This is a genomic window from Nostoc sp. 'Lobaria pulmonaria (5183) cyanobiont', assembly GCF_002949795.1.
Lineage (GTDB): Bacteria > Cyanobacteriota > Cyanobacteriia > Cyanobacteriales > Nostocaceae > Nostoc.
The window spans coordinates 3094860-3210202 of the sequence record NZ_CP026692.1 but is presented as its reverse complement, the minus strand read 5'-3'; the positions used below and the strand labels follow the sequence as shown (position 1 = coordinate 3210202).

Here is a 115343-nt window from a genome sequence, read left to right as displayed (position 1 = left end):
CACGTTATGTCAAAACGTCCGTTTTATAAGGTGGGCAATGTAGAAGCAATGAATCTTCTCCTTGATAAAGCCCAAGGGACATTCAGACCTGTACCGATTTGGGTTCCATCAACATTAGAGTTACTCCGCTATCGGCCTCAAGCCGCTTTAATTAAAGCCTTAGTTGGTTCAGTGACAGAAGCAAATACAATACGCCAATATTTGTTAGAGAGTGTTTGAAAAGTTTTAGAAAGTCAAAATCTAAGCTATAGCAATCCTAAATCATTTATGAGAAAACAGCAAATTCCTGGAGCTTAGGGAAGTCAAAACTTTGACAATGTACTGACAACTCAAATAAAGCCTTGACAACAGAGAATTGGAGTTTAAATTAAGGAGTATTATTTACTTTACTATGATTACTTCGACATTAAAATTACTTTTTAACTACTGCAAAGCATCTTTATTGTTTTTTGTACTAAAAAATCATTAACCAATCCATTTTTTAAAGCATTCTTTGCACTCAATATTCTTATTCCACAACACTCAACACTTTTTATTACAAAGCACTTAAATAATGGTGCTTCAGCTTTTCCATCTAAAAACTAGCTATTTACAGTGTTCTTGAAGAAGAGATACAGCTAATTCAAAACTATTAGGTTGAGTTTGCACCGCATAGGCTTCTTTTTCTAAATCTTGTCGTTTGACATCGGTATAGTGGCTAAAAAACGGTCGAGCATAATTGATTGGTTGAATGTGTAAACCTAAAGTTTTTATTTTTCCTTTTCCGGCACATACCTGTGCTGCATGAACAGTTTCATGGATTAGTGTTTGAGTCCCAATATGTAACTCAAACACTACGGGATTAATCCAGATTTTTTTATCAGCTTCTCTTAGTAACCCATAAGCTCCTCGCTTTGGCGGTAGTGCAATGATTACCTGAAACCCTTTCTTTTCTAGTTTATTTTTTAAATCTAAAAATTTTGCTTCTGGATTGGGTATTTGAGAAAGCAACAGTAAGGAATTTAATATAAAAATTTTGCTCATTGCCTTTTTGATTACTTGAAAACATTTGTATTCAATTCCAATCGCAAAAATATCAACTGTGGCTTTGACTAAGGCAGCTACTTCTGGATGGACATCAACGTAGCTATCGTAAGCGATCGCAAAGGCAATTCCCAGTCTATGACTGGGAATGTGCGATTCGTTGCCTAGTGAATCTCGGTACTCAGTCCGAACATAACTAAGCCAGCCCGACAACAGATTACTGTCACCAAAGGCTGAACTCTCGGTCAGATGCAAGTGCAAATCTTGCCATTCAGACTCAGAATTGACTCCTTATCTGCCCACACTGAACAAGCTCGGTTCTTGTAGAGTGAAGCTGGGAACAGGGCGCAATCAGACGACCGTTGCGGGTTGACACTGGCGCTAACAGGGAGTTCCTACGATGAAACAGAGCCTAAAAAAGTGACTTAGTCATCGGCAGGGCGCAACACAAAATCCCTGACCGCACTGGAGCTTCATTCCCGCCGAACAGTTTCCCGAAAACGGCAAAGAGTCCAGGGAATCCAGCAGTCAAATTGGCTACATCTAACGGAACAATCAATCTCTCCGAGGGAACGAATAAAAACGAATTGTGGGTCTAGGGGCAGTCGAACCCCAAGTAGTCCAGACGAGCGGAGGAATTCCCACAATTCGGGTAGGACAGACCGTAATTGGTCTGAGGTGTTCAGAATACACAAACTCCAGAAGAGAAAATGATTAGACACAGTAGACATACTAGTGAATCTTGGAAAGCCCTACCGTGGAAGAAATTCCGCCGTAACCTTTTCCGCCTTCAAAAGCGCGTGTACAAAGCGGTTCTTGTTGGAGACAAGCGGAAAGCTCGGTCACTCCAAAAGCTTATTCTCAAATCCACCTCGGCTCGATTTCTTGCAATAAGACAAGTATCTCAGCTAAATGCTGGTAAAAAGACGGCTGGTATTGATGGTAAAAAATCCCTCTTATCTGAAGAACGCTTCAAACTTGAAGAACTACTGAGAACGAACAGTGGAAATTGGAAGCATCAAGCACTACGAGAAATCCCCATCCCTAAGAAGGACGGGACTACCAGAATGCTTAAAATACCTACCATCGCGGATAGAGCTTGGCAATGCCTCGCAAAATATGCAATCGAACCAGCACACGAAGCCACTTTCCACGCCAGAAGTTACGGGTTTAGAACTGGGCGCTCTGCCCATGATGCACAAATGTACATCTTTGCAAACCTTAACTCCAATGCCAACGGAATAGAAAAACGAGTAATCGAACTCGACATTGAAAAGTGCTTCGACAGGATTAACCACTCAACGATAATGGACGAACTCATTGCCCCAAAAGGCTTAAAACTCGGTATCTTCCGATGCCTCAAGGCGGGAGTCAACCCAGAATTCCCCGAACAGGGTACACCTCAAGGGGGAGTAGTTAGCCCACTATTAGCTAATATCGCACTCAACGGGATTGAGAGTATACACAGATACGAAGATAAAAAGAGACGCTGGAAAGAACCATCAATCCGATACGCGGATGACATGGTTATTATACTCCGACCCGAAGATGATGCGACAGAGATACTTGAAAGAATCAGCGAGTTCCTCCGCAAACGCGGAATGAATGTAAGCCAAAAGAAAACCAAAGTTACCGCCGCGACAGATGGGTTTGATTTCCTCGGCTGGCACTTCAAAGTGCAGAGCAATGGAAAGTTCAGAAGCACTCCCTCAGTGGACAACTTCAAAGCATTCCGTAAGAAAGTAAAACACATCGTCAACAACTCGAATTATGGTGCTACCACAAAGGCTGAGAAATTAGCCCCGGTAGTTAGAGGGTGGAGAAATTACCATAAGTTCTGCAAGATGGATGGGTCAAGGTTCTCCTTATGGCACATCAATCATAGAGCTTTCAAGGTATTCAACAAGGAAACCAAGCAAAATCGTCACAAATGCCAGGAGCTAATAAAAAAGGCATTCCCAGCAGTTTCCTACTCCGAAAATAAACACGTCATGGTCAAAGGAACAAAATCCCCCTATGACGGAGATACAGCCTACTGGAGTGAACGTAATAGTAAGCTCTATGATGGCGAAACCTCTAAAGCTCTTAAGAAGCAAAACCATAGATGTGCTTCCTGCGGTTTAAAATTCATCGATAAAGAACGGATTCATCTGCATCACATTGATGGAAATCACGCCAACTGGAAGAAAAATAATCTTGAAGCAATTCATGAGAGTTGCCACGATTACAAACACATGAGCAAAGGCGCAAGCTGAGAACATCGGAAGCTGGGTGCGGTGAAAGCCGCACGCCCAGATTTAACTGAGAGGTGCGGAGAATAATATCCCCCATCGACTCAACCAAGGGAGAGTGGAAACGAGGTAACTGACTGTGCTTTTAATCTTTTGCAGAATTAATTGGTTTTTGAGCAAAGGGGATATTCTTTCTACCTTCAGGAGAAGCACCTCCAAGGCTACGGAAATACAGTCCTCCAATGGTGAGTAAAAATGCCACATATCCTACTGCTTGCACAAGATAGAGATTATCTCTATAGCCAAATAAAGATTTGAGAATAATCCCAGGAAACTGTTCGTCAGGCAAGATTGTGGAAGTATTGGAAACCATTGGCCCCAAAATACAGGAGTGGACTTTTGTAAAACGTTCGTAATAGAAACAAAGGTTTTCTGTAGCACGACTGCTAAGAGCAAGGTTAGCTACTGCTTCGTCAAAATGTTTTAAGGCTGAAACTACTAACCCAGCGACAATCAACACTAATAAAACGCCCATTACCTGGAAAAACTGGCGGATGTTAATTTTGACACCCCATTTAAATAGCAGCACCCCAATGGCAGTTGCCCCTGCCAAACCAGCAATAGCACCCAATGCTGGCATTAATCCCTGTTGAAAATTAGCTGCAACGAAGAGAACAGTTTCAAAGCCTTCGCGGACAACGGCAATTAAAATTAAAGTAAAAACACCCCAGCCAGCATTTGAGTTTTGTGTCAGCGCTTCTGTTACTGCTCCCTCAACTGTAGCTTTCATAAATCTGGCTTGTTTAGTCATCCAGATTAGCATCCAACTGAGCATTGCGATCGCTAACACACTAAACACACCTTCTAGCCCTGGCTCAACTACAGTGGTGTATTGAGGATTCGCAGCTCCCAGTACTTGAATTATCCAACTGAATAGCACACCGATTAAGGCACTGACGACAATGCCAACGCCGACACCAGCATATACCCATGAATTGAGTCGGGATTGTTTAGCTTTTTTCAGCAAAGCTAGCACAATACCAACAACAAGGGCAGCTTCTACTCCTTCTCGGAGTGTTATTACAAAAGTAGGTAGAGCAGTACTAAAATCCATCTTTTATCCTTTGTCTTTTGTCCTTAGTCAGTTGTCTTTTGTCATTTGAATTTGTTTTTGACTAATGACTAATGACTAAGGACTAATAACTATTAACCAAAATCGCGTAACATCTTTTTCAATTCGAGATTATGCATCTCTTCTTGTCCAATCATACCGCGAGCGAATTCTTCAAGGTAAATGCTGGCATTGGTGACAGTTTCAAGCAAATCTTTATACAGATCCAATGCCTTTTTTTCATGGGATAAGCTTTCTGCCAAGATATCCTTGACTTTATGCTGGTAGGTTTCTTCCATTGGGGCGATTTTCAGGGAGGGATGCCCATCTAAACCGGTGAGAATTTCTCCCACTTGTTCGGCATGAAGTAAAGATTCACTTGCCTGTGCTTTGAAAAAAGCCACAATCGGAATACGGTTAGGGCCAGTTACCATCAAAGAATAATGTGTGTAGCGCACTACCCCTGCTAGTTCAAATTCCATGATGGCGTTCAGCAGGTCAATAGTCTTTTTCTGGTCAAGTTCTTGCATCAGTTGTTAGTTAAAGTAAGGAATGGAGTGTAATTAGTTAGGAGTTAGGAGTTCGTAATTCGTAATTCGTAACTCCTAATGATTTCCTCATTTTAAACTCCTTAACCTATACTTCCCATTAAATTAAAGTGTTATAGCTGTGCTTGGGTATTGGATTTGTCAACCACTTTTTGAGAGTTTTCCTCAATGGTTTTCACTAGCTTGGTAACATCATTAGGAATTTTTACTGCTTTTGCTGGTGGGATGGCGGCGGGCCAAACTTTTATTAGTTCAGCAAAACTAGTGTCGATAGCTTTGTGTGCTTCCGGATCTGCTTGAGCTACTTGACTAGAAATTCCTTTGTATAAATCATTGGCGTAAACCACAAAACCACGAGAGTCTTGATACTCAATTGGCGCGGTTATTTTACCATTTGCGAGCGCCGCACCATATTCGGAGTTAGCTGAATCTAGCAATTCGTTAATTACCTGTAGCACAAATCCCGGTTTTGAGCGTTGAGCTTCTGGCAAAGCTGCGATCGCGGAATCAACTGCTTGCATTGAAGAAGTAAAATTAGTTTTAACTTTGCTATTCTTCGGACTAGATTTCACTAAATCTTGCAAACTCACCAAAGTTGTCTTAAATTCTTTGACTTTGCGCTCATTCAATTGTTCTTCTACGTCAACGTAAATCTCCTCAACTGGATGTCCTATATGAGGTTCTGCCTGTTTCGGCTGATTCTGATCCAGCAGTTCTTGTGCTACCAAAAGATGTCCTTTCATTAAGCCTAATTTAGACATATAGTCAACATCTTTTGCCTCACCTGTGAGTACCACTTCTTGAACACCAACCTGGTCTTTAATTTGGTCGAACTGTTCTTGAGTAATTACTTTCTTAGTAACTAAATCTTCTGGTCTGCCGTAGGGACGACTTGCCTGAATTTTGTTGGATAAAGCCGGGACACCTAGCTTGGCTTCAAACTTATCCAATTCTGACAATATTGCACTGTTAATGTTAATTTTTTCTTTGCCACCGTGACCACTATGACTGTTCTCACTTACTGCCTCTGTAGCTGGAGTGCTAGCAACTGGTGCTGAGGAATTTTCTGCGGTTGGTGTACTGCTACAGGAACTTAAGGTAACTATTGCCGCAGCTGCCACTGTTAAACAGATATAGCGAAATTTTTTCATTTCTGATCCTGGCACAATTTAAAAGGTATTGGTTCAAATGCTTCAAACTATTACTCAAAGATAGTTTGTTTGACAAATTGTCATAGATTTTACTTTCGCATATAATGATATTTTTTATCAACTATTTGATTTAAAATTTTATTAATTACCAATTAAGTCCCTTGTACTTAGCCAGAATAGAAATTACTATTTCTTTTGTCATGAATTGTTAACAGTCTTTTGATTGCTCTGGGCAAGTACTTCAAATTGACCCATGCAACCGTTTTCGGCGATCGCATCCTGATGGGGATGGAACATATACTTACCTGGGTAGCGAAAAGCAAATTCCAAAATGTGCCTTTCTGCCATACCCATCGTAATCACATCAGCTTTCTCGCTAGGAGTCATACTCATGCCATAGCGATAAACATCAAAGAAGTTGGCGTGGAGATGAAACGTCACTACCGGATCGTATTCAATGATGTTGAGAACATATAGCCGAATCAACTGATCTTTGTAAATGCGAATCGGATTATGCATGTAATAGTGGGGCACACCGTTGAAGGCGTAATAATCATTATGGCTATCATCATTCACGTCATACCCAGCCATCACTAGTACGATTTCATCAGCCGGGGGACGGGGAGTCGGTGGATCGATGATAAACATCCCGTACAGCCCCTTAGCGATGTGACGGGTAACTGGTTCAATATGGCAGTGGTACAAGTGAACGCCATAGGGTTCAGCATCAAATTCATAAATTGTGGCTTTGCCGTTGCTGATTGGGCGAACACCATCCATTTCCGCCGGATGAACGCCATGAAAATGCAAAGAGTGAGAATGGCCGGCGTTGTTGAGAAATAGTACCCGGATGCGATCGCCCTGTTTTGCCCGTAGTGTTGGCCCTGGTATGCGACCGTTTAAATCCCAGATGTTGTAAGAGACAGCACTATTGAGATTTATGATGGAAGTACCCGCAATTAACTGAAATTCCCGGATAGTCCGACCATTTTCTTGCTTCACCGTCCCATAATCAAAATCCCTTAACATCTTCATCGGGTTGGTAGCGTCGTCTGGTGCTTCCATATCTAGTGGTGGCACTTTGACGATTGACTTACTTTGTAGATTTAGCATTTGCCAAAGTCCAGCTACACCAGTCACTCCAGCACCTGCTAGCCCCAGCTTCAATAATTGACGGCGGCTCCAAGGTTTTCCGTCACTTAGAGCGAAGTTGTTGGGCATGACTTTTAGTTACGGTTAGTGCTAAATGATTGTAAAATATTTGCAATTACTCTTAATATTTTAGATGAATTAGTAATTATTGTCAATAATTTTGATGTCCTGAAAATAGGGAGTAGGGTATTCCTTTTTCGTTCTTGGTTGTGGGATTTTACCGTGATTAGTTGTCTTGCAAAACTCTAGGCAATTTTTCTCCCTTAAATAGTATTTTTACTGAAACAAAAAGTATAAATAAGTTAAAAATAAAATATTTTTTTGTATCTATTCTTGATCTGACTAATCCTTTAATAGTAATTGGATTACAAACAATCCGTCTCATATTACTTAGGAACTAAATGCCAGCAATAAACTATTGGTAAGGTGTAAGATATTTAATTAGCTTAGAGATAAAATACATCGCATTTAAAGAAAATTTCGATACTTAGTAATATGACTATTTTTAATTTTTAATTAATTTTGTTCATAAAGAATTAAGTAAAAGTCTATAGCAATTTTGTGTTGTCTTTGTCTGATGCCCTCTGGCAATTGGTTTTGAAGTGCTTTATTTAAATCCAACTCTAAAGAATTCAAGTCCTCATATTTTTCTAAATGGTAATGAACGCCATTACTCATGAAAGCAACAAATACTTACATAAGTGTTTAGGGAACTGAGTAAAATGTCTATTGACACGGCGGCAGAGGTGGAATCCGTGCGATCGCTCCGGCTCTGAGCAGTTCCGGGCGCTTGGCGTATGGGAGCAAACCATCCGGCTTGGCGTGATACTGACTAGCACAGTCAAGTACGGCAGTTGCTGTATTATCTACACATTCAGGATCAGCAGGCAGATCGCCGAATAAGTAGGTGTGTTTGTTAAAACAGACGAAAGCAATTGCACAAGCCTGGTCACAAACACCCATGCATTCAACGGGTTGAATCGAGAACTCGTCTTGCAACATCCAATCATGATATAGGGTTTGTAATTTCTCTAGCAGCCGTTCACCGTCGCTTTTAGCAACATACTGTTTTGTTTGATGACTACTTCCACACCTCGTGCAGACGAATATAATGTGTTGATGATTCATAGATAAATTGTAGGGTTCAATGTTCTCATGCTGTATCTATAAAAATCCATGTCGAACACTCAATAGTATCCGACATGGATTTTAGGCAATCAGCCTGTTTGGTCATTGGGCAAAGAAACTAAGGGCAAATGTTTTTACAACCGAATGGCATAGCAATAACGCCCTTTGATACTGACTTAGGAAACACTACGCCTCCAAGTCAACCCAGTACGGGGAGTCTGCCTGTGTCGCAGCCACAGTCCCAGTAGCAAACCAATTACCACAATTCCGGTGAAGTAAGTCAGCGAAATCAACCGTACAGACATCGGCGGAGCGACACCTTCGACTGGAATATTCTCTGCAACTTGGAATGGCTGAAATTGCCGGGTTGCGTTTGCAAGCGGTGCAACCTCGACAACAATGCTATGCGGGGCACCGTCAAAGAACTCCTGCTCCCACGCCAATTTTCCGTTGCTGTCTGGAGTCCCCTGATAAGCAAACGCCAGCCAATTATTTTCGAGTTGGGTGGTTGTTACCTTGAACACTACATCTGTCACGGGTTGGCTGGTTTTGGGATCACTGACGCTAACCTGCAATCTGGCAGGTTGACCCACCGTTGCGCCCTCGTCACCCGATAGTTGCATATCAAGTCCTTGAGACTGCAATTTAGCGGGCTTACTAGAGGGCGCAACTTCTTCTCCCATGCCTGGCATCGACATCGTATGGTGCGATTCGGCAAGTTCAGCATTGATGTTGACCCAGAGGAGTGCAGCGATCGCTACCACAACCAATCCACTTAACAATAATCGCACCTGTTGCGGGGCAATTTCTCCCGGTTGAATAGGTTGTCTACCCCCAATCACCCAACCTCCTAGTAGCCCAACTGCCAGCAAAATCACAACCAGGATGCCAAAGTAGCGGAACTTTAAGGGATTTTCAGGCAGCGTCAGCGTCAGCGTTTGCTGAATCGGCTGAAACGCATTGGCAACGAGCGGAGTAACTGCTACCTGGAGTTGATACGTTCCCCGGATCGGCAGGGTTTGTTGAACCTGCAACTGACCTGTTGGTGCATTGCCCTCAATATCCAACAACTTTGTTCCCTCGACGATCGGAAAATCTGTTGTGAACCAGGGGTTTTTAGAAGGGGTGAACAATTGCAAGTGGATTTTGGCATCCTTTAAAGATTGCCCTTGAGCATCTACGGCTTGCAACATCAGCTGCACTGGCGGATTGTAGTGTCCCGAACCTAACACTGTAGTGGCTTCAGCCTCAAGGGGTTGAACCTGATTAATCGGTGGATTGGTTGTTAGCCGCACCGATGGTTGAGGAGATTGGGAAAGTCCGATCCAACCATACAGAACAATTCCGAGCGTGCAAATCAGACCGATCAGCCTAGACCACTTAAATAAAGTCATTTGATTTGTAAACTCCTGCTAATCATTGACTCAATCAACTAATGGCAACTCACCATCAGTGTGTGGTGACGCAGAGTATGAGTTGTGTCATGGATAGCGGGGTATGTACTGAAATAAATTGTCCACAGAGTCAAAGAACACAGTGCAATATAAAGCGCTGATTGTACAGGTAGTGATAATACTTGACGGGTGACTTGTTGTTGAACCGAACTAGAAGATTGAACTGTCATTTTGTACCTCGTAGATAAAACGATATTTAATGATTGATTCGGTAGGCATTCTGACTTCTACAGTTAGCAGTGAACAGTAAATCACCGAAAACAGATGAATAAGACTCTGTATGAGCCGTACTAGTATACTGAGCCAGCTATTTCGTTTTCATTCATGAAGATTACCTATATTAACACCGACGTAAGGTTTAGTAAAACCTATCTAGATGACAGAGACATTGCAATCTTATGTCCTAAGTGTGACTAGTCGTGTCGCTTCCTACTCACGGATGGTGAGAGAGCTACCCTTACCTTTTTGGTTAATTTATTAGTTTTACTTATCTTGAATTTCTCAACAAATTTCTAAAAAATGTATCTTATAATATGGTTTTTTGTACAATAATTGTGTATAAAACTATCCATCACAAAGCAATACCTTCTCTGCGAGACGCTACGCGTAGCTTCCCCGTAGGGGTACGGTGAGCTTTGCTAACGCAGAACTAAATTTTCGGTATACTGAAATTAATTATACAAGGTTAAAAATAAGTACTTCGTCTCATATTTCACGATTGCAGAAAACTACAATTATTACTACAGGTGAAGGATACCGTAACAAGATAATCGATCGCAGATGTAGCGTTGCAGATAAAAGCGATCGCACCACCAATTTAGATCTGATTGATTGGTTTATTTTACTTCACAGCCTTTATCGGTATTGGTATGGCGATTGAATTGCTAATACAACATCGACGAAAACCACAAGCAAGGGCAAATTAGTAATATCACAGTTGTACTAAAGATTCCTGCTAATCCAAAGATGTAGATTAATCAATCAAAATAGTTGTGGTCAAACCACACTATTTTTTTGTTAATAGATTGTATAAACTATAAAAAGGTAGTGTGATAAGACAAGGGAAGCGATTGCAATAGCTTTAAAGGTAAAACTTCTATTCGAGCTTAGGATTTTCTAGAAATTGGTATATTTATTAAGTATAATTTTATTATTTCCAAGCTCATAAAATTAAGATTTACCGAGAAATTAAGAAAGTAATGCTGACAAAAATTGCGTTTGAAACAATTCTGGAACGTGCTTTGATGGGATACGACTTATCCCCCGAAGAGGGAGTGGTATTGTTACAACAAACTGAGCCAGAGGCGATCGCAGCAATACGTACTACATCCGATACACTCCGCCACACTCAAGCAGGCGATACTGTCACCTACATAATTAACCGTAATATCAACTTTACTAACATTTGTGAGCAGCACTGTAGTTTTTGTGCTTTCCGTCGAGATAATGGCGATGCCGATGCATACTGGTTAGATTCGGCGCAAATTTTGGAAAAAGCCACAGATGCCGTGCAACGGGGTGCGACAGAAATCTGTATGCAGGGGGGGTTAAATCCACAAGCGCAGATAAATGGTAAATCTTTGCCCTATTATCTCAAAGTTATAGAAACCATCAAACAGAAATTTCCTCAGATACATTTACACGCTTTCTCTCCCCAAGAAGTGCAATTTATCGCCAGACTTGACGGACTGGAATATGCTGATGTGATTACTGCTTTGCGCGATGCTGGTGTTGGCTCAATGCCGGGAACAGCAGCTGAAGTATTAGACGATGAAGTAAGACGGATATTGTGTCCAGAGAAGATTGACACAGCCACTTGGCTAGAAATTGTTAGCACCGCTCACAAATTAGGCTTGCATACCACTAGCACCATGTTATCTGGGCATATTGAAACCCACGAACAGCAAATCGGGCATTTAGAAAAATTGCGATCGCTCCAAAAAACCGCCATCAATCAGGGATATCCAGCCAGGATCACGGAGTTTATTTTATTACCCTTTGTTGGCCAAGAAGCACCCAAATCCTTACGTCGTCGTGTTGGACGCGATCAACCAGTTTTAACCGATGCACTGCTATTAGGGGCTGTAGCGCGGATTTACTTAGGTAATTGGATTCCCAACCATCAGCAGAGTTGGGTAAAACTGGGGCTTGCAGGTGCGACAGAAGCCTTAGTTTGGGGTTGCAACGATATCGGCGGCACTTTGATGGAGGAGCATATTACTACAATGGCAGGTGCTTTGGGTGGTACGTGTATGGAAGTGGAAACCTTGCAAACTGCGATCGCTTCTTTAGGAAAACCTTACCAACAACGAGATACTCTCTATCATAAAATTAGGAGTTAGGAACGTGGATTAAATAAAATGCAAAACTTCATCCTCTATCTTGCTTCCCTCTCCTTTATAAGGAGAGGGATTGAGGGTGAGGTAAGTCAGGGACATTAAATTGTATGTTATTTAATTCTTATTCCTTAGGAAAAAAATTACCCTTCAATCTCCTTACTCTGTGTTCTCTGCGCCTCTGTGGTTAAATAAATTGCTTTTCAACCGCAGAGGCACAGAGTGATGAATAATATTAAAGTATGCTCCGACAAATTTCTAATTTCTGGTTGCATCATATACATCCTCGTTTAGCTCCCTTAATTGCGACAATTGGTATTGTTGGACTTGCTATTTGTCTGTTAATACTTTTTGTTTTAGCACAACTGGCTGAAGAGGTTTTAGAGGGAGATGCTTTTAAATTTGATACTACTTTTCTATTATGGCTACATCAGTTTGCCAATCCAAATTTAGATAATTTAATGCTGTTTATTACAAATATTGGAAATCCTAGTACAGTGGTTGTAGTTGCAGGCATTACTATCTTGTTACTTTGGTGGCGACGTGATCAAGAAGAAGCGAAAGCTTTTGTATTTGCTTGCTTAGGAGGGTTAATTTTAAATACAGGACTAAAGTTGTTTTTTTCTAAACCTCGTCCGGAATTGTGGCATCGCTTGATTTCTGAAAAATCTTTTAGTTTTCCTAGTGGTCATGCGCTAGGTTCTATGGTGCTTTATGGTTTTATTGCTTACGAATTAGCAATTCACTATCCTAATTTTGCCAAAGTTATTTACAGTTTGACAGTTATTTTAATTGCAGCTATTGGTATCAGCCGCTTATATTTAGGAGTTCATTGGCCCACAGACATAATTGCAGGTTATGGAGTCGGTTTTTTGTGGCTGATGATATGTATTACGATGCTGAAATTGCAAAGATTGAGGTAGGGAAAGTTAGTTGATTAAATCCTATCAACCTCTAATTCCATAACTTCGCAAAGAAAATATAGCGACGATAATTGTCCAATCAGATTTTTTAATCACCTGATTTTTGCCCAAGATGCTTGTAGATGAGTGCTTTTGAGGAAGTGAAGCAGCACTGCTAATTCCCTAGTACAGACGCGATTAATCACGTCTCTCCTTACTCCCCACTCCCCACTCCCCATTCAATTGATCCCCAAGTTACCAATTCAAGATAGGATGGACGTTGATTTAGTATTGTTTTACTTAATGCATATGAAGGGCTATTGGTCGCGTTTGCTTGCGCTGGTTTTGGTTGTAGCTATCGGCTTAATGGGTTGTTCTGGCAGTCCAGATAGTTTGACTGGGGATTATCGTCAAGACACCTTAGCTGTGGTCAATATTATGAGACAAGCTTTGGATCTTTCACAAGATTCACCAGACAAAGCAGCAATTCAAGCACAAGCGCGTCAAAAAATTAATGACTTTTCAGCTCGCTACCAGCGAGTTAACTCTGTTTCTGGTCTTGGCTCGTTTACAACTATACGAACAGCCCTCAATTCCCTTGCTGGACACTACAGCTCTTATCCAAATCGTCCCGTACCTGAAAAACTCAAAAATCGTCTAGAGAAAGAGTTGCAGCAGGTAGAGACGGCGTTGAAACGTGGCGGTTAGCTATTAACTATTGCTTACTCCATCATCAATAGTCAGGTGTCACAAGTTTTGACTCCTGACTATTTTGTTTGTCAAGGCAGAAGGCAGTGTTTGGACTACGCTCAACAACCAGGCAGGTGGTCACTGAGCGTAGTCGTTGGCGCAGCCTAAGAAGAGAAGTGAGACAGGAGGCAGGAAGTAGAAACTTTTTATGTCTAATGCCTAAGTTCTGCATTTTGTAGCTCATCTACTTGAAAACTGCTGTAACAATGCGACCAATGCATTAAGAATGCAAGCCGATGCATTAACAATGCAAGCCGATGCATTAAGAATGCAAGCCGATGCATTAAGAATGCAAGCCGATGCATTAAGAATGCAAGCCGATGCATTAACAATGCGAGCCGATGCATTAACAATGCGAGCCGATGCATTAACAATGTGAGCCGCTGCATTAAGAATGCAAGCCGATGCATTCGCATTGCGGGTGAAGTTTTGCTATCTACTTCATGCACTGGGAACCGCTATAAAAGAATACGGCAACAGAAATAGACCTTTGGGAGTCTTGAAAAAATAGGTTTTAAAACCCTTAGTATTTAACTATATAATTCGATACACGTTGCCCACAATTATTTGAGTTGGGATCGATTATTATCGCAGATTAAAGGCTTTAAGATCGAACGTCAACACGTAGCTCAGAGTTAGAGCCACTTCGCCTTTGCTCAGTTACCCTGTGGTAAGCAAGTTACAGTCGGAGTTTAAATCCCTGTCTGAAACTTTTTTGAATTTTGAATTTGTTCATCTACTGGTAGGTATGTCTAACTGTTCCTTGAACGTTGCAAGATCAACATTATTTTGGCGGCGCTTATGCGCTGTTGTTTTTACTAGTAGTTTGTTGCTCCCAAACTTGGGAAGCAAACCAGCAAGGGCGCAAGTAACTGAGTATTGTCAGTTATCATCAGCTACGGCGCAACAAAAAGAAAACTTACGTTTGTCAGCCCTCAAAGGCAAACAAGATGCTCAAACGCGCTACCAAAGCATAATACAAGAACAAGCACAGAAATTAAAGGAATGTCGCTCTCGGACTTGGCCGCAAACCCAAGCCATTTGGTTACGCTTATATCCCTGCGACATTCAGCCAGGAATAATCGATCAGATTATGGATCGGATTGTTAATCGTGGCTATAACCAAGTTTATATAGAAGTATTTTACGATGGGCAGGTACTTTTACCAGCAAGAGCTAACCCGACGGTTTGGCCTGCTGTGATTCGCACTCCAGGGGCAGAAAATACCGATATACTCGCTACAGCAATTAAAAAAGGTCGGCAACGTGGTTTGAAGGTCTATGCCTGGATGTTTACCACAAATTTCGGCTATACTTACGCCCAGCGCCCAGATAGAGAAAGTGCGATCGCTCGTAATGGCAAAGGTCAAACAAGTTTATATGTGGTAGATAATGGCTCTCAACTATTTATCGACCCCTACAACCTGCAAGCAAAACGCGACTACTACCAATTAGTACAACAAGTTTTGCGCCGTCGCCCAGATGGCTTGTTATTGGATTACGTGCGTTATCCGCGACAAGCAGGAAGTGATTCTATCGCCACCAAAGTTTCAGATTTATGGCTATTTAGTCCCGCAACCCAAGAAGCTTTATTTAAACGCGCACAGAATTACAAAGGGCTGGACTTGATTCGCCGCTTTTTGAGTAGGGGATTCGTCAGCGTCGGAGATGTAGCGGAAGTTGATAAACTTTATCCCCAGGAAGGGGAACCCCTTTGGCAAGGACGCATCCCACTAGCACAAAAGTCAATCCTGTCTGCAACCGATAGACAACCAGTTTTACAATGGGAGTTGTGGCAGCTAGCAGTTGCCCACGCCATGCAAGGAATTCTAGATTTTGTTACCATCGCTAGTTACCCAGCAAAGCAGCAAGGTATTTCTACGGGAGTGGTGTTTTTTCCTAATGGCAACCAAACTGTCGGACAAGGGTATGATTCCCGTTTGCAACCTTGGGATCGGTTCCCCAGTACATTAGAGTGGCATCCTATGGCTTATGGAAATTGCGGTAATGTTAGTTGTATCGTGTCGCAAGTGCAACGGGTTTTGAGTATGGCAAAACCGGGTACGCAGATAATCCCGGCTTTAGCTGGTCAGTGGGGAAAATCTGTCAGTAATCGTCCATCCTTAGAAGTGCAAATGCAGGCACTTCGACAATTTGCGCCCCAACTTAAGGGAGTTAGCCACTTTGCCTATTCTTGGCAATATCCTCAGAGTGATAGCGATCGCAAATTCTGTCGAGTTAAGTAAACTTTTTGGAGAATTAATGAAAAGGGCTTGAATTTCCCTTTCAACTTTCAACTTATAGAATCACCCACTTTACAAATTCATACCAAATATAGTGAACACATTCATAACTACAGCTTAAGTATAGTGTGCAGCGAGTCGTTGGAATGCCGACGGTGTTGGACTATCTGCGAGGTGCTGGCGTATCATCTCGGCACACGCACCTGGGCTTAACAAAGAGGTATCAACTTCAAGGTCATAGATGCCAGGGATATGAACTTCACGTTGCCAGAACTGAACCGGATGTGGCATCGGGGAGTCGCCTGTACTTCCCACGTTCCACCCCGTGTTTTGTCGTCGTTCCATAACAATCTCAATGGGGCAGTGAACGCCTACAAACAAGACTGGTAATCCTTTCAAACGTCGGGCACTATCAGCCACAATGCCCCGCTTTATTGCGTAGGCATCATGGTGTCCGACATCAACCACTACATTTACACCCAAGCGGCTGTGGGCAGCGATAGACTCATACATGGCGCTGTAAAGAATGGGAACAAGGGGTTCGATGTCCTGGCGTTCTCCCCCTGGCCGCAGACCGATCCCAGGCAGGTATCGTGCGGGAGTCATTTGGATAAATCTATCAACACCCAAATTCATCCATAGACCATCAAATGTCTCCTGAATCACTGCGACAATGCTCGATTTCCCCGATCGCGGAACACCATTCAGGATGATAATCTGTCCTAGCTCCTGTGTCTGCCCCATGATTGCTCCTCACATTTTTATATCTGTACTTTAGACTAAGAAGCACAAAATGACTTAGGGAAGCTAAGTTGAGAAGAACCAATGCAAAAAATGTAAAAGATGAGAAATCAAGCAGATTTCTGCGCTGATTTATGTGAAGTGAAAGTATGCTTTTTAACAAAAGGATAGCAAATTCTACACATTTAAACAAAAAACGCTCTCCGTAAAAGGAGAGCGTTTTTTGATTTAGCTAAACTTCCGAATTAACCGTTGATAGCAGGAGCACTAAGAGCTACAGGAGCAAAATCACCAGCCGCCAAATCTAGAGGGAAGTTGTGAGCGTTACGCTCGTGCATTACTTCCATACCCAGGTTAGCGCGGTTGATTACATCTGCCCAAGTCGCAATCACACGACCTTCAGAATCAATGATTGATTGGTTGAAGTTGAAACCGTTCAAGTTGAACGCCATTGTGCTGACACCCAAGGCGGTAAACCAGATGCCGATTACAGGCCATGCTGCGAGGAAGAAGTGCAGTGAACGGCTGTTGTTGAAAGAAGCGTATTGGAAGATTAGACGACCGAAGTAGCCGTGGGCTGCAACGATGTTGTAGGTTTCTTCTTCTTGACCGAATTTGTAACCGTAGTTAAGGGATTCAGTTTCGGTGGTTTCACGAACCAAAGAAGAAGTTACAAGAGAACCGTGCATTGCACTGAACAAGCTTCCGCCGAATACACCAGCTACACCTAATTGGTGGAAGGGGTGCATCAAGATGTTGTGTTCTGCTTGGAACACGATCATGAAGTTGAATGTTCCGCTTATACCCAAAGGCATACCATCAGAGAATGAACCTTGTCCGATGGGGTATACCAAGAATACTGCACTTGCTGCTGCTACTGGTGCTGAGTAGGCTATAGCAATCCAAGGACGCATACCTAAGCGGTAGGATAGTTCCCATTCACGACCCATGTAGCAGAATATGCCAATCAGGAAGTGGAAGATTACCAGTTGGTAAGGACCGCCGTTATACAACCACTCATCAAGAGAAGCTGCTTCCCAAATTGGGTAGAAGTGCAAACCGATGGCGTTTGAGGAAGGTACTACTGCACCAGAGATGATGTTGTTTCCGTAAATCAAGGAACCTGCAACAGGTTCGCGGATACCATCGATATCTACTGGAGGAGCAGCGATGAAAGCGATTACGAAGCAAGCGGTGGCCGCTAGCAAGGTGGGGATCATGACTACACCGAACCAACCGATGTAAATCCGGTTGTTGGTGCTGGTGATCCATTCGCAGAATCTATCCCATACGTTGGCGCTTTCGCGCTGTTGTAAGGTTGTTGTCATTGTTTTATAAGTGCGTTTGGTTGTTTATGAATCAGGCGGTTTTGTTTTTGCCTGTAAATGTACTCTACAATGCTTTACATTTTTTAATCAAGTTTTATTACTTCAGTAAAGCTGATATAAGTTATTAGTTTTACTTATTTAAAGGCAAGCAACGAGGTCAGGATACGCCGAAGCTCTTTTTTGTATGACATCACAACATAATAGACCTCTTGCACGAATGTAAAACTTGCCCACCCTGCGGGATCTTGCTACATCCCCCAATCCCTTCTCCCAAAGTTGGGAGAAGGGGAGCCAATTTCAAAGTCCCTCTCCCTAGTCTGGGAGAGGGCTTTTGATTCATGCAAGAAGTCTAATAGATAGTTGTAGAAATTCTTATATTTTGGTTTTATTGCCTACTGACCTGGGAATAATAGCTTTGTAGATTACCGCTATTCAAAAAAAAATTAACCCTCGGCTTACCACTGGGGGCTTTTTTAGTTTGGCAAAATGGCATATCTCTAAATTAGACGGTTGCTATGGTATTTGAGTAGGATACATTCCATGCGAAAAGTACTGACTTGCATTACCCCTGGCTAACTACCAGGGGTTTTTATTAGAACTTCACTTTAGTAATTGTGGAACTCTAAAAAAATTTTTCGCTTCCTGAAATCTTGCAAGGTGTAGATAAGCCACACTGTACGGTTTTAAGAAAGTACAACTCATCTTCCTCGCAATATCTTCCACAAACGCAGCAAAACTTGTGTCTTGTGCGTTTGTATTGCTTTGATCCTCCATTGGTCAAAATCTGCGAGACCCTACACGTAGCTTGCTTCCCCGTAGGGGTACGGTAAGCTTCTTTACGAGACGCTCCGCGAACGCTAACGCAGAAATACAAGATTTATAGCTCTTCCTCCATATACCCGCGAGGTGAGGAAGGCATTAGCGGTAAAACTATTCCAAAAATATAAACTATAAACAATTTAATTTTACTAAATCCAAATTACTGCCAATAAGTATGAAGCTAAAATAAATCCAATCCCAATAATTCCGCTACTCAAGAGTAAAACTAATTGAGTCGAAATATACATTTGATAACTCCTAAGATTAATCCTATCGTTTATCAAGTTCATTAGTAGCATTTTCAAAATAATGGTTCTCACCAATAAATGACCCATATCATTACTTCCCAAAACTTAGACTACTATATCTAAGATATTAATTAGAGCTAGTTAGCATGAGGCTGAATGAGGACTATTAGTAATTGCTAAAATGCCAAGCACAGCAACAAAATCATCAAGAAGTAGGGGTTTAAGGAAGCATAGGTTAAATCCAGCTAAGAGAGCATGTTGATACACATCTTCAGTGACAGCTGTTGTTAGAGCAATGGCTGGTACTACTTTCCCTTGCTCTCCCGTAAGTGTTCTCACTTGGTGAATCAGAGCATAGCCATCCTCCTTTGGCGAGGAAATATCACTCAACAGGACATCAGGTTGCCATTGCACAAATATTTCCAGAGCTTGCTGGACTAAAAATGCCGCTTGCACCTTCACACCATAGGATTGCAACATCAGTATGAACGAATTGCAGAAATTGACATCATTATCTACAAGGAGTATTCGTAGCCCTTTAAGAAATGAAGGATTAGTAGGAAATCTATTATTTAGATACATCACATTTCCAAATTTGAGATTTTATTGAGCTTTAGAATGTTCTTAAGCACTGCATCTATTGTGCTTGCTTGAAGTTCAGCAAACGTCTCATCAGTAGATACAAAAACAGTGAATGGGCTATTACCTTTGAAAGTATCTACTCCCTTAGCAGCTTTTATTGCAGCAATTAATATACTAAAGTAACTAGCTTTCATGGCAGCAGTGCCAATATCAACAAGTTATTTTAACTGCTAAACATAAACTTTTTTTTTAACAATCTTTACTCTAACATCTATTGTTAAAAAGTATGTTTGATTAAATATTTTCATGTGAACGTATAATCTGTATAAAATGTATAATTTATAGGAAGATATTTTAGGAAATAAGAACTCTAAAATGTATAAGTTCTAGGAATAAATTTTAGGAGACAAAAACATTTAAATTATTACGATGATCAGTAACTACTGCTATCAACATTGAGTAGACCGAAAAGTTCTGTGACTGCCAAAAAATAGTAGTTTATGATACCCTTTGTCAGGAAACGTATAAAAGCTGGTTGCTAAAGGTGAATGATAAACTGAGCTTATAAAACTAGAGCCAATCAACTAAAATCAGTCAGATGGCAGGAAACTACAAGCTGGCGGGAGATTACTACTAATCCCCAGGCAAAATTTCTTGACCGAGAAGAATTTACCCAGCTTTCTGTCATGGATATTGATAGATTAGTGCAACAAGTGCAATCAATCGCAACGCTTCGACAAAATTCAAGACCAGTGCGGGATTTTGCAGTTATTGGACGATGAAGCATTTTATCCAAAAAGAACTGCGACTTGGACTAGAGCAGTCAGGGTATCGAGTAGCCTCAGCAAAAAATGGCACAGAGGCAATAAATGTAATTTGAACGGTGCTAATTGCTTGATTAGCCTAAAGGCTGATATATCATACTCAGTCAAAAATGTCGAATTATGGGAATAATGTGTTATATTAATTTACATAAACTAACAAGTAGGCGATATAGCCCTGTACACCACTGATGACAGAGGTGCGCTCAATGCCTACGCAACTAGAAAAACCGACTCACCTATCTGATTGTTCTAGGTCTGAAGAAAGAGCGCCGTTGTTATTCTTTCCAAGAAGCGTTGCTATGCCGCTGATGATACTGACTTCGTTAACTGCCTTTACCGTTAGCTAGGTGTTAAATATAGCGAGGCGTTCAGCTTCAGACCCAGATTTTAAGATAGTGCCCTGCAAGATTAATTTGACAGTTTTATACCCTAAGTGGATTAAAAGAGGCAGTAATGAATCAGCCAATCAAATTATCTTTAGAACAAGAATTTAGCATTCGTTCCTTTAGCGATCAAGTGCAGCAGATGTCCCGTGAACAAGCTCAAGAGTTCTTGATCTTGCACTATAAGCAGATGATGATTCGGGAAACGATGTTTCAAGAACTCCTCAAACACAAGTGGAAACTAGATATGGATTTTGCCTGATTGTAAAACCGGGAAGCAATCCTTACTTTGCACAACACCAGTAAGTTGTTACAGTCACAAAACTTGGATTATTAACTATGTCAGCTAACACAAACATTAACCCCCCGATGCTCGATAATCGCAATGCCTGGCGTTGGGGATTTACACCCCAGGCTGAACTTTGGAACGGTCGTTTGGCGATGATTGGCTTTTTGTGCGCCGCCCTAATTGAACTATTTTCTGGTCAAGGCTTCCTTCACTTTTGGGGCCTTCTGTAGGTCAGCAGTTGCTCTAGTGCTGGTTAGCTTTTGTAAATGTATCTATATTACTGGTGGTGGTCACGGTATCACCACTTGATACATTTTGAGTGATATCCGTTCCTCATCTCCCTCTGAAAAATTACCAGTCAACGTCGGCGATCGCTGCCCTCAACATATCTACCTTGCCTTTATCTCTAGGTTTATATCATAAAACTACCTATTTGACAAGATATTTGTTATACTTATTTACATGAACAATAATTTAGACTTCAAGTCTCCTGAGCTATTTGGTTCTGTTGTTTTCAGACCTGATTTTAATAGCTTTAAGACTATCAATGCTTCCCAAGCTTGGTCTTTATTCTTTACAGGTGGTAGAGAAGACAAAAAACTAGATTTTAACCCTCGAATAGGTCTTTTGTTTACTAGTATTTTGCTAGGTCTTAGTGTTTCTGGGTTCGCCAGCGCACTGATTACCCGGAGAATATTTCCTACTTAAGTGCCTGACTAATAGCTAATACGAAGTATAACCCTGAACCACCAACTTCTTGGTGGTTCAAGTTTTTAGTGTGTCTTCACTAATATCTGAGTAACGCCATAGTTTCGGCTAACCTACAAATCTTTTAAAGTCTGACTAGCCTTGAGGATATCAGGACAAATATTCATCTAAAATTTGGCAATTTCATCTAGGAGAATTAATGTTAGACTTCAACACCTTGACGGTATTCTCAAGCACTTACTGCATTGGTATTTGTGCCTTTCTAATCCCAGTCAACCTAATTGCTACCTCGTTAACAATAGGTTTGACATTATTGTGTCGTCCAGCTATTGAGATTTGGCGAAGTGCTGCAATTGCCAGTACCTTTGCTTTATTAATCATACTGCACGTATTTGCTTGGTTCATGATTGGAGTTGTCATGGCTCCCACATACATTTTATTGGGACTAGGAAGCATCTGTCTAGGAGCAAATTTAGGAGCAATTCTCCTATACAAACGCTTTGCGAACGCATATGTAGCAATTCAACTTGAATTTTCATAAGTACACTCAGAAGTAACCCTTTATAGAGCAAACGCTTGTATTTTTCTTGGCAAGCTTACCCCAGATGAGTATCTACCTTGGTATAAACCTGTTACCAACTTTCAAGAGTGCGATCGCAATTAGAGTGATAATTAAATTGATTGCTGGCAAGTTCTATTTAGTTGAGGGTAGAGTATGCCGTTTTGCTGGTATCGCTCAAAATAAGTATTTTGGTACGATACACAATTTTATTGATGAGTTTGATTACTGCTGGTGAATTGTCTCCTCAGCAGTGCCCTATATTAAATTCTGGGTAGAATAACCTGTTACCAAGTTTATGAAGTGCGATGGCGTACTCGCCCGCTTTATAGTAGCGATCGCAAAGGGTGATCGCCAAAAATCTGATTAAAGATAGCGCTTTTGAGTAGCACATCAAACCCTTATAACTTCTTAAAACTTTAATTGCCACAGTGGCAATTTTGTCTGCGCCTGGGGATTCTACTGAGATATTGCACCATTCTTAATAACTGTAAGGTTGACAACTTGGGATGAGTAGTGATTCTAGAATTCCCTGCTTTTCCGAATTAATAAGGGATAGCGATTTTAATTCAACTAAGGAAGTGTCAATATAGGCTTATATCGAAGTAAAAAAATCAAGTGCAACGAATTAACGATGACAGAAGCTAAAAACGTAATCGGTGCAAACCTAGAGGCCTGCTGCACTTCTCCCATGACTGGGTTTTACCGCGACGGTTTTTGTCGCACAGGTGGTCAGGATTTTGGGGCGCATGTCGTATGTGCCGAACTGACATCAGAATTCCTGGAGTTCACTAAATCGCGGGGGAACGACCTGAGCACACCTGTTCCTGATTCTAATTTTCCTGGACTGAAGCCTGGCGATCGCTGGTGTTTGTGTGCTTCTCGTTGGCAAGAAGCTCTAGAAGCTGGCGTTGCTCCACCCGTAATACTTTCAGCAACTCATGCTAGAGCTTTGGAAGTGGTTTCTCTAGACGAACTCAAAAAACATGCTCTAACTTCCTCTTGATTGAAAATTGGGGATTGGGGATTAGGGATTGGGCATTGCAAGAATTAATATTTCTTCTTCCCCTGCTTTCCCCACTACCCACTCTCCATTCCAAATCAACTCACTGGAACTTGCAGAGGCAGTTCTAATACATTGGCAACCGCAGCAATCAATTTATTCGGGTCAATTGGCTTAGATAAATGCTGCTGAAACCCTTCTGAAAGCGCTTTCAAGCGGTCTTCCTCTCGCGTGTATGCTGTTAAAGCGATCGCGGGGATGCGTCCGCCTTTTTCTGGTTCTAAAGAGCGCAGTTTCCTAATCAGTGTATAACCATCTTGCTCTGACATACCGATGTCGCTAATCAGGATATCTGGTTTTGCTTGTTCAAGTACTACTAGCGCTTCATCAACTGATGCTACCGCACTGGCAAAAGCCCCATACTCCTCAAACATAAAACTGAGAAAGTTACGGGTATCTGCTTCATCATCTACAACTAAAACTCTTAATCCAGCAAGGGGCGTCGCTGCCACAGGAGAAGAAATTTCTCCTGTAGCTTCTCTACTCACCCTACTACCCTTATTGTCTTGTAGAAGTGGTAATCGTACAGTAAAGGTTGCTCCTTGTCCAGTACCTAAACTTTCGGCAAAGATTGCACCTTTGTGCAGTTCCACTAGATGACGGACGATCGCTAAACCTAGTCCTAATCCATTGTGCGATCGCGTTGTGGTACTGTCTGCTTGCCGGAACCGCTCAAATACTTTGGGTAAAAACTCGGAACTGATACCAATACCTGTATCAATAACTTGAATTTGGGCGTACTGGGATTTTGAATTTTGGATTTTGGATTTTAGATTATTGCTTTCATCAGTATTTGCAGAGTCTAAATTTTCACTATCAGATTCAAATCTCAAATCGTTCGACTGGCTTGTACTGATGGTTGTGGAAGTAGCGCCCACACCAAAGTCTGAAATCGAAAATCCAAAATGCTTTGACAGTCTGACTTCTACCCTACCACCTTTAGGGGTAAATTTTATTGCATTAGTTAGTAGGTTCCAGACAATTTGCTGTAAACGGGCCAGATCGCCATAGACTGACCCTATGGAAGTATCCAGTACAGTATTTAATTGAATATCTTTTGGCTCTGCTAGGGGACGCACTGCTTCTAAAGCTGCCTCCATCACCGAGATTAGATTCACTGCCGATACGTTTAACCGCAACTGACCACGGATAATCCGGGATACGTCTAAGATATCCTCAATTAGTTGCATCTGAGATATAGCGTTGCGTTCGATCGCCTCCAAGGCGCGGGAGGTGGCTTTTTCGTCAAGTTTTTTGGTGCGGAGGATTTTTGACCAGCCGAGCATCGAGGTTAGAGGTGTGCGGAGTTCGTGGGAGAGAACAGCTAGAAACTCATCTTTCATTCGATTCGCGGCTTCTGCTTCCTGTCTTGCCGTTTGTTCGCGAATCACTTGAGCACGGACTTCTTCGGCTTGCTTGCGTTCGGTAATATCTTCAAGAGTGCCTACATAACCCAGCAATTCTCCTTGACTGGAAAGCATCGGTGATGAACGAACTTGAACCCAACGAATGTTACCGTGAGCAGCTTGAAAGCGAAATTCTTCTGAGTATTCCCGACCTTCACAAATGTAAGCAGACCAACTAGCGATCGCTCGTTCTTTGTCTTCTGGATGAACAGATTCCAGCCATCTCTTTTCTAAACTCTCTGCCGCTTTCAAGCCACAAATTGCCTGATAGCGGGGATTAGTATATTTACAGTCGCCTTCGGTATCAGTTTCAAAAATGCCAACGGGTGAGCAGGTACTTAGCGATCGGAATCTTTCTTCACTTTGCCTGAGTTCGGTATTCACAGCTACCAGTTGCGCTGTTTGTTGCTTGACGGCTTCTGTTTTCTTAAATAGTTCTACAAATACTGTGACTTTAGAAGTCAAGATATTGGGGTCTAGTGGTTTGAGCAAATAATCAACAGCACCCAAGGCATAACCTTTAAACAGCATTTGGTCGCTGGTGCTAAAAGCAGTCAGAAAGATAATCGGAGTGTGACGCGATCGCCCCCGATTGCGAATTAAGGTAGCAGTTTCAAAACCGTCCATCCCTGGCATTTGCACATCCAGCAAAATCACCGCAAAATCTTGATGCAGCAGACACCTCAAAGCTTCTTCCCCAGAAGTAGCTCTCACAAGATTTTCCCCTAGTTTTTCTAGGATTGCCTCTAGTGCCAGCAAATTTTCTAGTTTATCATCTACTAGGAGGATGTTGACTTTGGGTTCCATCTGCATCGGTTTATTTCTGTGATAATTGACAAAGCTTGACCATTTGGGAAGCAATGTTTGAGAGTGTCAAAATCCAGTCTACTTCAACAGCAGAAATTGCTGCCTCTGGCATAACGTCGCTTTCAGCTGTGGCAGGTTCCTGTACAATGGTAATTCCTCCCCGCGCTTTTATTTTTTTAAGACCTTGCACACCATCTTGGTTTGCTCCTGTCAATATTACACCAATAACTTCCTCTGTATAAACATCGGCTGCCGACTCAAACAGCACATCGATAGACGGTCGGGCATAAGAAACAGGTTCATCAGTCGAAAGAGCAAAGTGACCTGGTTCAACCAGTAAATGATAATCTGCTGGGGCTATGTAGATATGTCCCGGTAGTATTTCCTCCTTATCTTCCACTTCGCGAATTTTCAACAAACTGGATTCTTGCAATAAATCCTGGAGTGTGTTGCTAGACTCTTTGTGACGGTGTTGCACGATCGCGATCGGCACAGGGAAGTCTGCTGGTAAATTTCCCAGGACGATTTTCAATGCTGATAATCCGCCTAAAGAAGTACCAATTACCACAATTTTAAACGACACTTGTTTCGCCCTCACACCTGCAAAATGGGGGTTACGTAAATAGCAAAGGCTATTTCATCCTGAATTAGTCAGTGTTTTCTTGCTTCTTTGCTCTTACCAGTAACCCATGTTTAGGTGCAAAAATCATTGCTATGACAAACAACAAGGTTTGCAACACAACTATGCAACCCCCTGTTGCACCATCGATATGATAGCTGATGTAAGTCCCCATAACACTAGAAAATACTCCTGATGCCATCGCAATTAGTATCATGTGGTCGAAACGGTCTGTTAACAAATAAGCCGTTGCTCCCGGAGTAACTAACATCGCTACAACCAGAATAATTCCCACTGTCTGGAGTCCGGCGACAGCAGTTAACGAGAGTAATGATAGTAAAATATAATGCAGCGCTCCTGTGTTCAAGCCAATGGAACGTGCATGAGTGGGGTCAAAACAAAATAATAGGAGGTCTTTGCGTAAAATAGCTATTGTTACTAAAGTAATTACGCTAATAATCACCGTTTGGATAATGTCTTCATTAGAAATGCCCAAGACATTTCCAAACAAAATATGCGTCAAGTCTACGCTGCTTGGAGTTTTGGAAACTAGTACCAAACCAAGAGCGAAAAATCCTGTAAATACAAGTCCGATGACAGTATCTTCTTTAATTCTCGTCTTCGCTTTGATATAACCGATCGCAATAACTGAACCCACTCCAAAAACAAAAGCGCCCACAGCAAAAGGGATATTTAAAACATAAGCAATTACTACCCCAGGCATTACCGCATGGGAAACAGCATCTCCCATCAATGCCCAACCTTTTAGGGTCATAAAACAAGATAAAACAGAACAGACTACCCCAACTAAGGCACTGACACAAATTGCCTTCACCATAAATTCATGCTGTAGGGGCGTGGTTAACCAATCTAGGAATGCGAGAGTATTCATACTTTTAATAATATTAATTAGTAATTAATCAGATTCACTTTTCTTTCCACGGATAATCTGACTTTTGCTGAAAGATAAATCTCCAAGAGAACCACCAAAAGTCCGAGAGAGATTCTCTTCTGTGAAGACTTCAGATGTATTTCCATAAGCTAAAATAGTACGGTTAATGAGTACTACTTGGTCGCAGAAAGTAGTGATAGAAGCTAAATCATGGGTAGAAATCAAAATTGTATGACCTTCTTCTCGCAATTCCAACAATAAGTCAATCATTGCTTTTTCTGTTTTGATATCTACCCCAGTGAAAGGTTCATCTAATAGCAAAACTGTTCCCTGTTGTGCTAAAGCACGGGCGAGAAAGGCACGTTTTTTCTGTCCACCAGAGAGTTCTCCTATTTGGCGATCGCGCATTGACCACATTTGCACTCTTTCCAAACTTTCTCTCACCACTCTGTGATCTTTCGCCGCCGGAATTCGCAGTATATTCATGTAACCATAGCGTCCCATCATCACCACATCCTCGACACTTACTGGAAAATTCCAGTCCACTTCTTCTGACTGTGGTACATAAGCGACCAAGCTTTTTTTCTGTACAGTTTTTATCGGTAAGCCATTAATCAAAACCTGTCCTGTAACTGGCTTTAAAAAACCCATAATCGCCTTAAATAGGGTTGATTTACCACTACCATTCATCCCCACTAAACCACTAATTGAACCTGCTTTAATTTGCAAAGAAGCACCATGTAAAGCAACTTTGCCGTGGTAAGCAACTGTCAGATTTTCGACATCAATACTAATAGATTTCACTAAAAATCACCTCTAAGATTAATCATTAGTTTGTAGTGAGTGACTCCAGCATTTTTGCGAACACGTAATGTTTTCCAGAGAACAAAATAGGACTAAAGTCCTTACTACAAACTAATTTTAAATAATTAAATTTATTCTTACATACTTGCTCACTTTTCCTCTAATCCCTGAGTTAGAGTAGTAATATTAAGTTCTAGCAACTTGAGATAAGTTGGTGCTGGGCCGTTTGCTGGAGATAGGGAATCAACGTAAAACACTCCACCAAACCTTGCTCCTGATTCTCTAGCTACCTGACGTTGCGCTCCATCGTTTACTGTACTTTCACAGAAAACTACAGGTATTTTATTTTTTTTAACTATATCAATGACTTTTTCTAGCTGTTTGGGAGTAGCTTGCTGTTCAGAGTTGACTGCCCAGAGATAAGCTTCTTTCAAGCCATAATCGCGGGTGACGTATGAGAAAGCGCCTTCACAGCTTACCATGTAGCGCTTGTCTGCTGGAACTACCGACACGCTTTTTCGCAGTTTCTCATCAACTTCTTTAATCTTTTGGCTGTATGCTTTGGCATTGGTATTATAAGTCTCTGCATTCGCTGAGTCTAAATTAACTAATGCCTTGCGAATATTCTCTACGTAAATCAAGGCATTTTGTGGTGACATCCAAGCATGAGGATTAGGTTTCCCCTTATAGGCATCCTCCGTAATTTCTACAGGTTTAATTCCCTCACTTAGAGTAACGTGAGGTACATTAGGGACGCTATTATACAATTTCTGTGCCCAACGCTCTAAATTCAGACCATTATTCAAAATTAGGTCTGCTTTTTGCGCCCTCACCAAATCGCTAGGAGTTGGTTCGTAACCATGAATTTCCGCCCCTGGTTTGGTGAGGGATTCAACAATAGCCTTGTCTCCCGCCACGTTTTGCGCCATATCTGCAATGACTGTAAAGGTGGTAAGAACTACTTTTTTACCTTTTTTATCTAGATTGGTGGTGGTAGTTGTGGCTGAGTTTGGACTTAACTGTGGTTGAGAATTAGAGCCTGACGGGCTACACCCAGCCAAACATAGCCCCAATAGCAGCCCAGACGCTACAGCCAATTTTTGTCCGTACTGCGGTAATTGCATCTGAAAGTTATTGATATTAAATCTGATTATAGCAATTTCATAATCTTCTCACTTTAGCAGAAATAAGAGAAAAATGAAAGAATTCTGAAAATAATATCAAAGGAAAAAAGCGAACTGTTGCAATAAACTGTATTTCTGGGTTCTGACTTAACTGAATTCGACACTTTTGTACTTTGATTACTTCCTTTTCTTATTTTCAGGGGCTTTTTGAGTAGTTCAAACATTTTTGTTATCTACATTACAAACAAATATTTTACTATTGTGAAATTCCTGACAGACAAATCTTATATTTGGAGTTTTTTGTATTTGAAATAATGCAGATTTGAATACATTATGAAAATATTTTTTTGTTAGATAACGAACTTTTAAAAGTTTAATATTTATTGTTTTGACAATTCATAAAAATTTACTTAAGCTAAAGATAGGTTAAGCAAATCAACAAACGACAGCGATTTGATTTAGCTACATCAAGAATTGCTGTTGCAGATTATGGGTATAAGGAAATGAATCAAAACCAAAATTATTCCATGTAGGCAATTTAACCAGATTTTGCTCCAAAAAGCTAAGACATGATTAAGCGTATTGCACCGCGCAGATATTGAACAGATTTCGGTCAATTATGGATGGATACTTGTGGTGATGTTAGTGAGTGTCCATCAATTATTAAAGCTTGACTAGCGATTTTAGATTTTTGATTAGGTCTTCTAGTTTATATCTCGTTTGGGACGGAATAAATCTAAAAGATGCTCGCTAAGACTGCGCGATCGCCAATCCAAAATCCAAAATTTATTGACAAAAGTGCGGTAGATATGTCCAGGAGAAGACGATGATTGAGTATTTTACATCCTTGAACGACCACAATTTGCCCTATCCAGATACGGTTCATCCCATCGTTGTCCACTTCGTAATTGCGATGGTGTTGTTTTCTTTCTTCTGCGATGTAATTGGCTATTTTACTGGGAAATCCGGTCTTTTTGAGGTGAGTTGGTGGAATATGTTAGTTGCCACGATCGCCATCTTCGTCGCAATTATTTTTGGTCAGTTTGAAGCAGGATTAGCACAGCCTTACAGCCTAGCTAAATCGGTGCTGAATTTGCATACGCTAATTGGTTGGTCGCTTTCAGGAATTATCACAGCGATTACAGCTTGGCGCTATGTAATTCGTGCCCGTAATCCGCAAAAAGTACCGATTTATTATTTGGGAGCCGGACTAGTTTTAACCCTGATAGTTGGCTTGCAGGTATATCTCGGAGATGAGCTTGTTTGGGTATATGGATTGCATACCGTGCCAGTTGTGGAAGCAGTAAAGGATGGTTTGTTGCGATGAACTCAGAATTGATTGACCAATTGAGCGGCTCTCTAGGCGCAAACGGATTACCTTACACAATTCCCATTCATCCCAACTTAGTCCATCTGACAATAGCTTTGTTCATCATTGGCATGACCTTTGATATCGTTGGTGTTCTGTTCCCGTTTGAAAAATGGGTTTTCAAATTTTTGGCAATTACTGTGGAACGTAACAACTTATTTGATGTTGGCTGGTACAACATTTTAGCTTGCAGCATTATTACATTTTTCACTGTAGGAGCAGGATTTTACGAAATGCTATTGGCAACACCACCAGCTGATATGAAGAGTGCCTGGGGATTGCAGGCAATGGAAACTATGCTCTGGCATGGTATGGGTGGTGTGTTCTTATTAACGTTGATTGTTGGCATGACCATCTGGAGAGGATGGCAGCGCTTCGTTTGGGACAAACAACCATATAAACAGACAGATAGAGAAGTGCAATGGATCTACCTGTTTGCAGGCATAGCAATCATGTTCATTATGTACATTCACGGCACACTAGGAGCGCAACTAGCCACCGAATTTGGCGTACACAATACAGCAGATAGTTTGCTGCGATTAGGTCAAGACCTCAACACCACGCTTAAATAAGTCATTTGCCCAATGCCCCATGCCCAATGCCCAATAACGAATGACCATGAAAATCCAGAAGATTTTAAATATTTTGACGCTGCTAACAGGCGCGATCGCAGTGACTTTTACCAGTATCTGGATCGGCAAGCAGGCTTACTCCTGGCTTCCTCCCCAAGCAGCAGCTGAATCCCTACTCATTGATGATTTGATTAGCTTCTTAGTAACCCTCGGTGCCTTTATCTTCTTGGGAGTAACAAGTACTCTGATCTATTCTGTAATCTTCCATCGGGCAGTCAAAGATGACTTTACTGACGGCCCCCCGATTGAAGGTAACGTCACCTTAGAAGTTGTCTGGACAGCAATCCCAATTCTCTTGGTATTTTGGATTGCAAGCTACAGCTACCAAGTTTACGAACAAATGGGAATTCAAGGCCCATCAGAACTAGTTCATCTGCATAATCCCCTGGCGATGGAATCAGCTTATGCAGCACCAGCTAACGCCTTAGCAGAACCTGTTGAGAAAATTGACGTACTAGCTAAACAGTGGGCGTGGGTTTTTCACTACCCAGAAAGAGATATTACTAGTACCGAATTGCATTTACCAAGCGATCGCCGGGTACGTTTAGCACTGAAATCACAGGATGTTCTCCACGGCTTCTATATTCCTGCGTTCCGCCTCAAGCAGGATATTATTCCTAACCATGCGATCGACTTTGAATTTACTCCCATCCTTGCCGGACAATACCGATTGACCGATTCCCAATATAGCGGTACATACTTTGCGACGATGCAAGCGAATGTAATCGTTGAATCTCCTGAAGATTATCAGCAGTGGCTAGCCCAAGCTGCAACCCAAAAGCCATCTCCAGCAAAGAATCAAGCGGCTTCTGAGTATGCTCAAACATCCAATCAATCAGTCCAAACTGGTTGGGTTACAGTTCCACCTGCTGCACCTCCTCTAGTCAATTCTCCTGGTTAAAAGGAAAGTAACCGATGACTAATATTCCTATTGAAGGCATCCTTCTCCCTAATGAGAAGCCCAAGCACGAATCTTCAAGTAACTGGAAAGAATACTTCAGCTTTAGTACCGATCATAAAGTTATTGGTATCCAGTATCTCGTTACCTCATTCTTCTTCTTTCTCGTCGGCGGTATCTTTGCGATGGTGATGCGGGGAGAACTGATGACACCCGAATCAGATTTAGTCGATCGCACCGTCTACAACGGTATGTTCACCATGCACGGCACCGTGATGCTGTTTTTGTGGACATTTCCCTCACTAGTTGGTTTTGCCAACTATCTAGTACCCCTGATGATTGGGGCGCGAGATATGGCATTTCCCCGCCTGAATGCCGTCGCCTTTTGGATGGTGCCAGTAGTTGGGATTTTGATGATGGGTAGCTTCTTTGTTCCTGGTGGCCCAGCCCAAGCCGGCTGGTGGTCTTACCCGCCAGTCAGTCTCCAGAATCCCACAGGTAACTTAATTAATGGTCAAGTTATCTGGCTCTTGGCGGTAGCAATATCTGGCGTATCCTCAATTATGGGGGCAGTGAACTTTGTCACCACAATCGTCAAGATGCGGGCCCCAGGAATGGGCTTCTTCCGGATGCCTCTGTTTGTCTGGGGAGTATTTAGCGCCCAGATTATCCAACTATTCGGACTACCTGCACTGACAGCAGGCGCGGTGATGCTGCTACTCGACCTCACAGTTGGTACGAGCTTTTTTGACCCCGCCAAGGGTGGGAATCCAGTTATGTTCCAACATTACTTCTGGTTCTACTCCCACCCCGCCGTTTACGTGATTATTTTGCCCGTCTTTGCGATTTTCTCAGAAATCTTCCCAGTTTATTCGCGTAAACCCCTATTTGGTTACAAAGTAGTTGCCGTTTCATCGATCTTGATTGCCGTAGTCAGCGGTATCGTTTGGGTACACCACATGTACGTCAGCGGTACACCAGGTTGGATGCGGTTGATTTTCATGCTGACAACAATGTGTGTATCTGTCCCCACAGGAATTAAAGTATTCGCTTGGGTGGCAACTATTTGGGGCGGTAAACTGCGACTACATACACCGATGCTGTTCGCCCTGGGTGCATTGATCATGTTTGTCTTCGCAGGTATCACAGGCATCATGCTTTCCTCTGTGCCTGTGGATGTCCACGTGAATAACACTTACTTTGTGGTGGGACACTTCCACTACGTTCTCTACGGCACTGTGACGATGGGCTTGTATGCTGCCATCTATCACTGGTTCCCCAAAATGACCGGGCGAATGTACTCGGAAAGCTGGGGTAAAATCCACTTTTGGCTAGCATTCATCGGCACCAACCTCAACTTTTTGCCTATGCACCCATTAGGATTGCAAGGAATGTTACGCCGAGTTGCTTCCTATGCCCCAGAGTATCAATTCTGGAATGTCATCGCTAGCTTGGGCGGATTTCTATTAGGAATGTCCACCTTGCCCTTCATTTTCAACATGGTGATTTCTTGGATGCAAGGCGAGAAAGCACCTGCTAATCCTTGGCGGGCAATTGGACTAGAGTGGTTAGTTTCTTCACCACCCCCAGTAGAAAACTTTGAAGAAATTCCCATTATCATTTCCGAACCCTACGGCTACGGCAAATCAGAACCCTTGACAGCCAACCTCCCAGAATAAACGCAAACTATCGGGAAGATGCAAAAACCCTCCGCGTACCTCTGCGCTTCCCTTTGCGTTACTTTGCGTTTAAAATTCCCCCTCAAAAAGCAAAATGGACAGCTATATCAATTCCGAAGAATTGCACCAGACAAGCGCAGAACACAGCCACGACGAAGAAGGCAATAAAATGTTTGGCTTCATTGTCTTCCTGCTGTCAGAAAGCGTCATTTTCTTGAGTTTTTTCGCTGGATATGCCATCTACAAAACAACAACACCTAATTGGCTACCAGCAGGTGTTTCTGGACTAGAAGTAAAAGAACCAGCAATCAATACAGTAATTCTTGTTGCTAGTAGCTTTGTAATTTACTTAGCAGAACGCGCCCTTCAACGCCATGACTTAGTGAAATTTCGCCTGTTTCTATTGGCAACAATGGCGATGGGAACTTACTTTTTAGTTGGACAGGCGATTGAATGGAACGGTCTCACCTTTGGTTTCACCTCCGGCATATTTGGTAGTACATTCTATCTGCTTACAGGTTTCCACGGTTTGCACGTTTTCACAGGTATTTTGTTGCAGTTGATAATTTTGGTCCGTTCTTTCCTACCTGGCAATTACGATACAGGTCACTACGGCGTAAATGCAACCTCATTGTTTTGGCACTTCGTCGATGTTATCTGGATTATTTTGTTTGTCCTGATCTATGTTTGGCAGTAAAAATTGATGGCAAGGAAAACCCAGATAATTTCTCTGGGTTGGTGTATGTGGCATTATTAATTACTTTTATGCCCCATACACCATTCACTGTAATAACTATATTTGGGTCTTAGTTCAACCTTTAAAATTCAACCTTTCCTCAAACTTTGACCCATCTTGATGACATAAAAATTTTTCATTACTGTGATAACTTCTTCGCCATTTTTCGAGCTTATCTATAGATATTGATTTAGATGTGACATTCACACCATTTCCTCGCCAAGCAACTTCTGCATCTGTTGTGAAAACCCCGCACTCTAATTGATCTAGCCTCATATTCCAATATTCGCTAAATCGACCTTTTAAAGTAATAACTTGCTCAAATACCTTGTTTCTATGCTTATTTCTTCTTTTTCGTTCTGTCGCTCCAGTTGCTTCTGTGTCAATAAACTTAGTTTCAATTAAAAACAGACTACCTTTAAAAGTCAGGAAGACAAAATCACACTTCCCTAAATCTGTGTAATCTGAAATTGGAGACTTTTCAAATAACAGCAATTCAGCACACGAGGGAAACAATTCTTTAATATTCAGAAATAAATAAGCTTGCAATAGAAGTTCCTTATCATAAGGAAATAATATCACTCCTTCAAAAAATTTTTGAATGTCCTCGTGAGTTTGGGGTTGAATTTTTTTACAGTATGAAACAAATCTATGTAGCTCGTTGACGATCATCAAGTTCTAACTCCTTCCCCCGGTCGCAGCCTTAAGGGTATTAGCATAAAAAGATACCACTACATCAAGGAAATTTTCATCCGCGTAAGTAACTAAAAAAACGATTAAAATCCTGAATACCTAAGGCAATTTACTGTTGACAGTTCAATAAAACTAATTCTTAAGCTGCTTTTCAGTATTGGTGGATTTTTCACTGCTGGCGTCAGCTACCAGTCAGAGATTTTATATGAGCAGGAAAACTGGCGTTTTGCAAAGCTTGAACAGTTATTCGAGAATCTTGTACACAAAATTGCCAACCTAAGCGAACAAGCTTACGAGAAGTTTCAGTTTGGATAATTCCAATCACTGGCATTTTTGCCTTTTCTTTGTCTACTGAATGGTCTTGTAAAATTGTTTTCAAGCGATGTAAATCTTCCATATTACCTGCTTGCTGGGGATTTAATTCCACCATTACCATTTGTACTGTTTCCACTGGTTCTGCATCTTCAAGAATAAATTGAGTTTGCTCGTCACGTCGATCTACTTTTCCCCAAATAATTAATCTTGTATCAACTTGGAGTATAGAACTAATACGTTCATAAGTTTTCGGAAAAACTACAGCTTCTGATTGTGTAGTTAGGTCTTCTATTTGCAAGATTGCCATCTGATCGCCTTTTTTTGTCACCACTTTTTTGACGTTATTTAACATCACAACTGCACAAAGCCTCGTTTCTTCTCTTTGTTCTCCCAGCTGCGAAAGGTTAATTGGTGTCAAAAATGGTGCTATTTGTCGTAAGGATTTCAGGGGATGATCTGATACATAAAAGCCTAGTAATTCTTTCTCCTTTTGCAACTTTTCCTGGGGGGTAAAATCTATTATAGGTTTAGATTTGGGAGCAGTTTCAAAGGCATTACTTGCTCTTTTATTCTGAGTTGAAGAAAATCCATCGCCCAATAAATCAAATATATTCCCTTGACCACTAGCTCTATCTTTCGCACGAGATTGTGCCCAATCATACACTAATTCTGAGTCGTTAATTAACTGTTGGCGATTGGATTCAATTTTGTCAAAGGCTCCACAGTAAATTAGCGACTCTAGGGTTCGGCGGTTAACAGCACGTAAATCTACGCGATCGCAAAAATCAGCGAGTGATTTAAACTCTCCTGTCTCATTTCTTGCCTCCAAAATACAAGCGATCGCATTTTGTCCCACGTTACGCACCGCCGAAAATCCAAACAGAATCTTGCCTGCCGTTGGCGTAAAATCAACACCAGAACGATTAATATCTGGCGGATCTATGGAAATACCCATATTTGTACAGTTAGTAATGTATCTCTGTACCTTATCGGTATCACCACTGTTAGCTGTTAACAGTGCCGCCATATATTCCAATGGGTAATTAGCTTTTAAATATGCTGTTTGATAAGTTACATAACCATAGGCTGTCGAATGGGATTTATTGAAACAATTAGCAGCTATTAAGCCATTTTTGATTGCAAAATTATGGTCACGCTCAACCCCAATGTCATAAACATTTTGTTTGCCTAAATATTTACGCCTGGCTATTTTTATCATCCTACCTTACCTCGAAAAATTTTGTGGAATTGATACAATTATGAAGTTTGTAGTATTAATAAGGTGGTAATACAAAATTATATCATTAGAAAACACTGCTATACTCTTACACAAAAGTAGCCAATATATATGAAAACTTTGGCAAACTATTCAATAGACGGTTGATAGCCATGTGTTTGCTGTTTTTTAAAACGTATTAAACACATTTCAATACATATTAATCCGCTTTGTCAGATGAATGGGGAATGGCAAGCAGAGGAGAATAAGCCATGCTCAAAGCCCAATAACCAATACCCAATTTTGGCCAATATGTACTAGAATCAATGACTTGAGTCACAAAGAGAGCAATCATGGCATCCATCCGCGAGTTGCACCAACAGCTGGTTAAAAAAGAACGTTCTGCCGTTGAAATTACCCAAGAAGCTTTAGAGCGCATTCAAGCGTTAGAGCCGAAATTGCACAGCTTTTTATGTGTGACGGCAGATCGGGCATTAGAGCAGGCGGGTGCTGTGGATACCAAAATTGCTGCGGGAGAAGAAATTGGGCTGCTAGCGGGCATTCCTGTGGGTATCAAGGACAATATGTGTACCAAGGGAGTTCCTACCACCTGCGCCTCCCGGATTTTGGAAAATTTCGTGCCGCCTTATGAATCAACAGCGACGCAAAAACTGGCAGATGCTGGGGCGGTAATGGTAGGCAAAACCAACTTGGATGAGTTTGCAATGGGCAGTTCTACGGAAAACTCTGCCTATCAAGTCACGGCTAATCCTTGGGATTTGTCACGAGTTCCAGGTGGTTCTTCGGGGGGTTCGGCGGCGGCGGTGGCGGCCCAAGAATGTGTAGTTGCTCTTGGTTCTGATACTGGCGGTTCGATTCGCCAACCTGCATCTTTCTGCGGTGTGGTGGGGATGAAACCCACTTATGGTTTGGTTTCTCGTTATGGTTTGGTGGCTTACGCTTCATCTTTGGATCAAATTGGGCCATTTGGAAATACGGTAGAAGATGCCGCAATATTATTAAGTGCGATCGCAGGTTACGATTCCAAAGACTCTACCAGCCTGAAGGTTGCCATTCCCAACTATGCTGCTAGCTTAAAACCAAACTTCAAACCCAGAGGTCAGCTAAGAATTGGTATCATTAAAGAAACTTTTGGTGAAGGTTTAGACTCTGTAGTAGAACAAGCTGTTACCAAAGCAGTAGATCAACTACAAAGTTTGGGAGCAGAAATTCATATAATTTCCTGTCCCCGCTTTCGCTATGGCTTACCCACCTACTACATCATCGCCCCATCAGAAGCATCAGCAAACCTGGCTCGTTACGATGGCGTTAAATATGGGTATCGCGCTCCTGATGCAGATAATCTGCTATCAATGTACACTCGTACCCGTGCCGCTGGTTTTGGTACAGAAGTCAAACGCCGGATTATGATTGGCACTTACGCGCTTTCGGCTGGCTATTATGACGCTTACTACCTGAAAGCGCAAAAAGTCCGCACCTTGATTAAGCAAGACTTTGAAAAGGCTTTTGGCGCGGTTGATGTGTTAGTTTGTCCCACATCTCCCACTACAGCATTCAAAGCAGGGGAAAAAACTACTGACCCTTTGAGTATGTATTTAAATGACTTGATGACTATTCCTGTGAATCTTGCTGGTTTACCTAGTTTAAGTTTGCCATGTGGTTTTGACGATCTAGGGCTACCGATAGGATTACAGCTAATTGGCAATGTGTTGCGAGAAGAGCAACTGTTTCAGGTAGCTTATGCTTATGAACAATCTACTACTTGGCATCTGCGTAAACCGCAAATATCTTAAAAATTGTCATTTGTGATGGGTCATTTGTCATTGGTTATTAATTCTTTTCTTTTACTCGGTACAGACGCGATTAATCGCGTCTTTCCACTTCCTCTGCCTTTTTGGTCATTTGTTAGTCTGATTGCTGACTATTGACTGTTGATTATTGTCTTCTGGAGTCAGGGATTCAGCTGTAAGCTGTGGATTAAGTATATGAAGAAGACCAGCAGATGCACCGACCAATAATAAAATATAGGTCAGAACAAGAGGTATGTATGTATTTTGTTTGTTGTCTGAATTGTGATGAGCATTTTTAGAATCTTGACAGACAACATTGGTTACAAGGCTGTACGATAAAGCATTTCCATCCAGCCCTAAAGCATCTCCATAACGACGGATGAATCCTTGAAGAAAAATTGGCTCAGGCAATTCTTCAAATCTATCTTCTTCTAAAGCTTGCAAAATACCTACTCGAAGCATTGTCTGAGAGGCTATTTCTTCTATGCGGATAGATTTTTCTTGTCTTACTTGTCGCAAGCGTGTGGTTATTTCCTTTAGTTGCTCTACTTGAGCTTCATTTAAGAGCGTCACAGTCTTCTCCTGTATGGGCTAATTCTACTATTCATTCAGAAGACTTCAATCCGCATACGTAAATTTACTGGATATTTGATTTTAGGATAAATTTTTTTGATAATGGCTTAATCCTGGATTTTAAAATGCTAGTCCAACTCTATATAGTATATTGTTTGTTATAATTAATACTTTAATTACCAAAGAATAGGCGTAAAAATTAACAAGTTGCAACTTATAATATAAGTATTTTCCCAGCGCTATTCTGGGATGGGATAATTGCAGCGATCGCTAATGTTCTGTTCAATAACGATTAGTCATCATTCTTAATTGTGCCAACTCCTTGGTTATTATTAAATATGGCATTTGCTGCACCATATATATTGACAAAAAATGTTTCATTGAGTTCAACTTTATTATCACCTCGGACGCCAATACTAATAACTTTGCTGGTTTCGCCAGGGTCGAAAATAATTGTCCCCAGCCCAAAATTGTAATCCGAGTCAGATTCTTTAGCAGTACCATCACTCGTACTGTAATTTACAATCACCCTTTGATAAAATTCATTAGAGAGAGTGACGACAAAATTAGCATTAGTTATCATCCCTGCTGTGCCTTCTTTGACTGATACATCTGCAATACTAATGGCTGGAGGTTGGTCATCATTTGTGATAGTAGCTACTCCCAAACTATCAGTAATTGTGGTGTTTGTAGCACTGAAGAGATTGACAGAAAATGTCTCGTTGTTTTCAGCTTTGTTATCACCTATAACAGCAATACCAAGAGTTTTGCTGGTTTCGCCAGGATTGAAAACGATCGTCCCGGAAGCAGGGTTGTAATCAGAGTCAGAAACTTTAGCAGTGCCATCACTAGTGTTGTAATTTACAGTAACCTGCTGTAAACTCGGTGCAGAGAGAGTGACGATAAAGTTAGCATTAGTTGTTGTGCCTGTGTTACCTTCAGCAATTGAGACATCCGAGATACTGACAGTTGTTGGGTTGTCATCATCAATGATGGTAGCAACTCCTAAACTATCAGTAATTGCGGCATTTGTCGCGCCTAAAAGATTGACAGAAAATGTCTCGTTGGCTTCAGTTTGGTTATCGCCGATGACGCCAATACTAAGAGTTTTGCTAGTTTCACCAGGATTGAAAGTAATTGTCCCCTGAGTAGAATTGTAATCAGAGTCAGCAACTTGAGCAGTGCCATCACTGGTGTTGTAATTTACAGTAACTTGCTGATAACTGGCATTGGAGAGAGTGATAATAAAGTTAGCATTATTTGTTGTGCCTGTATTGCCTTCGGTAACTGAAACATCCGAGATGCTGATAGTTGGTTGGTTGTCATCGTTGATGATGGTAGCAATTCCTAAACCATCAGCAATTGTGCCATTTATCGCAGCCGAAAGATTGACAGAAAATGTCTCGTCGGTTTCAAATTTGTTATCGCCAACAACACCAATGCTAAGAGTTTTGCTAGTTTCACCAGGATTGAAAGTAATCGTTCCCTGAGTAAAATTGTAATCAGAGTCAGCAACTTGAGCAGTACCATCGCTGGTGTTGTAATTTACAGTAACCTGCTGATAGCTAGGATTGGAGAGACTGATAGTAAAGTTAGCGTTAGTTGTTGTGGCTGTATTGCCTTCAGTAACTGAGACATCCGAGATGCTGATAGTTGGTTGGTTGTCATCATTGATGATGGTAGCAAGTCCTAAACTGTCAGCAATTGTGCCATTTGTTGCAGCTGAAAGATTGACAGAAAATGTCTCGTCAGTTTCAGTTTGATTATCGCCGATGACACCAATGCTAAGAGTTTTGCTAGTTTCGCCAGGATTGAAAGTAATCGTCCCTAAAGCCGAATTGTAATCAGAGTCAGCAACTTGAGCAGTAGCATCACTCGTGTTGTAATTTACAGTAACTTGCTGATAGCTGGGATTGGAGAGACTAATAGTAAAGTTAGCATTTGTTGTTGTGCCTGTGTTGTTTTCAGTAACCGAGACATCCGAGATGCTGATAGTTGGTTGGCTGTCATCATCAATGATGGTACCAACTCCTAAACTATCAAGAATTGTGGAATTTGTCGCACCCAAAAGATTGACAGAAAATGTCTCGTTGGTTTCAGCTTTGTTATCACCGATGACGCCAATGCTAAGAGTTTTGCTAGTTTCGCCAGGATTGAAAGTAATCGCCCCTAAAGCCGAATTGTAATCAGAGTCAGCAACTTGAGCAGTACCATCACTCGTGTTGTAATTTACAGTAACTTGCTGATAACTGGGATTGGAGAGACTAATAGTAAAGTTAGCATTTGTTGTTGTGCCTGTATTGCCTTCAACAACTGAGACATCCGAGATGCTGATAGTTGGTTGGTTGTCATCGTTGATGATGGTAGCAACTCCTAAGCTATCTGCGATCGCAGCATTTGTCGCACCCAAAAGATTGACAGAAAATATCTCGTCGGTTTCAAATTTGTTATCACCTACAACACCAATGCTAAGGGTTTTACTGGTTTCACCAGGATTGAAAGTAATCGTCCCGGAAGCAGAGTTGTAATCAGAGTCAGCAACTTGAGCAGTGCCATTACTCGTGTTGTAATTTACAGTAACCTGCTGATAACTAGGATTAGAAAGACTGATAGTAAAGTTAGCGTTAGTTGTTGTACCTGTGTTGTTTTCAGTAACCGAGACATCTGAGATGCTGATAGTTGGTTGGCTATCATCGTTGATGATGTTTACTGTAGCTAAACTGTTAGTAATTGTGGAATTTGCTGGCGCAGTTGTGAGGTTGGGGTTACTCAGGATAACAGTAATATCTTCATTGAGTTCAAATGTGTTATCACCCAAAACATCGGCTGTAATTGTTTTTGTGGTTTCCCCAACAGCGAAGCTTAAAGTCCCAGACGCAGCAGTTTCTCCACCTGTCACTTGAATATTGTTATAGTCACTGCCAAAAATTGCTGCACCGTTAAAAGCATAATTTACGGTACTAGCCACGCCAATACCACCAGTGCGAGTAACCGTGAAGCTAACAGCTTGAGTACCGCTATTACCTTCAATTAAAGTTGAAGTGGGAGTGGAAATTGCATATTGAATTGAATCATTAGCAGCAATATTGAGAGTAGTTTCAGTTATTGTCCCCAAATTAGCCCCTGTTAGCGTGCCGAAGTTGAGTACAACTGTTTCTGCATTCTCAGGTAAATCGTCTGGGTTAATAGTAAAAGTAATTAACTTTGTTAAATTTAAGCCTGTTGCGCCAGCAGTAAAGGAGATGGTAGTGGGGGAAAAAGTGTAATCGTTGCCACTAGTAGCCGTGCTATTGCTTTTGACGACAATAGGAACTGTGACAGCAGTTTCGGGAGAGGCATCTAAGGTAACAGAAATAGTTACTGTAGTGGCGGTACTATCTTCTGTTGTATTGTACGTAGCAGCACCAAAGTTGACTTTTGGAAGCACATATTCAAATGCTCCAATGTCAATTCTCCCGCTTTCTATACGGTTAAAATCCGTGCCGCGCTGATCGGTAGTTAAGCCACCACTATAAGCTGGATCGCCAGCATTCCTGGCAGGACTGTTAAAGTATAGAGCGTGAGTTTGTGTAGAACCACCGTAATCTCCTAGCGGTTTGAGTCCGGGGTTGGGGTTAATAATATCTGTGCCCGTACCCAGAGTCCCAGATGATTTACCAGTAATTTTGCCAATCAGGTTGTAACCATTGCTATTGAAGTTATTACCATAGACATCGGCTCCTTGATTACCTGGATCAATATTGCCAGCAATGATGCTATTACTGATGCTCGCTGTGCCGCCAGATTTATAAATGCCGCCACCATCACCTTGTCCATTATTATCACTATCAGAGGTGTTGCCAAATATAGTGCTATTGCTGACTGTGGCATTGCTGCTGCTGTAGATGCCGCCACCATGAGTTTTTGCTGTATTGCTAGAAATAGTGCTATTGCTTATGGTGACACTACTGTTACTACCGTTTGTGAAGATGCCGCCGCCATTGCTGTTTGCGGTGTTGCCAGAAAGAGTACTATTGCTAACTGTGGCATTGGTGCTATAAATGCCTCCCCCAAGATTTGCTATGTTGCCGGAAATATTGCTATCGCTGACTGTAGCACTACTGCTGTAGATGCCGCCGCCATTGCTGTTTGCGGTGTTGCCAGAAATACTGCTATCGGTGACTATGACACTACTGGTACTGTAAATGCCGCCGCCGCTAGTGCTGGCAGTATTGCCAGAAAAAGTACTATTGCTGACTGTAACACTACTGGTGCTATTGATCCCACCACCATTTGCTGCATTTCCCCCAGTTATCTTCAACCCATCAATTGAGAGGGAGGCACTGGCATAAAAAACACGGGAAGCATTGTTACCACTGATGGTAAGTTTATTAGCCCCAGTTCCTTGAATGATCACTCCTTCAGTAACATTCAATTCCCCAGAAGTGAGGATAATGGTGTCGGGCGTCGTATCACCGAATATTCCAGTCGTATCAAAGAGGATTGTCTCAATTCCGGGATCGTTATTGGCATTGATAATAGCTTGCCTTAAGGAGCCAGTACCGCTGTCATTGGTGTTAGTTACTATATAGGTGGTGCCATCTACTTTGACAGATACATCATCAATCGCTAAACCATGATCGTTGCCTCCATCATCTATGTCTTCCCAACGCAATATAATCTCTTCACCGTTAGCTATTGGGGTAGCTAGATTAAATATTACAGGTGTTATCACAGTTCGATTGGCACTTTGATTACCATTCAGAGAACTTGCGATTGCAGTTGCAATTGGTCCGGTGAAATCTAGCGATGTCACAGATGTCCATGTTCCTGTTGTCAAACTTGTGAGAGTTGACCCAGTTTGATAACTAAATTTCAACTGTTGTGGCGATGTATTACCACCATTACGCCATTGCTCACCGGTGTAACTTACTTGCAACTTAGTAATTGCTGAACCTGTATTGTTTTGGAGGCGCAACCCATAATAAATAGTGCCTGTAGTACCGGAAGCTACAGAACCAAGTGCCCGGTCTGTGGTTGTACCAAAACTGTACATTGCACCTGCATTATTAGTGCCAGAACCAGCGTTATAATTTGTTCTTGTGGAATACCAGCCTGAAATAGTTGAATCATTAATCCAAGCAATAGATGTTGCCGAAGCAGCTAATGAGTTGAAGTTTTGAGAGTATGTGCCAGTAAAACTAGCTGGCAAAATAGATTGGTAAGCCTGTATTACTTCCGGTTTAAATGCTAGGGAAGCCTCAATTTTCCCTGTCTTCACTTCTAAATCCCAGTCGCCACCTAAAGCTGCACTTCCGGTTTTGTCAGTGGAAGCGGCAACATCTGCTCCAGTAATTCGGCTAATCTGCTGCACAAATTTTGTGCCTTCACCACTGGCTACATCACAGCCATAAAGTAGGATGTCAGCCTTATCAGTTAAAGCACTTGCCCACTTTTGTAACTGATTTTTGTAGCTATCCAGGTTGCTAAGGTTGAAGTTGATTGACCCTAGTTGCAAACTTCCCACACTTCCGTGGGAAACAATGTGAATTGATTGAACTGAATTGGATTCATGTTTTGCGAGAAACTCGGTTATTTGTGCTAAACCGTCTCTATTGGCATCAAGAATAACAACTTCACTGCCGAGTGCGATACCAGACACCAAACTTTGGTAATCTATAACTTTTGGATCTATAAAAACAATATTTTTGGTTGCTTCTAGTAATTTTATAGTAAACTTATTTCTGGTTTTATGGTGATGATTTTCTGGTAGGTTTATCATAATTATTGTCCTTAAATATAATTTTTTAGCTTTAGTTATCTTGGTAATATTGAGCGTGCATAACAAAATAGAAAGTGAATGACTATGCATTCGCTTTCATTCCCAAATTCAATCGGTAATTAAACCTTTGATCTAATGAGACAAAATTGCAATATTTTTAGTTGTTATATAAGCAAGCACGCCTTAAATAAAGTTAGCTGTTTTTTAGTCACAGCTTTGGTTTATAGCAATTTATACTAAGATTAGTGACAAGACAACTGCATTTACACTTAAACTGCGTCCACGTTGAAAACCGTAGTTCTGTATGAATAGAAAAACCCTCATCCCCCAGCCCCTTCTCCCAATATTGGGAGAAGGGGAGCCGGAAAGAAGTCCCTCTCCCAAGTAGGGAGAGGGATTTAGGGTGAGGGCAAAAACTACGGTTCTCAACATAGATGAGGTTTAAATAGCAATAGATTGACTGAAATTTGAGTATATCTAGCTTTATTAACAGTTCTGGTACTACCAATCCTTTTTCGATATCTAAAACTGTAGCTTGGGTGCGATCGCGTACTTCTAATTTGTACAAGATAGTATGGGCAGGAACCTTGATGAAAAACTATATTTAGCAAGTAGACCGATAAATTTTGCTTGATTACCTTCATCAACCGGGGTAACTTAGATACTCATCTAATACAAGATTTCGTCTATGCGCCTGACTTCACTGGATGTTTTTCGTGGCATTACCATTGCTGGAATGATTCTCGTCAATATGGCGGGTGTTACAGATGATGTATATCCTCCCTTAGCCCACGCCGATTGGCACGGCTGCACGCCAACGGACTTGGTATTTCCCTTCTTTCTCTTCATTATCGGTGTAGCAATGACTTTCTCGCTGTCAAAATACACCGAGGGCAATAAACCTACCTCAGCTGTTTACTGGCGGATATTGCGCCGCGCCACTATTCTCTTTGCTCTGGGATTGCTACTAAATGGCTTTTGGAATCAAGGTATTTGGACTTTTGATTTGAATAGTATCCGGATTATGGGAGTGTTGCAGCGTATCAGCCTTACTTATCTGCTGGCTTCCCTAGCTGTTCTCAACCTTCCGCGCAAAGGTCAATGGATACTAGCAGCAGTGCTACTCATTGGCTACTGGCTAACGATGATGTATGTAGCAGTGCCAGAATATGGTGCGGGCGTTTTGACGCGAGAAGGTAATTTCGGTGCTTATGTTGACCGCCTGATTATTCCCAATGCACATTTATATAAAGGTGATGGTTTCAACTTTATGGGAGATCCAGAAGGACTTTTCAGTACTATTCCCGCGATAGTAAGCGTCCTCGCTGGCTACTTCACTGGTCAATGGATACGCAGTCAACCTGTACAGTCACGTACAAGTATCGGTTTAGGATTATTTGGAGTCGGTTGCTTAATTATCGGGTGGGCGTGGGGGTGGACATTCCCTATTAACAAAAAGCTGTGGACAAGTTCTTATGTAGTATTTACAACAGGTTGGGCGTTACTATTGCTAGCAGCTTGTTATGAACTCATGGAAGTACGGCTGATGCGTCGCTGGAGTAAACCTTTTGAAATTATGGGCTTAAATGCAATTGCTCTTTTCGTTGCATCAGTTTTGTTAATTAAAATTTTAGTCAAAACTACTATTGGCACTGGCAAAGACGCTCCCACTACCTACAATTGGATTTACCAGAATTTTTTCGCATCTTGGGCGGGAGCGCTAAATGGTTCCCTGTTATTTGCCTTAGTCACCGTGTTGTTGTGGTGGGCTGTTGGTTTTCTGATGTATCGGCAACGCTGGTTTCTGAAAGTATAAAAAAGATTTTTGTTGTTATTTACGTTTTCGTGTTTTCAATGTTACAACAAGTGTTAATTGATAGATTTGTAAAACTTTAGGAACAAAGGCAATTGCAACTTTATCAATATTATTGGCGCGTTAATCTGCGCTTTCTTTAGCAAACTTACTTAAGTCCTGATATCGTTTCTAACGGCAGAAGCGTCTACAGACTTATCTGTGCGTTGAAAATTCTTATTTCTTCTAATTCACTAAATTAATCCATAGAAAAATTGTGAGGTAATCGATGCGTCGCATGAATTTTTGGGTATTTTTGCCAATTACCTTGATATTGGGCTGCTCAAATCAACTACTTCAATCTAACCCGTCTGTAGCCAACCCTAACCCAGCAGTACAAACTAGTCCAACTTTATTAGCAAAGGCGAGTTACCTTTCACCGTTGGAACAACAGATAATTGTTGAAACAAATAAGGTAAGAACAAATCCTAAAGCATACCTTCCAATTCTGGAAAACTATAGAAAGCGCTTTGAGGGGAACCGAGTCAAAATTTCTAATAATAATTATCTACGAACTCAAGAAGGAGTTAAGGCAATTGATGAAGCGATCACATTTCTTAAATCAGCACGTCCGATAGGAGCCTTGAGTGCATCTAAAGGTATGTCTTTAGGAGCAAAAGACCACGTAAAAGACCAAGGCCCAAAAGGTGCTATAGGTCATGATGGTAGCGATGGTAGCAACCCTTTTACTCGCATCAACCGCTATGGTAAATGGGAAACAACCGCAGGTGAAAATATCAGTTATGGGCCAAACAGCGCTCAAGATATCGTCATGCAGTTAATTATTGATGATGGTGTGCGCGATCGCGGCCATCGAAAAAACATTTTTAACAGCGCTTTTAAAGTCTCTGGTGTTGCTTATGGAACTCACAAATCATATAAAACAATCTGCGTGATTGACTACGCTGGGGGGTATAGTGAAAAATAATTTGAGGAAATAGGGAGGAATAGCTGGCGATTAGAAATCGCGTCTACACAAACCAAGTCCACCTGTCAAAGAATTTAAAACCCGCCTAAGCGGGTTTTATCTGTGTAGACGCAGTTTCTAACTACCCATTGAGCTATTCCCCGGCAAACCAAGCACCATGAAACCCATAAGGCACTCGTTGCGGAATTATCACCCGCGCTACAGGTTTAGCCGTCACATCTTGGGCATTCACTACTACTAATTCTGAAGTGTTTGAATTCTCATCGTGGACGAAAGTCATCAGCCAACCATCATCCTCAGTAGTTGCACCAGGACGCGGCGCAAATACAGTTTCACCGCTATAGCGCCCCTGTCCAAATTCATGTATTTGAGATTTTCCATTGCTGAAGTCGTATTTGATGATACCTTCAAATAAAGGTACGGGACTGTTTGCCGCTTTGTTAGTGTAGCCATATCGGTTTTGTCGCCCCAATCGGTTTTCATTGACGCGGGGAAATTCCGAAGCTATATCATCCAACATCTCTTCACGCACTGACCCCGTGCTAAGGTTAAATCGCCAGCGATGCAAACGGGGAATATTTGCGTTTGGATCGGGTTGCGAATCATCAGAACTCAAAACACTTGTAGAACTCATACGACAGGCAATCAGCACTACTTCATCTCCCTCTTCGTAAGCGTTGAGGGTATGGAAGACGTAGCAAGCAGGACTTTCAAACCAGCGGATATTACTGTTGTCACCATGACGTGGTATAATGCCGAAGCGACTGGGGCGATCGCGCTCAAACATCATTACAGGTTCTCCCCGTTGCGATCGCTCTGGGTTAAAAGTCAGCGGCAAATCCATGAAAATCGTGTAGTTTTCAGTGATGGCGAAATCGTGCATCATCACTCCTATTGGCAGTTCAATTGGCACTGTCCGCAACAGTTCACCTTGTGCTGAGACCACACTATATTGCAGGTACGGTGGCGCAAATAGAGAATAGCCAAAGAAGATCATTTCCCCTGTAATGGGGTCTACTTTGGGATGGGCTGTGAAGGCAGAAATCAGCTTGCCATTGTAGCTATACTCGCCAATTGTTTCTAATTCAGGCAGCTTGATAGCGTGAGGTTTACCCCCCTCATTCAGCGCCAACATCTGACCAGCGTGCCACACTAACGCAGTATTGGCAGTATTTTTGTAAGCACCGTAAGGATTATCCATCTGTGGTGGTTCTAACAATCCACTCCAAATAGCTTTACCTGCTTCTCGTTCTTTTTTCCATCCGACTGTCTGGACGTAGCGGTTACGATAAGTGGCTATGCCGTTGCTAATTTGCACACCATGCAACATCCCATCCCCATCAAACCAATGATATTGACCAATAGGCGTCCATTGAGGGTTAGGGCCATTCCGCACAAACATCCCTGATAAGTCAAGGGGTAATTCACCCATGACTGGCAATTTGTCGGTGGTGATTTCTTCATGGACTGGAGCAAAATTCCTATCGAGATAGGGATTGACTGCTATTGTTACCATAGTCTTGATTTAAACGTACAATTGTACTATAGTTCAGGTTTATCTTCATGCCCACATGGGAATTTTGAGGGCGTTGTGGAATTTTTGCAATCGGTCTACAAATTCAATTTTTTCTCTAGCTGTTTAATTTGTTTGATTTGTAGGAAGTTCATTCATCTTCATAATGGAGTGTGCTACAGCAGATATCTAAATATTTATTTAGCGATCGCTTCTGTAGTTGGAAGTTACACTAATTTGGGTGCGACTAATTTCTGGGAATCTAGCGATCGGTAGTGTGGGAATACTGATTAATCCTATTAAAAGTATGATGATCGCACATACCGACGCAAAAATTGGCCGCTTAATAAAGAAGTCAACAAACATAGTTTAAAAATTGGGCATTGGGCATTGGTTATTCTCCTTGTCTCCCTGTCCCCCCTGCCCCCGCGCCCTTATCTTCTCTTCAGCTAAGGCTTCTGGCTACCAACTTCTTGTGTTTCAGGAGTAATGGGAGCGCCATTGGTTAAGTTAAGAATGCCGGAAACAACAATTTTCTCCCCCGCTTTTAGTCCTTGGATAACTTGATAATTATTACCCTCAATAACTCCTAATTTCACAGGCTTTTGTTGAGCTACCAAAGATGGCGCTCCAGGTTTAGACTTTTCTGCTGGCGCTTGCGCCACAAATACAAAAGTCTCTCCACCCAAGCGAGATACTGCTGTAACTGGAATTAAAATTCCTGGCCGTTCGTTCCAGATCACTTTAGTTTGCACTGACTGAAGATTCAGCAGTCGATTTCTCGAATTACCAAAGTTGGCTTTTACCAAAACTGTCTGCGAATCTAAACTAGCGTTTGGGGAGATAAAACTCACCTTACCCCTTGCTATGGGATTGCTTTGGGCGTTTAGCATTTGCACTGGTAATCCCAAGCGCAGCTTTTTGGCATCTTCTAGCGGAACGGAAATATTCAGTTGTAAAGAGTCATTTCTAGTTAGTGTAGTGAGTTGATCGGCTTTTTCCACATAATCTCCCACCTTTGCTGGAATATCACCAACAATGCCAGTGAAAGGTGCTAAAACTTTTGTGTATTGCAATTGGACTTGGGCAGCTTGAACTTGGGCAACTGCTTGAGTTACTTGCGATTGCGCTTGGGCAATTTCTTCTGGACGAGAACCATTTTCTAGTTGTCTTAAGTTTTGTTTCTGTTGTTCCAAGGCACCAGCTAACTCATTGATACTAGATTTTCTGCTTTGGCGGAGTTGGTCTAGGCGTTTCTGGGCTACAACCAGGGCAGCTTCAGCACTTTGCTGTTCTTTAACATATCCTTCTAAGGTATCTTGAGAAACTGCGCCCTCTTTTCTCAATTGTGCGTATCGCTTGGCGCGTGACTGTGCTAGTTCCACATCGGATTTAGCTGACTGAATTTGAGCCTCAGCCTGAGCAATTTCTTCTGGTTGCGATCCCGATTGGGCATCCCTAAAGCGAGCTTGGGCTTGGGCTAACTGCGCTCTAGCTTGGGCAACTTCTTCTTGTCGCGTACCTGCTTTGAGTTCAGCAAGCTTTGCTTGGGCTTCTTGCAGTGAGCCTCTAGCTTGTAACAATTGAGCTTGGACATTATCACTTTGCAGACTAATAATGACTTGTCCTTGTTGAACGCGGTTGCCCTCTTGGATGAAAATCTCGGTAATTCGTCCTTCAACCTGTGGCTTGATGAGTACTGAACGCGGAGCCTCTAAGGAGCCAATAAACTCCGAACTTTGCTGCACGGTTTGAGTTTGCAGAGTCGTTAGCTTGACCGGAACTGCTCTAGGTTGACCAGCATCTGCCCCAGCCTCTGGTGCTTTGCTAGCATTACTAGTTTGCCACCAGTGCCAACCAAAACCTACACCTGCAATTAATAAGACGATTCCTAATATCAGGGGCCAACGCCGTTTTTGAGGTGGCTTAGGCGATCGCTCTGGCAATTGTTGCGATTCTTGACTAGAATCAGTAACAGCAGGCTGTTCTGTTTCAATGGAAAGGGGAGAGTCAGGGAACTCAGAATGGGGCATCTTCGTTTTCTCGTCTTGTGGATTTAGACTTGGGCAATCTACTTTTCGCTAAAAAAGCATTAATTATTTGAATAGTTTTTTAGCCTTTTTCTCTATGTTGGTAAAAAATATGTTTGGGTATTTGGGCGATCGCTCACGATGTCTAGCACCTAAAATGAACCAATTCTGTTTAGCACATTATGGTTTATTTGTACATTACTTAACTCCGTTCAATTTCTTAAAGTGTAGTTTATAGTTTTTTGTTAGTAAGTATAAACACAGTGCTTTAGCTCAGAAAGAAAGCACGGTTCATGTTGTTGCAGCTAAAGCTTCTGCCTGTAAAGCGATCGCTTCGGTAATCAGAGCAAGTTAGTAGTAGCTCTTTAGTTCTGGAAATGACGAAATCAATTTACCTCATTAACCGCAGCAACACAAGTAATTTCTCGCGTTGTCGCTGTGGTTAAACCTGTCGTTGCAAATACCTTAGTTGCTGACTAGATCAAGGGTGCATAAGTTTGTGCCGTACTTGATGCTAATGTTTTCTATGAGTGTTTGCAAGCGCTTGCTTGCATTATAACCACATAGCAGACAATATTGGTATTATTTACAGATGAGTTTATCGCTCTTGAGTAGTACTGAATACTGATCTTAAGGAAGAAAAGAGTCTGGAGCGATGCCTTCTCTACGAAACACTTCTCTACGAGAGGCTCCGCCAACGCGTGGCTTGCTTCCACCTATGGGTACGGCAGGCTACGCCTACACTGATTAATTCAGATATATTAATCATCAAGTTATCCTCACTAACAACGACGTGCAATCAATCAGTATTCTCTAGATTCCTATTTTTGACCAGTCTCAACTTCCTACAGTTAGTTCACCCGATTGGTTGATCTTTAACTCACCCGAATGGGTGATTTAATTTATCCCAATCGGGGTTTTATTTGTGTAGCTAACGAGTGAGAAATCTTCAATCCTGTTTAACCATCCACAACTGATTTCTTAGAATCGAATTTTGGTAAGATACCCACAGTTGATTTTCGGTTAGTAACAATATGAGAAAAAAGCCACTCATACCGATCGAGCGCTTGCTCTAAGGAATAGTTTTCTTCGGCAAATTGTCTTCCTGTGTTACCTAGCTTCGTTCCTAGAGCAGGATTAGCATATAAATCATACACCGCGGCAGCCATTGCTTGGGGTGATTCTGGTTCAACAACTATCCCACCACCACTGAGTTCGATCGCTTTAGCAGCAGTACCAGTGGCAGGAACTGAACCCACAATTGGGCGACCACTCGCCAATAAGAGTGGTATTTTTGAAGGCATATTGAACGAAATCACATTGTGCTTTTGCACAATTAGCCCGACATCAGAAGCTGCTAGCATTTCAGGTAGTTTTTCTCGCGGCTGTAACGGTAGTAGCAAAACATTATCTGCTCCATTTGATAGACAATATTCCTGCAACCTTTGCAATGCTCTTGATTCGCCAACAATGACAAAAACAATATCTCTGATATGACGTAAACAAACGGCTGCTTCTATTACTGTCTCTAAACCTTGCGTTAGAGCAATGTTGCCTGAATAAAGTACTACAAATTTCCCATTTAGTTGATGGTTAGATATCCAAGAGTTGCTCTGTTTCGGTAACGGGCGAATGAAATTTACATTTACCCAATTGGGAATACAAACGATTTTATTAACAGGTACTCCTTTATTTACTAAATTCTCACGAAACCCATCAGCGATTACACTAATAGTGTGTGCAGTCCGATATGCAAATTTCTCTAAAGCTGCAAGAGTTCGAATCATCCACTTGTTTTTTAATAACCCGATACGCACAGCAGCTTCTGGTAAAATATCTTGCACATTTAGAACTACTGGGCAGTTGTATACCCAGCCCAATGTTGTTGCTGGTAACGTACCTAGTAGGGGCGGGACTGTTAAGATAATCACATCTGGTCGCCCACCTTTAAAGGCTTGGGGTAAGCTTGTGAAAACAAAGCTCAACTCCAGTAATAGCCGATCCACGAGGTTAGGTTTAGACTTAATTCGGACGTAACTTCGCGCAATTGTGACGCCATTTTTTTGTTCTGTAAGATACCATCTATTTTGATACCCATCGTAAATTTCGCGCTGAGGATAGTTGGGCATTCCCGTAATCACTCGCACTTTATGACCTCGCTTTACTAGTCCTTCTGCCAATTCAGTCATTAACGGAGCAATTCCAATTGGCTCTGGATGATAGTTGTAGGAATAAATTAGAATATGCATGAACTATATTATGAATTTCGTGAAGACAGATGAGATGATCGGATTACTTACTTAAATAGACAGGAGGGCTGCTATTTCTATTACTTACAGCGTTTTTTTGCATGAAGTACAAAGCTACTGGTTTGGAGGCAAAAAGCAAAGGTATAAACTATTTGTATCTGATTTGTATCCCTGCACTTTGTACCTCGTTTATTTGCAAATACTGTATTTTGACTTGTAAAATTGTTTGATTAAAATTGTGTTAAACATTAGATTAGAAATTTTCCTAGTGGTTTTTAAAAGATAATTTTTGTACTCCTTAGAACACTTAAAAATAAAAAGGTGACTTTGTATAAACGAGTTAGGCTATTGATAAATATAGGCTTTATTTTCTGGTGATTATGACAATAGTTGGTCTGTTTATTTCCGAACTAATGCCTAAATTTACACTTGGGGAATTGTAGCATTATATTCAGTATTATGCATACAACCCTCATTCCGCCTTTTAAACTGGCACATGAAGTATTTTTAACTGAATCATCAGTATTGTATTAATTAGAGAGAATCCGACTTTTTAAGTAGTTTAAAGCCACTGACCAAAACACTGTTGAGTGCTGAGGTAAAAGTAAAATTAATTGCACTCAGCACTGAGCTTTGTAAAAGTGTTAATGACGAACTATTAGAGATTTGGTGAAATTAAATATGCGTTATCCAGAATCCTTGTAGAGATTTAACAATGCTGCGTCTATACATTATTTTTCACTCAATATTTATAATGAGGTTAAAGATAACCCCACTAGTTTACTGAACTAAATAGGTAAAACGGCGTAAATATTTTTAGTTGGAATGAGGCAGGAGGCAGTAGGGAAGAGGGTTTTAGCCTCGTTCATTTTTATTAACATAGTTTAGTTTTATTCTACCGACCTACTTAAGCTTACGATGGAAATATATATCCGTAAATACCGCATAAAACCACGTATGTAATGTAATGAATTTATAAAGATAAGCACTTTTTTTATAAAGTTTTGCATAAAATGCCAGATATATAGCGATGTCTTACGACAAGCCGCTCCTTTGTATACAATCCAATCTGACCTAACTTCCATGCCTGATTTATCTTAGGACTTACGCAAAAAACCTCTCTAACTCTTATTCCTCTGTGTTCTCTGCGCTCTCTGTGGTTTGATTTGGCGTGACCTGTGCGTAAGTCCTATATCTATAGGGGTTTTTTCCTTGTCCACTTCGATCACCGATTCAGCTAAAAATCACGAGCGATCGCTTGAGAATAACTGATAAAGTTGAGCTACGCAAAGTTGAAAACAGTGTCCTATGCCTGGGTTTCTATTAGAAGTTGGTACAGAAGAACTACCTGCAAGTTTTCTCAGTGATGCTTTAGTGCAATGGCAGGAACGCATTCCCCAAAGCCTGGAAGCAAACAGCCTCAAGGGCGATGTCCAGGTGTACGGTACTCCCCGGCGGCTGGCGGTAGTGATTAAAGGTCTACCATCTCAGCAACCAGACCGAGAAGAAGAAATAAAAGGGCCCCCCGCCCAAGCCGCCTTTAAAAATGGTCAGCCGACAGCAGCAGCAGCAGGCTTTGCCAAAAAGCAAGGTGTGGAACTGGATGCGCTATCTGTTCGCCCCACTGACAAAGGGGAATTTGTATTTGTGCAAAAAAGAATTTCCGGTCGTCCTGTGGCGGAAATATTGACAGAACTGATTCCCCTATGGATTTGGGGTTTGGAAGGTAAGCGGTTAATGCGTTGGGGGAATGGGGATGCGAGGTTTTCCCGACCAATTCGTTGGCTAGTAGCTTTGTTAGATGAGACGGTACTACCTTTAGAATTAGTGAATGGTTCTAAAACGATTCAGAGCGATCGCCTGACTCAAGGTCATCGGGTCTTACATCCTGAACCTGTGACAATTGCCCAAGCTACTGATTATGTTACCACCCTCAAGTCTGCATCTGTCACCGTTGACCCAGAAGAACGGGGGAATCTGATCGCAGAGCAAGTAAAGGCAGTAGCAGAGAATTTAGGCGGGTATACAGTAATTTACCCCGATTTGTTAGCGGAAGTAACCAACCTTGTAGAATATCCTTCCGTAGTTGTTGGTAAATTTGAACCAGAATTTTTGGAATTACCAACAGAGGTAATTACTGAAGTCATGGTTACTCATCAACGTTATTTTCCTGTATTCAAACCAGGGAGTTTTCAGCAAGAATTATTGCCCAACTTCATCACCATTTCTAACGGCGATCCGAAAAAATCAGATATTGTTGCCGTCGGCAATGAAAGGGTAATTCGTGCCAGATTAGCTGATGGCAGATTTTTCTACGAAGCTGATTTAACTAAGCCAATAGATAGCTTTTTACCCCAGTTAGAAAAAGTCACTTTTCAAGAAGAATTGGGTTCGGTGCGTGCCAAGGTAGATAGAATAGTTGAAATTGCCGACCAAATTAGCAGTCAATTAGAATTAGCAAAGAATCAAAGCCAAAGAATCCAACGTGCTGCTTTATTATGTAAAGCAGATTTGGTGACACAAATGGTGTATGAATTCCCAGAATTACAAGGTATCATGGGAGAAAAATATGCCTTAGCTAGTGGTGAAGATGCCGAAGTTGCAAAGGCAATTTTTGAACATTATTTGCCAATAGGAGCAGGTGATAGTTTCCCGGAAACGCTCACGGGTCAAATCGTCGGTTTGGCAGATAGATTAGATACTTTGGTGAGTATCTTTGGTTTAGGTTTAATTCCCTCTGGTTCTTCTGATCCCTTTGCTTTACGTCGGGCGGCTAATGCTATAGTTAAAATTACTTGGCGTTATAATTTACCGATAAATTTAGATAATCTATTGGCACAAATAGCCACGGACTTTGCAGCAAAATATCATAAAGACCGGGCATCATTAACCACAGCATTACAAGAGTTTTTCTTACAACGCATCCGCACTTTACTACAAGAAGAAAAGCAGATTGATTACGACTTGGTAAATGCAGTTTTGGGAGAAAATGACCCAGAATACACAGAACGGACGTTAAAAGATTTATTGGATGTCCGCGATCGCGCCTTATACTTACAAAAAATCCGCAACGACAGTACTTTAGATAACATCTACGAAACCGTTAATCGTTCCACACGATTAGCCGCCCAAGGTGATTTAGATACAAAACAGCTAGAACCAACAACCGTAGTCCGTCAAGAATTATTCCAAAAGCCTTCTGAGATAGCTTTGTATAATGCGCTAATCGAATCAGTACCTCAAACTCAAGCAGCACAGCAGACACGAAATTATCAACTGTTAGTAGCAGCATTAGCAAAAATTGCTCCGACAGTTAGTAACTTCTTTGATGGCCCAGATAGTGTTTTAGTTATGGACTCCGATCCAGAAGTCAAGCGTAATCGGTTACATCTGCTCGGATTAGTTCGCAATCATGCCCGTGTTTTAGCTGACTTTGGTGCGATCGTCAAAAATCTGTAGCGTAGGTCAACAAAAACTGGTGTAATTTTTGCCAAGAAACGCTACTATAGGGAGTGCTTAACCAGGGACACTCTGCTGCAATCTATGCCTAGAGCTACTGTAATTGGATTGGGAAAGTCCGGTATTGCTGCGGCGAGATTGTTGAAACGGGAAGGTTGGGAGGTAGAGCTGAGCGATTCCGCCAGTGCGGACAGCATCGCTGAACGCAACACCTCCGAAACCCTCCTAGAACAACAACAAGAACTCGCTGCCGAGCAAATAACCGTTAAACTAGGACAATCCCTAGAATTGAATGGTGCTAATTTACCCCAATTAATAGTCGTTAGTCCTGGCGTGCCTTGGGATATTCCCGTATTAGTTGAGGCACGCCAATTAAGTATTGAAACCATTGGGGAAATAGAACTCGCTTGGCGAAATTTGCAATCGCTACCTTGGGTAGGAATTACTGGCACTAACGGTAAAACTACTACTACAGCTTTAATTGCTGCCATTTTCCAAGCAGCAGAATTAAATGCACCAGCTTGCGGTAATATTGGCTACGCTGCTTGTGAAGTCGCTTTATCTCAGGCGGGCAGAGGGGCAGAGGGGCAGAAGGGCAGAAGTGAAGAAACTGCAATCCAAAATCATATTGATTGGGTAATTGCCGAAGTTAGCAGCTATCAAATAGAATCTTCGAGTTCTCTTGCTCCCCAGATCGGAGTTTGGACGACTTTTACGCCAGATCACCTCAGTCGCCATCAGACTTTAGAGAACTATTACAACATCAAAGCCAAGTTATTACGTCAGTCTGAGTTGCAAGTATTCAATGGCGATGATGCCTACTTGAGCCAACTAGGTTTAAGTGCTTGGCCTGATGCCTATTGGACAAGTGTCAGAGGAAAAGATTTTCTGATTAGCGAAAAAGGCTTTTACATCGAAGACGGCTGGGTTGTGGAAAAATTGACTGCAACCTCTGCACCAGAACCGATTGTGAAAGTATCTAGTTTGCGAATGGTGGGAGAACATAACCAGCAAAATATTTTGATGGCAGTAGCAACAGCAAGATTAGCGGGAATTAATCGTGATGCGATCGCGCGTGCAATTCGGGAATTTCCTGGCGTTGCCCATCGTTTAGAGCATATCTGCACGTGGGAAGGTATTGATTTTATTAACGACAGCAAAGCCACCAACTATGATGCTGCTGAAGTTGGTTTAGCATCCGTTAACAGTCCAGCGATTTTAATTGCTGGTGGAGAAGCCAAAGCAGGTGATGATAGTGGCTGGCTAGCACAAATTCAAACCAAAGCTGCTGCTGTGTTATTGATTGGCTCTGCTGCACCCGCATTTGCCAAACGTCTTCGAGAGGTCGGGTATCATACATACCATATTGTGGAAACTATGGAAAGGGCAGTTCCCAAGTCGGCAGAATTAGCCAAGCAGTATCAAGCGCCTGTGGTATTGCTATCTCCGGCTTGTGCGAGTTTTGACCAGTACCGAAATTTTGAGGTACGGGGCGATCGTTTCCGTCATCTATGCCTTGCTTGGGCAGGAGGTTGGAAACCCGCCAGAGTAGACCTTCCAGAGTTTGAAAACTCTACTCAAGAGTCCATAGTTCAAAGTCGATAAGCATTGTTTGTCTACAAGTTTGTAGTCAGGACTTTAGTCCTGACTACAAACTCTCAAAACTAACTTGACAAAATACTAGTACCGCAAGGCGGAAGTCAAAAGTCAAAAGAAATACAGCGTAAACGTTTCGTTGATTTGAAATGGGTTGTTTATTTCCGCCGCGCTGTACTAGAAAGATTATTTGGTACTAATTTAGTAGTTTTCTAGAATTACGCGGCTGCGGTTGCGTTTAATTCGTTTGGTATCGCCAGCTAGACGCCTCACGGTGGAAAGTTTGTATTGTTTAAATAGTTTATGTATAAAACTCGGAGCAACTCAGAAACGCTCCGCTAATTTGCGCGATCGCAATAACAAAGCATCTGCCATACACAAAAATTTGTGAGAGAGTTGACCTGGGGAACATCCTAGAGTCAAGATAAAAGGGTTGGATATCTTGTCAAAGTACTAAGCACATCCGATATCGCCTGATTTTCTTTCATTTTCCTGCTTTTGGGTTAAAGAGGAAGGCTATAGGCGATACTTATTAACGCGGCAAAAAACTTAAAAAAGTACGCACGGATTGCTAAGACGTGCCTGGACGCAGAGGGTTAAGCCGTTGCACCCCGATGAAGCGTCAAGAAATAGCTGATTAAATCAAATTCTAAGCGATTTAATCATATATTTTGTAGCAGATACTTGTGGAAAAGAAAATGCTAGGTGTAAATGTTGTTATGAAAGTTGGCGATCGCGTCCGCGTTAAAGATTCAGTAGTGGTGTATCATCATCCTGAACATCGGAGTCAGCCTTTTGACATAAAAGGCACAGAAGGCGATGTAATAGCTATTACCACCCAATGGCGAGACAGACCAGTAAGCGCTAATCTGCCAATTTTAGTCCAATTTAGTAAAAAGTTTAAAGCCCATTTACGTGAAAATGAGTTAGAAATCATCTAAATCGCTTATCGGCGGCGAAACCACTGAAAAATATTCAGTTCGCCGCGCATTTTTTTAAGGTCTTGGCGGTTTTCTTCTGCTGTGGTATAATACCAATCACAATGACGCTGAAACTCTGACCGTGATCGAACTTCGTGATAAAACTGATGGGTTGTTTGGTAAGAGGCAAAAGCTTCCTCAACTTGGGGTTGAGCAGCTGGCATAATATAAGGTAAATTTTTTGACATAAAATTAAGAGTAGTAGAGACGCGATTAATCGCGTCTGTTTTGAATTCAGCTAATTACCGCACTTCCTAATTAATAACTCATAATTCATAACTCATAACTTTCTAACAACTCCTAACTTTAATTAAAGCCAACCGCGTAAGCGATAAACTAAAGAACCAATATACTCTTTTAAAGCGGTGGTAAACTGGTGTAAATTGTCGGTATCAGGTAATAAATTTAGTATAGCGGCTTTGGGAGTACTACCGAGTTCTTGCAATTCACCCTGACTAACTAAAAAGTCAGTGGGTGCAGGAATAGCATTGATTCCTTGACGCTGGAAAATCTGAAGCGATCGCGGTAAATACATTGCCGAAGTTACTAATAATACCTGACGAATCCCACGAGATAATAAGATTTTGCGGACATTTACAGCATTTTGATAAGTATTGAGAGAGTCAGGTTCTTGGATAATCGCCTCGGATGGAATACCAATAGATGTAAGTATTGTTGCCATATCTGCCGACTCTGGCGAACCACTTCCACGCCAATCAATGCGGCCGCCGCTCAGAATGATTATAGGGGCTTTTTTCTGGCGATACAGTTGTGCTGCGTAGATGAGGCGTAGGCGTAGCCCGCTGTAGGCATCGCCTGCTTCACTTAAATCGACAGTAGGTCTTGGGAAAAAAGCTGATTTCGTTGCGCCAGCCAAAACCACAATCGCTTCTGCATTAGGTATTTGAGCAGGTGGAAGATTTTGCCATTCTAGCGATCGCACTAATGATTTACCAATCCAAGCATTACTACAAAATAGCAATAAAGTTAGGGCAAAAGCAATTGCGATCGCCGCAGTCCGCGGTCGTTTCCACAAAGTCACTAATGCTACTACTAAGCTTACACACGCTACTCCTAGTGGATAAAAAATAGTGGCAGTAATTTAGAGAGATATAAAAACATATTATTAGGGCATGGGGCATGGAAAATAGGAGATCAGGAAGTGGGGAAGAAAAACTATTGATTATTGATTATTGACCAATGCCCAATGCCCAATGCCCCATGCCTAATTCCCAAATTATTACCTTTCCCAAAACCTGAAATTGAAGCTACTTCCAGGAGCGCGACGGTAACGGCGGCCAACTCTTCTGATTTGCCGTTTGTTGCTTCTTTCGGTTGTTGGTTCAACTTCGCCCTCTTCTGACTCTTCAACTTGCAACTGAGTTCTAGTTTCTTCCTTACTTCCCCACCAAGCAGTAATCCAGCCTCCAGCTAAAGCGCCTAATCCACCTAGCAAAATACTCATGGGTGCTGGATAGCCCAAATATACAAAGCCCAGCATGAAAAATAACCAGTATTTCAATCCTGCATCAACACCATCAGAGGAGGCAACAGCTGGAGCCTGGGCGCTATTATTGGTTAAATTTGCGATCCAGCTTAAGATGAAACCACCCATGATTCCTAAGAAGATGCTCAGGGCTGGTGCAGAGCCGGTCATTATTAATATAAATGTTAAAAATGCCCCAAATAATAGTTGAGAAAAGAAGCTGGGAGAAATGCTGAAAAAGTCGTTCTTTTTGTCTGCCATAGAATAAAAAACTTATTAACCAATTACTAATTTGTAATTCGTAATTTTCAATTTAATTACGAATCACGTTAGCGCAGCGTTAGCGACGCAGGAGCGTCATTAAGAATTACGAATTATTTTAATTGTGCCTGTTGTGGTTGAGTTGTATCCCAAATCTTTACATAAGGTTGTTCTTCTTCAGTGAAGGGTTCAGCTTGTTTCATTTGTGAGGCTAATAAATCGGCAGTGGCATCAGCAATATCACCAGTGCGATTCTTCAAACGCTCTTTTAGAACTTCAAGGGGTGCTGTGCATTGGATAATCTGAAGGGGAAGTTGATGCTTTGTAGCTTGTGCGATCGCTTCTTGCCGTAATTGTTGTTTATCATACTTGGCATCTAAAATTACCGAAAAACCTTGTTTAGCCAGGATAATTCCCAATTCCAATAGCCGTGTGTAAGTTTTCTCGGTCATCTCCGGTGTATACAAATCATCGCCACCCTTTTCCCACAAAGGAATTTCCCCTAAATGCTTCCGCACCGCATCAGAACGCAGGTGAATCGCTCCTTGTTGACGGGCTAAAGACCTTGCTGTGGTACTTTTACCAGAACCCGACAACCCCGACATCAAAATTAGTTGTCCCAAGTTTGGTTTAGTGTATTCCCAAGCCTGTTTGTAATAATCAGCAGCCGTTTTTGTCGCTTCTTCCTTTACCGTCGCGGGTACACTCGGATCGTCTAGTAAAAATGATGTCACCTTTGCCCGGACATAAGCCTGACGACTTAAATACAATGGCAGCACTTGTAAGCCTTCCCAGTCTCCAGTTTGCTCTATATAGGCATTCAAAAATGCATTACCCAAGTCTTTACGCTGCCGAGCTGACAAATCCATCACCGTAAATGCCACATCGTACATCACATCGACAAAGCGAAACGGCTCATTAAATTCAATGCAATCGAACAACAAAATTTTATCGTGCCACAGGGCAATATTTCTCAAGTGCAAGTCTCCGTGACATTCACGAATATAATTGTTGTGAATTCTGCTAGCAAATAATTCTGGACGTTCGGCAAAAAAGTTATCTGTATATTGCTTTGTTTCTGTAAATTGCGCCTGAGTCTGGGGGCCACCAATATACTTCTCAGTTTGCTGATAATTCTCATCAAAGGCAGCCCGAACATTTGGCACTTCGCCAAAAGTGCGAATGTAATCATTCGTCTGTGCTTGAGCATGATATTGAGCTACCACCCGTCCTAACTCAGCTAGGAGTGTCTCATTTAACTTACCCTGTTCAAACAGTGTACTTAATAACGACTCTTCAGGAAACTGACGCATCTTCAGCGCGTATTCTACAGGCTCAACAGTTCCCCCTAACTGGTATTGCTCCCCGACCAGAGTTATGGGCAAAACTTCTAAATACAGTTCACCAGCACCCCGCTGATTTAACCGTAACTCTTCCTGACAAAAATGCTGCCGCTTATCTAAGGTGGAAAAGTCCAAAAAGCCAAAATTCACAGGTTTTTTCAGTTTATAGGCGTAATCTCCAGTCAACACTACATAAGAAATGTGAGTTTGAATTAGTTGAATGGGTTCTGTTACCGGATGGGGATAAAATCCCGGCTGCAACATTTGCTCAATAAAAGCTGGAAGAGTTACTTCTGTCATCTCTTTGCTCTGCGGGTTCAAATACAAAAAAACCAGGAGTTTCCCCCTGGCTATCATCAAAAATTATTACACACTTACGTAGCTTCAGAGGTTGTTTCAGTCTCTAACTCAGCTTCATCCTCAGCAGCAGCGCTGATTTGCGGCTGCGAGACGCTAACTACGACTTGCTCCGTATCACCAAGAACTGTGACACCTTGAGGCAAGACTAGCTCCTGAACACGCAAGCTGTCTCCGATTTGCAGATTAGAGACATCAATTTCAATTATTTCCGGGATGTTTTCTGGCGCACAACTCACTTGCAACTCAGTGATAACAGTGTCTAAAAAACCACCTTCTTCTTTAACACCAACAGCAGTTCCCACAAAACGCAGCCGTACTTCTACAGTGGTGTCGCCGTGGCCCGCAACCGCGAAAAAGCTGAGGTGGTAAGGCGTACCTTTTGCGGGATGAATCTGAAGTTCCCGCAGCAAGGTATTACCGCGCCAAGGTGCATCGGTAATATTTAAATCAATCAAGGTGTTGTTGACGGAAGCTCTTTTGAGCAAGCGCTCAACAGTTTTGGCATCAATGGTGAAAGAAATGGATTCTGTACCCTTATGACCATACAAATTGGCAGGTATCAGTCCAGCACGGCGCAAAGCTCTTGGCTTGCTGCCTTCTAGACGTTTTTGAGATTCGACTGTAATAGCCATAAAAGTTGTCCTTTGTCAGTTGTCCTTTGTCATTTGTCATTTGTCATTTGTCATTTGTCATTTGCTAATGATTAATGACCAATGACCAAATTTACGCACTAAGTAGGGTAGCAGGTGTGCCGTCGGGGTGCAGTAAAGCGCGTTTGGGCCCGTGGATAGGGTCTTCTACGATTATGGTTTGATCGCGGCTGGCTCCTAGTGAGACGATCGCAATCGGAACTTCCATCAATTCGGCTAAGAATTTGAGATAATCCAATGCTGCTTGTGGCAAGTCTTCTAGGGTGCGGCAGTGGGTTGTTGACACTTTCCACCCCGGTAAGGTTTTGTAGATGGGGCGACATCTAGCAAATTGACGAGAACTGGTGGGGAAGTGTTCGCTGCGTTGACCATCTATGTTGTATGCGACACAAACTTGGATTGACTCTAATTCATCGAGAACATCCAGTTTGGTCAGCGCCATACAATCCATGCCGTTAATCCGCACGGCATAGCGACCGATGACGGCATCAAACCAGCCACAGCGGCGTTTGCGTCCGGTGGTTGTGCCAAATTCCGCACCGCGATCGCACAACAATTCTCCCAACTCTCCATCCAATTCAGTGGGAAATGGCCCCTCTCCCACACGGGTTGTATAGGCTTTCGACACCCCAATTACCCGGTCAATCGTTGTCGGCCCTACCCCAGTTCCAACGCAAGCCCCACCCGCCACCGGGTTAGAGGAGGTGACATAGGGATAAGTTCCATGATCTAAGTCTAAGAGCGTACCTTGTGCGCCTTCAAACAAAATATTGCGCCGTCGCCCAATCGCATCAGATATTTTCAACGATGTATCAACAACATAAGGTCGCAAGCGTTCTGCGTACCCCAAATACTGCTCAATCACCTCTTGTGGATCTAGAGGCGGCAAGTTGTAAAGCTTTTCTAAAATGACGTTTTTATAATTAATCGTCCACTCCAACTGCTCACGCAGCCCATCTGGGTCCATCAAGTCTAAAACCCGAATGCCTGTACGTTCAGATTTATCAGCATAAGTCGGCCCAATGCCCCGACCTGTGGTGCCGATCTTATGGCTTCCCCGTCGTTCTTCAGATGCCTGGTCAATTAATCGATGATAAGGCATCGTTACGTGGGCTGTCTCAGATATCAGCAGGTGGTCAGTGGAAATATTTAACTCTTTTAGTTGGTCGAGTTCTGCGATCAAAATCTGTGGATCGATGACTGTTCCACAGCCGATAATGCAATCGGTATTTGGATACAAAATCCCAGAGGGAATCAAGTGCAGTTTAAAGGTCTGACCTTTAACTACAATCGTGTGTCCAGCATTGACACCCCCTTGGTAACGCACCACAACATCTGCGGAACGGCTGAGTAAGTCAGTTATTTTACCTTTTCCTTCATCGCCCCATTGGGCACCTATGACAATGACGTTAGCCAAGAGCTTATATTAAGAAGTAAAGTTTCCACAAACTATTATTATTAACATAGTGCTTGAATCATGTCAAGCTAATTGTAGTAAGAGCCTACAGACGTGCGCCTTGACAGGAAATTACGAATCGTGATGCGTAAAGCCCCCGGCTAAAGCACGGGGGATATAAGCGAACGCGCTGAATTTATTCAGCCGTGATGTGGATCATTGATATAGTCCAGTACTTTTTGTGTGCTGACTTTTCCTGTGGTATCAAACATATAAGAATGTGTCCACAAACTAGGAAGCTTAAGTAATCAGGAAATTCTTGCCTCAAAATCCGTGAGGAGCGTCCTTTAAACGCTTTCACAACCTGAGCAATTGAATGATGCGGATCGTATTCTACCAGCAAGTGGATATGAACTGGTGCAATTTCTAAAGCTTTGATAACCCATTTATTGTCATTGGCGACAGACTGAAATACTTGAATACATCGAAATTTCAAGTCTTCGTTATTTGCAAATACCCTTCTACGCCTGCATGGTATCCAGACTAAGTGAACAGTTGCTAACCCTAAGCTGTGATTGTAATGATTGTATACAGTTTTCATGTAGATGAGTATTGATTATCTACATGATAAATGGTATTATGTTTACATGAAGACATTAAAGTTTAAGTTGTACCAACACAAGCGAAATAGATACCTCAAAGCTAGTATTAATGCCGCTGGGGTAATTTACAACTATTGTATTGCTCTCCACAAAAGATATTATCGGATGTGGGGAAAACACTTAAACTGTGCAAAACTTCAAGCTCATATTGCCAAGATACGCAAGCGTAAAGAGTTTTGGCAGTCGGTTGGTTCTCAGGCAGTGCAAGATATTTGCCAACGCATAGAGAAAGCCTACCAACTATTTTTTAAATACCATAAATCATGTGTTAGACCGCCAGGATTTAAGAAAGTCAAGAAGTATAAATCATTTACACTAAAGCAAACAGGGTACAAGTTTTTAGGTGGTAATCGCTTAAGAATTGGAAACAGGGTTTATCAATACTGGAACTCTAGAGAGATTGAGGGGAAAATCAAAACTTTGACCATTAAGCGCACACCACTTGGTGAATTGTTTGTGGTCATTGTCGTGGATAGTGATGATGAATCAAAAATCAAATTCACGACTGGTAAGACAGCGGGATTTGACTTTGGACTGAAGACATTCCTCACTTGTTCAGACGGTTCTAAGATTGAATCACTCCAATTCTTTAAACAATCACTCAATTGCTTAAAGAAAGCGAATCGGCATCACTCTAGAAAGTTAAAAGGTTCATCCAACAAAGAACGAGCAAGAAAAAACTTAGCACGCGCCCATGAAGACATAGCCAACCGCAGAACTGATTGGTTCTGGAAATTAGCGCATAACCTAACTAATAGATTTGATGTGCTGTGCTTTGAAACGCTAAACCTCAAGGGCATGAAGCGTCTTTGGGGAAGGAAAGTTAGTGATTTAGCGCTTCGAGATTTCCTAGATATTTTGGGTTGGGTGGCGAAGAAAAAAGGTAAACAAGTGGTCTATATTGACCAGTGGTATCCTTCTAGTAAAACTTGTTTCTGCTGCGGACATGTAATAGACACTTTGGATTTATCGGTCAGAGAGTGGCGTTGTCCATCATGTCAATCTGTGAATGGGCGCGATGACAACGCGTCTAAGAATATTCAAACCGTTGGGGCATCAATGGTTGGGTTAGGCGATTTCAGACGGGCTACGCCTGCAATCGCTGTCTGAGCCTAGAATCCCCCGAATTCAATTTGGGGGAGTATGTCAACTGGTTTTGTTTTGGATTTACGGATAGTGTGGGGTTAATTAAAATTCCCAATCAGAGATGTTGCATTGTCACGTCTCTGCAAATATTATAGATAGGCAAATTATCCGATCCGAACTGTATTGGCAACACTACAGCTAAAAATGAATTTATATTAAAAATGAACGGATTTATTTGTGAATATCATGTATAAATCATCATCCCTAAAAAACTAGAGATTTACAACCATAACAGATTGTATTTTGCTACCCGTGTTATCAAAATCCGGAAAATATTCTCAGTATTTGTTTTTAATCTTTAATCTTAACTGATGGAGGGCATCTGCGGCAGAAAGGGCGATCGCATGAGCAAAAAATGGTATCGAGTCCAAAAGCTGAAAGCAATATTCGTCCTAGCATTGGCAGTTGTATTTACTAATGCTGTAGTCTCATATAGCAATACTGTGAAGCTGATTCACAACCAGCAATGGCTAACAGACTCCTATAAAGTTATTACCCAAATTGAAAGTATCCAATTTACACTCAAAGATACTGAAATTGCACAACGTAGTTATTTAATTACAGCAGATGCAGATGATTTACAGACTTATCTTGCAGCTTATCAACAAACTAATAGCAATATTCAGATTCTCAAAAATTTAACTGCCAAGAACCATCAAAAGCAGCAGTGGATTGCTTTGCTAGAGCCGAAAATTACCAACAGACTCAACATTTTACAACAAGAAATTTACCTCAGCACAAACCAGGGATTAGAAGCAGTTCGGCAGCAAATATTATCTGATAATGACAAGCAAATTGGCAAAGAGATTCAACAACTGATTAACGACTCTTTGAAGGCAGAGCAAAATTTATTACAGCAGGGAATGCAGCAGTCACAAGCAAATTCCCAAAAGGCGATAGTGACATTTTTTATCGCTGCAATTGTGGATTTGGTGCTGGTGGCGCTGCTGTATGATTTATTGTGGCGTTATATCAGGCAACTTCAGCAGACAGAACTGGCCCTACGCCAAAGCGAAAATCGTTTACGAGCCATAATAGATGCAGAACCAGAATGCATCCAGTTAATTGCTAGAGATGGCACCCTTTTAGAAATTAATGCAGAAGGGTTGGCAATGATGGAAGTGGAAAGTGCTGATATCTTGATTGGTAAACCAGTTGATGCCGTAATTGTGCCAGAGTATAAAGCCGCCTTTGCCGACTTGCATAAAAATGTCTGTCAAGGTAATAAGGGGACTTTGGAGTTTGAAATCGTGGGATTTAAAGGCACTCGCCGCTACATCGAAACTCATGCCGTACCATTGCGTAACGAATCTGATCACACGTTCATCCATTTGGCACTGACGCGAGATATAACCCAGCAAAAACAGGCAGAACAGAAAATTCGCGAACAAGGGTTGCTGTTAGATGTATCGACTGATGCGATTTTGGTGCGAAATATCCATAACCAAATCTTATTTTGGAATAAAGGTGCTGAACGTCTATACGGCTGGAAAGCTGAGGAAGTTGTGGGTAAGAATGTTTTACAACTTTTATATAAAGAGATTTCACCACAGTTAGAAGATGCTTACTTGAGGGTGATGAATACAGGTGAGTGGCAGGGTGAGTTGCATCAACTGACAAAGGAAGGCAAAGTAATTATTGTTGAAAGTCGGTGGACACCGATCCGAGATGATAATGGACAACCCAAATCCATTTTGAGTGTGAACACTGAGATTACGCAGCAGAAACAACTAGAAGCTCAACTTCTGCGATCGCAACGTTTGGAGAGTATCGGTACTCTAGCTGGCGGTATCGCTCACGACCTCAACAACATACTATCGCCAATTTTAATGTCAGTTCAACTGTTGCAGAAGAAATTGCCCGATTCGCAGAGTCAGCAAATACTGCAAACTTTAGAAAATAATGTCAAACGCGGTGCTAATTTGCTTAAACAAGTGTTATCTTTTGCACGGGGTATTGAAGATAAACGGACAATTGTGCAAATTCAGCTTTTGATGGCAGAGATTGAGCAAATTATCGCTCAAACATTTCCTAAATCTATTATTTGCCAGATAGATATCCCTAAAAATCTCTGGTACGTTCGTGCAAACATAACTCAACTACATCAGGTATTGATAAACTTGGTAATCAACGCCCGCGACGCTATGCCCAATGGCGGTATTCTTAGGATTGCGGCGGAAAATCTAGTGATTGGCGAACATTCTGCTCAGATAAATATTGATGCGAAAGTGGGTTCTTATATTGCGATCGTGGTGACGGATACTGGTATGGGGATGTCGTCAGAAGTCCAGCAAAGGATTTTTGAACCATTTTTCACTACCAAAGAAGTAGGCAAAGGTACAGGTTTAGGACTTTCTACAGCGTTGGGGATTATTAAGAATCACGGTGGTTTTGTCAATGTTTACAGTCAAGTAGGCAGAGGTACTCAATTTACAGTCTACTTACCTGCCTCAACATTCAAAGACACACATTCGCTATCTCAACAATTGGAATCAGTTATAAAAGATGGCTAAACAACTTAATGGTTCGATAGCTTTATTGTCGATTCCATCAACTCAAAATTGTCCGAAGTTTTGCTAACATATCTGGAGAACGCGCAAACAACTCATCCCAGCGATGTTCATCTTCAAGTTCTTCTAGGATCATCGTTGCGATCGCATTTTCTGCCAATTCTATCAAGCGGTTAAGAGCATCATCATTTTGTGCGTTTGCAAGCATTTCACCAACTTTATTGATTTCCTGCTGTAAAGCTATTGGTAAAGGAGAATCTAATTCTACCAAAGCTGTTAAAAAAGCGTGGAGGGTGACTGTTTGTAGTGGGTTAAACATAAGATGGAATAGCGGGTAAAGGAAATAAAGCTAACATCTAAAATAGGTAAAAAGCGCTGGCTTTCCAACGAACTGGCTCCTTTTACCCTGTTGTACTTGGTTTACCAGTTAAAATAAAGCCAGCCGAATAATATTTACACCAATTCCTCATAACTAAATCTATGTAAAAATATTTAGATAGTTAGAGATAAGTATAAAAATATACTATATATTACAATAAGAAAGGCGATCGCAGACTCTTAACCGAGGGCGATCGCCTTTCATTTAACCCCTACAATTGGAGTCAAGTATGATCATTGCACAATCAAAAAAGTTTGCCAAATCACCACAAAAGCAGTATTTACCTACCCAAGGGGAGACGCCAAGGGCGATGGGGTTTCCCTAGGTGGATTAAAGAACTTCTTCAGCCAAAAGTAGCCCCTTGACTCGTTCATATTCATCTTCAAGAAGCCATTCTTGGGCGGCTTGATAGTTAGAGTGAGTGACTATAAGTTTATAATCAGATGCAGGGTTAAAAATACGACAAGTCCCATCTCGATCGCCAACTAACATGAGAATCTTAGGTGGAAAAAGAACTGGATCAACCCACAGTTCTAAAAACTTCCAGGTTTTAGCTTGTTCTGCGAGGTCTGGTGCGTGGGATTGCATGATACTCACCTGTCGTTTTCACGATTTTGATCTCACCGTAGTAAAGTGGGGTTTGGCTCCCATCTGCTTTAATTATGTAACCGATCGGCTCTGAAAAGTAGAGTCCATATCGTTCGTAATCGTCGTCTTCATCATCTATTCCAGTTCGCTCTCCCCCTCCAATAATAGCTTGTATCACTAGTTCTAGGGTTTCACGATCGCTAAATACATGCGCTCTGCCTTCTCTGTGCAGCAGTCGTTGGACTTGAGGGGTATTAGGCAAATGGCGATCAATTAGGCTTAGTCGGGGATCTGGCGTGATATCTCGGTCAATTCCGCTCATGGGTTGGGCGATCCCACACTATATCAAAATCGCTATTGTAAGCGATCGCTTGTGCTTATTACTGGCAAGATAATGATTGGCTCAAAGGAATGCAAAGTGGTAGGTAGGGTGATCGCTTAAAGATGGGCAGCTTTATTGCATGATAGATATTGAAAGATAGGTTGTTAGCACAGGAAAAGGCAGATGTCTTTGCCAGTGCAGATTTAGGTAATGCCCTTACACTAAATGAAAATAACTTACAGCAGAATTCAAGTATTTGAACCACATCTGTTGTAGGGGTGCAAGGCCTTGCGCCCCTAACGCGTGGTCTATTTACCTGAAAATAGCTGTAAGTGGGGAAGTCGAAACGTTTGCCAGAAATACTATCTATGCGATCGCGCCAACGATCTGACAATTCCGGGCTGGCGCGATCGCAAAACTTGTACATCAAAGCAATATCCTCATTACTAGCAAGTATCTCCAACTTGAAGAGAGAAAAGCGATCGCTGTGATTAAAGCATCGGATGTCATAATAGCTACAGAATAGTCCGAAAAGAGTAAGTTGTGGCGATCGCTTCATAGATGCAGAAAAGAAACCTTTTAACCAAGGGATTTATAAAAGCGATCGCCAGCCAAATACAAACTCAACTCTAATCCTTGCAGAACGCCTAAAATTAACGCATAGATCATAAAAGTCATAGAAATGCGATCGCCTTATCTACTAACTATTTTGATATACTACACAAATAGTTGGAATGAAATAAGTCGTGCTAGTTTTATGAGGCAATTATGACAACTTCAAATAGTGAATTTGAAATCATCAAAACTGAAGAAGAGTGGGGTGCAATTTTAACGCCAGAACAGTATGAAGTAATGCGTCAACATGGAACTGAACGCGCTTGTACTAGCCCACTTGATAAGCAAGATACTAAGGGTACTTATATATGTGCAGCTTGTAGTCTACCACTTTTTACATCTAATACTAAATTTAACAGTAGTACAGGCTGGCCCAGTTTTTTCGCTCCCATAGAAGGGGCAATTGGTACATCTATAGACAAATCATATAATATGACCAGAACTGAGGTGCATTGTCGTCGTTGTGGTAGTCATCTAGGTCATGTATTTGGCGACGGCCCTCCCCCTACTAGCCAACGCTACTGCATGAATGGGATTGCGCTCAAGTTTATTCCTGAGGCAGACTGATTTTTACAAGTAAATTTTTTGTTGTATTGCTCAAGAGATAGTAGGTTCAGAAGTCAGGAGGAACCATTATTTATTTTTGTACAGGTTAAGACGAAGGTGGGCGTCGAAACCTTTAAACACTTTTACTGAAGCAATAGATGCTTTTAGAACAGCCATTTATTTTCGCTTCTTTGATTGGTTGAGCGTTCATCGTGACGTATTTGCTTCTTACTTATAAATCTAGTTTGGGCTACATTTTGGCTTAATTTTTGTTTAAGTTCCGCTAAAAAAGGGCAAGAATAAAAGCGTTGGCGTAGCCCGCCGCAGCCATCACTTTTCATATAGTCAATGCAAGAATTCATGGTTAAATTAGTTAGTATTAGTATTTTGAGCAAAATTCCCCTCAGAATTTGCTAAACAATAACCTAAGACTCTGGTAGCCAAAAGCAAGTCTGTAGATGCAAACGGTGTTGAGTTGCATTCAAGGAAATAGGGGAAACCATGTGCCAAGAGCGATCGCAACGTACAATAGCAACTGAATATTGAGGCAATGGTGGAACTTCTTTAACTACAGATGTAGTCTGATTATCTTTGAGAACTCGGAAACACCCTCCCCACTCTGGGTTCCATCCTTCATTTAAATAGAAAAGTTGAGTTACATGTTTACGCAGGATATCTGTATGAGGACGGTTCCAGAACCCTAAATCATGTCGTGTTAAATAAATTGTTAGTGAATGGTTTTTCAAATCCAAATTAGTCAGATGCTCCATCGCCTCTCGATAATCAGGAGTGAGAAGTTGTTCAATCAATTTTTGCCAACTAAGACTCAGATCCTTGATATCTTGTAGACCTTTGTACTTACTTTCATCCAGAATGCAGCGTGCAAAAAACCTGTAGTCATTATATGTATATTCCGGGTATCCATCTGGCTCAAAGTCTCTAGCATGATATTCTTTATAGTTTGTAGTAGGAAAACTATTTGCTAATTCAGATTGTACTGAAGTGTCAAGCAAGTTTTCAAACACAATCCATTTATAAGGAATTGACTGCATAGTTGCATTACTAATTGCACTCAAGTTCAACATAATCCCTCCTAAAAAACTTTCAAATAGTTTATTGCTGTTTAACTAAATATCGCTCCAAATCGTCTATCATCCGATTGGCTGCAAGGGGGCCAAACTGAACCCAATAAAACCCCACCTCATGAACTTTTTCCTGTTGGACAACTTTCAACTTTGACCACAACGGTTCTGCTTTCAGTTGCTCAAGTATTGGGTGTAAATCCCTTTTGCCCAGTGCGTCTTCTGATACTAGAAATAAAATATCCCCATCTAACTCACTCAGGAGTTCCTCTGATAAAGCATAGGCAGCAGGGCCACCCCCTAGACTTAGGGTTGCTTGACTATCCAAAGTTTGAGAGTAAGGACGTGCAACACCTGCATCTTTAAGAATAACTCCTGAAAAACTTGCCTTCGCCCACAGCCAAAGTGCATCAGTACGCAATTCGGCAACCGAGACTAAAGTTGTGTTCAGGCGATCACCCATTTTTGCTTTAAACTGTGTCAAACGTGCATAATAATTATCCATTACCTGCTGGGCTATTTTAGTTTTACCCAGAACACTGGCTGTGAAAGCAAAAGATTCTTTCCAAGCTCCAGTGGTTCCAGGAGGAGCCAAAACAGTGGGTGCAATGTGTGATAACAGTGGATAAATATCTTGATGAAAATGCATACCAAGAATTAGGTCTGGTTTGAGAAACAAGACTTTTTCGATACTAGGAGAGAGCCAATCTACATCTTCAATACCTGATAGCGGGCCTACTAATCGCTGCAACTGTGAGACAAATGACTTTGAGGCAGCTATAGGTTTGATCCCCAACGCCAAAGCATTTTCTAAACAACTACCACTAAGTACAACAACTCGTTGAGGATGAGCAGGAACTATTGTCTTACCCATAAAGTGCTGAACTACTCGAACCTGACTTAAAGAAGAAACACTCTTGTTATGGCTAACTTTTGGGTAATTAAAAAAGAAACAACCGTTTAGCCACACTACCACAGCAAGCAATCCTAAAAGGGGCAGGGATATGACAAAACACTTAGCTAACCAATGAGTTGTTCTCATTAAAGTTCCCACTTCACTGTCAACTCTGCTGTATACGGACGACCAGGAATAATTCTTTGGAGATAGTCAAAGCTTGCTTCATAATATCGAACATTAAATATGTTATTCAAGTTGAGTCCAATGCTAAAGTTATTCTGACGATAGTACAGAGCTGCATTGGTGAGAAAGTAGCTTGGGATCGTATATGTATCAAAATTATCTGGTTTATTATCTCCAACGTAGTTAAAGCCAATTCCACCTCCAAAACCTTTGAGAGAGCCAGTACCAAAGGTGTAAGTTGTCCACAAACTAGCGACATGAGCTGGTACTCCTTCTACTCGTCGATTCCCGACTAGAATATCATTGTCTTTGGTAACGCGTGCATCTGTATAACCGTAAAAGCCAATCACATTCCAACCGGGAAGAATCTCTCCGGTGACACTCAGTTCTACTCCCCGACTTCTTTGTTCTCCTGTTTGTACCTCAAAATCGCGATCGGTTGGATCGGTAGTCAAAATGTTAGTTAGTGTCAGTTGATATAAAGCAAGTGTTGCTGAGAGTTTGTTATCGAATAAATCAGTCTTAACGCCCACTTCATACTGAGTACCCAGTTGTGGTTTAAAAAGGCTGTCATTTTTATCTGCACCCGTTACTTGTTCAAAAGAGCGGCTGTAGCTGGCGTAGAGTGAGACAGGCGCTATGGGTTGATAAACTATGCCTACCCTTGGACTAAAGGCAGAATCAGACTGTACACTCGCGGTTGAGGCAATCCGATTAGCAAACTCATTCTCTACTAAGTCATAACGTCCACCCACAAGCAGTTTGAGGTTATTGGCAAGTGTCACTTGGTCTTGAAGATAAAAGCCTAAAGCATCATCTCTAAAGTAGACATCAACTCCTCCAAGAGTATCACCTAGTGGTTGACCATACACTGGGTTAAAAACATCAAGAGGGGCGGCAGCTGTTCTAAGTACACTAGTTCTTCGGGTTTGTCTAAATAAGTCAAACCCCACCAAAAGTTTATGTTTAATACTACCAGTGTTAAAATCACCAATAACATGAGTATCTAAAGTATAAGCTTCATACTCTGTTGGCTTTGGAAAAGTAGTCAGATCTCTTTCGATAGTGCGGTTGTCTGCTTCCAGTAGACTGGTAACAGATGTTTCACGTAAATCAAGGGTTAAAAATGCAGCTTGAAATGAATTACTAATAGACCAGTTATCGTTAAAGCGATGTTCTAGATTGTAATTATATCTATGAAGCTGGCGGTTATAGAAATCAGTCGGTTCCCCTAAAAAACGGTTAATAGGGATTTTGCCATTTGGGTTAGGAAGTATAGTTGCACTAGCAATCTGCTCCAAACCAGTACCTAGCGACTGTTGTATGTCTTCATATTCGGAATCAAAAGTTAGATTTGTATTTTTCCCGATACGCCAATTAACAACAGGCGAAACGAAAAAACGCTTTTCATTATAAAAATCAGTAAAGTCTTCTGTGGTTCTGTAAGAAGTGTTTAAACGATACGACAGACTGCCATCTTTTGTCACAGGACCAGAAAGGTCAAGTGAAGGTTCAAAAAGTTCATAAGCACCACGCCTTACCTCTAAGGCATAGTAAGGTTGACTCAAAGGCTTTTTAGTAACTATATTAATGATCCCACCTGGATTGACTTGACCATAAATTACAGAGTTTGGCCCTCTAACAACTTCTACTCTATCTATATTTGTCAGCGAACTTGATAAAGCAGCAACATCTGCAAAGCGGTCTTTGACACCGTTTCTATAAACGTTTCTGGCTCTAAAACCTCGAATAGAAAAAGTGTCTGCAATTCGAGATGAAAAATTATTTTGGACGACGCCAGCATTTGAGAGTATCCCAATTAAGTTACGCGGTTGTTGCTCTTCGATAACTTGTTGAGGAATCACCTGAACCGAAGCAGGAACATCACGTAATGGCGTATCTGTTTTCGTTGCAGTAGTGGCATCTGGTACCCGATAATTTGTATCTGGTGGAGCAGTCACATTTAACTCAATGGGCTTTTCTGGCTCTGTTGTAGATGGTTTTTGTCCTGGCGTTGTTGTTGGCTGTTGAGCACTAGAAGTACTAGGGGTCACTCCAAAAACTAAACCTTCTTTTGTACTATCAAACAACTCCACCGCAGGCGCACTCATTTCCCCAGTCACCGTTACTCGCAATGTGTTCGCATCTAAATTTGCAACTGTAATTAATGCAATTCCGGCTCCTGGCTTTGATTGTCTAAAATCCCCACTTCTTAGTTGCAACTTGGCATTAGGGATATCTGCAATATAGGAATTACCCTGAGTTTTCGGTGAAACTTGTAGCTTTAGAGAATTAGCTGTGACTAAAATTAACTCTATGCCTTTATCAGTAGAGTTCACCTGAACATCCGTAACTAATACTACATCTGTATTTGCTTGACTAAGTTCAGGAAATTTATTCTGTCTGGGTACTCTCCATAAATATGAAGCATCAGTTTTAGGAAGCTGTAGCTGATTCAATGTTTGAATTTCTTGGAAGACTTCACCTGAGCGTACTAAAGTTTTTTTGACTAACGGTTGTTCAGGATATGCTGGATTGGCTAAAGTTAGAAAAACAACAGATATTAACCAGCAAACAGCAGGATATTGTAGTTTGATAAGCATTTTTACACACACCACTTAGTAAATACTAGGTATTTAAGTTGAGAATTAAGTATAATTTTCCTTTCAGTCCATAGCTCTCAATTAATATTACTAACTAAGTTGGTAAACAATATATTTATACCAACCCAATTATTGTAAAAATATATAACTTTTCAGTGTTTGCGTCTTATTCGAGCCGGAATTTTTTTTATTCCATCCGGAATTTTTATCTCTGACAAGACTTAGCACTTACCCCAAACTTCTTGCGAAAAGCATTACTAAATGAAGGTAAGCTAGCATAACCTACTGTTCTGGCTACTTCTGTGACATTCATATTTCTTTCAATAAGCAGCTTATAAGCTAGTTCCATTCGGCAGTGATGCAGATAGCCAAACACTGTAGTCCCAAAAACCTGCTTAAAGCCTTGCTTCATTGTGCAATCATTTAAACCTACTTGTCGTGCTAGTTCAATAAGAGATGGTGGGTTGTCTAAATGTTTTAACAGAATTTCTCTAACATTGTAGATGCAGTCAATATCTGATGGCTTGAGTTTATTAATCTGGAAGTAACCTTGGTTGATTTGTAGCTCTTGCTCGACTAGCATTGCTACCAGTTCCCAAACCTTACCTTCAAGATAAATTTGTTTAGTAAAGCCTTGATATGGACATTGAAGAATTTGCTGTACTGCTATTTGCATTGCAGGAGTTTGAGTTCCATAGCGTTCATAAGTTGGTTGATCCCAACGTCTAATTAGATGTTGTAATTCTTTTGGGAGTTTACCAGATGTATTTTCTGCAAAGCTGTGAAACACATTTGGATGTAGGTGAATAGCTACTTCTACTATCCGCACTGATGGCTCTAATACAGCGCACTCAGATGCCATACCACTACCACTTAAAAAGTATTCTGCTGTCTTGAACTCAAGGTTTTTAAATTCGCTCTCTAACAAAATAAGGAATCGAAATTCTAATGGATGCTTTCGCTCATGAAGTTTTAAAATGAATGATTTTGGCTGCTGATAATTGGAAATTTCTAAAGATATGCTATCTCGTAGCTGAATCTGTCGCCAATACCCTTGCCCAAATTGATACTTTCTGGTGATATCAAAATTATCTAAACTATCATTATTCTGAACTATTTCTGCTTGGTATAAGAGTTTTACGTAATCTGGATACGGGAGTATTAATATCATTGTAATGGTAAGCTACTATGAAGTATTTCAAGAGTCAAAATAACAGATACTTGGCTCATCAAGTAGATTCGGTTGTTTATAAAGATGTTGTTTACGAATTTTCCGAACAAGAACTACTACCACACACCAGACATGAAGGATCGCGATAAGAATGTCGTTTGGCAAATTCCATTCGCATCAAATCGATTGTTAGCAGTTGTGACAATAGGGGTTGACTAAACTTAGTAATCAGCTTTATTACCTCTAATGCACTAAGACAAGCGAGTGTCCCAGAAACAGCACCGATAACCGAGAACCCACGCTGATTCCAATCCGGCTTTTCTGGAAACAAGCATGATAGACAAGGAGTGACACCAGGAATAATCGTTGTCAGGTAAGCTTCCATTCCGTCCATTGCAGCTTCTACCATTGGTTTTTGCCAGCGCACGCAAGCCTGATTGAGCAAGTTCCGCTCTGTGAAATTGTGGGCGCAATCAACAGCTATATCAGCAGATTGCACTAAAAAATCTACATTCTCTTTTGTAACGTAATCATCAACTGCTTCCACCTGAATATCAGGATTAATCGCTTGTAGAGTTTCTTTGGCTTTGAGTACTCTTGGCTTACCTACCCAATCATTTGTCATCAGAACCTGACGATTGAGATCATCTAGCCGCAAGTTACCACCCCGAACTAGGATTAGCCGCCCAACACCCGCTACTGCCAAATAAAGCGCTGATGTCCCGCCTAATCCCCCTACACCTGTAACCAAAACCGTTGCAGACTTCAAGCGCTTTTGTCCTGCTTCTCCAAAATTGGGAAGCATCATTTGGCGGTGATAGCGTTCTAACTCACTGGGTGTTAAGTTCATCGCTTTTTACCTCTTTATCAGTTGTAAAATCTACCACCTAGTTGGTAGCAAGTATTGTAGTTATCTATACATTTTTCTGATTTACTACCTGTAAAGTTGGTATTTATTCCAGGCACTATTAGGGGTTTGTGGTTTACAAGCGTGCCATTCGGATTTGAACGTTATCTCTTGGTGACGACCAAGTAAATTGGCAGATGATGAAAAGGTGATGCTTACAGTGGTTCAAGCAGTTTGCAATTGCCTGCTCCCATTCATGGCGGGGCTTAATCATCAAAGGGTAAGCTTTTGGGCAGCGTCAAAAGACTCGTGCGTATATATTACCTCGCCCTACTGGAGCGATCGCTTGGGGAATGTGCCGTTTAATAGTGCGAGTCTTTGGACAACCTATCAAATTCAGAAAGGTAATTTGCAAGGGGTAGGTGGTGGATTTGGGTTGGTGTATGTCGGCGATCGCACAAATGGCATACCCAATGAATTCACTGTTCCTTCCTATGTTCGCACCGATGCAGCCTTGTTTTATCGAGGCGATCGCTACTTTTATCGTAAGAACCACGTAAGGTTTTCCCGTCAAGTGCGACAACTTCACCATTAGTTATCTTAGTTATGGATTTCATCCAATCAAGAAAACATGACTGGAACTGCTGGGGATAAATTTTATGCAAATACCCGTGCAAATGTATCGTGTGAAGGAATGCCATTCGGGAGTTCTAAAAATGTTTTTAACCATTCATACTTCGCACTAAGCTCAAGTCTCTATTCCCACCCAACCATCTGCCCCACAAATCACTGCACAGATAGCAATCGTCATGATATCAATTAAATTGTGTCGTTTAGTGCGGTCTATTCCTGGGTCTTCTATTCCCAAAAAATGGTCAGCAATCGTGATTTTTGGTTTGAGCTTCATCGAATGAGAATAAAAATGGAATTCTTCTTTGAACCAATTGTTAAAATACCATATTTAATCAAGGGCAGCCGTCCTAACTTTTCACGGCACCTCTAAAAGTCACTTTAGTCGGTTAGCGATCGCGTAACCACCCGCCTTAAGAGCGATCGCATAATTTTAGTAGGGCAAACGCTGATCTTCTTGTGACTCCTAGTCATTAATTTAAAATTATTGAGAATTATAGGACTCCGATTTGATTTCTGAAAACATACTGAGACGAATGGCACTAAGAAAAGCGGAAACGCTAATCAATTAAGCAGTTTGTAATTGTTTACGTAATTCGTGCCGGGGTTTTGTCATCAATGGGTAAGCTTTTGGGCGGCGTTTGCGAACCCGTGGTTCACTATGACAACTTTTATCAGCTTCTATTACTTGAGATAAAAACGCCCATAGAGTTACTACCGGGTCAAATAAACGCCTATAATATCTAATTTTTAGCTCCTTCATGCTTTGTTCAATTACACTTGTTGGCAAAAGTTCTTTAAAAGGCAATCCCAAACTTTGATTAAATTGATCCTTGAGGATTTGTACTCGCAGTGTCACAGTGGTAATAGTTAGATTTGCTTGCTCGTCTTCAAGAAAGTATTTCATGAACGAGTAAGCTTTTCCTACCTGCAAAAAATTTTTGGACAAACCATACATCTAGTTGCCCTGTCTGGAGCAACGCACAGCGATCGCCTACGCTGGGGATACTGTTGGCGAAAGTGTTACAAACGCCTAAACAAAAGTGTTACAACTAAAAGCCGCAACGACAGATTGAAGGTTTGAGCTTACGTAGCACCTAAAAATACAGCTATGTATTATATCCGCCAACAGTATCCGAGTCTTTGGTCATCTGTGAGAGATTCTGATAATCTTACTTTTGTCAATTAGCAATTATGCTTAAAACTTAGAAAAAGCAGAGGTATGAAGTTAACTCTTGTTATAAATCCATGAACACAAATATTTCTCACCCTGAAAAATACTATATCCGCATTTTCAGTTTAGGCATAGGTATGTTAGTGGTATTGTTAGGTATTTTCGCCAGCATTTCTTACGGTGCAGCTGACATTCCCATTGCCAAAATACTTACTGCATTCACTAACTATGATGACTCTACCGAACACATAATTATCCGGTCGATGCGTCTACCGCGTACACTGATAGCAAGTATGGTGGGTGCTAGTTTGGCCGTAGCTGGGGCGTTAATGCAAGGACTAACTCAAAATCCCTTAGCCGCACCAGGAATTTTGGGGATCAATGCAGGTGCAGCCTTAGCAGTGGTAACAGTGGTTTTTGGCTTGGGTGTATCAACACCCGCCCTGATTACCCTTGTAGCATTTATTGGAGCCTTAATAGCAGCCTTAACAGTTTACTCCCTTGGTTCACTTGGACAAGGAGGCTCAACACCATTGAATCTGACTATTGCTGGTGCAGCTTTAACTGCCTTGCTATCTTCAATTACCACAGGTGTACTAATTTTAAGCTCGCGCACTCTTGAAGAAGTCCGCTTCTGGCTAGCAGGTTCTCTAGCAGGACGAGACTTGAATCTATTTCTAACTGTACTGCCCTGGATGGTAGTAGGATTATTAACAGCTTTTGCCTTAAGTAGACAAATTAACGTCCTCAACTTGGGAGAGTCAGTAGCCACAGGCTTAGGTCAGCAAACAGGTTGGATCAAGTTGGCAACAGCATCAAGCGTTGTCATATTAGCAGGGAGTGCTGTGGCATTAGCAGGGCCTATTGGCTTTGTCGGTCTGGTAGTTCCCCATCTGGCGCGGGGAGTCATGGGTGTTGATTATCGTTGGGTATTGCCTTGTGCAGCCGTGTTTGGTGCAGATTTACTAGTATGGGCAGATTTAGCAGCCCGTTGGTTAATTAGACCCCAAGAATTGCCTGTTGGTGTGATGACAGCCCTCTTGGGAGCGCCGTTTTTGTTGTATTTAGTGCGTTGGCGGGTAAAAAGAGGGTGACAACAATTCAAAATTCAAAATTTATAATTCAAAATTCAATACTTAGCAACCAGCCTGTAACTAGAGTATTGTTACTACTGCTATTACTCACGCTCGCAGTCTTGGGGATGAGTCTTAGTTTAGGAGATTATCCTGTCTTGCCAGCAGACATAGTGAAAGCTGTTATTGGTTTACCAACTCAAGATCCAGAATCTCCCTTTGTTGTTGTCACTTTGCGTTTACCGAGAGTGTTAATCTCCTGGTTGGTAGGAGTGGGCTTGGCAATTGCGGGTGCAATTTTACAAGGATTAACACGTAATCCTTTAGCTGACCCTGGTATTGTTGGGGTAAATGCAGGTGCAGCCTTAGCAGCTGTGATTTTGATTGTACTATTTCCGGCTGTACCCACTATGTATTTGCCCTTTGCTGCCTTTGGTGGTGCTTTTATTGTGGGCTGTCTAATCTACTTGCTAGCTGGCACGGGAGAAAAATCACCTCTGCGCTTAGTTTTAGTGGGAGTTGCACTTGCAGCAATTATGGGAGCTTTCACTACATTAATGCTCACTTTTGGTGAAATCAACGATGTTACCAGAGCATTGGTCTGGTTGGAAGGTAGTGTGGCTGGTAAAAGTTGGGAGCAAGTCTGGCAACTGCTACCTTGGATAGTTATCTTCGTTCCCTTTGCTTTACTGCTGGCGCAAGAACTTGATACTTTGCAACTGGGTGATACAGTAGCTAAAGGACTCGGTAGTCGAGTCACATGGCAAAGAAGCAAATTATTGTTAGTGAGTGTGGCGCTGGCTGGGTCAAGTGTGGCGATCGGCGGTACAATTGGCTTTGTTGGATTAATGGCTCCCCATTTGGCACGTAGACTTGTGGGGTCAATACATAAAAATTTACTACCAGTTGCCGCCTTGAACGGAGGATTGTTGGTAGCAGCAGCAGATTTTTTGGGTAGGACTTTATTTTCTCCGACAGAATTGCCATGTGGTTTGCTAACTGCTGCCTTAGGAGCGCCTTATTTTATCTATTTACTGTATAAAAGGCGGCAAAGATGAGTAGGAAAGGAGAATCTGATGTCAGAGTATCTTTACCAAGCGCCGGACTAAGTACCCAATATTATTGGTAAGATTATCGTAATCCGATCTAAATATCTATCCTCAAAGGCGATCGCTAACTTTAAAGAATGACCCATAAGATACTCTGCTCCGGGATTTTGACTAGCTTGAAAAATCGGATTTTGGTCATTCCCCTGCCAACAATTATTAATTGGATTCAAAAGCGTTCGCAACAAGGCACTAGGCGGCAATGCGCTTTGCCAGCATCAGCCGCTTTGCAGCTAGCTACGCACTTTCAGATCACTTATTCTTGCAATCAGAAAGTCTTATGGACAACACAGTCCTTGAAACCCAACATCTGAGCCTAGCTTACGATGGCAAACCCATCATATCCGGTCTTAACCTGTTAATTCCCACAGGACAAATTACTGCTCTAGTTGGCCCCAATGGCTGCGGGAAATCTACTCTACTGCGAGGTTTAGCCAGATTACTCAAACCTCATATTGGTACTGTATATCTTAATGGTGCTGATATTTTTCGACAGTCAACGACCAAAGTTGCACAACAACTCGGTATTCTTCCTCAAGGGCCAGTTGCACCAGAAGGATTGACTGTGCGAGATTTAGTAGCACAAGGTCGTTATCCATATCAAAAAAGTTGGCTGCAATCTTGGACAACTGAAGATGAACGTCAAGTCCGCAAAGCATTAACAACTACAGACCTCAACGAATTAGCTGATAGAGCCGTAGATACCCTTTCTGGTGGACAGAAGCAACGTGCTTGGATAGCCATGACTTTAGCGCAAGATACACAAATTTTACTATTGGATGAGCCGACAACTTTTTTAGATTTAGCTCATCAAGTGGAAGTGCTGGAGTTGCTGTGGGATTTGAATCAACTTGAGGAGCGAACAATTGTCATGGTGTTGCATGACCTGAATCAGGCGTGTCGTTATGCTCATCAGCTAATAGCTTTACGTGATGGCGCTGTTATGGCTTATGGAACTCCAGCAGATGTAATGACAGAAGAAATGGTGCAGGAGGTGTTTGGATTAGCTTGTCGAATTGTGCCAGACCCAGTAATGGGTACACCTTGGTGTGTACCTTTGAGACGAGAACCTCATAAATATTCACAAGATTGAAGATTCAAAAGCGATTTGAACAATTTTTATTTAACAGTAGAACATTAGAAAAGGGCAGTTTAATTGCCCCTCCCTTAATAGAATGCTAACAATCATTTGGTACACAATATTGACTCAACAATTGAAATCGTTGTAGTGATGGGCTTTTGAGTCTATGTAGATTTATTTGCAGGGGGAAGTTCAGCTTAAATAGTTGATTTCCTACTCAATCTTGCTTATACTTCGCAATGTAAGTTTTTCTTGCGAAAGTAAAGAATATTGGCACAAAAATTGCTAGGAAATTGGAATGAGCAACTATCGGGGTGTGTGCAATGGGTGTTTGCCAAGTTTGGTAGCGAGTGTTTGCGTCAGTTTTGGTTGTAACCTAGTCAAGCAAGAGCTAACTCTTCTAACTCTTGCACAGTCCCCAGTCAATAAAGAAGCGATCGCATCGGTAGTCAGAAAAACCTATGTTCAATAGGAATATCGCGTTGGACAGGGATGGGTGGTAGTTATCGGACGATGTTGAGGTTCTTTCATACAATAATACCTTGGGCGACGTTGTTTTGGCTGTTGCCTATTTTATTAGCCAAAATTTTTGCCAAGCTTACTTCTTTAGGACAGATTTATACCGCTTCTACCGACGCTGTAACCTCCTAAATTGGCAGAGGTATTGTTCTTGTAACTCAATTTTTTTTGGTTATGCTTGCAAGCTGTTTCGTTGAGTGGTTGGTTGATTGTTACTTAAGTATTTTTCATGCCTTTCCTTGTACTGAAGATTAATACAAAATAGTCAAGATTTAGGTGTGAGAAGGCGCGGTGTGGCTTGCCAAATTATTTGTTAGTTCTATTTATTAGCCTAAAATCCGCTCTAGATAAGCAATAGTCGAAATCTTTAATCCGAGTAGCGCGTATCTCAATAAGTACAGTTTTTACTACTAACAAGAGGAATTTTCAAACATCTTCTAGGCCAACCACTCATTTTTACCATTATTAATACTACTTAGTTGTTAACCGAAAACAATTGCTAAGTAATACTCGTAGTAAATGCCAAATGCTAAGAATTTCTTAACCCTACGCCAAACCAAAAGCGCACGAATTAATATCATTAATGGGCAAGCTAATGCATTTTGTTTTGTACTGCACAAAAATTGAGAGAACCTTTCATGAGCAATTTCTTGCCGGATAATGATGTGAATATTTTAGTAATTGGGGCTGGAGTAAGTGGTCTAACAACCGCTATATGTCTGAGAGAGGCAGGTTTTAGTGTTGTGATTGTTGCGGATCGTTTTGCCCCAGATTTAACCTCTATTGTGGCAGGTGCATTGTGGGAATGGCCACCGGCAGTCTGTGGTAGGCATGGAGCTCCTAGATCCTTGGAACGCTCTAAAGACTGGTGTATGACTACCTATAATAAATTCAAGAAAATACACACAGAGTTTGGTTCAGAAGAAACAGGACTTTATTTGAGGGATGCATATTTCTATTTCAAGGATGTTTTGGAAAATCGACCTGATGACCTTCGCAAAATGAATGAGTTGAAGAATAAGGTTGATGGATTTGAAAGAGGCTTACAGATTGTCAAAGAAACGATTGATTTGAATTTTAAAGGAGGTATAAAAGATGCTTATAAACACATGGCTCCGATGACAAATACCGATGTCTACATGAAGTGGTTACTTCAATACGTAAAGGATATTGGATGTGAGATCATCCAGGAAAAAATCACTGTCAATGTGGTTCAAAATGAACAAGAACTACTTCATCGTTTTAATGCAAAGGCAATTGTTAACTGTGCTGGACTAGGTTCAATAGCAACTACAGGGGATACTTCTATGTATCCTTTGAGAGGCGCACTTGTCAGGGTTAAGAATCTGGGGAAAGTTGTGACAGACGCTCATTGTATTTCCCACGAAGAATCTTCTTCAAATGAGCAAGACATCGTTTACATAGTTCCTAAAGGGGATGATTTGGTGGTCTTGGGAGGATTAACGCAGCAAGACCAATGGGATACAAATTTATCTCTTGAAGTTCCAATTATCCGACAGATGTATGATGGCTGTTTGGAGTTTCTACAGGAATTAAGAGAACTCCCACTAGATGAGAAAGAGCCTGTTAGGACTGGTTTACGACCATTAACAGAGGAAAATGTTTGTGTGGAAAGGGTTTTAAACACACACGTATTTTATAATTATGGACATGGAGGGTCAGGAGTAACTCTGTCATGGGGATGTTCACAAGAAATTGTCCAGTTGGTACAAGAAATGCTCCGCGAGCAGGCAAATTCAGTTGTCTTGGACAGTAGTAAGATAGATAGCAATAAGCAGACTATTTTTGTTCTGCATGATATGCTTCCCTACGAAACTGATTTTAAGCATATCCAATCAGATAATAGAAATCTGGTTTTACTCTGTAGCAGACGAGGACTCAGTAAGGTTGTATCCTCCCAGTATCAGCACTTGGATCTTGTGCGGATTGTAGAACCTTACAATTTGCAAAATCTGCTCCAAACCTATCAACAGATTCAGACTGATTATAAACTTTTGGATAACAATCGCATTGTTACCAATGATGAGTATTCAGTATTGTTAGCTGCACAGTTGCGTGAAGCTCTAAATCTAGTAGGCGATCGCCCAACCATAATCCGCCAGTTTACCGATAAGAGTTACCTCAAATCTGCCCTGAAAAATTCCCTTATTCGGGTGCCAAAGTATCTGATTTTTGCTCAAGACCAGTACCGTAAAGATCCAATTTCCTACTTAAAGTTTGTTCTAGAAGAACTAGGTAATCACATCTTTATCAAACCAGTTACCGGAGCCGGAAGTGAAAAAACTAGAAGAATTCATACTGTTGATGATTTGAAAGCTTGGTGTGACAGCAATGTAGATTCAAATGAAGAATTTGAATTTGATGAATTCATTAAAGGTCAATTATACAATACAAGTGTTGTCATCAAAAATGGTCAAGCTTGTTATTTTGCTGCTTGCAAGCACTATCGACCTAATGATGAATTCATTTATGGTCATCAAATCGGCAATATTGTTGTTAGAGAAGAAGATCCAGAATTTCAGAAACTTTGGCAATTTTCAAGTGATACGTTACAAAGTTTAGAACACGGTTATCCCAAAAATGGTGTAATCAATATTGATTTTTTCCTACAAGAAGGTAGCGAAGAACCGATTCTGATGGAAGTAGCTGCACGCAGCCCTGGAGAGTTTGTATCGAGAATGTTTGACATTTATCAGGGGGTACGTTTAAACGAGTTACATCTCCAATTACAGATTGGTGATTCCCCTGACATCATTCTCAAGGACAAGAATGAGTGGAAATACAGTGCTTACTCGATTCATCCCAAGCAGGACGGTGTTGTTACATCAATTGAAAAGCCAATTCTCGAAAGTGATGTGAAAGTTTATTGGCACATTTATTTGGAAGAGAAACTGAATGAATCGCAAAGTATGATGGATGTTGCTATTGCCATTGTTTTGAGCCATCATGACTTTTCAACCCTTCATAGGGATTATGAAGTAGCCAATTCTACCAATTTCTACAATACTAAGAAAGATTTTTTCTAGTAGGCTGAAGCTGTTTTTACAGCAGTGCTTGAGTTGGTAAGGCACAAGACATGAATATAAATGCCCAGCCGTCGATGAAAGCCCTTCAGGCGAAAGCGCCTAAATCTTTGGGTTGAGCCAAAATATATTTAATACGGCTGGGCAAATCAGATTTTTTAATCACCTGATTTTTTTGCCTGAGGCGCTTGTAAATCAACGCCTTTTAGGGAATGAAACAGCCCTATCAAAGATGGTAATACCACTAAAGTTATTGAGTATTGATTTATCTGGACAGAAAATTATTGATCTCGGCACAGGTATAATATTTGTGTCTTTATTTGTGCCTTTGACATACAAAGATTGGTGTGGAAGCTAGCCTGACACCAGACAAAGTAGAACTATTTGACCAGGAACTGGTGGCATTACTCCAAACAAACTATCCTACACCTATGCTTCAGGTTCATCATCGAGTTTGGGTTGCGCTTTGCTTAACCTAACCTACAATTTTTTTTAACCCAAGCGTATTGGACTAAGCACCTGCATGGAGATTGTGAAAAAAAGCAATCCTGAGAGCCAATCGGCACTGTAGTGCAGTCGATGCTACTGGAGTTACCATGTGCCAGGAATTATCTGAGCGCGCAATCACAGCCGAAAACTGGCCCAGTGGTGCAATATCTTGGAAGACAGATTCTGGTTTTTCGTCCAAGAGAATTCGCAAACAACCACCCCAGTCCATAGACCATTGTTCATTGAAAAATAGCAAGTGAGTCAAAGCTTTCGATGGTTCATCAGTATGAGGGCGATGACAGTGACCTAGATTATATCGACGAAACCCAATCACCATTGCACAGTCTTTAAGTTCCACCCCAGACATCTGTGTTAAGGCTTGGCGGTAAGCAGGTGTCCACAGTTCTTCTATCAGTTGTCGCCAAATACTGCTGAGATTACCAAGATTAGAAGATAATCTTCCTTGTGTAATGCGATCGCGCCAACGAGCTGACAACTCAGGGCTGGCGCGATCGCAAAATTTGTAGATCAAAGCAATATCCTCGTTACTAGCAAGCATCTCACTCCAAAGGTATCCATATCCTTCCCCTATTGATAAGTGAAACTGTTCCTGGGGAAAGCTGGCAGCAAGTTCCAAGCTAGCTGTTTTGGGCAACAAATTCTCTATCACAGCATAACTGTATGGAACTGATTGCATTGTTGTATGATAAATGGCATCTAAATTTAGCATTCTCAATCTTCTTTGGATTATGTTTGTAATTTACACTATCTGTATGATTGCTAAATTCAAGCTTGATATTGTAAGTCAATAGTTTCCAATTTCAGCATTTAACTAATTCTAACGACTCAGGTATATATTCTTTTTTAAACCTCATCTATGTTGAGAACCGTAGTTTTTGCCCTCAGCCTAAATCCCTCTCCCAAGTAGGGAGAGGGACTTCTTTCCGGCTCCCCTTCTCCCAATATTGGGAGAAGGGGCTGGGGGATGAGGGTTTTTCTATTCATACAGAACTACGGTTTTCAACGTGGACGCAGTTTAACAAAGTTATTTTGTTACCAACTATTTGGGACAATAGTAGTAATTATTACAATTCCGACAACTGAATGAGATTAGGTTTAGTGTGAATCTTGATTGAGCTATTTATTTGTCAGCCGATCATAAAACTAAAATGAGTGTTTTCTTCTCAGATGAGGCGATCGCTAGGTTAATTCAGGAAGATGTTCCCTACCTAGATTTGACAACCTACGGACTTGGCATTGGTAAGCAACCTGGTGAAATCGAGTTTTCTACCCGTCATCCGATGAACATTTGCGCTACTGAAGAAGCAGCCAGAGTATTAAAATATTGTGGTGCCGAAGTTCATTATCAAGTCGAAAGTGGTACAGTCTGCCAAGAGAAGCAATTAATTCTTCAAGCTAGTGGCACTGCTCAAGCTTTGCATAGTGGCTGGAGAGTTGCTTTAAATTTGATGGAATACGCCTCCGGCATTGCTTCGCGTACAAGAGTATTAGTAGATACTGCTAAAACAGTAAATCAGTCTATTTCTATTGTGACTACTCGTAAATGTTTTCCAGGTACTAGAGCGCTTTCCATCAAAGCAGTTCTAGCTGGCGGGGGTTTTTTTCATCGCTTAGGATTATCTGAAACAGTTCTGATCTTTAACCAACACCTGATATTTCTAGGAGGTATAGTTGGGCTAATTGAGCGCATGAATGAACTGCGACGACAGTTTCCAGAACAACATATTTGCGTTGAAGTAGATACACCAGAAGATGCTTGGATGGCTGCTCAAGCAGGTGTAGATTTAATTCAGTTTGATAAAATTCCCCTACCAGACCTTGAGCCTCTAGTTTTGAAGTTGAAGCAGCAGTATCCAAACTTAAAACTAGCAGCGGCTGGTGGTATTACCTCTGAAAATATAAAGGATTATGCTAGCACTGGTGTAGGTATTTTAGTGACAAGTTCACCGTATTTTGGTAAACCGTGCGATATTGCAGTCAAAATGAGGATGGCACAGTAGTGCATTTTTAATTTAGTTTGAATACTTAAGATTGCAGTTGTTAAAACGTAGGAGTTGAACTAGAAAGAATAGTGACGCAAGACTTAAAATGGAAGTAGAGCAGGGGTTTTACGAAGCTCTTAAGTAGTTGATGAAATAGAGCGATAAATGGCTATATCGCTCTGTTCACCGCACCTGTGAACGGTTCCACTTCTTTAGTCTATTGGTTGCATACACTACGAGTCTAGTAGCTGGATAGTTTTGCTCCAACTTATAGTGTCGGCACAACTACAACCCTTCTCCACAAATCGGACAGTTTTCTAATTTACAGGTAAATCCCACTTACAAACACTTTATTAGCTTGATAGTAACCTGTTTATAAAACAAATAGCGATAGCAAGTTTGTATACAATATTAAGCTTCACTATTTTAAAAAGAAATAAAAATTAATTTTGTTAGTGTTTAATTACCAAATAATATGGTAATTTACTCAATAAGTTGGTATTATCTTCAGTACATACATAGATACACTTATCTATTTTGAAAAACGCAAACCTATTCTGAGATTTGCGGATAACTTTGTCTTTGGATTCATTAGTTTTTAATAATTTATATTGAAAACTAGCTATTTTGTATTGTCTGGTAAGGAGTTGAAAGTTGAATGATTTGAAAGTTTTATTTTTATCTAACAAAATTTATTGTCAACTTGCTCAGTTCTGGTGAGAACGATACTAATTTTTGGTGAGCGAAAAGCTTTGAGCAAAACTATCTAATTTTTTCAATATTCAATCGTAAACGGAGAAGGATTTTATGCGTTTTACCCGCCAGATACCCATTGCGTCTTTAATACTATCGCTACTGGTTTTATGGCAGCCTACTTTAGCTGACTCCAGAAGTGATGTTCCCTGGAATCAAAAAGAAAAAACACCTTCTCTCTGGGATAAAAATAAGTGTCCTGGAGGTTCTTCGCAAAGTTTTCGTTTGGGTGGAGAACTCAATAATCCAACCACCTATAACTTGCAAAACCTGACAAATTTGCGAGATACTTTAAAAAAACAAAATCCAGCATTAGTTACTGAAATTACTGTAAGCTTTCAAACCGGTTCAGGTCCACGAACAGAAACATACTATGGAGTTCCCCTATGGGAATTGATTAATAATCCGAAAGCCGGAGGTGGTCTAAAACCTGGAAATTCTGGGGTGAATAGTAAAAACTCTTTTCTGAGGCAATATGTTCTAGTTGACGCCACAGATTGCTATGGTGCAGTCGTAGCTATTGGTGAGATTCAACCTAACTTTGAAGGGAAAACAGTGTTAGTTGCATTTGCAAAAAAAGGTAGTGATGGTAAAGTCTTGCCTTTAACAGACGAAGGATTTGCTCGTTTAGTAGTTCCAGGTGACAAAGCCGGAGGTCGTTACGTTAGTAATGTGACAAATATCCTCATCTTATCTGCTCCTCCTTCTCCTTTGAAACCAAAATATTTCTGAAAACCTTTCTGATTAAAAACGCCGACAACGGAGAGTTACCACGCCACTTGGTCTACTTGGGGAAACCCTAACAAGTAGACCAAGTGGCTTCCTGTTGTAGGCGTTACGCCTTCTTGCTTGTTTACAGCTATTTTCAGGTAAATAAACCACGTGGTAGGGGCGCAAGGCCTTGCGCCCCTACAACAGATGTGGTTCAAATACTTGAATTCTGCTGTAAAACTAAGCTTTGATATTTTCATCCAGATGCAAGAATCAGGGTTTGATAGAGAGCATTCTAATCTTGTAAAAAAAGTTATATTAAATTCTCAAAAAAGTAACCAGTGTAGTTAGTCAGGATTCAACTACTTGACAAATTACTAAATCTACGATTGCCAAAAATTCTCAGAACGCACCCAGAGAACTGAGTAGCCGCATCACTAAAAACAGTTTTTAATAAATGCTGCGCCAAGTTTTGACTGTCCCTTTGACTATTTTACTATCGACTTTTTCGCGATATTCTAATACCAGTCTGATATCTAAGTTATTCTGTAAGGCAGAAGATAACATCCCACTAAATGAAGATAATCTAATAATCTGATAGTTGTTAGTACTACTCAGTTTAGAATTATCTTTTAACGTAGGGAGTATCAAAATATGGAAGTTAGCGCTCGTAATTCCTTAAAAGGAACTATTAAGGAAATTCACCAAGGAGCAGTCAACTCTGAGGTCATATTAGAAATTGTGCCTGGGGTGGAAGTAACTGCAATTATTACCAAAGAGTCAGTAGAGCATCTCCAACTTCAAGAGGGAAAACAAGCGATCGCTGTGATTAAAGCGTCAGATGTGATAATTGCTACAGAATAGCTCGAAATGAGTAGATAAGTTGTGGCGATCCGCTTATAGAGCGATCGCTACAATTATCTAACTATTTACGAATTTTCCTCTTCAAAACTGCTACTACACACCAGACATGAAGGATCGCGATAAGAATGTCGTTTGGCAAATTCCATTCGCATCAAATCGATTGTTAGCAGTTGTGACAATAAGGGTTGACTAAACTTAGTAATCAGCTTTATTACCTCTAATGCACTAAGACAAGCGAGTGTCCCAGAAACAGCACCGATAACCGAGAACCCACGCTGATTCCAATCCGGCTTTTCTGGAAACAAGCATGATAGACAAGGAGTGACACCAGGAATAATCGTTGTCAGGTAAGCTTCCATTCCGTCCATTGCAGCTTCTACCATTGGTTTTTGCCAGCGCACGCAAGCCTGATTGAGCAAGTTCCGCTCTGTGAAATTGTGGGCGCAATCAACAGCTATATCAGCAGATTGCACTAAAGAATCTACATTCTCTTTTGTAACGTAATCATCAACTGCTTCCACCTGAATATCAGGATTAATCGCTTGCAGAGTTTCTTTGGCTTTGAGTACTCTTGGCTTACCTACCCAATCATTTGTCATTAGAACCTGACGATTGAGATCATCTAGCCGCAAGTTACCACCCCGAACTAGGATTAGCCGCCCAACACCCGCTACTGCCAAATAAAGCGCTGATGTCCCGCCTAATCCCCCTACACCTGTAACCAAAACCGTTGCAGACTTCAAGCGCTTTTGTCCTGCTTCTCCAAAATTGGGAAGCATCATTTGGCGGTGATAGCGTTCTAACTCACTGGGTGTTAAGTTCATCGCTTTTTACCTCTTTATCAGTTGTAAAATCTACCACCTAGTTGGTAGCAGGTATTGTAGTTGTCTATACATTTTTCTGATTTACTACCTATAAAGTTGGTATTTTTTTCAGGCATCATTAAGGGAGCTATTGTGCAATACTCTTTGTCCTGGGTTGAATGCCCAATGGAATAAGCCCCACAGTAAAGCGTGGGGCCTTTGAAGTATTATTACTTTCTGGTGAGATATACAGCAATGGCTGATGCAGGAATCAGTACGGTATCTATAACTGCTGTCTTGAGGTTAGGATTTATCCTTGTTCATAGTGCGCGATATGACTTGGCGATTCTCAAAGAATACTTGGAACAATCACCAGTACAGCAGTTTATCGCTATCTTGGGACATCACAAGCGTGCGATCGCAATCCTATGCAGACATTTGGTGGTGTGGCTAATAGATTAAATCGCTTTGGTTTAGCTTATCTACACATCATTGATGGGAAAGTTGTAGTAAGGAGTTACCTACGCGATCGCGTTACAGAGGGCAGTTTGATAGCCCCCTTAATAGAATCCCAACAATTACTTTAGTCTACGGCAATTATTACATCTGATGATTTAATTATGGCGTGGACTTCTTTACCTTCAGTAAGTTTGAGATTTTCTGCTGATGATTTGGTAATAATTGCAGTCACCTCTACCCCTGGTGCTACTTCTATTGTTACTTCACTATTTACAGAGCCAACGACAACGTTTTTTATAGTTCCTTTGAGAGCATTACGAGCGCTAACTTGCATTTTATGACTCCTACTGTCTTTTTATTTACACATAAATAATAACAACTAATTAAATTAATCTGTATCCCTACTGACAGAAAATATATAATTTTTTATTATCCATTAATATATAAAATATACACAAATAATTGGTTATTTATATCTTTTTAAACCAATTTATTTGGTAATAAAAGTAATATAAAGTAGTTGTAGTTAATCCAACCATTTTTCAGACTGTTCTCTGACACACGCAAAAGAAATTCTTGATACTACTTCATTTTGTAACATTAATTTTGGCAACAAAAGTAAACTCAATTTGGTAGTGACGAAAATGCTAGTGCTAAGGTGAAGGTTAAAAGCTTCAGTGGATAGACATCATCTCATAGTTACTGCATGGACAGGTTTGGGAAATTTTTATACAACGCCAGGTAAACAGATAAATGAAATACCGCAGACATCACAACAACAAAGGTAAGCAGCAAATTCGTTCCTACAAAACCTTAAGACAAGTGCAGCGTATAGCTCAACACTTAGGAATTCCTTTTACTTTTTTAAAATTGGCTAAAAGGCGCGACAAAAGTTGATATCAATTTGCGGACTTGCTGAATTAAGGGATGATTTCGCACAATTTATAACGAATTTACAATGGTTTCAACCGCCAATTCATCCCGCATTTATGCAACGCCTCATATTTGATTTCTGAAAAAAAGTACGAGATAATACTGAGGGTTGTATCTGTCTAACAACGAACAATGATAAACCAGCTTCTACGTTATTTATTAGACCAGTCCCCCAACCTGCATATTACTTCTTTTTTGGGATGGTGCTTCTTACCATCGTTCACATCTGGTTCAAAACTTTTTAGGTGAGATAAACCAAGGTTTGTCTCAAGAGCAGTGGAAAATTCATTGCGAACCCTAAAGCTCCTAATTGCCCATCACAAAATCCAATTGAGGATATTTGGTTACAAGCTAAAACCTGGGTGCGGCGTTTCTGTGCTTTGATTCCTTCGTTCTCTTATCTTAAATGGATGTTTGAGTGGTTTCTCCGACACACAAACGAGTGATTTTGCCACTCTTCAAATGTATGGAGCTTTGTCATAAATCAAATACTAGTCCTATATGCCCTTCGGTATACTTTTGACTATTTCCTTTTCCTAACTCCCTAAAAAATCGGCGAACCGGGAGTAATTAAAATTAATTGTTTGTTTTTTAGCTTAAAGTATTTTAATGAAATCAACTAAATCAACTTTTTTGATCTAACTGGCTGCAAGTGAGTTTTAAAGTGAGAAAAATCAAACTATTGGCTTTGATATTAATTAGTTTGGCAATGGTATTGTGGTTTAATTTGCGTTTTTCAACACCGTCAATACCCACTATTGCAGCTTCACCACCAAAAACTATCCGCTACTTCGATCGCACTTTGCCCCAAGGCATCGCTCACATTCTGTTGATTCCAGTTAATAGCAAATTTTTGGTAACTCCTGCACTATCACAGAAAGTAGCCACCGTAGAGGAATTTGCTCAAAAGCATCGAGCTGTAGCTGTTTTGAATGCAGGCTTTTTTGATCCAGCCAACCAAAAAACTACATCTTATGTTGTCCGACAAGGGAAGTTGGTAGCTGATCCCAAGGAAAACGAGCGGCTGGTGAATAATCCCAACTTAAAACCTTATTTGGGTCAAATATTCAATCGCACAGAATTCCGTCGCTACTTATGCGGGCAAACTATTCGCTATTCCATTGCCCTACACAGTCAGTCACCACCAGCAGGTTGTCAGTTAGTTGATGCTATAGGTGCTGGCCCACGCCTATTACCAGAACTCACCTTAGAAAAAGAGGGCTTTGTAGATAATGCCAATAAACGAGATGCACTTGGCAGCAAGCAACTCAATGCCAGAACTGCTGTAGGTATAACCCGTGATGGTAGCGTTATTTTAGTTATGGTGGCTCAAAAACCCTCGGCTCCCGCGAACTCTGGGGTGTCGTTGCCAGCATTAGCTAATTTTATGAAAACTCTTGGTGCCGATCAAGCGATGAATCTGGATGGGGGGAGTTCGTCTTCGCTTTATTACAATCGGAAAACCTTTTACGGGAAGGTTGATTTGGAAGGAAATTCTATCAAGCGTCCGGTGAAGTCAGTTTTGCTGGTTCAGGAAAACTAAAGGCTGTGGGAATTGATCAGACAGAGCGATCGGCAATTGCCATATCAAACGTAATTCCTAGTTGAGCTATACCTACCTACTGGTAGATTTTTGCCATATCAGCAATCCCCAAATCCGAATTGAGTCACAATTATAATAGGCAATCATTGAAGGTACTGTTATGCTTCGTCTAACTCAATTTATTCGGAACTTGTTCCTTCGTTTTGAAGGCTTGTTTGGTGTTTTATTCCAAAGTATTTCTAATTTTTTCGGAAATTTATTTGGTTTTTTTGGCAAGCTTTTCGGATTCAGTGAGTCTGGTTATTTCTTGGAATCTGATCAGGTGCAAAACATAAAGCAAGCTTCAGCTAAACAGCCAATTGAAACGAATCGGGATAACACTGCTAAAATTCTTGCCACTAACCGCCGTCGTTCTAATGCCAAACTTGACGACTACTACCTCAACATGGCTCGTGATATGAAAAAGAACTGAAAAAAGCCATCAAGTGGAGGGTAAGTTTAGCAATAAGCTGTTTTACCTTTAACTTGCATAATTAGGGCGGGCAAGACTTTAGCATCAGCGCTACTTCAATAACACTCACTACAGGTCAGCCGAACGCTGTCCACCCCACAATATTTTAATTAAATTTAGATATGCAAATTATATCTGGAACAGTTTACCAATAACTAAATGGCGCTTTGCATTTTCAGAAAAATCATCTAGCCACAATTAACGAATTTGTATGTGCGTAGGCGAGCATTTACCGCAGGCATCGCACCTTTAACAAAAATTTTGTCCAGTTTGAGGCTGGACAATAGCTAGAAATATTTTTGAGCTTGAATATTTACTTGGTTTTTAACTTACCAAATCAACTAAGGCGTTGCTTTGGAAGCGGACTATAGATGAAACTGAGCAACCGCGATAATTCTCAGAGGTGAATACTGATAGTGTGATATTAGCTTGACCTGGATCTAAAATGCGTTTTACCTTGCAGGTTTGCATTTTATTGTTGCAGTAAGCAATAATCCGATCGCCAGCCTTGACTTCCAACGCTTGAATTTTCAATTAATACCAACCTTGCCAGGAATTTGCTTTGTTAAAGGAAAAATATATTGCTATATTTCACTCGCTTAACAATAGTAATGTTCTTTTAGTGTAGCACAAAAATTAAGGATATCAATGCTATCAATTTAATCTTGGTAATGTCAAGTTTATTCATGCTGCAAATACTAGTGCAGGAGGTAAGAGGCAGAAATTAATTTGTTGCTCTCAACCCTATCTAATTCCAAGCCAGCAAATCGTTTGCGCCGTTTATCGGTCAGAGTATTTGTTGAAATCCAGATGGTGGGAAATCTCTACTCCAAAGAAGTTGGAGCTAATTTTTTTTGATGGAAGGATGAAGGGAAACCTCTGCTCCAAAGAAGTTGGAGCTAATTTTTTTTGATGGAAGATTTTTATCTCGATGTTTTTGTTACAATCATTGAAATTTTTACCTAAAAATACCACTATGGCTTTATATGCTGAATTACATAGACATCTAGGCGGCTCGGTCGTACCACGAGTTTTATGGCGATATTTCGAGCGACATTCTACGGAGTTAATTTCCCGCTTTACTGACTATTCAGATTTTGAAGATTTTTATACCCGCCCACGTAATACCCTAGATGAGTATCTAGAATTACACACCCTGGTAGAAAGCGTGCAAACTGTGGAGACTTTGCCTTACTTTATCTATCGCTTGGTGCGGGGTGCTTACATATTTGAAAATTTGGCTTATCTGGAACTGCGCTATACTCCTTATTTGCGGACACCTGAGCATCTGAGTCAATCCGAAAGAATTGACAAGATGGCAGAAATTGTGCGAGTCGTAGGACTTGCCAGCCACCAGCCAGAATATCCGATTGTTACTAGCCAAATTCTCTGTATGCACACGCGCCTACCTTATGAGGTGAACAAGGCGATTGTTGATTTGGCGGCGCAAAATAAACAGTATGTCTGTGCAGTAGATGTAGCGGGAGGTGGTAGTAGTTACGCCGATCGCTTAGAAGAATGGATTAGCTTATATGATTATGCGCGATCGCTGGGCGTTAACACCACGGGACATTTATATGAAACCACCGCTAGTTGTTACCCAGAACTGTTACCATATTTGATGCGAATTGGTCACGGCATTCAAATTCCCCTACTATATCCAGAACTACTTAATGATGTGGCTAAACGCGGACAATGTTTGGAAGTTTGTCCGACAACTTATCTCAAAACTGGAACTTTGCAAGATATACGTCAACTCAAATTAGTTTTTGACCGTTGTCTTGATGCTGGGGTTGATATCGCTATCTGTACTGATAATGCCGGATTGCACAATGTGCGTCTACCGTTTGAGTATGAAAATCTCTTGACTTACAACATTATTAGTTTTGAACAACTACAAGCTTGTCAAGATGCGGCTTTCCGTCATGCTTTTGCTTGGCCTTACAGTCAACCTCCTGCATCACTGTTGAACGGTTTACTCAAACCTGAACCAGCTAAAATTTTGTCCATGAGAGATACTAATTAACCATCGCCTAAAGATATTCATAAAGTTAGGTGATTAAAATAATTCGTAATTGATAATTCGTAATTCGTAATTGAATTAGTTAGGGATTTAAACCCCAACTAATTTTAGACCGCTAATTTAAAAAAATTTAGCGCGGTGTTCCGTTCCTTTTAATTACGAATTACGAATTACGAATTAGTAATTATTGTTGAATGTTAATTAATGTTGTAACCAGGAACTTCGTGGATTTCTAGCCCTTCCATCGCCAAATTATGCCAACCGAGTTCTGGATTTTGCGGGTTGAAGGAGTCGCGATCGCGTGCTCACAAGAAGATGACTCTACCTGGATAAGCTTGCGGGACGTAGTTTCGCATCGCTTTAATTATGGCAGGCTTTACAGTCAAATACATCTAACGACGCAAGGACAATTAAGACAACATCAAATAAGCTTCATATAACAACTTAATTGCTTTGTACTAGATTATAAAGGTGGAATCATGATAAGTTATATCAGCAGGGGTAAAGAGGGAGATTGTGTTCAGCAAATTTTGGGCACTCACATGAGGTATTCAGAAATAAGCTTTTGGATTGCCCAGCAAAATGCACCGAACACCACAAATCTAGAGTCACAAATTGCAAACTTAGAGTCACAAGTTAGAAGTTTCGAGTCACAAGTCACAAGTTTAAAGTATCAAGTCTCTAACCTAGAACACGATGTTAGGCAAGCTGGAGCCATTGCAATATTTTGTGTTGGAGCGTTTTGTGCATTGTGGGCCCAGAATACCGGTCGTAATGCATGGTTATGGTTTTTCCTTGGAATCTTCTTCGCTCCAATTACTCTCATAGTGCTACTTGCCAAAAATTCAGCTGACAGAAGATCGCAGAGATAATTGACCGAAAAAGACTCATGATACAAGCCCCTAAATTTATTTATGGGGATTATTAATTTTGACTTTTGACTTTTGACTTTTGACTTTTGACTTCCCCGAAAGGGCTGACCTCCTCGTTTGATAAGCCGATATAGCCATAACGTCAAAATCACAAACGTCTACGCAATCTACAAAAACAGAGATTGAACAGTCAGATCCTTCTGGGTGATGGTGAAGTTACGCTGTTCTGCTGTGGCAATGAATGAAACGATCGCTTCACACGCCACGGCTACGGTTAACATTACTAGGTTTCGTGTCAACGGATAATCACAGACATCATCATTCACTTCAGAAGGAACGCGATAAACGTCATTCCAAATCACTTCTGCATAATCTGCTGATAGTCCAGCATGAAGGCAGGGTACGCTTAATTTTTCAGCATAATCTTTCACTGCTTGACGTGCCACGCTATTGTCAAAGACATCGACAATTAACTGGCTGTCTTTGAGTAATTGAGTTGTATTTGCTGGTGTTAACTCTTTTGTCTTAGCATCAACTTTAGTACCAATTGCTCGATATAAATTATTCGCTAAAATCTTCGCCTTGAACGCTCCCACATCAGAACGGTAGTAAGGCTGAGTCGAAAGGTTACGCTCCTCAATGCGATCGCGATCTATCACTGTAAGTTTATCAAAACCAGACCGAGCTAAGTTTTCCGCAATGTTAGCTCCTAATGCTCCAGCCCCACAAATAGTTACACGATAGTTTTTCAACTTTGCCATCACAGCATTGCTGCGGTAAAGCTGTTCGTGAAAAAAGATGTTCATTGTTCTCACTACTCTTGCTGTTCCATGACACCTACTAAGGATTGCAAGTCAAAATCGCGATCGCGTCCACTCAGGCAAATGCCAGAACTAACAACAGTCAAATCAGTTTTAGCGATCGCACTACTATGGCGAACACCATCAGCAGTTGTCCAATCGACTCTCCAGTAGTCGCTGCGATCGTAGAATTGAGTTAAGGTACCGCCACCCATTTGCAATGCCTTTATCAATCGCTTTTCATCCCGTTGGGGTTTGGTAAATCCATCTATGCGCCGAGTTGCTAATTGATACACTGTGCGGATTTCTGGAGTAATGCCCTTAAACTGTAATTCTTCAGCAGAAATGAGTTGCTTAACAGCAGATTGCAGAGTTTCAACAATTACCGGATCGGTACGGCGATCTACTTCCTCGAACCAGCATGACTGCCCATTCCATCGGGCAATGATTTGCTCAAAGGCGACACCTTCGCTTACTAGATGCACTGCGATCGGCTTAACTACCTTTAACCGTTGACGCATATCTACTTCATTCACGGGATATGCTAACCAAGTTTGTCCCCGCAGTTGGTGTGCTAACCGCAGCCGTATTTGGGAAAAGTGTTGCAGGTATTCCACAATTTGCGGTAAGTCTGCTTCTTCTACAACCGTTGCTGTTTTTTCATCCACAGCCTGAAAAATGCCCCAGCCTTCAAATTTACTAGGCTTTGGGCTGAAAGTGTAGATCATCCCGGCTACCCGTGTGCGAACTCGTCCACCTTTGACACAGGGCGCGAGGAATTGGGTGGTATATAACTGTGCTTCTGCGATCGCAATTTGGTTGATTAGCTTACGGATGTCAATCATCATTATCTCTGTTTACGCATAATTACCCAAGATTATTACCAGCGATTGAGTATATAAAAAACATAATTTTCGCTCAGTAAACCTAAAAAATAGAAAAATAATGACTACGCAAATACAACAAATATCAGAATCCCGAAAAAAGTTAGCATCTGCTTACCGTGCAGTTTACGCAATTGGAGTTTTGAGTATTTTTCTAAGCATAATATTCTTTGTTGCTGGTAGTCGATTACCTGATTATCTAATATTGGTTTTTTGTTCTTTATTTTTTGGTTTACTCTATTTATTTCTAGGTTTTTTTGTACAACGTAAATCAAAAATTGCACTAGGTATTGCAGTAGGATTGATGTCGCTAAATGTGTTAACGGGCATTTATAATATGATTCAAACTGGTAAACCGTTTGGCTTGATTGTTCCCATGATATTTTTAGGTCAGACTATAGAAGGATTTAAAGCTATAGAAGTATTAAAGTCAAAAACTTGAAGTAAATTTTAATTTTGTTAATCAATAGCCTCCTACTTAGGAAGTAGTACAATTCCTGCGTGCAAGTTGGTGGAGCATTGCGTTTTCTCAGTTACTAGAGGGACTCCGCTGGTGAATTAGTAGTAACCAGTTCTATTTGCTTAATGAGAAGTCCGTTGATACGAGGATGAATGTTTTAATTTATAATCTGTTCTAATCTTTCTTTTGACAAGGCATTAGGATTTAATCCTGTATCAATCTCAGTAGGAATATGCCCATTTTCTTTTACACCATAGATAATTATGCCTCCAGCAGAATTAGCAAAAGCTGAGACATCTTTGCTAATTTCTATTTTCTTTTTATCAGTAAGTGGAAAGATTGCAGCACATTCCTTATAATCAAGTTCAAGGTTTTCCTGAACTCTATCCTTAATCATAGACAGAATAGTGTCTTCAGACCATTCTTTGAGTGGTGTCGTCATCATTATCTTAAAAACTCGTAAACGAATGAAAGACATTGCTCATCATTTTTACTGGCAAGCAATGTCACATTCTAACCTCACTTATCCTCTCGTACAGGCAACGGCATATCCAAAATCTCCATTAGCAAATCCAGACGAGAGGGGCGCGTTAGCAGTGGAACGATGTTCGGCAAACTGTAGTAGTCACCCGCGAAAGTGAACGTATCTACAGGTGCTTGCTGCTGCTTTAATTGACTCTCCACCCAGTTGTAATCAGTACCCACACGGACAATCACCACATTGGGCATTATCGCCAATTCCCGGCAGTAGTTCTTGTAGACTTCACCGAAGTAAGGAGCAGCATTTTCGCCCTCATCCGTCACCAAAATTATCTGGTCAACTACCTGCTTTTTCCGCCGCATTGCTTCCAATGCACAACCGATACTAGTACCACCGCCTGCCTTAATGTGCTGGAAGGCACGCTCCCAGTCGCTCAACTCCTTGCCCTTTGCCGTAACAGCGTAAGGAATGGTGTCGAAAGCGTAGACAAACAGTTCTGCCTTAGTGATACCAGAGATTAGGGCAGCGAGTTGCAAACCCGTTGCGATCGCATTTTCCATTGAACCAGACTTGTCCACCAATAAAGCAGTTGGACGAGCGATCGCACCACGCCGCTTTACCTGTTCGTTTGTCACCTTTTCCAGTTGGGCAACTGTGTCTGCGTCAAAATCGGCTGCATCTGTGGCAATCTGTGCTTTGAATGCTGAGACACGCGTACTCTTAGACGCTGCTTCCAGCTTAGAATTAATCAGCTTCTTGACTTCTGGGTGATCCATTGCACCTCTAGTCTGGAGAGACTTGAGGTTGTTGATCGCTTCTTGAGGAGTCATGCTGTTGATTAACGCCACCAATACAACTGGTGTAAGTTGGTTGATTGTACCAATTGCGATCGTATATGGAATTTTGGGCTTACCAAGAGCCAAAGGCATGGCGTGATGACCACCTGGAACTACCAATGCTAGAGTCACCGGGGCAAAGGTGGTGGAATGCCGCTGTCTCTAAGTGGAGGTACGATGTGCATAATCAGCTGGTTGCTGATGTGTTTTATGATAATGGATAAGAATTCATCCAATTTACCAACGGCAAAGAAATACTGGTAGAGACAGCTTGGCGCTGGGAGTGGGAAGGAGTATTGGAATACGCTAGTAGTTGAAATGGCGATCGCTTACTATGCAGTATAAACTTATTCCTTCCCATCTACTCTGTCATGGGTTGTTTGTAAAAAAGGTGACAGTTATTTATTTAACTTACCTGCACGGACAAACTCAGCGTAGGTATCAGCTTCAATTGCCAGCAGTTCCCTTCACAGTTCTTCGGTTGTAAATTCTTGCAAATTTTCGTCAATATTTAGATGCGTTTGCTCTGGGGAGTTCTCCGGCTTAAGTAATCAAGCGAACATGATATAAGTCATATATAACGTGCCCCAGAAGCTATAAACTATAATTTATGGCATCTACTATTCAAGCTCTACCAACAGAAGTTGTATATCTCATTACAGCTGGAGAGGTAATCGACTCTTTAGCTTCTGTGGTGCGGGAATTGGTAGAAAATTCCCTAGACGCAGGTGCAACGCGAATTGTGGTTTCTCTGTGGCCGCAGCAATGGCGAATCCGTGTGGCAGATAATGGCTGTGGAATGAACCTAGATGATTTGCAACAAGCAGCCACAGCCCACAGCACTAGTAAAATTCGCTCTAGTGCCGATTTGTGGAAAATTAATAGTTTGGGGTTTCGTGGTGAGGCGTTGCACAGTTTAACGACTCTGGCAGATTTGGAAATTTTGAGTCGTCCTCTGGACGGAAAATTAGGATGGCGGATAATTTATGGCGATGGCGGGAAAGTTGTACAAGTTGAAGTAACTGCGATCGCACCTGGTACAGTAGTTACAGTTTCCCATCTTTTCGGTAATTGCTCATCTCGTCGTCAGGGATTACCCACAACACCACAGCAAATGAAAGCTGTGCAAGCTACAATTTACCAAATCGCCCTCTGTCATCCCCATGTCACCTGGCAGATTTGGCAAAATGACCGTCAATGGTTTACCATCTGTCCTGCTTCCACAACTGGGCAGTTGCTACCGCAGATTTTACCGCAAGTGCGACAAGGTGACTTGCAAGAAGTGAAACTCGAAATAGCCAACCCACTAAACTCAGAAGACAGAACTCAGAATTCAGCACTTTTCACTCCCCACTCAGAAGACAGAACTCAGAATTCAGCACTCCTCACTCCCCACTCAGCACTAAATTTAGTGGTAGGATTACCCGATCGCTGTCATCGTCATCGTCCAGATTGGGTACGTGTAGCCATTAACGGCAGGATAGTTAAGACGCCGGAACTAGAACAAACGATATTATCAGCATTTCATAGAACATTACCACGCGATCGCTATCCAATTTGTTTCTTACATCTTGCCATTTCCCCCGATCAAATTAACTGGAATCGCAATCCAGCAAAAACAGAAATTTACCTCAACGAAATCATTTATTGGCAAGAACAAATTACCCAAGCAATTAACCAAGCACTCAGCATCTCTTCTAACAATCTTAAAGAAGCTGTTCACACGACACGAGTTAGTAAATTACTTAAAGCCGCAGAAGCCAAAGGCGGTTACAATTTCAATCCTCAAAATCCCAACCCTTGTACAGACGCGATTAATCGCGTCTCTCCTAACTCCTTAAAAGCTGTCGCTCAAGTTAGCAACACTTATATTGTGGTGGAACATTCAGGTGGTATGTGGTTAGTAGAACAGCACATTGCCCATGAGCGAGTTTTGTATGAGCAATTATGCGATGATTGGCAACTTTTACCCGTCGAACCCCCAATAATTCTTTATCAATTATCGCCAGCGCAAGTATCGCAACTGCAACGCATCGGTTTAGAAATAGAACCCTTTGGCGAACAACTTTGGGCAGTTCGTAATATCCCCGCCCCTTTGCAGCAGCGAGACGACTGTGCAGAAGCAATTTTAGAACTTAGTTGGGGAGGTGATTTACAAACAGCCCAAGTAGCTGTCGCCTGTCGCAGTGCCATTCGTAACGGTACACCGATGAATCAACAAGAAATGCAGACACTTTTAGATAATTGGCAACGCACTCGCAACCCCCGCACCTGTCCCCACGGACGCCCAATTTATCTATCTTTAGAAGAATCAGCTTTAGCTCGGTTTTTCCGGCGTAATTGGGTAATTGGTAAAAGTCATGGAATTTGATGTTTTTGGTGAGACATTACAATAGCTGTAAAAATGTGAACATTAACAGGTTATCAGAGAATGAGAATTTAGAAGAAGCTGCCCACCCAATAAAAATTATGGCTATATAGGTATAATCTACTGCGTCTTGGGTTTAAAACTTCTCTACTTGTAGATCAATCTTCCTTCAATTTGGCTATTAAGATTTTGATGATGGCTAAAGTACTCTTCAAGAACATTCTGGCAAGATGTTGAAATTACCTTAGCGTTATCTAATTTTGTCAAGTCTTCAATTGTTATGCCTAGACTATGTAGTGAATTTTTATAATGATATTCCTCTATACAGATAGTGTATTGAGCATCAGCTTGTACAGGTTGTCCATTAATGCTCAAAGATTCAAGCTGATTTTGGGAATCACTGTAAACTGCCTGAATACCTTTGCTGACCTGAAAACAACAACTTTCACCGGGTATTCTGTTTTCCACTCTCATAATATGTGCGAATATCTTAGTAAGCTGTACGCCTGTAACTTTCAGTTTATAAAGTACATCGTCGTAAGGAAAAACTTCTTTAATATCGCTAAGTGTAACTAGCAACCCTAATTTTGTTCTACGGATTGAACCACTTCCTATCAAAGTTACATCCAACATATCTAGTTGGTCAATAATATCAACGATTAAGTTACCTAATTCCGTTTCTTCTTCACGCTTAGGATGGGTCAGTTTACGTGCTAATCGTCCAATCAGTCGATTATATTTGCGATCGACTTCTTCTTGAAAAATCGTAATCAACTTTTCGATTTCTGGATCTGGTTCAGCCAGATTATTATCTACAGGCAGGAGTTGCCACTTCCATTCTACAATGCTGTTAGTGTCGTCATCTACTACAATATCAAAGCGCCCAATTTGGTCTGTGCCAATTCCAGCTTGTGCGATTAGAATATTATTAACTTGGGCAGGTTGCTCTAAAAATGTATGCGAGTGTCCGCCAATAATAATATCTACACCCCATTCCGGGTCTAGCAATGCCGCTAGTTTTTTATCCTCTTCAAAACCAATGTGAGTAAGCAGAATTGTTAGGTCAATGTCATCATTTTTGTAGGCGTTGCAAATTTTGCCAACTTCTGAGGAGGCATCTTCAAGACTTACGAATGTACCAATACTGCTGTCACGTTTTAATGACTTGAGAACTTCTTCCGTTATAATCCCGATGAACATAATATCGAATCCATCGACATTCAGGATCAGATAGGGAGTCATCAAACGTTTGTTATATTTTTTAATATACAAATTGGCATTCACAATCGGGAAATTTGCCATCTTTTCTAAAAATAGTAAATGAGGCAATCCATAATCTAATTCGTGATTCCCCAGAGTCACGACATCTGGAGCGAGGTAATTCATGATTTCTATAGTTGAAAGACCTTTATATTCCTTATCAATGAGAGAACCTTGAAGCATATCACCAGAAATTACAAAAAGCACGTTTTTTTCTGATTGGCGCACCTTATTGATATAGCCAGAAAGCAACGATACTCCACCAATTAGATGACCCTCTTCACCACCAGCCTCTGCCAGAAAGTCTCCATGCATATCATTGGAATGTAAAATTGTGAACTTTTTAAACCGCTCTGTGGTCATCATCATCTCTTACCTTTATGAAATTAATAAATTAATCTTATTTTGATTTAAAAGTAGCAAGCGTACCGCAAATTTAAACTGTTAGATATTGCTATAGAAAGATAGAGTTATTTCATGAGTAAATAACTTTCAAATTTCTTAGTCTAGACGTTAGAAAAACTTACAGCATTTCCGTCACAATGCTAAATAGATTGAGCGCCCGATATTGATTACTAAAAATTTTGGCAAATTCCCTGGAGTAAAATGGTTGGCTACGGTAGATAAATCCTTCAGCAACATTGTAACGGCTCAACTCAGAGAACTTTTGAGCGCTCGCCTGTTCTTGCTTATCGTTTTGAGGAATCACAATGGTATAAAAAACCTCAGATACCTCGTCATGATTAAGATAACGACGAAACATTCCATTCAGTTCAATATTAATGAGTCTTTCTGCCTCGGAAATATCTTTATCAATCCTAATGAGTATGTTAATCAAGTCCTGTAATTGAATTATCTGTTCAGTTGGAGGATAGATTGTCAAGTAGTTCTCAACATCTTGCCGCAGCCTAATAAAGTTAATCTCTGAATCATCGCTTCGTAACTGAAGCATATTCCAAGAAAATTCAATATTCCATTTTTGTGCAAACGTATCAATAAATTTTCGTTCCCGTTCATCCAGCCTTTCATCAATTAATGCAATCTGGCAGAGAATATCAATGATTGTTTTATGCTGAGGCGGTTTAAATAAAGCTATTGCTAAATCTGCAACTTCCTTTCGCTCTAAATTGAGAGATCGCTTCAGCAATGTGAAAAAGCTTTTATGACGTTCTCCAGGAACCCATAGTTCTATTCCTACTAAAATAGAAAATGTCACAATCAATAGATATAAAGCCTCTTGAATAAATCCCTGCCACTGGCCAGCAAATAGATAATTTAATGTGAATAGGCTACTTGGCACGATACTAACTAACATCGCCGTAATCGAAATGCTCTCAGCAACCGCTTTATCATGCTTGCGCTTCCAAAGCTTGTTTGCCCGCAGATAAATCTCTGTAATCGTGAATCCAAGTGAAGCAAATGTCAAATAGAAAATCAGTTGCCTAAGGAATTCCATGTTTGAATAAGTTCCTTCTTACACTCGTCAGTAGTAACCTTTGTGAACTAGTGAATAATAGCCACTAACCTAAAATTAAGAGGGAGCGACTTTACAACAGAAGCTTAAATATCGGCGGTTATAAATAGCTGCTTCAAATCTTCAATGAAGCTAGTAAAAAATTTGCCCTCATCTACTTGCAACGCTACCCAGGCATTTGCTGCTGTTTTCGTAGTAGAACGACTATCAATTAATGTCTGTCCCAGTGTCCACTGTCCCTTTGTTTCAACCCGGACTTTTGCTCTTTTGAACATCAGGGTTTCTGGATAAAACAGGTATCCTAATGTTGCTGCATCATGGACAAGAAGACCTGGAATTCCTGCTGTTTCTCGATAACCCAATGCTGTGCCAATCATAAACTCACAAAGATTTGTTAAGAACTGAGAAAGTTTACTCTCTGGATTTGCCTGAGTGACTGCCACAGTCATATCTCGCGTAAAAATTAAGCGTCGGGTCACGTCTAGCGGCAGCACAACGATATCGTCTCGGCTATCAAATACTGTCTGAGCAGCTTCAACATTAAACCAAATATTGAATTCGGCATGGGGAGTAACATTACCAGGACAGAAGAAAGCACCTCCCATAATCACAATTTCCTTGGCTTTTTTCAGGATGCCAGGACTTTTCATTTCCGCCGCCGCGAGGTTGGTTAGGGGTGCGATCGCTACAATGGTAATTTCCCCTGGAGCAGCGTTCAACTCATCAATAATCAGTTCATCGGAGTAAGGAGCGTCCTCAATGCTGTGGGTGGCGGCGGGTAAAGTGTGAGAAAGATTGCCCATCCCATCCGACCCATGAATATGGCTGGCATCTTCTATAATTTCTCTTTTTGCAAGGACACTGCGACCTACTTTAATGTGTGGGAATCCTACTAAATTTAAAATCTGGCTAGCACTAGAAAACGTGCATTTGGCAGCGACATTGCCATCTGCGGAAGTAACAGCGACAAGTTCAGCGAGTCCTCTTTTTACCAAGCTAAGAAGCCATAGGAAGGTATAGATATCATCTCCGCCTGGATCGGTGTCGAGAATAATTTTGTGATGCGTAAGTTGAGTTGTCATTGGAAAAATTGTTTAAGTAAAGGATGATTGTATAAAAGTCTAATAGGGCATTATCAAAAGCAATTTTTGCCGGGTTATCATGCTAATTGCTGCTCCATAAAACTGCTCTGAATAGGGTTAGTTCTCTAAATTCAAAGTAATTACAATAGTTGTGTCAATAAGCAGCTATAAGGTGAATTCTAGTAATAAAATTACCATAGCCGTTGGTTTCGATAACTCTTGGAGACGCACTCGCGTTCGCTCAACCAACTGAGTGGTCGAGAGTTGAGCGAAGTCGAAACTCGTCAACATAGGTATTTTTTTCATCAGAAATCACCTAAATGCGACTATTTCTCAGCTTATTGAGAATAAATTATTTTATTGACATGAGGCGATGTCTACGACGGGCTACGCCTACGCACTGGTCAAGCAGCCCTGGAGGGTGATGATTTGCTCATGGGTCTAATTACAAAGCTATGTATCTTTTTAGTTAATTCGTAAGTACAAATGAGTCTCGAACTGTCTTAAGCGAACATGAAATTTTTATACCTCGGTTATGATTTTTTAGAGCAATTTTGCAAATACCTTTGCTTTAGCAGTTTATTAAAGCACTTTTATATGAGACAAAACAAGCACATGAATGTCATATATTTTTCTCTGTTATCAGATATTTTTAGTTAATTTTTTACAGACTAGTTTTTTTGTCAATACATAAGTATTATAACTTTGAATATAAGTAGAGCGGCATGATAAAATGCATCTATGTTTAGTTTTGTAAAAACTATAAAATCAGTTATTTGTAAGCTGTTTGCTGATTTTAGATTTTATTATATAGGTTTATTTTTTAACGCCGATTTTTTTACAATCTCATAAAGATTATTTTTATATACATTTGTATAAAAGTTAGCAAGTTTTAAACTTCATGTTTTTAGTGAAAACGCTGCTAAGTCCATATACTAGGTCTTTAAAGTAATTAATCGTATGTAAATTACCTGTTAAATCAGTATTTTAGATGACAATTTTAATTAGTTACTAATCTTGAAATTGAGTTTATAAATAGCCTCTTACATAGTCAAAGTTATGATATTTATAACTTGACAGAAGGACTAGTTAGTGTAAAAGTAACTCAATAAACGTCAGAGCAGAGTTAAATATATGACATTTATGTTCTTGTTTTATTCTGAATAAAGGTGCTTTAATGAATCGATAGAATAAAAATTTACTAGTTAAAATGTGGATATTAAACAGTTGATGCAGCTGTTTGTTCAAATTGTTAATGTACCTGTGGATATCTGAAATTTAGATTAGTTTTAGTTGTGAAACTTGAGTGCGAACAAAACCTTAAAACTTAGCGATCGCCTATTTTTTGTTGGCAACGTAGACAAAATGAATACCGATCCCTCTCCTCTGCATGAGTTAATCTCTCACGTTTTATCTTCAGAGGAACCAAAATTACAGATTTCAAAAAGCTTATTACCATTAGGCACGATGCAGCAACTAAATCAACGCCTGATGCATCAACCTTTATTGAATTTCATTAACGCCACTCTACGCGGTATTGGTCAGGTCATTTTTGTCAATAATCCTGTGAGCGGTCTACTATTTTTAATTGCCATGTTCATTCAGGCTCCTTGGTTGGGGACAATGAGCTTGCTTGGAACCGCGATCGCAACATTAACAGCAATTATCTTACAGAAACACTTTGCGAAAATTTTCCAGATCAATCGAGATAATATTCAAAATGGTATTTTTGGACTGAATGGATTACTCACCGGAGCGACGATCGCATCGCTGGGGCTATTTGGCAATGGCAGATGGAATCTGAATTGGGCGATCGCAGTAATTGTATTCGCTTCTCTATCAACGGTATTAATGGAAACTGTGGGAGTCTGGTTTGCTAGTCAGTTTCGAGTAGCACCGCTCGGTATTCCATTTCATATAGCGTTGCTAAGTTTTGTGATTCTCGTGCTATTTCTACCCCAAACTTACTTCGATTTTGGGTCGTTACCGCCTGTTTCTCCTAGTCAACTTAACGGTTTGCGACTCGCTCAATCGCTACCGCTTAGTATTGGGCAGGTGTTTTTTTCCAATAGCTGGGTTGTTGGAATTTTGATTGTTTTGGGGATTGCTATCTGCACCCCGATTAGTGCGATTGTTGGCTTGCTGGGATGCGTAATGTATTTACTTGCAGGTTTGCTGCTGCAAGTGACTCCTAACGATTTGTATACTGGGTTATGGGGTTACAATGCTGTGCTGACGGCGATCGCCATTGGTGGAGTATTCTACACACCAAATCTATTCAGTATTTCTATTGCTCTGGGTTGTGCCTTTCTCGCATCGCTAGTTAGTTGGGGCTTGGCAGCTTTGTTTGCGCCGCTAAAATTGCCCGTCCTGGCACTGCCTTTTGTGATTGTAACCATTGGCTGTTTTCTGATTTTACGGCGATCGCTACCCTCGCTCGTGCCGGTAGCACTGCATACAGTTGCTAGTCCCGAAGAACATCGGCAACGGTTTTTAGTGGCAAAGCGAATTATTTCTAACTTTCGTCGTCAACTTGCCGCCGCGCTCCAAAGCAAGCCGCGCCAACTGCTGTTTAAACAAGCGTCTTCTACCTTTAAAGGAGACTTGCGCTATATCTTCGATGCCATCGACCAAGACCAGAGTGGGCATCTCTGTATTGAAGAATTAACCAATCATTTAAACCAGGCAGGAAAGGGGTTGTCGGATAACGAAATCACGCTGTTATTCACAAGTATGGACAGCGATCGCAGCAACACAATCGATTTTGAAGAATTCGGTGAGTTAATGCTGCGTCATCGTCAGTTGATGGCCGAATACAACGATTTTCTCACTTATTTTTTACCGCTCGATGCTGATGAAGACAATATTATTAGCCTTGATGAAATGAATATTGCAATGGCAAGTGTTGGTGAATTGCCACTGACAAAAGATGAAGTTGCATTTCTGCGCGATCGTACAGGAGGGCAACTGTTGACTTGGAATCAATTTATTGAAGTACTGCTAGTGACTTGAGGAGCGATAGCAACTTGGGAATTTTTCAAGAGAATAACTCAATGTGTTGAATTTTATTAGTATAGAGAAATTTTTTATGTTGCATCTTGGATCGGAATTTTTGACATTTTCTTTTATTCCTCATGGTCATTGCTATCTTTGGAAACCCGGTTTAGTTTCGCTACATGTAATCTCTGACGCACTCATTGCCCTATCTTATTACTCTATTCCCGTTACACTGTTCTACTTCGTTAACAAGCGTAAGGATTTGCCTTTTATTTGGATTTTTCTGCTGTTTAGTGGATTTATCGTAGCTTGTGGCACTACTCACATCATGGAGATTTGGACGCTTTGGTTTCCAACTTATTGGGTATCAGGATTAATCAAAGCGCTAACAGCAATAATATCTGTAATTACAGCCCTACAACTTATCCCCTTAGTCCCACAAGCCTTAGCACTTCCTAGCCCAGCTGAATTAGAACGAGCAAATCAGGAAATCAAACTCTTAAATGAAAAACTCACAGCCGAAAATCTCCGAATGGGTGCTGAACTAGAGGTGACTAAACGGTTGCAACAGATGATTCTGCCCCAACCGGAAGAATTAGAAATTGAAGGACTCGACATTGCCGGATACATGGAACCCGCCGATGAAGTCGGTGGTGATTACTACGATGTACTACATACCGACGGAGTTACTACCCTTGGTATTGGTGACGTGACTGGACACGGGCTAGAAAGCGGAATTCTGATGGTGATGACTCAAACAGCCGTGCGAACTCTCAAAGAGCTAGGCGAGTATGACCCGGTGAAGTTTCTTGATGCCCTCAACCGCACTATATACAAAAATGTGCAACGGATGAACTCGGAAAAGAATTTGACGCTGGCGGTACTGAATTATTCAAAGGGCAACTTAAGCATCAGTGGACAGCATGAAGAGATCCTGATTATCCGTAACGATGGAAAAATCGAACGTATCGACACAATGGATCTCGGCTTTCCGATTGGACTCGATGATGACATTGCCAGTCTTATTAGTCATGCAACAGTAAAGTTACAGCCTGGAGAAGGTGTTGTTCTTTACACCGATGGCATTCCAGAAGCCTATGATATCGACAAGAAACAATATGGTGTGGAACAACTGTGTATAGCAATTAGCCAGAACTGGCAGAACTCAGCACAGGTGATTAAAGATGCCGTCATTACTGATGTCAGGCGACACATTGGCAAGCAAAAAGTATTTGATGACATTACCTTACTGGTGCTGAAGCGAGAAGCTGAACAGCCTGATTTGGTGAACTAGCGCGTTGCGGGGGTTCCCCCTGTTGTAGCGACTAGCGAACCCGTAAGGGAAAAAGCGTAGACATAACCTAAATTTAGGAACACTTATAACACAAAACTCAATTACAACTAGAACTGGAAAAACGATGGCACAGATTTTTGGCAATTTCATCGAACAATTTCCTCCCGAACACGACTCACTCGAACTCACATTTACCCCAGATTCTCGCCCAATTAAACAGCGTTGGCGTAACAACCGACTATCGGCTCACTTTCTTGCTGACTATTTCTCCAACTTTCTGCCAATCGATGAAGATGACCCAACTCACGCACGACAGCTTAAAGAGACGCAAGCTGCTGTGGTTTTTGTGGCAAACGAACTGTTGGAAAACGCCATGAAATTCAATGATGGAACCACTCACTCTAAAGTAAGATTTGGGATTCATTTTGTAGAGGAGGATCAGATCACGGCTGTCCTTTTTGCCACAAATAGCATCAGTGCGGCGGGTGTTGATAAATTTCAGGCATTTATTCAAGAACTACTAGTTTGTGACCCCAACGAACTTTATGTCCAGCAAGTTGAAAAAAGTGCAGAGGAAAATAGTGAAGCATCAGGTTTGGGATTTTTAACCATGATCAATGACTACTCTGCACGGCTAGGCTGGAAGTTCGTTCAAGAAATGCCCAATACGATCACGGTCACGGCAATGGCACTTTTGCCAGTCTAGAATTTATTCTTAATTTCAAATTGTTGATGAAGAGAATCCAACATGATTGCAATGCAAGACGTTAAAGGCGAGGACTACACCGTACACGTTGAACCTGAGACTTCAACGGTTCTCTTCCAAGGGGAACTCAGTTTAGGTGGGCCTACAGAGTACGCTCCGATTGCCGAACTCTTAAATAAAGTGGTAGAGACTGAGCCAAATACGATGACTCTGGATCTGAGAAATCTAGGATTTCTAAATAGTTCTGGCATTAGTATGTTGTCCAAATTTGTGCTGAGTGTGCGGAAGAAGAAGGGCGTTCAGTTAGTCGTGCTGGGATCAAATGATATGCCCTGGCAAGGGAAATCTCTAAAGAACTTGGAGAAACTGCTACCCGGACTCAAGCTAGATATTCAATAAGGTTTACACCCCATGCTTCCACCACTGCACAAAGTCAAAGCCAATGCTGTCTTTGCCATACATCGTTGGTAAATGGACTTAAAAATAACTAACTCTATGGCACTATTGCCAATTAGCGAGTTTGTTCTTAATCATGATGTTCAAATTGTTGCTCAAGATAACCCAACATGGTAGCAATGCAAGACGTTAAAGGCGAAGAATACACCGTATACGTTGAACCTGACACTTCAACAGTTCTCTTTCAAGGGGAACTCAGTTTGGATGGCCCTACAGAGTACGCTCCTATTGCCAACCTCTTAAATAAAGTGTTACAGACCGAGCCAAATACAATGACTCTGGATCTGAGAAATCTGGGATTTGTAAATAGTTCCGGCATTAGTATGTTCTACAAATTTGTGCTGAGTATGCAAAAGAAAAAAGGCGTTCAGTTAGTCGTGCTGGGATCAAATGACATGCCCTGGCAAGGGAAATCTCTGAAGAACTTGGAGAAACTGCTACCCGGACTCAAACTAGACATTCAGTAGGATTTACACCCCATCCTTGCACCACTGCACACAGTCAAAGCCAATGCTGTCTTTGCCATACATCGTTGGTAAATGGACTTAAAAACAATGCTCAAAGAACTTTTACCATTTCAAGCCAATACCTGGAGTTTTTTTCTAAGTAGCGTAGTGCTGACGATCGCCGGGACAATACTCCTTTACATCATTTTATTTTATGTTCTGCGTTCAATCTTTCGTAAATTTGAACGAGATATCGCCCTGGTGACGCTGAATGTATCTGCGTATCCGGCTCTCGCGGTTTTTATTCTAGGCGTTCTTAAATTTACCTTCCATCAGTTGCCCTCCGTGAAGCTGATTGACGGCATTGAAAATTTATTGGCAGCTGGTTTAATTATCTCGATTAGTTACTGGCTCGTTCAACTATTTACTCAGGTTTTCATTTATTATCTGCGGGGGTATACCCAGGAAACGGAATCCATGTGGGATGATGTACTCCTACCCTTGCTGGAAGCAGTTGTTCCCGTGATCGTTTTCACGTTAGCCACTGTTTTTGTACTGAAATCCTTTGGTGTGGATCTAACTGGAATTTGGGTAGCTTTGGGTGGGGCAACTTTTGTAATTGGCTTTGCGGCTCAGGGAATTTTAG

At 41.2% G+C, this 115343-nt stretch carries 101 protein-coding genes and 7 pseudogenes (2 of these 108 cut by a window edge); 52 read left to right on the top strand and 56 right to left on the bottom strand.

What is annotated here, in order from left to right:
• Positions 1-219 carry the 3' portion of a cyclic nucleotide-binding domain-containing protein gene (locus NLP_RS13970; RefSeq protein ID WP_158680374.1) on the top strand. It extends 942 nt beyond the left edge of the window, so the window shows 219 of its 1161 coding nt (coding positions 943-1161); its start codon lies off the left edge, out of view; it ends in the stop codon at positions 217-219.
• 366 nt (positions 220-585) lie between these two features.
• On the opposite strand, the gene NLP_RS34910 is transcribed toward NLP_RS13970, so the two are convergent.
• The gene (locus NLP_RS34910) at positions 586-1278 is read right to left on the bottom strand and encodes a hypothetical protein (protein WP_234017317.1); all 693 of its coding nucleotides are present in this window, start codon (positions 1276-1278) and stop codon (positions 586-588) included.
• Positions 1279-1733: 455 nt separating this feature from the next.
• Here NLP_RS34910 and NLP_RS13960 point away from each other — a divergent pair, with 455 nt between their 5' ends.
• On the top strand, positions 1734-3278 hold the full coding sequence (locus NLP_RS13960; RefSeq protein WP_104906912.1) for a group II intron reverse transcriptase/maturase: 1545 nt from the start codon (positions 1734-1736) through the stop codon (positions 3276-3278).
• A gap of 121 nt (positions 3279-3399) precedes the next feature.
• Here NLP_RS13960 and NLP_RS13955 read toward each other — a convergent pair whose 3' ends face one another.
• The 7 genes from NLP_RS13955 to NLP_RS13920 all read right to left on the bottom strand — a co-directional run bounded on the left by NLP_RS13955 (position 3400) and on the right by NLP_RS13920 (position 9968).
• Positions 3400-4368, bottom strand: a complete 969-nt coding sequence (locus NLP_RS13955; RefSeq protein WP_104906911.1) for an FTR1 family iron permease — start codon at positions 4366-4368, stop codon at positions 3400-3402.
• Positions 4369-4460: 92 nt separating this feature from the next.
• Positions 4461-4895, bottom strand: a complete 435-nt coding sequence (locus tag NLP_RS13950; RefSeq protein ID WP_104906910.1) for a ferritin-like domain-containing protein — start codon at positions 4893-4895, stop codon at positions 4461-4463.
• Positions 4896-5026: 131 nt separating this feature from the next.
• Positions 5027-6064 carry a helix-hairpin-helix domain-containing protein gene (locus NLP_RS13945; protein ID WP_104906909.1) on the bottom strand — a complete coding sequence of 346 codons (1038 nt, stop codon included), beginning with the start codon at positions 6062-6064 and terminating at the stop codon, positions 5027-5029.
• Positions 6065-6262: 198 nt separating this feature from the next.
• Positions 6263-7285: a multicopper oxidase domain-containing protein gene (locus NLP_RS13940; RefSeq protein WP_104906908.1), complete on the bottom strand. Its 1023-nt coding sequence runs from the start codon at positions 7283-7285 to the stop codon at positions 6263-6265.
• Positions 7286-7942: 657 nt separating this feature from the next.
• Positions 7943-8344: a DUF1636 family protein gene (locus NLP_RS13930; RefSeq protein ID WP_104906907.1), complete on the bottom strand. Its 402-nt coding sequence runs from the start codon at positions 8342-8344 to the stop codon at positions 7943-7945.
• A gap of 176 nt (positions 8345-8520) precedes the next feature.
• Complete coding sequence (locus tag NLP_RS13925) at positions 8521-9738, bottom strand: hypothetical protein (protein WP_104906906.1); 1218 nt, start codon at positions 9736-9738, stop codon at positions 8521-8523.
• Between the two features lie 38 nt (positions 9739-9776).
• A complete protein-coding gene (locus tag NLP_RS13920; RefSeq protein WP_104906905.1) occupies positions 9777-9968 on the bottom strand; it encodes a CbtB-domain containing protein in 192 nt (63 codons plus the stop codon).
• A gap of 548 nt (positions 9969-10516) precedes the next feature.
• On the opposite strand from NLP_RS13920, the gene NLP_RS33140 reads away from it, so the two are divergent.
• From NLP_RS33140 to NLP_RS13900, 5 genes are all read left to right on the top strand, one after another.
• A complete protein-coding gene (locus NLP_RS33140) occupies positions 10517-10678 on the top strand; it encodes a hypothetical protein (protein WP_158680373.1) in 162 nt (53 codons plus the stop codon).
• 319 nt (positions 10679-10997) lie between these two features.
• Positions 10998-12140, top strand: coding sequence for a 7,8-didemethyl-8-hydroxy-5-deazariboflavin synthase subunit CofH (gene cofH / locus NLP_RS13915; protein WP_104906904.1), 1143 nt, complete (start codon positions 10998-11000; stop codon positions 12138-12140).
• A gap of 236 nt (positions 12141-12376) precedes the next feature.
• Positions 12377-13057: a phosphatase PAP2 family protein gene (locus NLP_RS13910; RefSeq protein WP_104906903.1), complete on the top strand. Its 681-nt coding sequence runs from the start codon at positions 12377-12379 to the stop codon at positions 13055-13057.
• 282 nt (positions 13058-13339) lie between these two features.
• Entirely contained in the window at positions 13340-13744 is a 405-nt protein-coding gene (gene psb27, locus NLP_RS13905; protein ID WP_199784821.1) for a photosystem II protein Psb27, read from the top strand.
• Between the two features lie 790 nt (positions 13745-14534).
• Positions 14535-16031 carry a family 10 glycosylhydrolase gene (locus tag NLP_RS13900; protein ID WP_104909871.1) on the top strand — a complete coding sequence of 499 codons (1497 nt, stop codon included), beginning with the start codon at positions 14535-14537 and terminating at the stop codon, positions 16029-16031.
• A 114-nt stretch (positions 16032-16145) separates the two neighbouring features.
• Here NLP_RS13900 and NLP_RS13895 read toward each other — a convergent pair whose 3' ends face one another.
• From NLP_RS13895 to NLP_RS13880, 4 genes are all read right to left on the bottom strand, one after another.
• Positions 16146-16772: a chloramphenicol phosphotransferase CPT family protein gene (locus tag NLP_RS13895; RefSeq protein WP_104906902.1), complete on the bottom strand. Its 627-nt coding sequence runs from the start codon at positions 16770-16772 to the stop codon at positions 16146-16148.
• A 242-nt stretch (positions 16773-17014) separates the two neighbouring features.
• Positions 17015-18097, bottom strand: coding sequence for a photosystem II q(b) protein (gene psbA, locus NLP_RS13890; RefSeq protein WP_104906901.1), 1083 nt, complete (start codon positions 18095-18097; stop codon positions 17015-17017).
• Positions 18098-19305: 1208 nt separating this feature from the next.
• Entirely contained in the window at positions 19306-19746 is a 441-nt protein-coding gene (locus tag NLP_RS13885; RefSeq protein WP_104906900.1) for a response regulator, read from the bottom strand.
• Entirely contained in the window at positions 19746-19940 is a 195-nt protein-coding gene (locus NLP_RS13880; protein WP_104906899.1) for a fasciclin domain-containing protein, read from the bottom strand. The genes NLP_RS13885 and NLP_RS13880 overlap by 1 nt, the downstream gene beginning before the upstream one ends.
• A gap of 1083 nt (positions 19941-21023) precedes the next feature.
• On the opposite strand from NLP_RS13880, the gene NLP_RS13875 reads away from it, so the two are divergent.
• From NLP_RS13875 to NLP_RS13850, 5 genes are all read left to right on the top strand, one after another.
• Entirely contained in the window at positions 21024-21215 is a 192-nt protein-coding gene (locus tag NLP_RS13875) for an NblA/ycf18 family protein (protein WP_104906898.1), read from the top strand.
• A 77-nt stretch (positions 21216-21292) separates the two neighbouring features.
• On the top strand, positions 21293-21472 hold the full coding sequence (locus NLP_RS13870) for a chlorophyll a/b-binding protein (protein ID WP_104906897.1): 180 nt from the start codon (positions 21293-21295) through the stop codon (positions 21470-21472).
• A gap of 232 nt (positions 21473-21704) precedes the next feature.
• On the top strand, positions 21705-21950 hold the full coding sequence (locus NLP_RS13865; RefSeq protein ID WP_104906896.1) for a hypothetical protein: 246 nt from the start codon (positions 21705-21707) through the stop codon (positions 21948-21950).
• A gap of 199 nt (positions 21951-22149) precedes the next feature.
• Entirely contained in the window at positions 22150-22491 is a 342-nt protein-coding gene (locus NLP_RS13860; protein ID WP_104906895.1) for a hypothetical protein, read from the top strand.
• A 652-nt stretch (positions 22492-23143) separates the two neighbouring features.
• On the top strand, positions 23144-23515 hold the full coding sequence (locus NLP_RS13850) for a DUF2237 family protein (protein ID WP_104906893.1): 372 nt from the start codon (positions 23144-23146) through the stop codon (positions 23513-23515).
• 95 nt (positions 23516-23610) lie between these two features.
• Here the strand turns inward: NLP_RS13850 and NLP_RS13845 are convergent, their stop codons facing one another.
• The 5 genes from NLP_RS13845 to NLP_RS13825 all read right to left on the bottom strand — a co-directional run bounded on the left by NLP_RS13845 (position 23611) and on the right by NLP_RS13825 (position 29224).
• Complete coding sequence (locus tag NLP_RS13845) at positions 23611-25791, bottom strand: hybrid sensor histidine kinase/response regulator (RefSeq protein ID WP_104906892.1); 2181 nt, start codon at positions 25789-25791, stop codon at positions 23611-23613.
• A gap of 4 nt (positions 25792-25795) precedes the next feature.
• Complete coding sequence (locus tag NLP_RS13840) at positions 25796-26368, bottom strand: chemotaxis protein CheB (RefSeq protein WP_104906891.1); 573 nt, start codon at positions 26366-26368, stop codon at positions 25796-25798.
• A gap of 64 nt (positions 26369-26432) precedes the next feature.
• Positions 26433-27296, bottom strand: coding sequence for a metal ABC transporter permease (locus NLP_RS13835; protein ID WP_104906890.1), 864 nt, complete (start codon positions 27294-27296; stop codon positions 26433-26435).
• A gap of 24 nt (positions 27297-27320) precedes the next feature.
• The gene (locus tag NLP_RS13830) at positions 27321-28100 is read right to left on the bottom strand and encodes a metal ABC transporter ATP-binding protein (RefSeq protein ID WP_104906889.1); all 780 of its coding nucleotides are present in this window, start codon (positions 28098-28100) and stop codon (positions 27321-27323) included.
• A gap of 149 nt (positions 28101-28249) precedes the next feature.
• Positions 28250-29224, bottom strand: coding sequence for a metal ABC transporter substrate-binding protein (locus tag NLP_RS13825; RefSeq protein WP_104906888.1), 975 nt, complete (start codon positions 29222-29224; stop codon positions 28250-28252).
• An 826-nt stretch (positions 29225-30050) separates the two neighbouring features.
• Here NLP_RS13825 and NLP_RS13820 point away from each other — a divergent pair.
• The 5 genes from NLP_RS13820 to NLP_RS13800 all read left to right on the top strand — a co-directional run bounded on the left by NLP_RS13820 (position 30051) and on the right by NLP_RS13800 (position 34499).
• Positions 30051-30551, top strand: coding sequence for a DUF2231 domain-containing protein (locus NLP_RS13820; RefSeq protein ID WP_104906887.1), 501 nt, complete (start codon positions 30051-30053; stop codon positions 30549-30551).
• Positions 30548-31165, top strand: coding sequence for a DUF2231 domain-containing protein (locus NLP_RS13815; protein ID WP_104906886.1), 618 nt, complete (start codon positions 30548-30550; stop codon positions 31163-31165). Before NLP_RS13820 ends, NLP_RS13815 begins: the two co-directional genes overlap by 4 nt.
• Positions 31166-31211: 46 nt before the next feature.
• The gene (locus NLP_RS13810; RefSeq protein WP_104906885.1) at positions 31212-32126 is read left to right on the top strand and encodes a cytochrome c oxidase subunit II; all 915 of its coding nucleotides are present in this window, start codon (positions 31212-31214) and stop codon (positions 32124-32126) included.
• Positions 32127-32140: 14 nt separating this feature from the next.
• Entirely contained in the window at positions 32141-33802 is a 1662-nt protein-coding gene (gene ctaD / locus NLP_RS13805; protein ID WP_104906884.1) for a cytochrome c oxidase subunit I, read from the top strand.
• A 94-nt stretch (positions 33803-33896) separates the two neighbouring features.
• On the top strand, positions 33897-34499 hold the full coding sequence (locus NLP_RS13800; protein ID WP_104906883.1) for a cytochrome c oxidase subunit 3: 603 nt from the start codon (positions 33897-33899) through the stop codon (positions 34497-34499).
• A 114-nt stretch (positions 34500-34613) separates the two neighbouring features.
• Here NLP_RS13800 and NLP_RS13795 read toward each other — a convergent pair whose 3' ends face one another.
• From NLP_RS13795 to NLP_RS35535, 3 genes are all read right to left on the bottom strand, one after another.
• Positions 34614-35210 (bottom strand): hypothetical protein, encoded by a 597-nt coding sequence (locus NLP_RS13795; RefSeq protein WP_104906882.1) that lies wholly within the window; start codon positions 35208-35210, stop codon positions 34614-34616.
• A 202-nt stretch (positions 35211-35412) separates the two neighbouring features.
• Complete coding sequence (locus tag NLP_RS13790) at positions 35413-36765, bottom strand: helix-hairpin-helix domain-containing protein (protein ID WP_104906881.1); 1353 nt, start codon at positions 36763-36765, stop codon at positions 35413-35415.
• A 217-nt stretch (positions 36766-36982) separates the two neighbouring features.
• Positions 36983-37117, bottom strand: coding sequence for a hypothetical protein (locus NLP_RS35535; RefSeq protein WP_267894919.1), 135 nt, complete (start codon positions 37115-37117; stop codon positions 36983-36985).
• On the opposite strand from NLP_RS35535, the gene gatA reads away from it, so the two are divergent.
• Complete coding sequence (gatA, locus tag NLP_RS13785) at positions 37116-38576, top strand: Asp-tRNA(Asn)/Glu-tRNA(Gln) amidotransferase subunit GatA (protein ID WP_104906880.1); 1461 nt, start codon at positions 37116-37118, stop codon at positions 38574-38576. The genes NLP_RS35535 and gatA overlap by 2 nt on opposite strands.
• 105 nt (positions 38577-38681) lie before the next feature.
• Here the strand turns inward: gatA and NLP_RS13780 are convergent, their stop codons facing one another.
• Both NLP_RS13780 and NLP_RS13775 read right to left on the bottom strand, forming a co-directional pair.
• Complete coding sequence (locus NLP_RS13780) at positions 38682-39146, bottom strand: helix-turn-helix domain-containing protein (protein WP_104906879.1); 465 nt, start codon at positions 39144-39146, stop codon at positions 38682-38684.
• A 292-nt stretch (positions 39147-39438) separates the two neighbouring features.
• Positions 39439-44907: a Calx-beta domain-containing protein gene (locus NLP_RS13775; protein ID WP_158680371.1), complete on the bottom strand. Its 5469-nt coding sequence runs from the start codon at positions 44905-44907 to the stop codon at positions 39439-39441.
• Between the two features lie 688 nt (positions 44908-45595).
• Here NLP_RS13775 and NLP_RS13765 point away from each other — a divergent pair.
• Entirely contained in the window at positions 45596-46723 is a 1128-nt protein-coding gene (locus NLP_RS13765) for an acyltransferase family protein (protein ID WP_104906877.1), read from the top strand.
• A 265-nt stretch (positions 46724-46988) separates the two neighbouring features.
• A complete protein-coding gene (locus NLP_RS13760; protein WP_104906876.1) occupies positions 46989-47687 on the top strand; it encodes a CAP domain-containing protein in 699 nt (232 codons plus the stop codon).
• Between the two features lie 133 nt (positions 47688-47820).
• Here the strand turns inward: NLP_RS13760 and NLP_RS13755 are convergent, their stop codons facing one another.
• From NLP_RS13755 to NLP_RS13745, 4 genes and pseudogenes are all read right to left on the bottom strand, one after another.
• Positions 47821-49203, bottom strand: a complete 1383-nt coding sequence (locus tag NLP_RS13755) for a carotenoid oxygenase family protein (protein WP_104906875.1) — start codon at positions 49201-49203, stop codon at positions 47821-47823.
• A gap of 213 nt (positions 49204-49416) precedes the next feature.
• Positions 49417-49566, bottom strand: a pseudogene (locus NLP_RS33130) (efflux RND transporter permease subunit); the annotation flags it as partial.
• 83 nt (positions 49567-49649) lie between these two features.
• Positions 49650-51233, bottom strand: coding sequence for an efflux RND transporter periplasmic adaptor subunit (locus NLP_RS13750; RefSeq protein WP_104906874.1), 1584 nt, complete (start codon positions 51231-51233; stop codon positions 49650-49652).
• A gap of 956 nt (positions 51234-52189) precedes the next feature.
• Complete coding sequence (locus NLP_RS13745) at positions 52190-53479, bottom strand: glycosyltransferase family 4 protein (protein WP_104906873.1); 1290 nt, start codon at positions 53477-53479, stop codon at positions 52190-52192.
• Positions 53480-54787: 1308 nt separating this feature from the next.
• Here NLP_RS13745 and glyS point away from each other — a divergent pair.
• The 3 genes from glyS to NLP_RS13730 all read left to right on the top strand — a co-directional run bounded on the left by glyS (position 54788) and on the right by NLP_RS13730 (position 59475).
• A complete protein-coding gene (glyS, locus tag NLP_RS13740; protein WP_104906872.1) occupies positions 54788-56938 on the top strand; it encodes a glycine--tRNA ligase subunit beta in 2151 nt (716 codons plus the stop codon).
• Between the two features lie 84 nt (positions 56939-57022).
• Positions 57023-58543 carry a UDP-N-acetylmuramoyl-L-alanine--D-glutamate ligase gene (gene murD / locus NLP_RS13735; RefSeq protein ID WP_104906871.1) on the top strand — a complete coding sequence of 507 codons (1521 nt, stop codon included), beginning with the start codon at positions 57023-57025 and terminating at the stop codon, positions 58541-58543.
• A 710-nt stretch (positions 58544-59253) separates the two neighbouring features.
• A complete protein-coding gene (locus NLP_RS13730) occupies positions 59254-59475 on the top strand; it encodes a ferredoxin-thioredoxin reductase variable chain (RefSeq protein ID WP_199784860.1) in 222 nt (73 codons plus the stop codon).
• A gap of 5 nt (positions 59476-59480) precedes the next feature.
• Here NLP_RS13730 and NLP_RS13725 read toward each other — a convergent pair whose 3' ends face one another.
• The 7 genes and pseudogenes from NLP_RS13725 to tnpA all read right to left on the bottom strand — a co-directional run bounded on the left by NLP_RS13725 (position 59481) and on the right by tnpA (position 65611).
• A complete protein-coding gene (locus NLP_RS13725) occupies positions 59481-59702 on the bottom strand; it encodes a hypothetical protein (RefSeq protein WP_104906869.1) in 222 nt (73 codons plus the stop codon).
• 122 nt (positions 59703-59824) lie between these two features.
• Positions 59825-60636, bottom strand: a pseudogene (locus NLP_RS13720) (YdcF family protein).
• Between the two features lie 118 nt (positions 60637-60754).
• Complete coding sequence (locus NLP_RS13715; protein WP_104906868.1) at positions 60755-61261, bottom strand: hypothetical protein; 507 nt, start codon at positions 61259-61261, stop codon at positions 60755-60757.
• A gap of 113 nt (positions 61262-61374) precedes the next feature.
• A complete protein-coding gene (locus NLP_RS13710; protein WP_104906867.1) occupies positions 61375-62904 on the bottom strand; it encodes a bifunctional aminoglycoside phosphotransferase/ATP-binding protein in 1530 nt (509 codons plus the stop codon).
• A gap of 74 nt (positions 62905-62978) precedes the next feature.
• The gene (locus tag NLP_RS13705; protein WP_104906866.1) at positions 62979-63596 is read right to left on the bottom strand and encodes a 50S ribosomal protein L25/general stress protein Ctc; all 618 of its coding nucleotides are present in this window, start codon (positions 63594-63596) and stop codon (positions 62979-62981) included.
• A gap of 91 nt (positions 63597-63687) precedes the next feature.
• Positions 63688-65031 carry an adenylosuccinate synthase gene (locus NLP_RS13700; RefSeq protein ID WP_104906865.1) on the bottom strand — a complete coding sequence of 448 codons (1344 nt, stop codon included), beginning with the start codon at positions 65029-65031 and terminating at the stop codon, positions 63688-63690.
• A 179-nt stretch (positions 65032-65210) separates the two neighbouring features.
• Positions 65211-65611 (bottom strand): annotated as a pseudogene (gene tnpA / locus NLP_RS13695) (IS200/IS605 family transposase).
• Between the two features lie 46 nt (positions 65612-65657).
• Here tnpA and NLP_RS13690 point away from each other — a divergent pair.
• On the top strand, positions 65658-66782 hold the full coding sequence (locus NLP_RS13690; protein WP_104909842.1) for an RNA-guided endonuclease InsQ/TnpB family protein: 1125 nt from the start codon (positions 65658-65660) through the stop codon (positions 66780-66782).
• Positions 66783-67162: 380 nt separating this feature from the next.
• Entirely contained in the window at positions 67163-69331 is a 2169-nt protein-coding gene (locus NLP_RS13685) for a PAS domain S-box protein (RefSeq protein ID WP_104906864.1), read from the top strand.
• Between the two features lie 37 nt (positions 69332-69368).
• Here the strand turns inward: NLP_RS13685 and NLP_RS13680 are convergent, their stop codons facing one another.
• The 3 genes from NLP_RS13680 to NLP_RS13670 form a co-directional block, all read right to left on the bottom strand.
• Positions 69369-69647: a hypothetical protein gene (locus NLP_RS13680; RefSeq protein WP_104906863.1), complete on the bottom strand. Its 279-nt coding sequence runs from the start codon at positions 69645-69647 to the stop codon at positions 69369-69371.
• A gap of 390 nt (positions 69648-70037) precedes the next feature.
• A complete protein-coding gene (locus tag NLP_RS13675; RefSeq protein WP_104906862.1) occupies positions 70038-70295 on the bottom strand; it encodes a hypothetical protein in 258 nt (85 codons plus the stop codon).
• Positions 70258-70617: a DUF6972 family protein gene (locus NLP_RS13670; protein ID WP_104906861.1), complete on the bottom strand. Its 360-nt coding sequence runs from the start codon at positions 70615-70617 to the stop codon at positions 70258-70260. Before NLP_RS13670 ends, NLP_RS13675 begins: the two co-directional genes overlap by 38 nt.
• A gap of 332 nt (positions 70618-70949) precedes the next feature.
• Between NLP_RS13670 and NLP_RS33125 the strand changes: the two genes are divergently transcribed.
• The 3 genes and pseudogenes from NLP_RS33125 to NLP_RS13660 form a co-directional block, all read left to right on the top strand.
• Positions 70950-71108 (top strand): hypothetical protein, encoded by a 159-nt coding sequence (locus NLP_RS33125; protein ID WP_158680369.1) that lies wholly within the window; start codon positions 70950-70952, stop codon positions 71106-71108.
• Positions 71109-71385: 277 nt separating this feature from the next.
• Positions 71386-71799: a peptide-methionine (R)-S-oxide reductase MsrB gene (gene msrB / locus NLP_RS13665; RefSeq protein ID WP_104906860.1), complete on the top strand. Its 414-nt coding sequence runs from the start codon at positions 71386-71388 to the stop codon at positions 71797-71799.
• A gap of 85 nt (positions 71800-71884) precedes the next feature.
• Positions 71885-72044, top strand: a pseudogene (locus NLP_RS13660) (IS701 family transposase); the annotation flags it as partial.
• Positions 72045-72203: 159 nt separating this feature from the next.
• Here NLP_RS13660 and NLP_RS13655 read toward each other — a convergent pair.
• The 5 genes from NLP_RS13655 to NLP_RS13635 form a co-directional block, all read right to left on the bottom strand.
• Positions 72204-72863: a 2OG-Fe(II) oxygenase gene (locus NLP_RS13655; RefSeq protein ID WP_104906859.1), complete on the bottom strand. Its 660-nt coding sequence runs from the start codon at positions 72861-72863 to the stop codon at positions 72204-72206.
• A 28-nt stretch (positions 72864-72891) separates the two neighbouring features.
• Positions 72892-73902 (bottom strand): ABC transporter substrate-binding protein, encoded by a 1011-nt coding sequence (locus NLP_RS13650; protein WP_104906858.1) that lies wholly within the window; start codon positions 73900-73902, stop codon positions 72892-72894.
• On the bottom strand, positions 73902-76544 hold the full coding sequence (locus NLP_RS13645) for a TonB-dependent siderophore receptor (protein ID WP_104906857.1): 2643 nt from the start codon (positions 76542-76544) through the stop codon (positions 73902-73904). Before NLP_RS13645 ends, NLP_RS13650 begins: the two co-directional genes overlap by 1 nt.
• A gap of 205 nt (positions 76545-76749) precedes the next feature.
• Complete coding sequence (locus NLP_RS13640) at positions 76750-77715, bottom strand: helix-turn-helix transcriptional regulator (RefSeq protein WP_104906856.1); 966 nt, start codon at positions 77713-77715, stop codon at positions 76750-76752.
• A 91-nt stretch (positions 77716-77806) separates the two neighbouring features.
• Positions 77807-78565, bottom strand: coding sequence for a HesA/MoeB/ThiF family protein (locus tag NLP_RS13635; RefSeq protein ID WP_104906855.1), 759 nt, complete (start codon positions 78563-78565; stop codon positions 77807-77809).
• 208 nt (positions 78566-78773) lie between these two features.
• Here NLP_RS13635 and NLP_RS13630 point away from each other — a divergent pair, with 208 nt between their 5' ends.
• Positions 78774-79157, top strand: a complete 384-nt coding sequence (locus tag NLP_RS13630; protein WP_325034761.1) for a TonB-dependent receptor domain-containing protein — start codon at positions 78774-78776, stop codon at positions 79155-79157.
• Here the strand turns inward: NLP_RS13630 and NLP_RS13625 are convergent.
• Together NLP_RS13625 and NLP_RS13620 are read right to left on the bottom strand one after the other, a co-directional pair.
• Positions 79090-79469 (bottom strand): annotated as a pseudogene (locus NLP_RS13625) (ISAs1 family transposase); the annotation flags it as partial. The gene NLP_RS13630 and the pseudogene NLP_RS13625 overlap by 68 nt on opposite strands.
• A gap of 291 nt (positions 79470-79760) precedes the next feature.
• Positions 79761-80099, bottom strand: a complete 339-nt coding sequence (locus tag NLP_RS13620; RefSeq protein WP_158680368.1) for a hypothetical protein — start codon at positions 80097-80099, stop codon at positions 79761-79763.
• A gap of 341 nt (positions 80100-80440) precedes the next feature.
• Here NLP_RS13620 and NLP_RS13610 point away from each other — a divergent pair, with 341 nt between their 5' ends.
• Together NLP_RS13610 and NLP_RS13605 are read left to right on the top strand one after the other, a co-directional pair.
• On the top strand, positions 80441-81460 hold the full coding sequence (locus NLP_RS13610) for a FecCD family ABC transporter permease (RefSeq protein ID WP_104906852.1): 1020 nt from the start codon (positions 80441-80443) through the stop codon (positions 81458-81460).
• 5 nt (positions 81461-81465) lie between these two features.
• Positions 81466-82497 (top strand): FecCD family ABC transporter permease, encoded by a 1032-nt coding sequence (locus NLP_RS13605; protein ID WP_267894936.1) that lies wholly within the window; start codon positions 81466-81468, stop codon positions 82495-82497.
• A gap of 47 nt (positions 82498-82544) precedes the next feature.
• Here the strand turns inward: NLP_RS13605 and NLP_RS13600 are convergent, their stop codons facing one another.
• Entirely contained in the window at positions 82545-82718 is a 174-nt protein-coding gene (locus NLP_RS13600) for a hypothetical protein (protein ID WP_158680367.1), read from the bottom strand.
• Positions 82719-82825: 107 nt separating this feature from the next.
• Between NLP_RS13600 and NLP_RS13595 the strand changes: the two genes are divergently transcribed.
• From NLP_RS13595 to NLP_RS35530, 4 genes are all read left to right on the top strand, one after another.
• A complete protein-coding gene (locus NLP_RS13595) occupies positions 82826-83638 on the top strand; it encodes an ABC transporter ATP-binding protein (protein ID WP_104909869.1) in 813 nt (270 codons plus the stop codon).
• Positions 83639-83924: 286 nt separating this feature from the next.
• Positions 83925-84098 (top strand): hypothetical protein, encoded by a 174-nt coding sequence (locus NLP_RS33120; protein WP_158680366.1) that lies wholly within the window; start codon positions 83925-83927, stop codon positions 84096-84098.
• Between the two features lie 685 nt (positions 84099-84783).
• On the top strand, positions 84784-87192 hold the full coding sequence (locus tag NLP_RS13590) for an FAD-dependent oxidoreductase (RefSeq protein WP_104906850.1): 2409 nt from the start codon (positions 84784-84786) through the stop codon (positions 87190-87192).
• 344 nt (positions 87193-87536) lie between these two features.
• Positions 87537-87668 carry a hypothetical protein gene (locus tag NLP_RS35530; protein ID WP_267894918.1) on the top strand — a complete coding sequence of 44 codons (132 nt, stop codon included), beginning with the start codon at positions 87537-87539 and terminating at the stop codon, positions 87666-87668.
• Between the two features lie 32 nt (positions 87669-87700).
• Here the strand turns inward: NLP_RS35530 and NLP_RS13575 are convergent, their stop codons facing one another.
• A complete protein-coding gene (locus NLP_RS13575; protein ID WP_104906848.1) occupies positions 87701-88408 on the bottom strand; it encodes a 2OG-Fe(II) oxygenase family protein in 708 nt (235 codons plus the stop codon).
• A 415-nt stretch (positions 88409-88823) separates the two neighbouring features.
• On the opposite strand from NLP_RS13575, the gene modD reads away from it, so the two are divergent.
• The 3 genes from modD (at position 88824) to NLP_RS13555 (ending at position 92009) form a co-directional block, all read left to right on the top strand.
• The gene (gene modD, locus NLP_RS13570) at positions 88824-89699 is read left to right on the top strand and encodes a ModD protein (protein WP_234017315.1); all 876 of its coding nucleotides are present in this window, start codon (positions 88824-88826) and stop codon (positions 89697-89699) included.
• 789 nt (positions 89700-90488) lie between these two features.
• Positions 90489-91166, top strand: a complete 678-nt coding sequence (locus NLP_RS13565; protein ID WP_104906846.1) for a hypothetical protein — start codon at positions 90489-90491, stop codon at positions 91164-91166.
• 633 nt (positions 91167-91799) lie between these two features.
• Positions 91800-92009 carry a TOBE domain-containing protein gene (locus tag NLP_RS13555; RefSeq protein ID WP_104906844.1) on the top strand — a complete coding sequence of 70 codons (210 nt, stop codon included), beginning with the start codon at positions 91800-91802 and terminating at the stop codon, positions 92007-92009.
• A gap of 65 nt (positions 92010-92074) precedes the next feature.
• On the opposite strand, the gene NLP_RS13550 is transcribed toward NLP_RS13555, so the two are convergent.
• Positions 92075-92833 carry a HesA/MoeB/ThiF family protein gene (locus NLP_RS13550; protein ID WP_104906843.1) on the bottom strand — a complete coding sequence of 253 codons (759 nt, stop codon included), beginning with the start codon at positions 92831-92833 and terminating at the stop codon, positions 92075-92077.
• Positions 92834-93067: 234 nt separating this feature from the next.
• On the opposite strand from NLP_RS13550, the gene NLP_RS13545 reads away from it, so the two are divergent.
• On the top strand, positions 93068-93274 hold the full coding sequence (locus tag NLP_RS13545; RefSeq protein WP_104906842.1) for a substrate-binding domain-containing protein: 207 nt from the start codon (positions 93068-93070) through the stop codon (positions 93272-93274).
• Positions 93259-93399 carry a hypothetical protein gene (locus tag NLP_RS34160; protein ID WP_234017395.1) on the top strand — a complete coding sequence of 47 codons (141 nt, stop codon included), beginning with the start codon at positions 93259-93261 and terminating at the stop codon, positions 93397-93399. Before NLP_RS13545 ends, NLP_RS34160 begins: the two co-directional genes overlap by 16 nt.
• On the opposite strand, the gene NLP_RS13540 is transcribed toward NLP_RS34160, so the two are convergent.
• Positions 93396-93605, bottom strand: a complete 210-nt coding sequence (locus NLP_RS13540) for a TOBE domain-containing protein (protein WP_104906841.1) — start codon at positions 93603-93605, stop codon at positions 93396-93398. The genes NLP_RS34160 and NLP_RS13540 overlap by 4 nt on opposite strands.
• A 746-nt stretch (positions 93606-94351) precedes the next feature.
• On the opposite strand from NLP_RS13540, the pseudogene NLP_RS13535 reads away from it, so the two are divergent.
• The 3 genes and pseudogenes from NLP_RS13535 to NLP_RS13525 form a co-directional block, all read left to right on the top strand.
• Positions 94352-94687, top strand: a pseudogene (locus tag NLP_RS13535) (transposase); the annotation flags it as partial.
• A 181-nt stretch (positions 94688-94868) separates the two neighbouring features.
• The gene (locus NLP_RS13530; protein ID WP_104906840.1) at positions 94869-95747 is read left to right on the top strand and encodes a phosphodiester glycosidase family protein; all 879 of its coding nucleotides are present in this window, start codon (positions 94869-94871) and stop codon (positions 95745-95747) included.
• 160 nt (positions 95748-95907) lie between these two features.
• The gene (locus NLP_RS13525; RefSeq protein ID WP_104906839.1) at positions 95908-96219 is read left to right on the top strand and encodes a threonine dehydratase; all 312 of its coding nucleotides are present in this window, start codon (positions 95908-95910) and stop codon (positions 96217-96219) included.
• A gap of 363 nt (positions 96220-96582) precedes the next feature.
• On the opposite strand, the gene NLP_RS13520 is transcribed toward NLP_RS13525, so the two are convergent.
• Complete coding sequence (locus NLP_RS13520) at positions 96583-96792, bottom strand: hypothetical protein (RefSeq protein ID WP_094352741.1); 210 nt, start codon at positions 96790-96792, stop codon at positions 96583-96585.
• Positions 96793-97234: 442 nt separating this feature from the next.
• On the opposite strand from NLP_RS13520, the gene NLP_RS13515 reads away from it, so the two are divergent.
• Positions 97235-98284: an adenosine deaminase gene (locus tag NLP_RS13515; protein ID WP_104909868.1), complete on the top strand. Its 1050-nt coding sequence runs from the start codon at positions 97235-97237 to the stop codon at positions 98282-98284.
• Between the two features lie 1036 nt (positions 98285-99320).
• On the opposite strand, the gene NLP_RS13505 is transcribed toward NLP_RS13515, so the two are convergent.
• On the bottom strand, positions 99321-99959 hold the full coding sequence (locus NLP_RS13505) for a HesA/MoeB/ThiF family protein (RefSeq protein ID WP_104906837.1): 639 nt from the start codon (positions 99957-99959) through the stop codon (positions 99321-99323).
• An 8-nt stretch (positions 99960-99967) separates the two neighbouring features.
• On the bottom strand, positions 99968-100798 hold the full coding sequence (locus NLP_RS13500; RefSeq protein WP_104909867.1) for a hypothetical protein: 831 nt from the start codon (positions 100796-100798) through the stop codon (positions 99968-99970).
• Positions 100799-100898: 100 nt separating this feature from the next.
• Here NLP_RS13500 and NLP_RS13495 point away from each other — a divergent pair, with 100 nt between their 5' ends.
• A complete protein-coding gene (locus tag NLP_RS13495) occupies positions 100899-101279 on the top strand; it encodes a hypothetical protein (RefSeq protein WP_104906836.1) in 381 nt (126 codons plus the stop codon).
• Between the two features lie 175 nt (positions 101280-101454).
• Here NLP_RS13495 and NLP_RS13490 read toward each other — a convergent pair whose 3' ends face one another.
• Both NLP_RS13490 and NLP_RS13485 read right to left on the bottom strand, forming a co-directional pair.
• Positions 101455-101742: an AlbA family DNA-binding domain-containing protein gene (locus NLP_RS13490; RefSeq protein WP_234017314.1), complete on the bottom strand. Its 288-nt coding sequence runs from the start codon at positions 101740-101742 to the stop codon at positions 101455-101457.
• 74 nt (positions 101743-101816) lie between these two features.
• A pseudogene (locus tag NLP_RS13485) lies at positions 101817-102680 on the bottom strand (vWA domain-containing protein); the annotation flags it as partial.
• 544 nt (positions 102681-103224) lie between these two features.
• Between NLP_RS13485 and mutL the strand changes: the two are divergent.
• Entirely contained in the window at positions 103225-104985 is a 1761-nt protein-coding gene (gene mutL, locus NLP_RS13475; protein WP_104906834.1) for a DNA mismatch repair endonuclease MutL, read from the top strand.
• A 144-nt stretch (positions 104986-105129) separates the two neighbouring features.
• Here the strand turns inward: mutL and NLP_RS13470 are convergent, their stop codons facing one another.
• From NLP_RS13470 to NLP_RS33115, 4 genes are all read right to left on the bottom strand, one after another.
• Positions 105130-106611, bottom strand: a complete 1482-nt coding sequence (locus NLP_RS13470) for a bifunctional metallophosphatase/5'-nucleotidase (protein WP_104906833.1) — start codon at positions 106609-106611, stop codon at positions 105130-105132.
• A 154-nt stretch (positions 106612-106765) separates the two neighbouring features.
• Entirely contained in the window at positions 106766-107698 is a 933-nt protein-coding gene (locus tag NLP_RS13465; protein ID WP_104906832.1) for a tellurite resistance TerB family protein, read from the bottom strand.
• Positions 107699-107802: 104 nt separating this feature from the next.
• Entirely contained in the window at positions 107803-108798 is a 996-nt protein-coding gene (locus NLP_RS13460; protein WP_104906831.1) for a nucleoside hydrolase, read from the bottom strand.
• A 165-nt stretch (positions 108799-108963) separates the two neighbouring features.
• A complete protein-coding gene (locus NLP_RS33115; RefSeq protein WP_158680365.1) occupies positions 108964-109104 on the bottom strand; it encodes a hypothetical protein in 141 nt (46 codons plus the stop codon).
• 996 nt (positions 109105-110100) lie between these two features.
• Between NLP_RS33115 and NLP_RS13455 the strand changes: the two genes are divergently transcribed.
• The 6 genes from NLP_RS13455 to NLP_RS13430 form a co-directional block, all read left to right on the top strand.
• Entirely contained in the window at positions 110101-111810 is a 1710-nt protein-coding gene (locus NLP_RS13455) for an urea transporter (protein WP_199784820.1), read from the top strand.
• A gap of 76 nt (positions 111811-111886) precedes the next feature.
• The gene (locus NLP_RS13450; protein ID WP_104906830.1) at positions 111887-113089 is read left to right on the top strand and encodes a PP2C family protein-serine/threonine phosphatase; all 1203 of its coding nucleotides are present in this window, start codon (positions 111887-111889) and stop codon (positions 113087-113089) included.
• A 124-nt stretch (positions 113090-113213) separates the two neighbouring features.
• Entirely contained in the window at positions 113214-113795 is a 582-nt protein-coding gene (locus tag NLP_RS13445) for a DUF6272 family protein (protein ID WP_104906829.1), read from the top strand.
• Between the two features lie 42 nt (positions 113796-113837).
• Entirely contained in the window at positions 113838-114194 is a 357-nt protein-coding gene (locus tag NLP_RS13440; RefSeq protein ID WP_199784819.1) for a slr1659 superfamily regulator, read from the top strand.
• A gap of 167 nt (positions 114195-114361) precedes the next feature.
• Complete coding sequence (locus tag NLP_RS13435; RefSeq protein WP_104906828.1) at positions 114362-114718, top strand: slr1659 superfamily regulator; 357 nt, start codon at positions 114362-114364, stop codon at positions 114716-114718.
• Between the two features lie 72 nt (positions 114719-114790).
• Positions 114791-115343: the start of a mechanosensitive ion channel family protein gene (locus NLP_RS13430; protein WP_234017313.1), read on the top strand. 1106 nt of this gene lie beyond the right edge of the window; 553 of the gene's 1659 nt are visible here — the first part of the coding sequence; it begins with the start codon at positions 114791-114793; the stop codon falls past the right edge of the window.

Bases quoted from the DNA above. Each gene is read 5' to 3' on its own strand.
- NLP_RS13790 (WP_104906881.1), bottom strand. From the start codon at position 36,765: ATGATAAAAATAGCCAGGCGTAAATATTTAGGCAAACAAAATGTTTAT.
- NLP_RS13525 (WP_104906839.1), top strand. From the start codon at position 95,908: ATGCTTCGTCTAACTCAATTTATTCGGAACTTGTTCCTTCGTTTTGAA.
- NLP_RS13575 (WP_104906848.1), bottom strand. From the start codon at position 88,408: ATGCTAAATTTAGATGCCATTTATCATACAACAATGCAATCAGTTCCA.
- NLP_RS13730 (WP_199784860.1), top strand. From the start codon at position 59,254: ATGAAAGTTGGCGATCGCGTCCGCGTTAAAGATTCAGTAGTGGTGTAT.
- NLP_RS13725 (WP_104906869.1), bottom strand. From the start codon at position 59,702: ATGTCAAAAAATTTACCTTATATTATGCCAGCTGCTCAACCCCAAGTT.
- NLP_RS13765 (WP_104906877.1), top strand. From the start codon at position 45,596: ATGCGCCTGACTTCACTGGATGTTTTTCGTGGCATTACCATTGCTGGA.
- NLP_RS13565 (WP_104906846.1), top strand. From the start codon at position 90,489: ATGCGTTTTACCCGCCAGATACCCATTGCGTCTTTAATACTATCGCTA.
- NLP_RS13500 (WP_104909867.1), bottom strand. From the start codon at position 100,798: ATGATTGACATCCGTAAGCTAATCAACCAAATTGCGATCGCAGAAGCA.
- NLP_RS13870 (WP_104906897.1), top strand. From the start codon at position 21,293: ATGTCAGCTAACACAAACATTAACCCCCCGATGCTCGATAATCGCAAT.
- NLP_RS13960 (WP_104906912.1), top strand. From the start codon at position 1,734: ATGATTAGACACAGTAGACATACTAGTGAATCTTGGAAAGCCCTACCG.
- NLP_RS13465 (WP_104906832.1), bottom strand. From the start codon at position 107,698: ATGGAATTCCTTAGGCAACTGATTTTCTATTTGACATTTGCTTCACTT.
- NLP_RS33120 (WP_158680366.1), top strand. From the start codon at position 83,925: ATGAGCAACTATCGGGGTGTGTGCAATGGGTGTTTGCCAAGTTTGGTA.
- NLP_RS33115 (WP_158680365.1), bottom strand. From the start codon at position 109,104: ATGAAAAAAATACCTATGTTGACGAGTTTCGACTTCGCTCAACTCTCG.
- NLP_RS13705 (WP_104906866.1), bottom strand. From the start codon at position 63,596: ATGGCTATTACAGTCGAATCTCAAAAACGTCTAGAAGGCAGCAAGCCA.
- NLP_RS13630 (WP_325034761.1), top strand. From the start codon at position 78,774: ATGCTTACAGTGGTTCAAGCAGTTTGCAATTGCCTGCTCCCATTCATG.
- NLP_RS13775 (WP_158680371.1), bottom strand. From the start codon at position 44,907: ATGATAAACCTACCAGAAAATCATCACCATAAAACCAGAAATAAGTTT.
- NLP_RS13670 (WP_104906861.1), bottom strand. From the start codon at position 70,617: ATGAGCGGAATTGACCGAGATATCACGCCAGATCCCCGACTAAGCCTA.
- NLP_RS13555 (WP_104906844.1), top strand. From the start codon at position 91,800: ATGGAAGTTAGCGCTCGTAATTCCTTAAAAGGAACTATTAAGGAAATT.
- NLP_RS13835 (WP_104906890.1), bottom strand. From the start codon at position 27,296: ATGAATACTCTCGCATTCCTAGATTGGTTAACCACGCCCCTACAGCAT.
- murD (WP_104906871.1), top strand. From the start codon at position 57,023: ATGCCTAGAGCTACTGTAATTGGATTGGGAAAGTCCGGTATTGCTGCG.
- NLP_RS13900 (WP_104909871.1), top strand. From the start codon at position 14,535: ATGTCTAACTGTTCCTTGAACGTTGCAAGATCAACATTATTTTGGCGG.
- NLP_RS35535 (WP_267894919.1), bottom strand. From the start codon at position 37,117: ATGATTGCTCTCTTTGTGACTCAAGTCATTGATTCTAGTACATATTGG.
- mutL (WP_104906834.1), top strand. From the start codon at position 103,225: ATGGCATCTACTATTCAAGCTCTACCAACAGAAGTTGTATATCTCATT.
- NLP_RS13810 (WP_104906885.1), top strand. From the start codon at position 31,212: ATGAAAATCCAGAAGATTTTAAATATTTTGACGCTGCTAACAGGCGCG.
- NLP_RS13495 (WP_104906836.1), top strand. From the start codon at position 100,899: ATGACTACGCAAATACAACAAATATCAGAATCCCGAAAAAAGTTAGCA.
- NLP_RS13515 (WP_104909868.1), top strand. From the start codon at position 97,235: ATGGCTTTATATGCTGAATTACATAGACATCTAGGCGGCTCGGTCGTA.
- NLP_RS13745 (WP_104906873.1), bottom strand. From the start codon at position 53,479: ATGCATATTCTAATTTATTCCTACAACTATCATCCAGAGCCAATTGGA.
- NLP_RS13685 (WP_104906864.1), top strand. From the start codon at position 67,163: ATGAGCAAAAAATGGTATCGAGTCCAAAAGCTGAAAGCAATATTCGTC.
- NLP_RS13715 (WP_104906868.1), bottom strand. From the start codon at position 61,261: ATGGCAGACAAAAAGAACGACTTTTTCAGCATTTCTCCCAGCTTCTTT.
- NLP_RS13435 (WP_104906828.1), top strand. From the start codon at position 114,362: ATGGTAGCAATGCAAGACGTTAAAGGCGAAGAATACACCGTATACGTT.
- NLP_RS13750 (WP_104906874.1), bottom strand. From the start codon at position 51,233: ATGCCCCATTCTGAGTTCCCTGACTCTCCCCTTTCCATTGAAACAGAA.
- NLP_RS13955 (WP_104906911.1), bottom strand. From the start codon at position 4,368: ATGGATTTTAGTACTGCTCTACCTACTTTTGTAATAACACTCCGAGAA.
- NLP_RS13795 (WP_104906882.1), bottom strand. From the start codon at position 35,210: ATGATCGTCAACGAGCTACATAGATTTGTTTCATACTGTAAAAAAATT.
- NLP_RS13930 (WP_104906907.1), bottom strand. From the start codon at position 8,344: ATGAATCATCAACACATTATATTCGTCTGCACGAGGTGTGGAAGTAGT.
- NLP_RS13610 (WP_104906852.1), top strand. From the start codon at position 80,441: ATGAACACAAATATTTCTCACCCTGAAAAATACTATATCCGCATTTTC.
- NLP_RS13545 (WP_104906842.1), top strand. From the start codon at position 93,068: ATGGCTGATGCAGGAATCAGTACGGTATCTATAACTGCTGTCTTGAGG.
- NLP_RS13590 (WP_104906850.1), top strand. From the start codon at position 84,784: ATGAGCAATTTCTTGCCGGATAATGATGTGAATATTTTAGTAATTGGG.
- NLP_RS13710 (WP_104906867.1), bottom strand. From the start codon at position 62,904: ATGACAGAAGTAACTCTTCCAGCTTTTATTGAGCAAATGTTGCAGCCG.
- NLP_RS13470 (WP_104906833.1), bottom strand. From the start codon at position 106,611: ATGATGATGACCACAGAGCGGTTTAAAAAGTTCACAATTTTACATTCC.
- NLP_RS13460 (WP_104906831.1), bottom strand. From the start codon at position 108,798: ATGACAACTCAACTTACGCATCACAAAATTATTCTCGACACCGATCCA.
- NLP_RS13450 (WP_104906830.1), top strand. From the start codon at position 111,887: ATGTTGCATCTTGGATCGGAATTTTTGACATTTTCTTTTATTCCTCAT.
- NLP_RS13690 (WP_104909842.1), top strand. From the start codon at position 65,658: ATGAAGACATTAAAGTTTAAGTTGTACCAACACAAGCGAAATAGATAC.
- NLP_RS13880 (WP_104906899.1), bottom strand. From the start codon at position 19,940: ATGAAAGCTAGTTACTTTAGTATATTAATTGCTGCAATAAAAGCTGCT.
- NLP_RS13650 (WP_104906858.1), bottom strand. From the start codon at position 73,902: ATGAGAACAACTCATTGGTTAGCTAAGTGTTTTGTCATATCCCTGCCC.
- psb27 (WP_199784821.1), top strand. From the start codon at position 13,340: ATGCATATGAAGGGCTATTGGTCGCGTTTGCTTGCGCTGGTTTTGGTT.
- NLP_RS13675 (WP_104906862.1), bottom strand. From the start codon at position 70,295: ATGCAATCCCACGCACCAGACCTCGCAGAACAAGCTAAAACCTGGAAG.
- NLP_RS13950 (WP_104906910.1), bottom strand. From the start codon at position 4,895: ATGCAAGAACTTGACCAGAAAAAGACTATTGACCTGCTGAACGCCATC.
- NLP_RS13850 (WP_104906893.1), top strand. From the start codon at position 23,144: ATGACAGAAGCTAAAAACGTAATCGGTGCAAACCTAGAGGCCTGCTGC.
- NLP_RS13635 (WP_104906855.1), bottom strand. From the start codon at position 78,565: ATGAACTTAACACCCAGTGAGTTAGAACGCTATCACCGCCAAATGATG.
- NLP_RS13540 (WP_104906841.1), bottom strand. From the start codon at position 93,605: ATGCAAGTTAGCGCTCGTAATGCTCTCAAAGGAACTATAAAAAACGTT.
- NLP_RS13865 (WP_104906896.1), top strand. From the start codon at position 21,705: ATGAACAATAATTTAGACTTCAAGTCTCCTGAGCTATTTGGTTCTGTT.
- NLP_RS13925 (WP_104906906.1), bottom strand. From the start codon at position 9,738: ATGACTTTATTTAAGTGGTCTAGGCTGATCGGTCTGATTTGCACGCTC.
- NLP_RS13800 (WP_104906883.1), top strand. From the start codon at position 33,897: ATGGACAGCTATATCAATTCCGAAGAATTGCACCAGACAAGCGCAGAA.
- NLP_RS13920 (WP_104906905.1), bottom strand. From the start codon at position 9,968: ATGACAGTTCAATCTTCTAGTTCGGTTCAACAACAAGTCACCCGTCAA.
- NLP_RS13640 (WP_104906856.1), bottom strand. From the start codon at position 77,715: ATGATATTAATACTCCCGTATCCAGATTACGTAAAACTCTTATACCAA.
- NLP_RS13815 (WP_104906886.1), top strand. From the start codon at position 30,548: ATGAACTCAGAATTGATTGACCAATTGAGCGGCTCTCTAGGCGCAAAC.
- msrB (WP_104906860.1), top strand. From the start codon at position 71,386: ATGACAACTTCAAATAGTGAATTTGAAATCATCAAAACTGAAGAAGAG.
- NLP_RS13680 (WP_104906863.1), bottom strand. From the start codon at position 69,647: ATGTTTAACCCACTACAAACAGTCACCCTCCACGCTTTTTTAACAGCT.
- NLP_RS13595 (WP_104909869.1), top strand. From the start codon at position 82,826: ATGGACAACACAGTCCTTGAAACCCAACATCTGAGCCTAGCTTACGAT.
- NLP_RS13445 (WP_104906829.1), top strand. From the start codon at position 113,214: ATGGCACAGATTTTTGGCAATTTCATCGAACAATTTCCTCCCGAACAC.
- NLP_RS13755 (WP_104906875.1), bottom strand. From the start codon at position 49,203: ATGGTAACAATAGCAGTCAATCCCTATCTCGATAGGAATTTTGCTCCA.
- NLP_RS13860 (WP_104906895.1), top strand. From the start codon at position 22,150: ATGTTAGACTTCAACACCTTGACGGTATTCTCAAGCACTTACTGCATT.
- NLP_RS13550 (WP_104906843.1), bottom strand. From the start codon at position 92,833: ATGAACTTAACACCCAGTGAGTTAGAACGCTATCACCGCCAAATGATG.
- psbA (WP_104906901.1), bottom strand. From the start codon at position 18,097: ATGACAACAACCTTACAACAGCGCGAAAGCGCCAACGTATGGGATAGA.
- glyS (WP_104906872.1), top strand. From the start codon at position 54,788: ATGCCTGGGTTTCTATTAGAAGTTGGTACAGAAGAACTACCTGCAAGT.
- cofH (WP_104906904.1), top strand. From the start codon at position 10,998: ATGCTGACAAAAATTGCGTTTGAAACAATTCTGGAACGTGCTTTGATG.
- NLP_RS13760 (WP_104906876.1), top strand. From the start codon at position 46,989: ATGCGTCGCATGAATTTTTGGGTATTTTTGCCAATTACCTTGATATTG.
- NLP_RS13825 (WP_104906888.1), bottom strand. From the start codon at position 29,224: ATGCAATTACCGCAGTACGGACAAAAATTGGCTGTAGCGTCTGGGCTG.
- NLP_RS13620 (WP_158680368.1), bottom strand. From the start codon at position 80,099: ATGAAATACTTTCTTGAAGACGAGCAAGCAAATCTAACTATTACCACT.
- gatA (WP_104906880.1), top strand. From the start codon at position 37,116: ATGGCATCCATCCGCGAGTTGCACCAACAGCTGGTTAAAAAAGAACGT.
- NLP_RS13490 (WP_234017314.1), bottom strand. From the start codon at position 101,742: ATGATGACGACACCACTCAAAGAATGGTCTGAAGACACTATTCTGTCT.
- NLP_RS13895 (WP_104906902.1), bottom strand. From the start codon at position 16,772: ATGGGGCAGACACAGGAGCTAGGACAGATTATCATCCTGAATGGTGTT.
- NLP_RS13910 (WP_104906903.1), top strand. From the start codon at position 12,377: ATGCTCCGACAAATTTCTAATTTCTGGTTGCATCATATACATCCTCGT.
- ctaD (WP_104906884.1), top strand. From the start codon at position 32,141: ATGACTAATATTCCTATTGAAGGCATCCTTCTCCCTAATGAGAAGCCC.
- NLP_RS13940 (WP_104906908.1), bottom strand. From the start codon at position 7,285: ATGCCCAACAACTTCGCTCTAAGTGACGGAAAACCTTGGAGCCGCCGT.
- NLP_RS13845 (WP_104906892.1), bottom strand. From the start codon at position 25,791: ATGCAGATGGAACCCAAAGTCAACATCCTCCTAGTAGATGATAAACTA.
- NLP_RS13505 (WP_104906837.1), bottom strand. From the start codon at position 99,959: ATGAACATCTTTTTTCACGAACAGCTTTACCGCAGCAATGCTGTGATG.
- NLP_RS13885 (WP_104906900.1), bottom strand. From the start codon at position 19,746: ATGTATCTAAATAATAGATTTCCTACTAATCCTTCATTTCTTAAAGGG.
- NLP_RS13440 (WP_199784819.1), top strand. From the start codon at position 113,838: ATGATTGCAATGCAAGACGTTAAAGGCGAGGACTACACCGTACACGTT.
- NLP_RS13820 (WP_104906887.1), top strand. From the start codon at position 30,051: ATGATTGAGTATTTTACATCCTTGAACGACCACAATTTGCCCTATCCA.
- NLP_RS13645 (WP_104906857.1), bottom strand. From the start codon at position 76,544: ATGCTTATCAAACTACAATATCCTGCTGTTTGCTGGTTAATATCTGTT.
- NLP_RS13875 (WP_104906898.1), top strand. From the start codon at position 21,024: ATGAATCAGCCAATCAAATTATCTTTAGAACAAGAATTTAGCATTCGT.
- NLP_RS13945 (WP_104906909.1), bottom strand. From the start codon at position 6,064: ATGAAAAAATTTCGCTATATCTGTTTAACAGTGGCAGCTGCGGCAATA.
- NLP_RS13655 (WP_104906859.1), bottom strand. From the start codon at position 72,863: ATGTTGAACTTGAGTGCAATTAGTAATGCAACTATGCAGTCAATTCCT.